This window comes from Christiangramia gaetbulicola (assembly GCF_003054225.1).
GTDB lineage: Bacteria > Bacteroidota > Bacteroidia > Flavobacteriales > Flavobacteriaceae > Christiangramia > Christiangramia gaetbulicola.
In genome coordinates, this window is sequence record NZ_QBKQ01000004.1 from 57672 (window position 1) to 168526 (window position 110855).

At 40.1% G+C, this 110855-nt stretch carries 88 protein-coding genes and 1 tRNA gene (1 of these 89 only partly in view); 52 read left to right on the top strand and 37 right to left on the bottom strand.

The window, feature by feature from the left end; translation table 11 throughout:
* The 4 genes from C8P64_RS15545 to C8P64_RS15560 form a co-directional block, all read right to left on the bottom strand.
* Positions 1-172, bottom strand: the 5' portion of a protein-coding gene (locus C8P64_RS15545; RefSeq protein ID WP_108173021.1) for an acetyl-CoA hydrolase/transferase family protein. 1106 nt of this gene lie to the left of the window's left edge; only the first 172 of its 1278 coding nucleotides appear in the window; the start codon lies at positions 170-172; its stop codon lies off the left edge, out of view.
* Between the two features lie 66 nt (positions 173-238).
* Positions 239-805 (bottom strand): YceI family protein, encoded by a 567-nt coding sequence (locus C8P64_RS15550; RefSeq protein ID WP_108173022.1) that lies wholly within the window; start codon positions 803-805, stop codon positions 239-241.
* A gap of 92 nt (positions 806-897) precedes the next feature.
* Positions 898-2181 carry a hypothetical protein gene (locus C8P64_RS15555; RefSeq protein ID WP_108173023.1) on the bottom strand — a complete coding sequence of 428 codons (1284 nt, stop codon included), beginning with the start codon at positions 2179-2181 and terminating at the stop codon, positions 898-900.
* Positions 2182-2204: 23 nt separating this feature from the next.
* Positions 2205-2783 carry a YceI family protein gene (locus C8P64_RS15560; protein ID WP_108173024.1) on the bottom strand — a complete coding sequence of 193 codons (579 nt, stop codon included), beginning with the start codon at positions 2781-2783 and terminating at the stop codon, positions 2205-2207.
* Positions 2784-2983: 200 nt separating this feature from the next.
* Here C8P64_RS15560 and C8P64_RS15565 point away from each other — a divergent pair, with 200 nt between their 5' ends.
* The 10 genes from C8P64_RS15565 (at position 2984) to C8P64_RS15605 (ending at position 16450) form a co-directional block, all read left to right on the top strand.
* Positions 2984-5389, top strand: coding sequence for a heavy metal translocating P-type ATPase (locus tag C8P64_RS15565; protein WP_108173025.1), 2406 nt, complete (start codon positions 2984-2986; stop codon positions 5387-5389).
* 77 nt (positions 5390-5466) lie between these two features.
* Positions 5467-5661: a cbb3-type cytochrome oxidase assembly protein CcoS gene (gene ccoS, locus C8P64_RS15570; protein ID WP_108173026.1), complete on the top strand. Its 195-nt coding sequence runs from the start codon at positions 5467-5469 to the stop codon at positions 5659-5661.
* Positions 5662-5663: 2 nt separating this feature from the next.
* A complete protein-coding gene (gene ccoN / locus C8P64_RS15575) occupies positions 5664-7859 on the top strand; it encodes a cytochrome-c oxidase, cbb3-type subunit I (protein WP_108173027.1) in 2196 nt (731 codons plus the stop codon).
* An 11-nt stretch (positions 7860-7870) separates the two neighbouring features.
* The gene (locus C8P64_RS15580; protein ID WP_108173028.1) at positions 7871-8074 is read left to right on the top strand and encodes a CcoQ/FixQ family Cbb3-type cytochrome c oxidase assembly chaperone; all 204 of its coding nucleotides are present in this window, start codon (positions 7871-7873) and stop codon (positions 8072-8074) included.
* A 92-nt stretch (positions 8075-8166) separates the two neighbouring features.
* Entirely contained in the window at positions 8167-9135 is a 969-nt protein-coding gene (locus C8P64_RS15585) for a cbb3-type cytochrome c oxidase N-terminal domain-containing protein (protein WP_108173029.1), read from the top strand.
* A gap of 84 nt (positions 9136-9219) precedes the next feature.
* On the top strand, positions 9220-10638 hold the full coding sequence (ccoG, locus tag C8P64_RS15590) for a cytochrome c oxidase accessory protein CcoG (RefSeq protein ID WP_108173030.1): 1419 nt from the start codon (positions 9220-9222) through the stop codon (positions 10636-10638).
* Positions 10639-10975: 337 nt separating this feature from the next.
* Positions 10976-11425: a FixH family protein gene (locus C8P64_RS15595; RefSeq protein WP_108173031.1), complete on the top strand. Its 450-nt coding sequence runs from the start codon at positions 10976-10978 to the stop codon at positions 11423-11425.
* Complete coding sequence (locus C8P64_RS15600; protein WP_108173032.1) at positions 11426-12148, top strand: sulfite exporter TauE/SafE family protein; 723 nt, start codon at positions 11426-11428, stop codon at positions 12146-12148. It abuts the gene before it with no gap.
* A 3-nt stretch (positions 12149-12151) separates the two neighbouring features.
* Entirely contained in the window at positions 12152-12289 is a 138-nt protein-coding gene (locus C8P64_RS16560) for a hypothetical protein (RefSeq protein WP_170106675.1), read from the top strand.
* Between the two features lie 303 nt (positions 12290-12592).
* Positions 12593-16450, top strand: coding sequence for a triple tyrosine motif-containing protein (locus C8P64_RS15605; protein WP_146167231.1), 3858 nt, complete (start codon positions 12593-12595; stop codon positions 16448-16450).
* 75 nt (positions 16451-16525) lie between these two features.
* Here the strand turns inward: C8P64_RS15605 and C8P64_RS15610 are convergent, their stop codons facing one another.
* From C8P64_RS15610 to C8P64_RS15625, 4 genes are all read right to left on the bottom strand, one after another.
* On the bottom strand, positions 16526-18925 hold the full coding sequence (locus C8P64_RS15610; protein ID WP_108173034.1) for a glycoside hydrolase family 31 protein: 2400 nt from the start codon (positions 18923-18925) through the stop codon (positions 16526-16528).
* A 64-nt stretch (positions 18926-18989) separates the two neighbouring features.
* On the bottom strand, positions 18990-20897 hold the full coding sequence (gene glgB, locus C8P64_RS15615; RefSeq protein ID WP_108173035.1) for a 1,4-alpha-glucan branching protein GlgB: 1908 nt from the start codon (positions 20895-20897) through the stop codon (positions 18990-18992).
* Positions 20898-20906: 9 nt separating this feature from the next.
* Positions 20907-22553 (bottom strand): trehalose synthase, encoded by a 1647-nt coding sequence (locus tag C8P64_RS15620; RefSeq protein ID WP_108173036.1) that lies wholly within the window; start codon positions 22551-22553, stop codon positions 20907-20909.
* Between the two features lie 3 nt (positions 22554-22556).
* Positions 22557-24500 (bottom strand): alpha-1,4-glucan--maltose-1-phosphate maltosyltransferase, encoded by a 1944-nt coding sequence (locus C8P64_RS15625; RefSeq protein WP_108173037.1) that lies wholly within the window; start codon positions 24498-24500, stop codon positions 22557-22559.
* Positions 24501-24727: 227 nt separating this feature from the next.
* Here C8P64_RS15625 and C8P64_RS15630 point away from each other — a divergent pair, with 227 nt between their 5' ends.
* Positions 24728-25711 (top strand): hypothetical protein, encoded by a 984-nt coding sequence (locus tag C8P64_RS15630; RefSeq protein WP_108173038.1) that lies wholly within the window; start codon positions 24728-24730, stop codon positions 25709-25711.
* A 32-nt stretch (positions 25712-25743) separates the two neighbouring features.
* Here C8P64_RS15630 and C8P64_RS15635 read toward each other — a convergent pair whose 3' ends face one another.
* Positions 25744-26373, bottom strand: a complete 630-nt coding sequence (locus tag C8P64_RS15635; RefSeq protein ID WP_108173039.1) for a c-type cytochrome — start codon at positions 26371-26373, stop codon at positions 25744-25746.
* 153 nt (positions 26374-26526) lie between these two features.
* On the opposite strand from C8P64_RS15635, the gene C8P64_RS15640 reads away from it, so the two are divergent.
* Positions 26527-26991 (top strand): RNA methyltransferase, encoded by a 465-nt coding sequence (locus C8P64_RS15640; RefSeq protein WP_108173040.1) that lies wholly within the window; start codon positions 26527-26529, stop codon positions 26989-26991.
* Positions 26992-26996: 5 nt separating this feature from the next.
* Here the strand turns inward: C8P64_RS15640 and C8P64_RS15645 are convergent, their stop codons facing one another.
* The gene (locus C8P64_RS15645; protein WP_108173041.1) at positions 26997-28442 is read right to left on the bottom strand and encodes a nicotinate-nucleotide adenylyltransferase; all 1446 of its coding nucleotides are present in this window, start codon (positions 28440-28442) and stop codon (positions 26997-26999) included.
* A 183-nt stretch (positions 28443-28625) separates the two neighbouring features.
* On the opposite strand from C8P64_RS15645, the gene C8P64_RS15650 reads away from it, so the two are divergent.
* Entirely contained in the window at positions 28626-30125 is a 1500-nt protein-coding gene (locus C8P64_RS15650; RefSeq protein ID WP_108173042.1) for a carboxypeptidase-like regulatory domain-containing protein, read from the top strand.
* 53 nt (positions 30126-30178) lie between these two features.
* Positions 30179-30628, top strand: a complete 450-nt coding sequence (locus C8P64_RS15655; protein ID WP_108173043.1) for a VOC family protein — start codon at positions 30179-30181, stop codon at positions 30626-30628.
* On the opposite strand, the gene C8P64_RS15660 is transcribed toward C8P64_RS15655, so the two are convergent.
* A complete protein-coding gene (locus C8P64_RS15660; protein WP_108173044.1) occupies positions 30625-32163 on the bottom strand; it encodes a SulP family inorganic anion transporter in 1539 nt (512 codons plus the stop codon). The two genes, C8P64_RS15655 and C8P64_RS15660, sit on opposite strands and share 4 nt — an antisense overlap.
* Before the next feature lie 247 nt (positions 32164-32410).
* Between C8P64_RS15660 and era the strand changes: the two genes are divergently transcribed.
* From era to C8P64_RS15675, 3 genes are all read left to right on the top strand, one after another.
* Entirely contained in the window at positions 32411-33298 is an 888-nt protein-coding gene (gene era / locus C8P64_RS15665) for a GTPase Era (RefSeq protein ID WP_108173045.1), read from the top strand.
* A 77-nt stretch (positions 33299-33375) separates the two neighbouring features.
* On the top strand, positions 33376-34680 hold the full coding sequence (gene der / locus C8P64_RS15670; RefSeq protein WP_108173046.1) for a ribosome biogenesis GTPase Der: 1305 nt from the start codon (positions 33376-33378) through the stop codon (positions 34678-34680).
* 101 nt (positions 34681-34781) lie between these two features.
* Complete coding sequence (locus C8P64_RS15675; RefSeq protein WP_108173047.1) at positions 34782-37550, top strand: outer membrane beta-barrel protein; 2769 nt, start codon at positions 34782-34784, stop codon at positions 37548-37550.
* Here C8P64_RS15675 and nhaA read toward each other — a convergent pair whose 3' ends face one another.
* Positions 37551-38873: a Na+/H+ antiporter NhaA gene (nhaA, locus tag C8P64_RS15680; RefSeq protein ID WP_108173048.1), complete on the bottom strand. Its 1323-nt coding sequence runs from the start codon at positions 38871-38873 to the stop codon at positions 37551-37553. It abuts the gene before it with no gap.
* 292 nt (positions 38874-39165) lie between these two features.
* Between nhaA and C8P64_RS16565 the strand changes: the two genes are divergently transcribed.
* Together C8P64_RS16565 and C8P64_RS15685 are read left to right on the top strand one after the other, a co-directional pair.
* Positions 39166-39315: a hypothetical protein gene (locus tag C8P64_RS16565; protein WP_170106676.1), complete on the top strand. Its 150-nt coding sequence runs from the start codon at positions 39166-39168 to the stop codon at positions 39313-39315.
* A 197-nt stretch (positions 39316-39512) separates the two neighbouring features.
* Positions 39513-40712, top strand: coding sequence for an NAD(P)/FAD-dependent oxidoreductase (locus tag C8P64_RS15685; protein WP_108173049.1), 1200 nt, complete (start codon positions 39513-39515; stop codon positions 40710-40712).
* A gap of 104 nt (positions 40713-40816) precedes the next feature.
* On the opposite strand, the gene C8P64_RS15690 is transcribed toward C8P64_RS15685, so the two are convergent.
* The 3 genes from C8P64_RS15690 to C8P64_RS15700 all read right to left on the bottom strand — a co-directional run bounded on the left by C8P64_RS15690 (position 40817) and on the right by C8P64_RS15700 (position 41593).
* Complete coding sequence (locus C8P64_RS15690; RefSeq protein WP_108173050.1) at positions 40817-41101, bottom strand: GIY-YIG nuclease family protein; 285 nt, start codon at positions 41099-41101, stop codon at positions 40817-40819.
* Between the two features lie 85 nt (positions 41102-41186).
* A complete protein-coding gene (locus tag C8P64_RS15695; RefSeq protein WP_108173051.1) occupies positions 41187-41471 on the bottom strand; it encodes a GIY-YIG nuclease family protein in 285 nt (94 codons plus the stop codon).
* A 49-nt stretch (positions 41472-41520) separates the two neighbouring features.
* Positions 41521-41593: transfer RNA gene (locus tag C8P64_RS15700), tRNA-Phe, on the bottom strand.
* Positions 41594-41697: 104 nt separating this feature from the next.
* On the opposite strand from C8P64_RS15700, the gene C8P64_RS15705 reads away from it, so the two are divergent.
* The 7 genes from C8P64_RS15705 to C8P64_RS15735 all read left to right on the top strand — a co-directional run bounded on the left by C8P64_RS15705 (position 41698) and on the right by C8P64_RS15735 (position 49326).
* Entirely contained in the window at positions 41698-42429 is a 732-nt protein-coding gene (locus C8P64_RS15705; RefSeq protein WP_108173052.1) for a type III pantothenate kinase, read from the top strand.
* Positions 42426-43670 carry a BamG family beta-barrel-assembly machinery protein gene (gene bamG, locus C8P64_RS15710; RefSeq protein ID WP_108173053.1) on the top strand — a complete coding sequence of 415 codons (1245 nt, stop codon included), beginning with the start codon at positions 42426-42428 and terminating at the stop codon, positions 43668-43670. Before C8P64_RS15705 ends, bamG begins: the two co-directional genes overlap by 4 nt.
* Before the next feature lie 20 nt (positions 43671-43690).
* Positions 43691-45064: a hypothetical protein gene (locus C8P64_RS15715; RefSeq protein ID WP_108173054.1), complete on the top strand. Its 1374-nt coding sequence runs from the start codon at positions 43691-43693 to the stop codon at positions 45062-45064.
* Position 45065: 1 nt separating this feature from the next.
* Positions 45066-45635, top strand: a complete 570-nt coding sequence (gene lptC / locus C8P64_RS15720; RefSeq protein WP_108173055.1) for an LPS export ABC transporter periplasmic protein LptC — start codon at positions 45066-45068, stop codon at positions 45633-45635.
* Positions 45628-45819, top strand: coding sequence for a hypothetical protein (locus C8P64_RS15725; RefSeq protein WP_108173056.1), 192 nt, complete (start codon positions 45628-45630; stop codon positions 45817-45819). The genes lptC and C8P64_RS15725 overlap by 8 nt, the downstream gene beginning before the upstream one ends.
* Before the next feature lie 5 nt (positions 45820-45824).
* On the top strand, positions 45825-47111 hold the full coding sequence (locus C8P64_RS15730) for a hemolysin family protein (protein WP_108173057.1): 1287 nt from the start codon (positions 45825-45827) through the stop codon (positions 47109-47111).
* 94 nt (positions 47112-47205) lie between these two features.
* Positions 47206-49326 (top strand): peptidylprolyl isomerase, encoded by a 2121-nt coding sequence (locus C8P64_RS15735; protein WP_108173058.1) that lies wholly within the window; start codon positions 47206-47208, stop codon positions 49324-49326.
* Positions 49327-49375: 49 nt separating this feature from the next.
* On the opposite strand, the gene C8P64_RS15740 is transcribed toward C8P64_RS15735, so the two are convergent.
* The gene (locus tag C8P64_RS15740) at positions 49376-50299 is read right to left on the bottom strand and encodes a GYDIA family GHMP kinase (protein ID WP_108173059.1); all 924 of its coding nucleotides are present in this window, start codon (positions 50297-50299) and stop codon (positions 49376-49378) included.
* Positions 50299-51615, bottom strand: coding sequence for a hydroxymethylglutaryl-CoA reductase, degradative (locus C8P64_RS15745; RefSeq protein ID WP_108173060.1), 1317 nt, complete (start codon positions 51613-51615; stop codon positions 50299-50301). Before C8P64_RS15745 ends, C8P64_RS15740 begins: the two co-directional genes overlap by 1 nt.
* A gap of 184 nt (positions 51616-51799) precedes the next feature.
* Between C8P64_RS15745 and C8P64_RS15750 the strand changes: the two genes are divergently transcribed.
* The 4 genes from C8P64_RS15750 (at position 51800) to C8P64_RS15765 (ending at position 58024) form a co-directional block, all read left to right on the top strand.
* The gene (locus C8P64_RS15750; RefSeq protein ID WP_108173061.1) at positions 51800-54016 is read left to right on the top strand and encodes a S9 family peptidase; all 2217 of its coding nucleotides are present in this window, start codon (positions 51800-51802) and stop codon (positions 54014-54016) included.
* 19 nt (positions 54017-54035) lie between these two features.
* Positions 54036-55601: a peptide MFS transporter gene (locus C8P64_RS15755; RefSeq protein ID WP_108173062.1), complete on the top strand. Its 1566-nt coding sequence runs from the start codon at positions 54036-54038 to the stop codon at positions 55599-55601.
* A gap of 10 nt (positions 55602-55611) precedes the next feature.
* Positions 55612-57399: a peptide MFS transporter gene (locus C8P64_RS15760; RefSeq protein ID WP_108173063.1), complete on the top strand. Its 1788-nt coding sequence runs from the start codon at positions 55612-55614 to the stop codon at positions 57397-57399.
* Between the two features lie 82 nt (positions 57400-57481).
* The gene (locus tag C8P64_RS15765; RefSeq protein ID WP_108173064.1) at positions 57482-58024 is read left to right on the top strand and encodes a thioredoxin family protein; all 543 of its coding nucleotides are present in this window, start codon (positions 57482-57484) and stop codon (positions 58022-58024) included.
* On the opposite strand, the gene C8P64_RS15770 is transcribed toward C8P64_RS15765, so the two are convergent.
* Genes C8P64_RS15770 through surE form a run of 5 tightly spaced genes read right to left on the bottom strand, consistent with a single transcriptional unit; the run spans position 58021 to position 62862 of the window.
* Positions 58021-60069: a ComEC/Rec2 family competence protein gene (locus C8P64_RS15770; RefSeq protein WP_146167232.1), complete on the bottom strand. Its 2049-nt coding sequence runs from the start codon at positions 60067-60069 to the stop codon at positions 58021-58023. The two genes, C8P64_RS15765 and C8P64_RS15770, sit on opposite strands and share 4 nt — an antisense overlap.
* A 34-nt stretch (positions 60070-60103) precedes the next feature.
* Positions 60104-60655, bottom strand: coding sequence for a C40 family peptidase (locus C8P64_RS15775; protein ID WP_108173066.1), 552 nt, complete (start codon positions 60653-60655; stop codon positions 60104-60106).
* Positions 60656-60685: 30 nt separating this feature from the next.
* Complete coding sequence (lpxB, locus tag C8P64_RS15780; RefSeq protein ID WP_108173067.1) at positions 60686-61804, bottom strand: lipid-A-disaccharide synthase; 1119 nt, start codon at positions 61802-61804, stop codon at positions 60686-60688.
* Position 61805: 1 nt separating this feature from the next.
* Positions 61806-62087: a hypothetical protein gene (locus tag C8P64_RS15785; RefSeq protein ID WP_108173068.1), complete on the bottom strand. Its 282-nt coding sequence runs from the start codon at positions 62085-62087 to the stop codon at positions 61806-61808.
* Complete coding sequence (gene surE / locus C8P64_RS15790) at positions 62080-62862, bottom strand: 5'/3'-nucleotidase SurE (RefSeq protein WP_108173069.1); 783 nt, start codon at positions 62860-62862, stop codon at positions 62080-62082. Before surE ends, C8P64_RS15785 begins: the two co-directional genes overlap by 8 nt.
* A 148-nt stretch (positions 62863-63010) precedes the next feature.
* On the opposite strand from surE, the gene C8P64_RS15795 reads away from it, so the two are divergent.
* A complete protein-coding gene (locus tag C8P64_RS15795; RefSeq protein WP_170106677.1) occupies positions 63011-65164 on the top strand; it encodes a carboxy terminal-processing peptidase in 2154 nt (717 codons plus the stop codon).
* A gap of 134 nt (positions 65165-65298) precedes the next feature.
* Here C8P64_RS15795 and rodA read toward each other — a convergent pair whose 3' ends face one another.
* The 6 genes from rodA to purH are packed head-to-tail and all read right to left on the bottom strand — an operon-like array spanning position 65299 to position 72350.
* Positions 65299-66546: a rod shape-determining protein RodA gene (gene rodA / locus C8P64_RS15800; protein WP_108173071.1), complete on the bottom strand. Its 1248-nt coding sequence runs from the start codon at positions 66544-66546 to the stop codon at positions 65299-65301.
* Entirely contained in the window at positions 66547-68415 is a 1869-nt protein-coding gene (mrdA, locus tag C8P64_RS15805) for a penicillin-binding protein 2 (RefSeq protein WP_108173072.1), read from the bottom strand. It lies immediately after the preceding gene.
* On the bottom strand, positions 68412-68918 hold the full coding sequence (locus tag C8P64_RS15810) for a rod shape-determining protein MreD (protein ID WP_108173073.1): 507 nt from the start codon (positions 68916-68918) through the stop codon (positions 68412-68414). The genes mrdA and C8P64_RS15810 overlap by 4 nt, the downstream gene beginning before the upstream one ends.
* Positions 68908-69732, bottom strand: coding sequence for a rod shape-determining protein MreC (mreC, locus tag C8P64_RS15815; protein ID WP_108173074.1), 825 nt, complete (start codon positions 69730-69732; stop codon positions 68908-68910). Before mreC ends, C8P64_RS15810 begins: the two co-directional genes overlap by 11 nt.
* Positions 69733-69746: 14 nt before the next feature.
* On the bottom strand, positions 69747-70775 hold the full coding sequence (locus C8P64_RS15820; protein ID WP_011710806.1) for a rod shape-determining protein: 1029 nt from the start codon (positions 70773-70775) through the stop codon (positions 69747-69749).
* Between the two features lie 42 nt (positions 70776-70817).
* Complete coding sequence (gene purH, locus C8P64_RS15825; protein ID WP_108173075.1) at positions 70818-72350, bottom strand: bifunctional phosphoribosylaminoimidazolecarboxamide formyltransferase/IMP cyclohydrolase; 1533 nt, start codon at positions 72348-72350, stop codon at positions 70818-70820.
* A gap of 146 nt (positions 72351-72496) precedes the next feature.
* Between purH and C8P64_RS15830 the strand changes: the two genes are divergently transcribed.
* A complete protein-coding gene (locus tag C8P64_RS15830) occupies positions 72497-73753 on the top strand; it encodes an ABC transporter permease (RefSeq protein ID WP_108173076.1) in 1257 nt (418 codons plus the stop codon).
* 319 nt (positions 73754-74072) lie between these two features.
* On the opposite strand, the gene C8P64_RS15835 is transcribed toward C8P64_RS15830, so the two are convergent.
* Entirely contained in the window at positions 74073-74528 is a 456-nt protein-coding gene (locus C8P64_RS15835; RefSeq protein ID WP_108173077.1) for a GAF domain-containing protein, read from the bottom strand.
* Positions 74529-74616: 88 nt separating this feature from the next.
* On the opposite strand from C8P64_RS15835, the gene xrtF reads away from it, so the two are divergent.
* Both xrtF and C8P64_RS15845 read left to right on the top strand, forming a co-directional pair.
* Positions 74617-75165 (top strand): exosortase family protein XrtF, encoded by a 549-nt coding sequence (gene xrtF / locus C8P64_RS15840; RefSeq protein ID WP_108173078.1) that lies wholly within the window; start codon positions 74617-74619, stop codon positions 75163-75165.
* A complete protein-coding gene (locus C8P64_RS15845; protein WP_108173079.1) occupies positions 75150-75608 on the top strand; it encodes an exosortase F system-associated membrane protein in 459 nt (152 codons plus the stop codon). The genes xrtF and C8P64_RS15845 overlap by 16 nt, the downstream gene beginning before the upstream one ends.
* On the opposite strand, the gene C8P64_RS15850 is transcribed toward C8P64_RS15845, so the two are convergent.
* Positions 75609-76556, bottom strand: coding sequence for an NmrA/HSCARG family protein (locus tag C8P64_RS15850; protein WP_108173080.1), 948 nt, complete (start codon positions 76554-76556; stop codon positions 75609-75611).
* 197 nt (positions 76557-76753) lie between these two features.
* On the opposite strand from C8P64_RS15850, the gene C8P64_RS15855 reads away from it, so the two are divergent.
* The 12 genes from C8P64_RS15855 to C8P64_RS15910 all read left to right on the top strand — a co-directional run bounded on the left by C8P64_RS15855 (position 76754) and on the right by C8P64_RS15910 (position 92587).
* Entirely contained in the window at positions 76754-77146 is a 393-nt protein-coding gene (locus C8P64_RS15855; RefSeq protein WP_108173081.1) for an HYC_CC_PP family protein, read from the top strand.
* Positions 77147-77247: 101 nt separating this feature from the next.
* On the top strand, positions 77248-81090 hold the full coding sequence (locus C8P64_RS15860) for an efflux RND transporter permease subunit (RefSeq protein ID WP_108173082.1): 3843 nt from the start codon (positions 77248-77250) through the stop codon (positions 81088-81090).
* Positions 81080-82324: a TolC family protein gene (locus C8P64_RS15865; RefSeq protein ID WP_170106678.1), complete on the top strand. Its 1245-nt coding sequence runs from the start codon at positions 81080-81082 to the stop codon at positions 82322-82324. Before C8P64_RS15860 ends, C8P64_RS15865 begins: the two co-directional genes overlap by 11 nt.
* Complete coding sequence (locus C8P64_RS15870; RefSeq protein ID WP_108173084.1) at positions 82311-84014, top strand: efflux RND transporter periplasmic adaptor subunit; 1704 nt, start codon at positions 82311-82313, stop codon at positions 84012-84014. Before C8P64_RS15865 ends, C8P64_RS15870 begins: the two co-directional genes overlap by 14 nt.
* A gap of 47 nt (positions 84015-84061) precedes the next feature.
* The gene (locus tag C8P64_RS15875; protein WP_108173085.1) at positions 84062-84553 is read left to right on the top strand and encodes a DUF305 domain-containing protein; all 492 of its coding nucleotides are present in this window, start codon (positions 84062-84064) and stop codon (positions 84551-84553) included.
* Entirely contained in the window at positions 84553-85302 is a 750-nt protein-coding gene (locus C8P64_RS15880) for a PepSY domain-containing protein (protein WP_108173086.1), read from the top strand. Before C8P64_RS15875 ends, C8P64_RS15880 begins: the two co-directional genes overlap by 1 nt.
* A gap of 34 nt (positions 85303-85336) precedes the next feature.
* Positions 85337-85906 (top strand): DUF3347 domain-containing protein, encoded by a 570-nt coding sequence (locus tag C8P64_RS15885; RefSeq protein ID WP_108173087.1) that lies wholly within the window; start codon positions 85337-85339, stop codon positions 85904-85906.
* 58 nt (positions 85907-85964) lie between these two features.
* The gene (locus tag C8P64_RS15890) at positions 85965-86531 is read left to right on the top strand and encodes a helix-turn-helix domain-containing protein (protein WP_245889719.1); all 567 of its coding nucleotides are present in this window, start codon (positions 85965-85967) and stop codon (positions 86529-86531) included.
* Positions 86532-86622: 91 nt separating this feature from the next.
* Entirely contained in the window at positions 86623-87624 is a 1002-nt protein-coding gene (locus tag C8P64_RS15895; protein ID WP_108173089.1) for a potassium channel family protein, read from the top strand.
* Positions 87625-87739: 115 nt separating this feature from the next.
* Positions 87740-88060, top strand: coding sequence for a four-helix bundle copper-binding protein (locus C8P64_RS15900; RefSeq protein ID WP_108173090.1), 321 nt, complete (start codon positions 87740-87742; stop codon positions 88058-88060).
* 162 nt (positions 88061-88222) lie between these two features.
* On the top strand, positions 88223-90961 hold the full coding sequence (locus tag C8P64_RS15905) for a heavy metal translocating P-type ATPase (protein WP_108173091.1): 2739 nt from the start codon (positions 88223-88225) through the stop codon (positions 90959-90961).
* Between the two features lie 405 nt (positions 90962-91366).
* On the top strand, positions 91367-92587 hold the full coding sequence (locus C8P64_RS15910; protein ID WP_108173092.1) for a permease: 1221 nt from the start codon (positions 91367-91369) through the stop codon (positions 92585-92587).
* Positions 92588-92629: 42 nt separating this feature from the next.
* Here C8P64_RS15910 and C8P64_RS15915 read toward each other — a convergent pair whose 3' ends face one another.
* The 4 genes from C8P64_RS15915 to lysS form a co-directional block, all read right to left on the bottom strand.
* The gene (locus C8P64_RS15915) at positions 92630-93025 is read right to left on the bottom strand and encodes a hypothetical protein (protein ID WP_146167233.1); all 396 of its coding nucleotides are present in this window, start codon (positions 93023-93025) and stop codon (positions 92630-92632) included.
* A 125-nt stretch (positions 93026-93150) separates the two neighbouring features.
* Positions 93151-95649, bottom strand: a complete 2499-nt coding sequence (locus C8P64_RS15920; RefSeq protein WP_108173107.1) for a zinc-dependent metalloprotease — start codon at positions 95647-95649, stop codon at positions 93151-93153.
* Positions 95650-95782: 133 nt separating this feature from the next.
* Entirely contained in the window at positions 95783-96331 is a 549-nt protein-coding gene (locus C8P64_RS15925; RefSeq protein WP_108173094.1) for a hypothetical protein, read from the bottom strand.
* A gap of 80 nt (positions 96332-96411) precedes the next feature.
* The gene (gene lysS, locus C8P64_RS15930; RefSeq protein ID WP_245889720.1) at positions 96412-98103 is read right to left on the bottom strand and encodes a lysine--tRNA ligase; all 1692 of its coding nucleotides are present in this window, start codon (positions 98101-98103) and stop codon (positions 96412-96414) included.
* A gap of 119 nt (positions 98104-98222) precedes the next feature.
* On the opposite strand from lysS, the gene C8P64_RS15935 reads away from it, so the two are divergent.
* The gene (locus C8P64_RS15935) at positions 98223-98381 is read left to right on the top strand and encodes a YqaE/Pmp3 family membrane protein (protein ID WP_108173096.1); all 159 of its coding nucleotides are present in this window, start codon (positions 98223-98225) and stop codon (positions 98379-98381) included.
* A gap of 3 nt (positions 98382-98384) precedes the next feature.
* Entirely contained in the window at positions 98385-99092 is a 708-nt protein-coding gene (lipB, locus tag C8P64_RS15940) for a lipoyl(octanoyl) transferase LipB (protein WP_108173097.1), read from the top strand.
* Between the two features lie 6 nt (positions 99093-99098).
* Here lipB and C8P64_RS15945 read toward each other — a convergent pair whose 3' ends face one another.
* From C8P64_RS15945 to C8P64_RS15955, 3 genes are all read right to left on the bottom strand, one after another.
* Positions 99099-99503: a hypothetical protein gene (locus tag C8P64_RS15945; RefSeq protein WP_108173098.1), complete on the bottom strand. Its 405-nt coding sequence runs from the start codon at positions 99501-99503 to the stop codon at positions 99099-99101.
* Positions 99504-99587: 84 nt separating this feature from the next.
* Positions 99588-102011, bottom strand: coding sequence for a hypothetical protein (locus C8P64_RS15950; protein ID WP_108173099.1), 2424 nt, complete (start codon positions 102009-102011; stop codon positions 99588-99590).
* 33 nt (positions 102012-102044) lie between these two features.
* Complete coding sequence (locus C8P64_RS15955) at positions 102045-102641, bottom strand: ribonuclease HII (RefSeq protein WP_108173100.1); 597 nt, start codon at positions 102639-102641, stop codon at positions 102045-102047.
* Between the two features lie 168 nt (positions 102642-102809).
* Here C8P64_RS15955 and C8P64_RS15960 point away from each other — a divergent pair, with 168 nt between their 5' ends.
* From C8P64_RS15960 to C8P64_RS15975, 4 genes are all read left to right on the top strand, one after another.
* Positions 102810-106040 (top strand): SusC/RagA family TonB-linked outer membrane protein, encoded by a 3231-nt coding sequence (locus C8P64_RS15960; protein ID WP_108173101.1) that lies wholly within the window; start codon positions 102810-102812, stop codon positions 106038-106040.
* A gap of 15 nt (positions 106041-106055) precedes the next feature.
* Positions 106056-107546 carry a RagB/SusD family nutrient uptake outer membrane protein gene (locus C8P64_RS15965; protein ID WP_211307622.1) on the top strand — a complete coding sequence of 497 codons (1491 nt, stop codon included), beginning with the start codon at positions 106056-106058 and terminating at the stop codon, positions 107544-107546.
* Positions 107547-107565: 19 nt separating this feature from the next.
* Complete coding sequence (locus C8P64_RS15970) at positions 107566-108318, top strand: hypothetical protein (protein ID WP_146167234.1); 753 nt, start codon at positions 107566-107568, stop codon at positions 108316-108318.
* Positions 108319-108429: 111 nt separating this feature from the next.
* Positions 108430-110379 carry a putative porin gene (locus C8P64_RS15975; protein ID WP_108173103.1) on the top strand — a complete coding sequence of 650 codons (1950 nt, stop codon included), beginning with the start codon at positions 108430-108432 and terminating at the stop codon, positions 110377-110379.
* The last annotated feature ends 476 nt before the right edge of the window (positions 110380-110855 follow it).

Consider the following 110855-nt stretch of genomic DNA (forward strand, 5'->3'; position numbering starts at 1 on the left):
TCCCTTCGGTGTGTATCTGTATAAGTTCAACTTTTTTTAATTCCTTATAGCGGTTACAAAGTGCATCTATAAGAACATTCGGGGTCATGGCGGCTCCTTGTAGAAAAACTCGCTGGTTAGATTTAACCTGGCTAACAGCTTCCTGTGGAGACACGATTTTTAAACTTTTCATAGAATTTTTTTTCTTGTTTGTCAATTTTTCAAAGCCATAGAATTTAATGAAATTCCGAGACTTTATCTAATTGGAGATCTTAAGATCGAATTGAACCTCTATCTCTTCATCGACTTCAATAAGTCCCAGGGCTTTCTTTGGAGGTTCCAGGCCAAAATCACGGATATTCATTTCGAACTTACCAATAAAGCGATCGTTAGCTGTTTGTACGGGTAGACTATAGGTCTTGGTTTTTCCCGCGAGATGAACCGTAATAAAGGCTTTTACAAATTCTGTAGATACGAACTCGATTTTATCCAGTTCTATGATTATCTCCGGGAACTTATCACACATTAGAAGGTCCTGGAAGTCTGCATTCATTCTTTTATGGCCGCAATCGAATCCTTTGGTAAGTAAATTAAGCTTCAGATTATTGAAATTGATAAAGCCTTCATCCTGTATATATCTAATATTTCTCTTTTGAGTGATGAGGTCGATATCGAACCGGCAATCAAATTTGTTAACATTGGTTTTTCCAGATATGATCAATTCGCTATCTGGCAATATCATAATATTCTCTTTTTCGAAATTCTTTTGAGCATTAAGGATTAAAGAGAAAAACAATAATCCCGATAAAATTAGAAGTCGTTTCATGATCTTGAAAATTGAGAAGATTAGAAATAATTCGGGCAGAGTTTCTTAAGTTTTTCAACTAGAGACTCCGCCCGAAGATCATTATTCAAACACTAGAAACTAATAGCCGCTTCCAGAGTGAATCCTTTGAAGTTACCTTCGTAGTGGATGTCACTTGATGGGTAGTCTTTATAGTCCTGGTTCACATATTCAGCTTTCATAAGGATGTTTTTGGTCATGAACCATCCCGCACCAAGCTGGAATCTGTTCACATTGATGTCCTCACCAGATTTTAGTTCACCGCTCACAGTGTTGTAACGGGTTCCTATGAAAAGGTCGTCGTTTCCTCCAAATCTGTAGATAAGCTCACCAGATAACTGAGTATAGTTTCTGTCATCAGATTCATTTCTGTCTCTACCGCTAGAGGTTTCAAAGATCCCGAAGAATTCAAGTCCGCCATACTTAAGGAAAGGGTTGAACATCAAAGAGGTCATTTCATTTCTGAAAGAAGTAGCAATACGACCTGCTCTAAAACCATCACCTACATCATCTCCGTCAAGGTTGGTTCCCTGCATAACGTTGTAGTAACGTGTACCTGCACGGTCTCCATTGTAAAGGTAGTTTCCTCTACCATAGTTGCTTGGGCTGTGGAATAAAGATCCGGTTAGTCTGAATCGCAGACCGTCTTCAGCCTGGTTATCATATCCAAATTTAGCAAGCCATGAAGGGCTGGTAGATCCATCACCGGCAGTAGACTGGTTCAGTTTACCATTTGTAAAGCCAACCATACCTAACCATGGGCCACTAAAGTAATACGCTTCAACACCAACCTCTGTTGTGAAACTGTCCATAAGGTAGTTTCCAACAAATGGATTATATACTGCCATGGCGTTGTCTGTTCTTCTAAAATGTGCATCACCGTAGTTGTTCTCCATGTGGCCAATTTTTATTCTCATGTGATCCATTAGACCTTCAGCGAAACCTTCGCTAACGAAATCGAGTTTATCGATCTGGATGTAACCACCTTTTACGTAAGCTTCAGTGTGGTGTTGAGAAGACAGGTAAGTTCTTAAGTGCATTCTCACCCCGTCATAAAGTGCTACGTCAAGGTCAAGGTTCGCTGTTGCCAGGTTAAAGTTACCTTCAAGATCCTGAAGCGTTATAGCGCTATTGGAATTTTCATGAGAAAGATCCTGGAACTGGATGGTTGAAGCACCACCGACTCTTACATGTAATCCGTCGAAAGTAGAGACGGTGTCTTTAGGAGCTTCGAATTGATTGATGCCTCTTTGGTCGCGATAACGGAAGTTATCCAGGTCTCTCTGAGTTTGTGCCATCGTTGGCAGCGCCATTAATAAAAAGAGGGCTAGACTGAGTATTTGCGTAATAGTTTTCATCGTTTTTAATTTTAAGGTTGAGGTTATTTTTTAAAGTGAGATTCAAATTTTACCACCACATCTTCACCGGTTTTAATGGTTCCGAACATTGCGGTTGGAGCTTCCACTCCGTAATTGGTCATGTTAATTTTGTGTTCACCGGTAAGAACCAGTTCATTATTACTGTTTTTAAGTTTGAAATTGAGATTGATATCTTTAGTAGTTCCAGCAATCATAAGACTTCCGGTAGTTTTTACTTCGAAGTTATCTCCAGAGATCTGATTGATCCCATTCACCTTTTTTAATTTATAGGTGATGTTCTTGTACTCATCTGTATTAAGGGCAGCGTAGGTGTTTTTATCCATTCCGCTTTTGCCACTCATAAGACTTTCAGCTTTAACAGTAAATTCCAGTTTCTCGATGTCAACAAGTTGACCATTATCAAATTCAGTGATAAGGATTCCTTCCTTGTTCTCTGCTTCGATGGTCCAGTCGTGAATATTAGAAGTACCATCTATAATTAGATTAGAAGCTTCATTATTCAGTTTGTAGGATTGAGCATTCATTCCAAAGCTTAGAAGAAGTGCTACTGTTAACATCCGTAAAATTCTGTAAGGTTTCATATCGGTTACATTTTTTAATCAGTACAAAGTTGCACTACGAATGCAAGGGAAATAATGATGAATATCAGGTTTTTTAAACTTTTGAAGTGGCCGAAACCCGCGATAACGTTTTAGTTTGGAAAAAAAGCATTCCCTAACCGTGGTCATATTTTCAAAAAATTGAAATGCTCAGTTTTGTGTCCTTATAGTTATTTATAGATATGGAACTATGTTTTCATTGCGGCGAAGAATGCCTGGACGAGACAATATTATATTCAGAAAAGACCTTTTGCTGCTCAGGCTGCAAGACTGTTTTTGAAATATTGAACAGTAATGACCTTACCTACTATTATGATCTTGAAAAAAACCCGGGGATATCCCCTAAGATCAGGGAAGGTAAATATGATTACCTGGAAAATTCAGAGATCATGGGAAAACTGCTCGAGTTTGACCATGGCACTACTCAGATAGTATCTTTTGATATACCTTCTATTCATTGCAGTTCCTGTATCTGGATCCTGGAGAACCTTCATAAATTGCATAAAGGAATAAAAAGTTCGCAGGTAGATTTTCCAAAAAAGAAGATCAGGTTGAGTTTTTCTTCGGAAGAGATCAGCCTCAAGAACCTGGTGCTTTTACTTTGCCGTATTGGCTACGAACCAAATATTTCCCTGGATAATTATGAAGAAAGGGAGTCTAATGTAGACCGAAGCCTGATCTATAAATTAGGTGTGGCCGGTTTTGCCTTTGGGAATATCATGTTCCTTTCCTTTCCTGAATATTTTGAAATAAATGAGTTCTGGCTGGACCAGTTCAAGCATTTGTTCCGCTGGCTGATGTTCAGCTTTTCACTGCCGGTGGTATTTTATTCGGGGAGAGACTATTTTACTTCGGCTTATAAAGGTTTAAGGTCTGGTATCCTTAATATAGATGTGCCTATAGCGCTGGGAATCCTGGTCCTTTTTTTAAGAAGTACTGCAGAAATTGTCCTGGATCTGGGCACCGGATTTTTTGACAGCCTTAGCGGACTCGTTTTCTTCCTTTTACTCGGAAAATTTTTTCAGCAGAAAACCTATTCCTTCCTGTCATTTGAGAGGGATTATAAATCCTATTTTCCTATTGCCGTGACCCGTGTATCTACTGAAGCCGGAAAAATTACGGAAGAACAAATACAGGTTTATAAGATCCAGAAAGGCGACCGGATCATTATAAGGAATGAAGAACTCATTCCCATGGACGCCATTTTAATAAAGGGAGATGCCAGTATAGATTACAGTTTTGTTACCGGTGAAGCAGAACCTGTTGCTAAAGTGAGTGGAGAGAAATTATTTGCGGGAGGCAGGCAGCAGGGTGGTATTATTGAGATTGAAGCATTAAAACCCGTGAAGCAAAGCTATCTTACCCAGTTATGGAGCGATGAGGTTTTTAGCAAGGATAAGAATTCTGCTTTTCAGAACCTTACTAATAAAATCAGTAAACGGTTTACTTATGCCGTATTAAGCATAGCGGTTCTTTCAGCCATCTTTTGGATGTTCTATGATGCTTCTAAAGCCTGGAATGTTTTCACGGCAGTACTCATTATTGCATGTCCCTGCGCTATTGCTCTGGCTGCGCCTTTTACTTTGGGGAACATGCTACGCATATTTGGTAAAAATCAACTTTATCTTAAGGATACGAATATTATAGAGCAGACCGCTAATATAGATACAGTGGTTTTCGATAAGACGGGAACCATTACCGCGAATGACAAAAGCAGGATCGAATATGAAGGCCTGGAATTGACCGAAGAAGAAAAAAGCCTTCTGGGAGGTAGTCTCCGTGCTTCTAATCATCCATTGAGTAGGTCACTTTACAATATTCTCGATAAGAACAATATTTCTACCCCTGAAGATTTTACCGAGCATACCGGCCTGGGATTGGAAACCAGTTACAGGGATCTTAATTTGAAGATAGGTTCTTCTACTTTTATGAATAGCTCTGAGATCCTGGTGCCGGAACGGCCTGCAGAGAAAAAGAACGAAAAAACTTCAGTGCATATAAGTTCCAATAATCAGTATAAAGGATGTTTCAGCTTTCATAATTCTTACAGGGAAGGGCTTTCTGAATTATTCAAAGAACTTTCAACAGACAGGCAGTTGATCATACTTTCCGGAGATAATGATGGGGAGCGAGAAAGATTAAGTCGCCTGGTGCCAGAAGGTACCAGGATGTATTTCGATCAAAAACCTGGAGATAAACTTCAGTTCATCAAAGAACTTCAAAAACAAGGGAATAAGGTAATGATGGTTGGTGATGGCCTTAACGATGCTGGGGCCCTGGCGCAAAGCGATGTGGGTATCGTTATTTCTGAAGACATCAATGTGTTTTCTCCTGCCTGTGATGGTATCCTGGATGCAAAACGATTCAGAGACCTGGGAAGCTTTTTCAAACTTTCAGAAAGATCTATCAAGGTGATAAAACTGAGCTTCTTGCTGTCTCTTTGTTATAATCTAATTGGTCTGACATTTGCCGTTTCGGGAAATCTAATGCCGGTAGTAGCGGCGATCCTTATGCCCTTAAGTTCCATTAGCATCGTGATATTCACCACCCTGGCCACACAATTTCTTTCAAAAAAGCTGAAAAATTAAAACAAGGTCCTAAATCTGACAATGGTCATTTTTTACATGCGACCCTCAAAATACTTTTACACCCATAATCGAGCAAAATGAATATTATTTACCTGTTACTGGCCATAAGTGTGATAGTCGCTATCATCTTCTTTATCGCCTTTATAGTTTCCGTGAAAAAGGGACAGTATGATGATGTTTATACGCCTTCGGTAAGGATGCTCTTCGATGATGAATTGGTGAAAACAGACCCAGAAAACAAACAACCTCTCAATAAAGTGAAATCTAACTAATTATGGAAGTACAGCAATTTTATTACGATAATAAGATCGTAAAGAAATTTATCATTGCCACTATGTTCTGGGGCATTATAGGTATGAGCGTGGGACTACTGCTCGCTTTTATGTTCATTTTCCCGGGGATTACCGAAGGTATCTCGTGGCTTAGCTTTGGTCGTCTTCGTCCTTTGCACACCAACGCCGTTATCTTCGCATTTGTAGGGAATGCTCTTTTTGCTGGTATCTATTATTCCACGCAGCGATTATTAAAGGCTCGTATGTGGAGCGATGCCCTGAGTAATATTAACTTCTGGGGCTGGCAGCTAATCATTGTAGGGGCTGCGATTACTTTACCGCTGGGCTTCACCTCTTCTAAAGAGTATGCAGAATTAGAATGGCCTTTCGATATTGCCATTGCTATCATCTGGGTAGCTTTTGGAGCTAACCTTATCGGGACGATGATCAAGAGAAGACAGCGGCATCTGTATGTGGCGATCTGGTTCTACCTGGCCACATTCGTAACTGTTGCCGTACTTCATATTGTAAATAACGTCGAAATTCCTGTATCTGCATTTAAGAGTTATTCATTTTACTCTGGAGTTCAGGATGCCCTGGTACAATGGTGGTATGGGCATAACGCGGTAGCATTCTTCTTAACCACACCATTCTTAGGGCTTATGTACTATTTTGTACCGAAAGCGGCTAACCGTCCTGTTTACTCATACAGGCTTTCTATTATACACTTCTGGTCGCTCATTTTTATCTATATCTGGGCAGGACCACACCACTTATTATATACTTCATTACCAGACTGGGCGCAGAACCTTGGAGTTGCCTTTTCTGTAATGCTACTATTCCCCTCATGGGGAGGAATGATCAACGGGCTGCTTACACTTCGTGGTGCCTGGGATAAAGTAAGGGTAGATCCTGTGCTTAAATTCATGGTGGTTGCTATTACCGGTTATGGAATGGCAACTTTTGAAGGACCTATGCTTTCGCTTAAAAATGTGAATGCCATTGCGCACTTTAGTGACTGGATCATTGCTCACGTACATGTGGGAGCTCTTGCCTGGAATGGTTTTATGACCTTTGGTATGGTCTACTGGCTGGTTCCAAGGCTGTTCAAAACTAAATTATGGTCTGTAAAATTGGCCAACACCCATTTCTGGATGGGAACCCTGGGGATCATCATCTATGCGTTGCCTATGTATGTCGCAGGATTCGTTCAGGCGTCTATGTGGAAACAATTTAATCCTGACGGAACTCTTACTTACGGAAACTTCCTGGAAACAGTATCAGAGATCATCCCAATGTACTGGATGCGTGCCATAGGTGGTAGCCTTTATATTCTTGGTGCATTTGTAATGCTTTATAACATTGTAAGAACCGCTCGCCAGGGTAGCAGCGTCGAAGACGAATTAGCTGAAGCTGCTGCCTTGCAACCGGTGACTAGAAAAAGAACAGTTGGTGAAGCATACCATAGCTGGTTAGAAAGAAGACCGGTGAAACTTACCATTTTCGCTACTATTGCCATTTTAATTGGAGGGATGGTACAGATCATTCCGTCTTTAATTGTAGATGAATATGTACCGGTTATTTCTAGTGTAAAACCATATACCCCGCTGGAACTGGAAGGTAGGGATATCTACATCAGGGAAGGTTGTGTTTCCTGTCACTCACAAATGGTAAGGCCTTTTAGAAGTGAGGTGGAACGCTATGGCGAATATTCCAAAGCCGGAGAATACAGGTATGATTTCCCATTTCTTTGGGGAAGTAAACGAACCGGTCCCGACTTACATCGCGTGGGCCAGAAATATTCAGACAACTGGCACTTGAACCATATGTATGATCCGCAGAGTACTTCCTCAGGTTCAATTATGCCTTCTTATCCCTGGATAGTTCAGGATGAATTAGATAAATCTGATATCGAAAATAAAATGAGGGTGATGCAAACCCTGGGTGTTCCTTATACCGATGAGGAAATAGAAAATGCCCAGGCGTTAATGACGCAGCAGGGAACTCAGATCGAGAAGAACCTTTATAACGATCCCGATTTTGTTTCGAGTTATGAGGCAGATAAAAAATATGCTGAAGAAAACGGACTCGAATTTACCGAAATGCGGGATCGTGAGATCGTAGCTCTTATCGCTTACCTGCAAAGACTGGGGACAGATATCAAGGCCGAAGATTTAAAACAAGTATCAACTAACTAAAACCTGAGACCATGCTGAAATTCGTAAAAGGTCCATTAGAAAGTATAGAAGGGGTAGAGATCTACCCCATTATCTCCCTGCTGATATTTTTCATCTTTTTCACTGTCCTGTTCTTCTGGGTGTTTACCGCTAAGAAGGACTATATCAAAAAGGTGAGTGATATCCCGTTGGAACTCGATAATGATATTGAATTGGATCATAATCTAAAAAACTAGAAGGTCGGGAATAAGCCATTATCACTTTCGAATTAATCGAAATCGACCAGGCAAATTACAACTGACCGAACACTAAAAATAAATATAAACAGATGAAAAGATTATTTTCAGCATTAAGAATCGCGGGTCTCCTTGCTCTGGCCATTATCCTCGCTAATGCCACCCTGGAAACTGGAGATCAGAATATATTCGAAGCCTATCCTATAATTTGGCTCATTCTGGGAGTTGTGCTCCTAATTGGGATCTCAATAGAAGTCTCTGTAGCTGCGCTGGACAGAACCTTATATATGTCACTTAAGCCAGAAGCCAGGGCAGAGTATGATAAAGAATTAGCTTTAAAAGAGCAGAATCGATTCGCCTGGTTTAAAAATACCTATGAAAAATTACTGGATAAAAAGCCTTTAGAGAAAGAGGAAGAGATCATCCTGGATCACAATTATGATGGGATCAAAGAGCTTGATAATAATCTCCCGCCGTGGTGGCTTTATGGGTTCTATGCAACTATCATTTTCGCCGGAATCTACCTGGCCAGATATCACATCTTTGATGGATCTACCCAGAAAGAAGAATATCTAATCGAGGTAGCTGAAGCCAAAGCGGCAGTAGAAGAATACAAAAAGAATGCGAAAGGCCTTATAGATGCCAATACCGTTGAATTACTTACCGGGGAAGCTGATATCAATTCTGGTAAAGCGATTTTCTCCGGAAACTGTGCGGCCTGCCATAAAATAGACGGTGGTGGAGGTATTGGGCCTAATCTAACCGATTCTTACTGGATCCTTGGTGGAGGAATTAAAAATGTTTTCAATACAATTTCTGAAGGTGGCCGAGCCGGCAAAGGGATGGTGGCCTGGAAAACAGATCTTAATCCTGAGGAGATCGCCCAGGTGGCCAGTTATGTGCTTAGCCTGCATGGAACCACTCCTGCTGATGCTAAGGAACCCCAGGGAGAACTTTGGGTAGATCCTGATGCCCGGGTAGATGAGGTGGAGGTAGAAATGACAGATACCAGCTCGGTAGAGATCGAAATGGATTATAAAGCAGAAAATATCCTGGAATAGTTGAGAATAATTGAAGATTTATTTCAGCACTGCAAATGTCGGTTGCAGAATAATCAATAGAGGTTAATACGAAAAGATTCGATTTTGGAAAAGCAGGAGAATGAAAGATTCAGGGATAGTATTGGGACGGTAACTTCTGAAGGTAAACGTTCCTGGGTGTACCCTAAAAAACCCGATGGGATATTATATAAATATCGCAAATGGATAAGTTATATCCTGCTGGCAATACTTTTTTCGGCTCCTTTCATTAAGATCAACGGGAACCAGTTCTTAATGTTCAATGTGCTGGAACGTAGGTTCCATATCTTCGGAAAGATCTTCTGGCCACAGGATTTCTACCTGTTCGTGTTAATGATGCTCATCGGTGTTGTATTTGTAGTTCTTTTTACCGTCGCTTTTGGAAGGATATTTTGTGGCTGGATATGTCCACAAACCATTTTTATGGAAATGGTCTTCCGCCGGATCGAATACTGGATAGAAGGTGACCGGGGGAAACAGATAAGGCTGGATAAACAGCCCTGGAATGCCGAAAAGATCAGGAAAAAGGGACTTAAATGGTTCGTATTCTTTGTGATTTCCTTTTTGATCGCCAACGTATTCCTGGCTTATCTAATAGGTAGCGACAGGTTGTTGCTATATATACAGGATGGTCCGCTAGCGCACTTTAGTACCCTTATTTCACTTTTGATCTTTACTGGTGTATTCTATTTTGTTTTTGCCTGGTTCAGGGAGCAGGTGTGTATTATCGCCTGTCCTTATGGTAGGTTACAGGGAGTTCTGCTGGATACAAAGTCTATAGTTGTAGCCTATGATCATAAACGGGGAGAGAAAGAAAAGGGTAGAGCAAAATTCAGAAAAAATGAGGATCGCGAGGCTACAGGCAAGGGAGATTGTATAGACTGTTTTCAGTGCGTACAGGTCTGTCCTACCGGTATAGACATTAGGAACGGGACCCAGCTGGAATGTGTGAATTGTACCGCCTGTATAGATGCCTGTAATAATATGATGGATGCGGTAGACCTTCCAAGAGGTCTAATAAGATATGCCAGTGAAGAAAATATTGAGAAGAAGACAAAATTCAGGTTCACGCCAAGGCTTAAAGGTTACGCCTCGGTACTTTTTATCCTGGTATCGGTGCTTACAGGAATGCTTTTTTTAAGAAGTGATATCGAAGCTAATATTTTGAGATTGCCCGGGCAGCTGTATGAACACAAGGATAATAACATGATCAGTAATGTTTATACCTATAAGCTCATTAATAAGACCTCTGTGGGGTACGAAGATGTTGAATTCAGGCTGATTTCTCATAATGGAACCATCAATACGGTAAAGGAACATATTAATGTGCCTCCAAACGGACTTGCTGAAGGAACCCTTTTTATAGAGATCAACAAGTCGGTTTTAAATGACGATAAGGATAAAGTGAAGATCGCGGTATATAGCGGTGACCGTTTAATTGAAACTACCGGAACTACTTTTTTAGGACCTAGAAGTTATAATTAGAGGTTAGTATTTAGTAGTTAGAATTGAGTATTGAGAAATTAAGGGTTTAAGTCTGCCTGAGCGCAGTCGAAGTCCAGTACTGAAGTTAGAAGCTGGAGGTTAGATTTTTTGAATATGAGAAATAAATGTTCAGTAAGAATTCTAAAACTAGTGTCTCAGCGAAGGAGTGTATAGACTTAAGCAATCTCATGATTTAAAACTCCATAAAAGAGATTGCTTCGCTGCATTACATTCCGCTCGCAAAGGCTTTGATAAAACGAATTGTTAGCCGGAGCGCAGTCGAAGGCTTTAATAAGCAAAATTGGAAATAGTTTAAAAAGAACTAAAAACAGAAATTATGAAGATCAATTGGGGAACAGGTTTGGTAATAGGGATGCTCGCTTTCATTTCTTTTATCATGTATTTCGTGGTAACCATGATGAGCAGCAAGGAATTTGATCATGACCTCGTAGTGGAGGATTATTATAAGGCAGAATTGCATTATCAGCAGGATATAGACGCAGAGCGCAATGCCCTGGGGATGGGTGAAAAGATCACTCTTGAAAATAACAAAACCGGGATCATTATTCATTTTCCTGAAGAATTGGACCTGGAAGTTTTGGATGGACAGGTGAATTTTTACAGGCCTTCCAACAAACTACTGGACTTTAGTATACCATTTTCAGAGATCGACTCTAAAACGTTTGCTGTTCCTTCAGAAAAACTGGTAGGAGGCAGATGGAACGTAAGTGTGAACTGGAAACAAGACGGAAAGGAATTCCTTTTCAAAAAAGAGATCAACCACTAGATGTTACTATCGGCGCTCATATTCGGACTTTTAGGAAGTTTCCATTGCATTGGGATGTGCGGGCCTATAGCTTTTTTATTACCGCTGGATAGGGAGCTTAAAAGTAAAAGACTCTTGCAGATCCTTTTGTATCACGCGGGAAGGATCTTTTCTTATGCCATAATTGGCCTGGCTTTCGGTTTGGTGGGAAAGGGGCTTTCCCTTTTCGGCTTGCAGCAGCAACTATCCATCATCACCGGAGTGATCATGCTTATTCTGGTCCTGATCCCAAACTCCAAGAATTCCCTGAATTTTTCCAGTTCAGGTTTTAGAATGATCGGCAAATTAAAGAACAGCCTGGGCCAGGAACTTAGAAAAAAACGTCCCGATACGTTCTTTACCGTGGGATTCTTAAACGGATTTCTGCCCTGTGGCCTGGTTTACATGGCGGTTTTTGGGGCAATGGCTGCAGGGAATGCTTTTGAAGGCAGTTTGTATATGATGCTTTTTGGCCTGGGAACCATTCCTTTAATGACCAGCGCCATCTGGATAGGAAATTTTATATCGGTAAATACCCGAAAATATATTCGCAAAGCGATCCCGGTTTTTGTAGGTGTAATTGCCATCATGTTCATATTAAGGGGGATGGGCCTCGGTATCCCATATCTGTCTCCAAAGCAACAAACCGAGAAGGTTTCTTCAGAATTCGAATGTCATAATCCAGTACTAATATCAAAATCCTAAAACATGCTTTCTCAACTCTTTATTCCTCTTGTAAACTGGACGCTAGGTACGATAATCATAATCGTATTCGGAGTGGTCTGCCTGGCTTTAATGCTTATTGTAAATAAAATGGTGAATAGTGACCGAAAAAAAGACAATTGAAATTTATGGGGGTTTTCCCGTATTTTTCGTCACGTTTTAAAAACGTATAGGATTTAAAAAAGAAGCTTCGTAAATTTATATGTTGTTATTCGGTAACACGATAACACGAAGGCTAACTTAGATATGCGTTGGTATATTTTGGTTAGCCTTTTTTAATATTCGGTCACGAATTCTGTCTGAAAATTCCTTCTTCATTTTGTTAATATCATTTTGATAAATCAGCTCTAAAATTCTATCAAACAGATCTTTGTGAAACTCTTATTTCCTAAATTATCAATGTTTTCATAGTTTAAAATTTGAGATTTGGGGTATTTTAAATTCAGGACTCTGCTTTCCTTTATGATCATTTTAGGGATTACCGGTAAGCTTATCGGGCAGAATGCAAATTCAGTACAAAGAGTAAAGGCGATAGAAGCATTTTCTAAAGCCGAAGAAGTGCAAATTCAACAGGACCTGGGGGATAATCTATGGATCACCACAACGGTGAAGGTCATAAAATACAACTCAGTCGAGGTTCAGGATTTTAATAAATTCCGCGGCGTGCCACGGGAGATCGGCAACGAATACATAGCTACCTATACCGATTCTGAGAATAAGACCTGGCTATCGGGAGCTAGTGGAATCGCCATTTTTCAACCTGAAAAAGATCAATTTGAATTCGTAAGTGACATCACCGGGCGGGTATATGCCATGAAAGAAGACCATGGAAAGCAATTATGGATCGCTGCAGAAAACGGAGTTTTTAAGCTGAACATCGATTCAGCTAAAAAAGATTTCGGACTTTCCAGGTTCCTGTCTGAAAATACCCTTGCTACAGATATAGCCTTATTTGATAATAAGATCATATTCGCAGGGCCTAATGGTCTCTTGACCATAGACCGCCGCTCTGGAAAATTCAACAAAATAGACATGGGATATCTTCGTGATCTTCAGATAAGCAGTTTACAGCCGCTGGATGATATCTTACTTATTGGGACCTTAAATAAAGGTCTTTACAAGATCGATGCCGGCCTAAAAAATATGCAGAAGGTATATACTTTGCCTTATGCTGTATCTCAAAAGGAGATATCAGATATTACAAGATTCGATGATGAGGTTATTATTTCAACCAAAGGCGCTGGCATAGTAAGGTTGGATAAAGATTTGAATCTGTTAGAAAATGAATCCATCTATCCCGAAAATATCTATCAGATCTTCCTGAACCAACAGAACCTGTTATGGATGGTGACTAAAGAAGGTTTGTTCCTGAGTAATTTTTCTGGTTCTGCTGTAGAAAAGCTCAAAAATGACCCGGCCAGATATTCGAGCCTGGCTAATGATTTTGTGACCGCGACAGAGAAAGATACGAACGGGAAAGTCTGGTTTGGAACTGCCAAGGGTTTAAGCATCTGGAATACAGAAACAGATCGCTGGCAACATATTCAGAATCTTAATTATAAAAAGCATTTAGAGGAACCCGATGAGATCACAGACCTGGCTGCGGTGGGAGAACATATGTGGGTTGCTACTGCCAGCGATGGCATTTACAAGATCAATATTCACACCTTACTACGTGCACATTACTCTGAGGAAGCGCTTTATAAGATCAAAGTGAACTCGGCCAGAGCCCTGTTCATAGATGCCGGTAAAAATATCTGGGTAGGAGGAGAGGATGGCTATGTTTCCAGGATCTCACCAAATAATCAGGTAAAGAATTACCCGGTAAATAATGTTCAGGCCATCGCAGAACTCGGGCCAAGAAAGATCATTCTGGCTACCGGTTCTGGTGTGCACTCTTTAGACCCAAATACAGGGAGATTAAAAGACCTCGAAAAACTTTCTGCCAGTGCTGGCATGATGTATTATGGTATTAATGATGTAAAGATCACTCGCGAAGGGCTGGGATTATTCGCTACTAATGGCGCTGGACTTTTATGTTATGATTTCGAAACTGAAGAGGTTAAAATTTTAAACGAGGAAAGTGGTCTGCCTTCAAATAACCTGAACGGAATAGAGATAGATTTAGATAGCGGTTACTGGCTATCTTCAGATAAGGGAATGGTTTATTATGAGCCAGAAGAAGATGCTATTAAGGTTTATTCTGAATTGAATGGCCTTTCAACTACAGAGCTTACTACTGGGTTTGCCAGACTTGAGGATGGTTCCTTAGTGTTGGGAAGCAGTAAGGGAGTGAACATTTTTAAGCCTAAGACCATGTTGGCTCAACAGGATCTTAAACCTCGTTTAGAGATCAACTCGCTTTTTCTTCCCAAGGAAAAAGATCAGGGGAAATCTAATATAGATCTTGCTGCAACCGAAAAGGTGGAACTGGATGAAAACACTGGTTTCAGGATCAGTTTTGCGGGATATTCGCACCTGGCTCCTGAGGCTATTCAATATTCGTGGAAACTGGAGGGGCTTGATAATGAATGGAGCAAACCATCGGCATTGACCTACGCCAATTATTCTAATCTTACCCCCGGTCTTTATACATTCAAGGTAAAAGCGAAAGTGGATGGTTCTGCATGGACTAAACCTGAAACCTTGAATATACAGGTGGCAGCTGTAGGAGGAACCGTGAGCAGCGTGTACCTGTTTATGGGCATTAGTGTGCTGGCTATGATTGGTATCTTCGTGGTGGTTTTCATTAAAAGATCTAAGAACGCAGAATTGGCTGCAAGAGCAGAATTACGTGATCAGCTTCAAAAGGAATTCAAAAGACCGATAGAAAGCGCTGTGAAATCATTAAGCAAGATCTCTGCTGAAGCCGAACAGGGTAATACTGAAGATCTTCAGAGATATGCTGCCAGGTTCGACGATCTTTTCAACCAGATACTTAATTTCAATTATCAGGGTTCGGTTTACGAGATCTCGAAGATCCATTTAAAAACTCATTTCCCTAAGTTGCTGAAGGATATAGAACCGGTCTATAATTTAAAGGATCTTGAGGTGATCGTCAACGATCAATGGGGTGAGGCAGATTTCTATTATAACATGGAAATGCTGGATAAGTTAATGCTTAGCCTTATCTCTGGTAGCGCTGGTTACTCTCTCAAGAATGGTAAGATAATTATCAATCTCATTGAGACCAGCATTGGGGATCTTAAGATGCAGATCACCGATAACGGAAGGGGAATCCCTGAAAGTGATATCAGAATCCTTGAAAAGAAAAAGACTGTTGGCTCTTCCCCGAGTTTCAGAGATAAAAGCGGACTTAGATATATTTTAAAAGCTAAAGATCTTATAGCGAAAGCAGGAGGGAGTTTTAGTTATGAGACTGAGAAGAACGAAGGCTCTACTTTTACGGTCGTGCTAAAGAACAGGAAGGAAGATTACCGCAAAGTTCCGGAAAGAGCAGCAGCTATCTTTAAGGCTGAAAAAGCAAAACCAAAAGAAAAGTTTGAGATTCCTACCGGGCTAACCCATCTTGGAGAAAGCAAGATACTTATTATAGAAAGCGAAATCCAAACCAGGAAATTCTTGGTAAAGGGGATAGGCGAATACTGCCAGATCTACCAGGCAACAAGTGCTGAAGAAGGATTGGAGAAAGCCTCTATGATCTTTCCAGATATTATTATATCTGCGACCATGCTGCCGGAAATGAATGCTTTTCAGCTTTCAAAAATGATTAAGAGGAATATTGGTCTTAATCATATCAATATCTTCCTGATTGCAGATGAAGACCAGCAGATAAACGATATGCAGTTAGACGAGATGACCGAAGTAATAAGGAAACCGGTAGATCTTAATACCTTACTGTCTAAGATCTCTCAGGTGCTTATCTGGCAAAGAGATCTACGAAATTCCTATGTGCAGTCCTATAAGGAGCATAAACAGCCAGAATTCAGGACAGAAAGTGATAAGAAATTTATTCAGAGTCTTAATGATGTAATTATTCAGAATATCAAGAATGAGAATTTCACGGTGCATGATCTAAGCGCAGCCCAAGGGATTACCAGCAATACTTTATTTATGAAGCTTAAAAGCCTCGTAGATCTTTCACCACAGGATTTTATGGAATTCACCAGGCTTAATTATGCCCGTGATTTGATGGAGCACACAGATATGAATGTGATGGAGATAGCCTATAAATCTGGATTCTCCAGTCCCAAGATCTTTGATAGCTCGTTTAAAAAATTCTACGGGATTGGCATTAGTGAAACTGTAGAAAAAAGAACTTAGTCAATTTTGCCCTGACAAAAATTAGCCTGTCTGGATAACTCCGGACAGGCTAATAATTTTTAAAAAGACTTCAGGTTATCCCACCAGGTGGAGTTCACTAAATTCTTTATCTATGATCATAGAGTTTTCTTCAGCATTAAAATGAATTTGATCTAGCGGCACTTCTTCGTTCTCATAGAACACTTTTTTGATCTCGAAAGGAACCCCGTGTAAATTCAATTTAAAGGAAGTATAAGGTGCCGAATATTTTCCGCTCTTATGTTGTTGTAAAATGATCTCATCTTCCTTACCGGTAAGTTTAAAGGTACGCAGGCTGTAAACATTCTGTCTGTACTCATAACCATCATGGGCATCTTCGTAAAACTCTGAATTCTCCTTACCAAGTTTATAATAAAGATCCAGCGTCATCTGTTCCATTTTGATCTGGTCTACATATTGCTGAACAGGATACTTCGGAATCACCGCACCTTCTTTAATGTAGATCGGGATAATATCTAGCGGAGCATCTACCCACATTTCTTTACCTCCAACTACAAGTTTATCTGTCCAGAAGTTATACCATTTTCCGCGTGGAATATACATTCTTCTTCCCTGTACATTTGGTTCCTGTACCGGGCAAACCAGGATCTGATTTCCGAAAATAAACTCATCAGACCTGTAATGTGTTTGAACATCTTCCTGATCAAAATAGACCAGTGGTTTTAATATTGGCATTCCTTCCTGTACATAATTATGGAAAGCGGTGTATAAATATGGTAAAAGCTGATATCTCAATTCAACGAATTTTCTTGAAATATCCAGTACTTCCTCACCAAAGAACCATGGCTCCTGTTCCCCGTGATCTCCTGAAGAGTGCACGCGGCAGAAGGGATGGAAGATCCCTAATTGCAACCACCTGGTGTAAAGTTCTCCCGAAGGCTGCTCTGCAAAACCTCCAATATCTGATCCTGAAAAACTCATGCCGCTCATACACAGTCTCTGGATCTGAACGTTGGCCAGCCAAAGGTGTTCCCAGGTAGCTACGTTATCACCGGTCCAGGTAGAAGTGTATCGCTGCCCTCCAGAATAATTTGCCCGTGTGATTATAAATGGTCTTTTCGGGAAATTGAATTTCTTAACTCCATCATAGGTAGCCCTGGCCATCTGCATTCCGTAGATATTATGAGCTTTACGGTGACTGCAACGATGCCCGTCGTAATCATGGCGTACATCTAAAGGAAAGGTTTTTCCCGGTACTTCCATTACTGCCGGCTCGTTCATGTCATTCCACACACCTTTTACGCCAATATCGCCTATTAATTCACGGTACAGTCCGCTCCACCATTCCCTAACTTCAGGATTTGTAAAGTCGGGGAAGTAACATTCTCCCGGCCATACCTTTCCGCGCATATATGGGCCGTCTGCTCTTCGGCAGAAATAATTTTTATCAAGAGCTTCCTTGAAAATATCGTAGCTAAGATCTATTTTGATTCCAGGATCTATAATGGCCACGGTCTTGAAACCATCTGCCTCCAATTCTGAAACCATTCTTTTAGGATCTGGAAAATACTCCTTGTTCCAGGTAAAACATCTGAAACCGTCCATATAATCTATATCCAGGTAAATTGCATCACATGGGAAGTTCAATTCCCGGAACTTTGAAGTGATCTCCTTTACCTTGCTTTCCGGATAATAACTCCATTTACACTGGTGAAAGCCCAGTGCCCACATAGGTGGTAATTCCGGTTTTCCAGTAAGATCTGTATAGGTTGTTAAGACGTCACTCATTTGGGGACCGTAAATGAAATAATAGTTCATTTCACCTCCGTCTGCCCAGAAACTAGTGACATTTCTTCTCTCACTGCAAAAGTCGAAATGGGTCTTAAACGTATTGTCGAAAAATATCCCGTAAGACATGTTGCCGTGTAAGCCCATATAAAAAGGCACCGCCTTGTAAAGCTCGGTTGTATCTTTTCCATAAGCATACTGGTCTGTATTCCAGAGGCTCAGTCTTTTTCCTTTAAGATTGAAATTGGTGGGCTTATCACCAAGGCCGAAGAAATTTTCCTGGTCTTTGGAAGATTTGCTCATTTTTACAAAATTGCCTCCAAATTCGAAGCTTTCTTCCCAGTGAAACCCAAGTTCATCTTCCAGGATAGGTTTGCCGCTATGATTGTACATTCCAACTCGAATGTCGTCCCTCGCAACTTTACAGATCACTTTCTCTGTTGTGATAACGATGTGCGTTTCGGTCTCTGTAATTTGTAGCTGGTTAAACCCATGTGGCTGACTTTCATCTACGGCATAAGAAAAATCATGTTCAAATATTCCAGTAGTGGAATACCTTAATCTAAGCATGTTGTCACGAAGCACCTGTATGTGTAAACGAACCCCGTTTTTAGTGATAAAACTAATGGTGTCCTGGTCGTGTTCGTATGTGATTAATGCGGTGGGATATAAATTCCCTTTATGTTCAAGTTCTGTATTGGTAATCATAGCATTGCAATCTTTGTTGATAGATACAAAAGAAACTTATTCTCCTGAATTTTTATTTAGTTGTTCATAAAATTTCAAAAACAACAGTACCTAATGGTGGAATGGAAATTTTTGCGGAATGATCTTTTCCATGGGCGGAAACTTCTTCGATCTTAAGTGGTTTGTTCTTTAAGCCCGAGCCCCAGTATTTCTTATCGTCTGAGTTGAAAACTTCTTTCAGTTTTCCTTTTGAAGGCAAGCCGATAGTATAGTCTTTCAAGACGGTAGGAGTGAAATTACAAACTACTATTAAAGCATCTTTAGGATCCTTACCTTTTCTCAAATAGCTCAAAACTGAATTTTGACTATCATCGTAGGCGATCCACTCGAATCCTTCGGCTGAAAATTGCTTTTCATGCAAGGCAGGCTTCGATCTATAAAGTTTATTAAGATCTGTAAGTAATTTTTTAATTCCCTGGTGAGGTTCATACTCCAGTAAATGCCAGTCCAGGCTAGTGTTGTAATTCCATTCTTCATATTGGCCAATTTCAGCGCCCATGAATAGTAATTTCGCTCCCGGGTGGGTGAACATATAAGAATACAACAACCTTAGATTGGCAAATCTCTGCCATTCATCGCCAGGCATTCTACCGAGCAAGGATTTTTTTCCGTAGACCACCTCATCGTGACTTAGAGGCAGGGTGAAATTCTCGGTAAAAGTATAGGTCATGCTGAAGCTGATATCATTATGATGATACTGCCTGTAAATAGGGTCTTTCTTGAAATATTCGAGAGTATCGTGCATCCAGCCCATCATCCACTTCATACCGAATCCTAGTCCGCCAAGACTTACTGGTCTTGAAACCATGGGGAAAGAAGTTGATTCTTCGGCAATGGTTTGCACCCCTTCAAAGCTTTTATAAACTTCGGTGTTTAGATCTCTCACAAAACTTATAGCATCCAGGTTTTCACGTCCTCCATGTTCATTTGGTTCCCATTCGCCATCTTCCCTGGAGTAATCCAGGTACAACATAGAAGCTACTGCATCTACTCTTAAGCCATCTACGTGGTACTTGTCCAGCCAGAAAACAGCATTGCTTATAAGGAAGGAGCGAACTTCATTTCTTCCGTAATTAAAGATGAGACTTTTCCAATCTGGGTGGTATCCCTTTCTTGGGTCTGGGTGTTCATACAAGTGGGAGCCGTCGAAAAATCCTAATCCGTGTTTATCTTCAGGGAAATGTGAAGGTACCCAATCCAGGATTACTCCAATTCCCGCCTTATGAAAAGCATCCATAAGCTCCATGAATTCCTGCGGAGTCCCGAACCTTGAAGTAGGAGCGAAATATCCGGTTAACTGGTATCCCCAGGAGGGATCGTAAGGATATTCCATGATAGGCATGAATTCAACGTGCGTGAACCCAAGCTCTTTTACGTAAGAAACCAGCTCGGTTGCCATCTCGGTATAGGTAAGCGATCGGTTTTCGTCCATGTTCTTTCTCCAGGAACCTAAATGCACCTCGTAGACAGAATATGGACTTTCCAGTGAATTTTTATCTTTTCTCGTGGAGAGATATTTCTTATCCTTCCATTTATAATCCAAGTCCCAGACTATAGAAGCGGTATTTGGCGGATGCTCGCATTTTAAAGCATATGGATCTGCCTTTTCCAGCTTCATGTCGTTATTATTCGAATGTATCTTGTATTTATATTTTGCGCCCTTTTCTACTCCGGGAATAAAACCTTCCCAAATGCCACTTTCGTCCCAGCGCACATTTAAAGGATGTTCCCCCTCGAGCCAGAAGTTGAAATCTCCAATTACCGAGACGGCTTTTGCTGTAGGAGCCCAGACGGCGAAATAAACGCCTTTCTCACCATTGACCTCCATAATGTGGGCGCCAAATTTTTCGTAAAGCCTGTAATGCTTCCCTGCTCTGAATAATGATATATCGAAATCTGAAAATAAAGAGTGTACCTGTACTTCTTTTTTCATAGTTGGTTTTTAGTTTTTCTTGTTCTTTAAAATGCTGGCAATTCCTCTTAAGGGAATTATTGTCCAGCGCGGTCTGGAATTCAATTCATACCCCAATTCATATACTGCCTTTTCCAGAAGACAATAATCCAGTAAAAATTCTATTTCCTGTTTATAACCAATGTTAAGATTTTCAGTTTGAACCTTATCTACATAGGTTTCCATGAAAACACCGATCATATATTTGTATAATACCTCACCCGCCTTGAACATTTCTTCCTGTGAAGTAGAAAAGCTACCGGCATTATTAAAAATAGTGGAGTAAATGGCGTAATGGAAAGATCTGAACATCCCGGCAACATCCTTTAACGGTGGTTGCTTCACTTTTCTATCCTGAATGGTGCTTTCCGGTTCACCTTCAAAATCGAGTAAATAAAAATCATCATGATCTACCAGTACCTGTCCCAGGTGATAATCTCCATGTATCCTGATGCGTTCACTCTTCATTTTGGTCCAGTCGAAATTCAAGAAATGCTCCCTGATCTCTTTTTTCTTATCCAGGAATTCATGTGCCAGTTTCAGGGCTTCGCCATCGAGCTTATGCATATTATTTTCAATGGTATTCAGCCTGTTCTGGAACATATAAATAAGCCTGTTCTTTAGCCAGACCGCATAATCTCCATTGTACTTGGTAGGAGTAAAGGCTGTATCCTGCATGTCGCTGCCCAGGGCTATGTGCATTTCTGCCGTTCTCAGGGCTAGCTTAGAAACTTTCAGGAAAATATTAAGACCCGCGAAATCGATAATTTCGGGTGGGATGGTATTTATAGGTTGTCTTTGATATAAGCGAATATCAGGGAGGCTAGCTACTTTTATTTTCTTCTTTTCAAGATTGGAAAAGACCGATTTTAATTCCTGTAGCATATACTTCCAGGCATCTCCCTCGTTTTCCAGAAGGTCCTGCATTAGCGAAAGGGTGATGGTGTCTCCATTGTCCAGGGCCAGGTTGATACTTCCCACGTAGGCCGGCGTATTCTTGAAATTGCTTTTTTCAGTAAGAAAACGGCTAATTTCATAATCCGGATTTTTACTGGTATAGATCCTTCTGAAAAATTTCATCACGAATTTTTCATTGTAGATGATCGAGGTGTTGCTCTGTTCCCCTCCCATGAATTGAGAGGATTTATATTTTACCGGTTTAACGGTTTCAGACCTGTGAAAGATGACCTTGTCGTCTTCCTGATCTGAGGTGTAGGCCATGATCTTATCGAATACCAGATGTCGAAAATCCTCTATATGCAGGGCATCTATCAAATATCCTTCTTCCCCTTGAAAAGTTACCGGGGCGATAATGGTATTGGTTTCCAGTTTTTCCTTGGAACCGGGAATAAAGCTTAACGGAATAAAATAATCCTGAAAAAAAGCTTCACTAAAGTTGATCTCTATCAAAACGCCATGAAAGGTATTTTTTTCAGAAATGAGCTTTCCATGATCTACGACATCAATATATTTTAGGGTGCTTGATTTCCCGGCATACCAGCGTTTTTTCAGAATATAATCCTCAAGAATTTCTGTGCTGAAAGTTTTGATGAATTCCTGGTCTTCAAACGCATCTTCCCAGGTGCATTTAAATTGAAAGTCTGAAGTATTGATCTCTGGTTTGGCCTTCTTGGTCATCTTTTAATTTTTGTGAATTCTGAATAGGTGAAATGGCATTCCCGGATGTAATTCCACATAGCACCATTCCTGGTCCCAGTTGTAAGAATTACCCGTTATAAGGTCTTCTAAGGTAATAGATTGTCCAAAATCAAGTCCCAGTTCATGTCTTGGTACTTTCACCGAAGCTTGCTTGGAGTTGTATGGATCCAGGCTTAGCACCATTAGAGTATGGTTTTCCCTGGCCTCGTCATATTTGTAATAGGCCATCATGCCGTCATCATGGATCTCGCAGAATTGTATATTATTGGTTTGCTGCAGGGAAGGATTGGTTTTCCTGGCCTGGTTGATCCTCGTGATCACCCGCATGAGTTTATTCTCAGCCTTCCAGTCCCAGTGTCTTACCTGGTATTTTTCTGAATCATAATACTCTTCCTTACCCGGAACCGCGTCTGAGATCATGAATTCGAAAACGGGACCATAGATCCCGGTATTGGAGCTTAAGGTCGCGGCAAGGAAATATCTGATCATATACATCGACTCATTTGCTCCCTGCAGATGAAATGGATTAATATCTGGAGTATTAGGCCAGAAGTTAGGCCTAAAATATTCTTTAAGGTCTGTTTTGGTTAGTTCATTTACATATTGGGTAAGTTCATGCTTAGAGTTCCTCCAGGTGAAATAGGTATAAGACTGGGTGAAGCCCTGTTTGGCCAGTTGTTCCATGATCTTTGGCTTGGTAAAGGCTTCCGAAAGGAACAGCGTATCTGGATGTTTCTTTTTTACTTCAGCAATTAACCAGCCCCAGAAATAAAAGGGTTTTGTATGCGGATTGTCTACCCTGAAGATATTGATCCCAACTTCTTCTATCCAGTAGAAAACGATATCCCGAAATTCATTCCACATCTTTTTCCATTCCTCAGATTCAAAATAAATGGGAAGTATATCCTGGTATTTCTTCGGCGGATTCTCGGCATACTGAATACTGCCATCGGGCCGCCATTTGAACCATTTAGGATGCTGCTTTACATAAGGATGATCTGGCGCCGCCTGTAGCGCGAAATCCATGGCTATCTCTATGTCCAGGTCTTTAGCCCTGTTCACCAGAGATTTGAAATCTTCTAAATTTCCCAGTTCCGGGTGCAGATCTTTATGTCCGCCTTTTTCTGAACCAATACCCCAGGGAGATCCTACATCTCCGGGTGCGGCATCTGTCGCGTTGTTCTTTCCTTTTCTATTCACTTCCCCAATAGGATGCACCGGCGGGAAGTAAAGAACATCGAATCCCATTTCAGCAATACGCGGAAGTATATTTTCGCAATCTTTAAAAGTACCATGTTTGTTCTCTTCAGGAGATGAAGAGCGTGGAAAGAACTCATACCAGGTGCTGAATCTTGCTTTTTCCCTGTCTACATATACCGGAAATTTTTGAGATTCATAAGGAACCGCCTTGTGAGGATATTTCAGAAAAATATCTTCCAGTTCTTTATTCACGCAGATAGATACGGCTTCTTCATATTTTTCACTGTCCTGAAAGGATGTGATAGCACGCTTTACCAGTTCGGCTTCAGTTTTCGAGCATTTTTTAAGGATAGGTTTCAGTAATTCTGCTCCTTCCAGTAATTCAGAATTTACATGTTGACCGTCTTCGATCTTTTTTATAATACCATGCCGCCAGTTCAACCCATGATCTTCCCAGCCTTGGATGTAATATTCGTAATCTCCCTGTTTCTCAACGCTAAAATGTCCGCTCCAGCTATCATTAACCGTAGGATGCATTCGTGATTCATTCCAGCTTTTTTGTTTGCTGTGTTTGTAAAAAACTGATGCCTGTATAATATCATGGCCATCGCCAAAAATATCGGCCTCTACATTTACGATCTCATTTACCACTCTTTTAATGGCATAATCGCCACAATTCACCACAGGTTTTATATTCTCAATAACGATTCTGCTCTTTTCCAGCATATATGTCTTGTTTTATGTAATTCTTGATTAACCAGAATCTTAAATTTAATAAACTGAAATCTAAATACGCCTGTATTTTGAAACTTGTTTAAATTTTTGACAATTAATTAAGTTTTAAGAGGTTATATCTTCAATGTTATATTTTAATTCTTGGTGTTCTCATTAAAAATTAAGAATTTAGAGTACTCCCTGCTAATTTTAGAACCTACCAATCAAATTTTATAGATATGAAAACCAAGAAATTTATTTCAACGTTTACCCGTCTGTTTTTTCTGTTACTTTTTAGCTCCATGATCCTTGCTTGCCAGGATAAGGAGAAAAAAGATGCAGAGGAGAAAGATGAGGTTTCAGAGAGCACTGAACAAACAAAGGAAAAAAGCTCAGATGTGATCACCATAGTGACTAATGCTATGGAGTTCAAGACCAAGGATGAATGGAAATCTGGATGGAAAACGGTGAAGTACCGTAACAATTCTAACGAGACCCACTTTATCCTTTTCGATAAATATCCTGAAGGCAAGGGACTTGAAGATGCCGAGAAGGAAGTTGGTCCTCCGTTTCAGGAAGGGATGGATATGATCAACGCGGGTGAATTTGAAAAAGCAAATGTCGCTTTTGGGAAATTACCAGAGTGGTTCCAGCAAGTTGAATTTACCGGCGGAGTAGGATTAATATCTCCAAAAAGTACGGCGCAGTCAACATTTTACCTTGAACCCGGAACCTATATCATCGAGTGCTATGTGAAAATGGCTAATGGCGTTTTTCACAACACCCAGGGAATGGCCAAGGAAATTAAGGTTACCCAGGCTGATAGCTCAGATGTTGGGATAACAGCAGATTATACCATCAATATCGCAGCGAACGAAGGTATCGCCTTCGATGAAAGAGTTACACCCGGAGAAAAGATCTTCAAGGTTAATTTTGGAGAGCAAAAAGTTCATGAGAATTTTGTGATGCATGATGTGCATTTGGTTTGGATAGATGAAGGAGCAGATATTTCAAAACTTAACAGCTGGATGAACTGGGCAGATCCTAAAGGATTGCAGACCCCGGCGCCAGAAGGTTTCAGATTCCTGGGAGGTATGCAGGAAATGGCTCAGGGAGGAACCGGTTATTTTACTGCAGAACTCAGACCAGGGAATTATGCACTTATTGCCGAAATTCCAGATCCACAGAATAAAGGCTTCCTCAAAACCTTTACAGTGAAATAAAAATAAATCCCGCTTTTGCGGGATTCGTTTTTTTAAGCAGTTTTTAAACTATCGAGTTTATTAGGTGGAATGGGTGCCGGCACCGCATTTTCTACCGGCGTGGTACTTTGCAGGTATTTGAACATAGCTTCCAGGTCCTCATCAGATAATTTTCTGAAATTCTGCCAGGGCATAGGTGGTAGCATCATTCGGCCTCCCTTTTCTCCTTTTAATTTGCCTTCTCTCATGGCAGTTTTAAAACGTTCTACACTCCAGTTCCCAATCCCTGTGTCGTCTGAAGTTATATTGGCTGCAAAGGAAACTCCCCAGGGACCTACCCCCGCAGTAAAATCGTCATTAAATAACATCCATCCAGATTTAAGTGCTTCTGAATTGATAGGAGGAAGACTATCACCGGCATGATAACCGCTCAAAGCGAGTTCCGGGATCTCTTCCGGACCTCTTTCACTGAAAGTTTTTGGAGAATGGCAGTCGCGACAACCTATAGTTTCTACCAGGTATTCACCTCTTTTGATACTGTCATTCAAGGTCATTTTCTTTTGTTCTGGCACTGCCTTGTAATCTTTATGATTACAGGCAACCAGGAAAACAAGGGATAAGGTCAGGCTTAATCTTAACACAGAACTATCCCATGCTGTAATTTTAAATTTAGCGTGTAACATGTGAAAAATGAATTGGTTGATTGAAAATAAACTTACTTTAAATATTTGAAATTCAGAAAAATAGCTATCGAATTTCTTCTCTGTAAATAATATTTGAAATACTTGTAAGCAGGTATTTTAGGGATGAATCTTTAAGAATATTATTTTTGCCACATGGAAACAGATAATCTGAAACAGGGATTTTTTGGCATAGGTATTCAGAATGGAAAAACGCCCGAGAACCTGGGAGTGCTATGGAGGTCGGCGCAGAATATGGGAGCCAGTTTTATATTCACCATTGGGAACCGGTATTCCAAACAGGCTTGCGATACTCATAAGGCTGTGGGAGCAATGCCTTATTTTCATTATAAGACCTTTGAAGATTTTTATGCACACCTGCCTAAAGGAGCCATGCTGGTTGGGGTAGAGTTAACAGATGATGCCCAGCCGCTTGAAGAATTTAAACATCCAAGACGTTGTGTGTATCTATTGGGTGCTGAAGATCATGGCTTGTCTAATGCCGCGATAGAAAAAGCTCATTACCTGGTGAAATTCAGATCTAAGTTAAGCCTGAATGTATCTGTTGCGGGAAGTATAGTGATGTATGATCGGGGAATGAAAACAGAGTTTTCTACCTGATATTATTAGCTGTGAGAAGCCTTCTCTTTTGAGAACATATTCTTCTCCTTGATCATTTTAGCGGTAAGACCCGGAACCATTTTCTCCCATTCATGATTACCCTCGAGGATCATTTCGTAGACCTGTCTTGGATGGATATCTAAAGATTTTTCGTCATAATCTTCAATGTCGATAACCTTTCCGTTGTCTACAAAGAACTTGTAAAGTTCCTTCACCCTTGGATGTACTTTTAAAGTTTTGCTGGTGATGATCTCACCGGTCTTTTCATCTTTTATCGGGTAGAGATAAACCTTCAGACTTTTAAAGAATAATTTACCAAAGGCTTCCAGAATCCCACCACTTAAATGGCGGTAATATCTTTCATTGAAGATGTCTATCAGGTTGTCTACCCCCATTACCAGACCCAGTTCTTTTTTGGTATGTTGAGCGAAGTATTCAACCACTTTGTAATATTCCTGGAAATTAGAGATCATTACCGTTTGCCCGGAAGCGCATAAAAGATCTGCCCTGTCCAGAAAGTCCTTTTCATTAATTTCATTATCTCCTTCAGACTTCAAGTTGTTTAAGGTCATTTCAAAGATGATGACGGTCTTGTCTGGATCTACATTTTCCTGGTTAAGGAAGAGATTTCGAGCACTCAGGAACATATTCAGGTTAAGATTGGTAACCGGTCTAAAGCTACCTCTTAAAGTAAGTATATGTTTTTTATAAAGAACGTTGGCTGGTAATATGTTGTTACCTTCAGGAGAAAACATTACTGCTTCGGTAATTCCATTTTTCACGAGCTCAAGACTCATTAAACGATTGTCAACGTTTTTAAATACCGGTCCCTTAAAATTGATAGAATCTATTTCGATCTTATCCTTGCTTAAATGATCGTATAATTTTTTGATTAGTTCCTTAGGATCGTCACTTTGGTAAAAAGCGGCATAGATCAAATTAACCCCCATGATTCCCAGGCTTATTTGTTGCTGGGAAGCGTTGTTTTCATGAAACTGTACATGCAGGATGATCTCGCTATATGCCTGTTTTGGTTCCCGCTGAAATTTAATTCCCAGCCAGCCGTGACCCTTGTATTTTTTAGCCCAATCTATGGTAGCAACGGTATTGGCGTAACTAAAGAATAATTTATCGGGATATTTTTTCCTGGAGAGTCGCTGCTCTATAAGTTCAGCCTCATAGTCTATCATTCTTTTCAAACGTTCCACGGTCACATACCTGTTCTGTGGATCCAGACCGTAGATGGCATCGCTAAAATCCTTGTCGTAAGCACTAAGTGTTTTTGCTATGGTACCCTTGGGATTGCCAGCCCTGAAGAAATGCCGCACCGTTTCCTGTCCCGCACCTATTTCTGCGAAGGTTCCGTAAATATTCTCATTCAGATTAAGTCTTGTACATTTATTCTGAATAGATAGAATATTTTCAAATTCATCTTCATTTAAGGCACTCATACTCGGGTGATTTTTTTGGTCATTGAAAGTTAGGAATATTAAATGTGCCTGCTATGCATTTTAAGTAATGTTTAAAACAATTTTTGAAGTTTTTCGGGTAATCCGGAAGATGAAAAATAGTCCTGGAAATCTCATTTTTGTAACAATTTGGCTGTTAGGTCGTTCTAATTTAAAACCATCGAAATGAAAAACGCATTCATATTTTGCTTCTTCTTTTTTCTAGTATCCACTTCAGGTTTTTCCCAGGAATTTTCAGGGAAAGTTATGGACGAACAAACGCGACAACCTATTCCTTTTGCTACGGTACAGTTTGCGAAAAACCGCGGTGTAATTACGAACGATGAAGGGTCATTTACGATAAACAGGCCGGTCTCTCAAATTGAGGAGTTGGAGATATCTTCTGTTGGCTATGAACTGAAAAAAGTAAAACCTTCAGAGGTCAGGGACAATGTGATTTATCTCAAAACACAAGTGATTCAGCTTGACGATGTTTTTTTGAGCGACAAAAAACTCACTGGAAGGGAGATCCTGGAGAAAGCTAAGGAGAGAGTGGCAGAGAATTATGATATTGGCACTATTCAGAAACGATTCTTTTTTAGAGAGTCTAATCTGAATAAGGTAAATAGGTTTGATCTAAAGGTCAAGGAAAGCAGTATTGAAGAGATAGATCAGGAGCTCATGGACAGCCTTTCTGCTAGTATCCCGAAAATCGTAAACTCATACAAGGAGTCGCTTGGGGACTTTTCAGGAAATTATTCTTCCCAGGAAATAGATCTGATAAAAGGAGCGAATCTTTATAATCCCCAAAGCACCGCTTCCCTGGATAAACTGCTGGAAAAACTGGACAATCTTTTTAAGGAGAACGTAAAACCCGATTCTTATTTCAAGATCAAATCTGGCCTGCTGGGGGTTAAAGTTGATGTTGATGAATTCGATATGGAAAATGATGACCCTAAAAAAGAACCTACCGCAAAGGAAATCGCTGAAACTGAAGCAAGGCAAAAAACCTCTGTGCTAGGAACAACAAATACTCATCTTAATTCTTTGCTGAATTACAGCTTCTGGAACGAGGATGGCAGCTTCGATCTTTTTGACAAACTAAGGAAATATGAATATTCCATAAAGGGATATACTTACCTGGATAATAACCTGGTGTATGTGATAAATTTTGAACCTAAAGGGAGCGCAGATTTTAAGGGACAGATCTATGTGGATACAGAAGATTACGGAATCCACCGGCTGGATTATGAAAATGTAAAACCGCTTAAAAAATTGCGATTATTTGGAATTAGCAGTATAGATGATGTCTACCAGGGGAAGATGATCTTTTCTAAAAATGCTTCAGGTAAATATATCCCCAAATACATGGAAAGGGAAGAAGGGGAAAGTATTGGGATCGACAGGCCATTAAAATTGATCGAAAAGAATAAAAATGTGGTTGGAAAGAGAAAACAGAATGAGCTGGACATGGATATTCTTATAAAAGTTAGTCAGCGGGATAAATATCAGCTTATCGTTTTTGAAGATTCCGAAGAAAGTTCAACTTCTGTTTCCGTTAAGAAATCTAAGGAGGATTTCGAATACCAGACCTTGAAAAAATACGACCCTGAATTCTGGGACGGTTATAATATCATGGAACCTAATTCGGCCATCAAGGAGTTTACCGCGATAAATGCAGAGTAATTGTCTGGACTTCAGAAAAAAGAGCTAATTTAAACGGGTATAATATACCTGTTATGAAACTACGTTATTTCGCTGTTTTTCTAATTTTCGGCTTTACTGCTGCTAAAGCACAAACCAATCCTTTCGAATTCAGGAAAGATCACGACGCTATCCTGGTAAAGGATATGGATGCTTCCGTAAAATTCTATAAGGAGGTATTAGGTCTTGAAGAGATCCCAATTAATGGCCTTCCCGATTATATCAGGTGGTTTCGCCTTGGTGATAAAGTTCAGATTCACTTAATAGAAAGCGAAGATATTCCTGAAACCATTAAAGGAGCTCATATGAGTTTAAGCACTGCGAAGCTCGGTGAACTCATGGCTTTCCTTGAAACTAACAGTATCCCCTTTGAGAACTGGCCGGGCGAGGCCAATACTACGAATACCCGCCCGGATGGTGTTAAACAAATCTACCTGCAGGACCCTGATGGATACTGGATAGAGATCAATAATAACAGTCTCTAGATCTTATCGGTCGCAACTTTATAGGTTGGATCTTCCAGGATATTCACCTCGATTAGGGCGTCTGCATTCTGTAGTAATCGTCTGCAGTCATTGCTTAAATGTCTTAAATGCACTTTTTTACCAACCTTGCTGTAACGTTGAGTTACATTATTAAGAGCTTCAATGGCAGACATATCGGCTACACGGCTATCCTTAAAATCGATGATGATCTCTTCAGGATCGTTTATTACATCAAATTTTTCCAGGAAGTTAGTGGTAGAGGCAAAGAATAGGGGGCCATATATTTCATAGTGCTTCACGCCATTCTCATCAATAGACTTTCGTGCTCTAATTCTCTTGGCGCTTTCCCAGGCAAAGAATAATGCCGAAAGGATCACTCCAACCAGAACTGCTAAGGCTAAATTATGCAGGATGACGGTTATTAACGCAACTATAATTACCAGGAAAATATCCTTCTTAGGAACTTTATTAAAGATCTTTAAGCTAGCCCACTCAAAAGTTCCAATTGCCACCATGATCATCACTCCTACAAGCGCAGCCATTGGTACCTGTTCTATGATTGGTGCACCAAAAAGTACGATTGCTAGAATGGTAAAAGCTGCAATTATTCCAGACAATCGGGCTCTGGAGCCAGCAGATAAGTTTACCAGGGTTTGAGCGATCATCGGGCAACCGCCCATTCCGAAGAAGAATCCGTTAAGTACATTCGCACCTCCCTGAGCAACGCATTCGCGGTTCCCATTGCCTTTGGTTTCGGTGATTTCATCTACCAGGTTTAAAGTAAGCAAGCCCTCGGTTAATCCAACAGCAGCCATGATCATTGAATATGGTGCAATGGTTTCTAAAGTTTCCCAGGTTAAAGGGATATTTGGAATATGAAAAGGTGGAAATCCTCCACTTACAGACGCGATGTCTTCTACTGTTTTAGTGTCTATTCCCAGGAAGTATACCAGTATAAATACTACGATAATTGCAACCAGAGAAGAAGGTACTGCTTTGGTTAGTTTAGGCAATAACACAACAATCGCTATAGTTAATGCGACCAGGCCTGCCATGATGTATAGTGAAGTTCCGGAAAGCCATACAATATCACCGTTTACCACAGTTTTAAACTGATCTAACTGCGACATAAAGATTATGATAGCCAACCCGTTCACGAACCCAAACATAACGGGATGAGGTACCAGCCGTATAAATTTTCCAAGCCTGAAGACGCCAATTACGATCTGAATTACACCGGCCAGGGCAACCGCGGCAAGTACATATTCTAAACCATTAGACTTCATCAAGGCAATTAATACAATTACGGTTGCCCCGGCACCACCGGAGATCATCCCAGGTCTTCCTCCGAAGATTGCCGTTATGAGACCCATGATAAACGAAGCATATAATCCCATTAGAGGAGGGAAGCCTGCTAAAATAGCGAACGATAGTGATTCAGGGATCATGGTCATCGCCACGGTTAACCCGGCAAGCACTTCCGTTTTGTAATTTACCTCTTGTTTAAAGTCGAATAAGTTCAAAACTTTTTTCATAATCAGTCTTTTTCAGCTTGATTTTAAGAAGCGGCAAAAATAGTTATTAAAAATAGAAGCGCAACCCGATTGGAATATAGATTGAAAAATTTATTAAATTATGATTTTCAGCTACTTATAATTTGTTATTTGGCAATAATGCCGATAAAAAGTTCAGTTTTGGAAGTGGCTGAGCCTCAATTGTTAGAAATTCAATAAAGATTAGGTAACAGAATCCAAATGAAATACCTTTGCAAAAATTATCATTATGGCGCATAAGGCCGGATTTGTAAATATTATTGGTAATCCCAACGTGGGAAAATCAACTTTGATGAACGCTTTTGTGGGTGAGAGACTTTCTATTATCACTTCAAAAGCACAAACTACCCGTCACCGTATCCTTGGGATCGTGAACGGGGAAGATTTCCAGGTGATCTTAAGTGATACCCCGGGAATCATCAAGCCTGCATATGAGTTACAGGCTTCTATGATGGATTTCGTGAAATCTGCTTTTGAAGACGCAGATGTTCTTATCTATATCGTGGAAATTGGAGAGCAGGGATTAAAAGATGAGGCATTTTTTAATAAGATCGCTCATTCTGAAGTGCCAGTTCTTTTATTACTGAACAAGATCGATAAATCTAACCAGGAGCAACTGGAAGAGCAGGTAAAATACTGGTCAGAAAAAGTTCCTACCGCAGAAATTCATCCAATATCGGCTTTAGAAGGCTTTAATGTTTCTGAAGTTTTCAACCGGATCATAGAATTGTTGCCAGAATCGCCGGCGTTCTATCCAAAAGATACGCTTACAGATAAACCGGAAAGATTCTTTGTAAATGAGATCATTCGGGAAAAGATCCTTATTCATTATAAAAAGGAGATCCCTTACAGTGTAGAGATCGAGACCAGTGAGTTTTTTGAAGAAGATGAGATCATCAGGATGCGAAGTGTGATCATGGTGGAACGTGAAACTCAGAAAGGTATCATAATTGGCCATAAAGGTTCAGCTCTAAAAAGAGTAGGAGTGGAAGCCAGAAAGGACCTGGAGAAATTCTTCGGAAAACAGGTTCATCTTGAATTGTACGTAAAAGTGAACAAAAACTGGCGTAGCGATTCAAAACAGCTCCGTAGATTCGGATACAACGATAAAAAATAAACTTTTCAGCATAATACAGGAGTAAAGCTAATTGGTTAAAAACCACTATTTTTGCTGCCTGAAATTAATATATAGTTATGGGCAATATTGTCGCCATTGTGGGTAGGCCTAACGTAGGTAAATCAACTTTTTTCAACCGACTTATACAGCGTCGTGAAGCCATTATTGATTCTGTGAGCGGGGTAACTCGTGACAGGCATTATGGGAAGTCTGACTGGAATGGAAAGAAATTTTCATTGATAGATACCGGTGGATATGTAAAGGGGAGTGATGATGTATTTGAAGCTGAAATCGACAAGCAAGTAGAACTTGCTATTGATGAAGCAGATGCCATCATTTTTATGGTAGATGTTGAAGACGGAGTAACTTCAATGGATGAAGAGGTTGCCAATTTGCTTAGAAAAGTGAATAAGCCTGTTTTGCTTGCAGTGAATAAGGTTGACAATAATAAACGCCTTGCTAATGCGGTAGAATTCTATGCCCTTGGTTTAGGTGAATATTTCCCAATCGCCAGTACCAATGGTAGTGGAACGGGAGATCTTCTGGATGCGCTTATTGAAGCCTTGCCAGAGATCGAAGAAGAGGAAGAATCTGAATTACCAAGATTTGCCGTGGTTGGGAGACCAAACGCCGGGAAATCTTCATTCATAAATGCCCTTATCGGGGAGGATAGATATATCGTAACCGATATCGCGGGAACAACCAGGGATTCTATAGATACCAGGTATAACCGTTTCGGTTTTGAATTTAACCTTGTAGATACTGCCGGGATTAGGAGAAAATCCAAGGTGAAGGAAAACCTTGAGTTCTATTCGGTGATGCGTTCTGTTAGGGCTATCGAGAACTGTGATGTTTGTTTGGTGGTTCTGGATGCAACCCGTGGATTTGATGGTCAGGTTCAGAATATTTTCTGGCTTGCCCAGAGAAACCATAAAGGGATCGTGATCCTGGTGAATAAATGGGACCTTGTAGATAAGGAGACCAATACCATGAAGGAATACGAGGCGATGATTCGTCGTGAGATCGAGCCTTTCACCGATGTGCCGATCGTATTTATTTCTGTATTAACCAAGCAAAGGGTTTTTAAGGCAATTGAGACGGCTGTTAAGGTCTTTGAGAATAGAAGCAAGAAGATCAAAACTCGTGAGTTTAATGATATCATGCTTCCTATTATCGAGAAAAATCCGCCGCCAGCTTATAAAGGGAAGTATGTGAAGATCAAATTCTGTATGCAGTTACCTACCCCGCATCCACAATTTGCTTTTTTCTGTAATCTTCCGCAATATGTGAGAGATCCTTATAAGAGATTCTTAGAGAACAAGTTGAGGCAGGAATTCGATTTTGAAGGAGTGCCAATTTCTATTTTCTTCAGAAAAAAATAAAGGAAGCTTAAACCTTTAACTAGATTTATAGTCATAAAGGCAGCCAATAATTTGCACGGTGAATTATTGGCTGCCTTTTTTTAATCTAACATGACTACTTAATGCGTTTTTACCTAAGCCTGCTGGGGATGCTTATCTCTGGTTTAACTTTCTCACAGGAATTTCAAATTACCGGGAAGGTTGTTGACGACTCTTCGAATCCCCTTGAATCTGCCACTATATATACCGAAAAGCCTACAGATAGTAGTTTGGTAAGCTATACCATTTCTGAAAAAGATGGCAGCTTCCTGCTGCAAGGAGTTACCAAATCACCGAAATTGAACCTTATTATTAGCTATAATGGTTATGCTCCGCATCAACAGGTTTTGACCGTTGAGAAAAACATGACTCTGGAGGATATCAGGTTAAAAATAGCAGATAATTCCCTGGATGAAATCACGCTAACGGCAACCCGGGCTCCTATTACCATCAAGAAAGATACACTGGAATTCAATGCTGGTTCCTTCAACACCAGGCAGGATGCAAACCTTGAGGACCTTATGAAAAAACTTCCAGGTGTTGAGGTAGACTCAGATGGTAATATCACCGTAAACGGAAAGCCAGTTTCAAGGATCCTGGTGAACGGAAAGGAGTTCTTTGGCGATGATCCAAAGATCGCTACTAAAAACCTTCCGAAGGAGATCATAGATAAGGTGCAGGTAACCGATACCAAAACCAAAAGCGAAGAATTTACCGGCAAAGCGGGAGATCCTGATAATAAGACCATCAATATTGAACTTAAGGAAGATAAGAATAAGGGATATTTCTCCAGGGTAACTGCCGGTGGAGGTACAGATGACCGTTATGAACTTAGTGGTATCGGGAATTATTTTAAAGATGATCTGCGGGTAAGCGTTTTGGCCAGTTCTAATAACATCAACAGCTCTGGGTTTAGTTTTGATGAGGTTTTTGATATGATGGGCGGGAATGCCCGTAGTGTAAGATTTAACAGCAATGGATCTTTCAGTATCAATGGGAATGGATTTGGGAGTAGCGGTGGCATCACCAAATCTGAAACCGCTGGGTTTAATTTCGTGAACGAATGGGATAACGATATGGAGTTGAGTGCCGATTATTTCTATGGAAAGAACGATACCGAAACCAGGACCAGGGTGGAACGGGAAAATATATTACCAGATTCACGTTATTTCGTGAATTCTGAAAGCTCCAGTAACCTGGTGAATGATAGTCACCGAGCAAACCTTCGTTACGAGGTAGAATTTGATACACTTACAAAGTTATCTGTGAGCCCAAGGATCAATGCCAATATTGGATTTTCGGTTCGTGACCGGGAAGAAGAGACCCTGGACGAGAATAAGGATCTTCGGAATGCTTCTTTTACTAACGAAATGGAAGATCTATCCAGTGCCGACTTTAGCAACAGAATAGATTTTATCAAGAGATTTGGAGCTGAAGGTTCCTATCTGCAAATTGATCTGGACCATTCCCATAGAAGGCAGGAGAATGATAATTTTTACTTTTCTGAAAGTATTTTCATCGCCGATGGAGGTGAGCAAAATGAGATCCAGGATCAATACATAGATCAGGACGAGAAGGAGAATTCTTTTGGAGTTGGATTTTCTAAGAGAAGTGTTCTCGCAGATAAATTATTCTTTGATCTCAATTATAGATTTTCTACTTCCAGTTCGAGGAATACCAGGAATGTTTTCGATGCGGTTGATGGCGAATATTCCAGTTTTAATGAATTGCTGAGCAACGATTTTAAGGTTAATAATTATAAACACACTCCAAATGCCGGTATAAATTATGAAGGAGAAAAATGGCGTGTAAATACTGAAATCGGGCTGTTAAGCACTACCCTTAAAACCGATAATTATATTGAAGCGATATCCTTTGATAATACCTTCAATAATATTTTTGTTGATGCTGATGTACGTTATTCTCTTGAAAGATCTAAAAGTGTGAGTGTGGGTTATAGCACCAGTGCAGATGTGCCATCGGTAAGGCAACTACAGCCGGTAATAGACCGAACCAATCCGCTAAATATCATCGTGGGAAATCCTTCCCTGGAGCCAACCTTTAACCAGAGACTGAGTCTTAATTTCAGGAATTTTGATTTCGCAACCCGAAGCGGATTCTTTACCTACCTGTATTTCAATTTTACCGATAACCAAATTGCCGCGACCAGCAGTGTTGATGATAATTTTGTAAGGCGAACCACGTATACCAATGTAGACGGGGTCATCAATGGAAACCTTGGTGGTTCTTATAGCAAAAGCTTTAAAAAGGATGAGCGCGAGCTTCGTATGAGGCTTAGAATGAATGCTGGTTATAATCACAATGTTGGTTTTATAAACGCTGTGGAGTATAATTCAGATCAATGGACCTTAAGTCCAGGTTTTCAACTAACCTACGCTATTGATGAATTGTTTGAGATCAATCCCGGATATGGCTTGACCTATAATGATATAAAATATGATATCAATAGTGGAAGAGATCAGAGTTATGTGAATCATAGTCTTTCCCTTGAAGCGACTACTTATTGGCCAAAAAATGTGGTTTTTGGAAATGATATCTCTTACAATGAATATGGTAATGTAGCTCCAGGTTTCGATAACACCTCCTTATTATGGAATATGAGCCTCGGTTACCAGTTTTTAAAAGAGAAGGCGACCTTGAAATTCAAGATTTATGATCTTTTAGACCAGAATGTTGATACCCGAAGATTAGTGGGTGATGATTATATTCAGGATGTGAATAATCTCATCTTGCGCCGTTATGGAATGTTAAGCTTCACCTATAAATTCAGCAGTTTTGGAGGTGCCGAATCCAAGGGTCGAAGAGGTGGCAACAGGATTATCAGGATGTAATTATTTAATTTGAATAATTCTCAAATAAAAATAACCTATGATTCCACCTAGCAAGGAAGCGAGGAAAACGCCTGCTTTAGCCTGGTTAAGATAGGTTTCTGAATCAAAGGCTAACTCTGTAATGAAGAGGGACATGGTAAAGCCTATAGACCCCAATATCCCGACTCCGTAAATATGTTTCCATGCTACCTCTCCGGGTAATTTTGAGACCTTAAAGAATACCATAAGCCTGGTGAAAAATACGATACCGATGAATTTTCCGAGGATCAATCCCAAAACGATCCCAAGGCTAATCGGTTTTAGGAAATAGGATAGGGAGTCTGAAGTAAAACTGACTCCCGCATTGGCAAATGCGAAGAGGGGCAGGACAACGAAGCTTACAAAAGGCTGCAGGTTGTGTTCGATCCTTTGAAGTGGCGGTGTAGCGTCCTGGGTAAGCAAGGTGTATTTTTCAATAATGTTGGAGACCTCCTCCTGGTTCTTTTCCGGAGACCGATCTGTTTTCCTGAACTGATTTTTGATCTGGTAAGACAACAATTTTGCCTTCCTCAAAAATAAAGGGGTGTTGATCTTCTTATTATTCGGGATGGCAAAAGCGGCCAGCACTGCGGCAATGGTAGCGTGAATTCCAGAAAGCATGGTAGCTAGCCAAAGTCCGCCAATACCCATTACCGCATAAAAAAGCATGTTCCTTATGTCTATGTAATTTGCCAGGATAAGAATCAGAAGAAAAAATAAACCTATTCCCAGGCTTTGCATGGATATCTGTTCCGTATAAAAGAATGCGATGACCAGTACGGCACCCATGTCATCTGCAATGGCAATTGCTGTAAGAAAAATTTTGAGCGAAACAGGTACTTTATCACCCAGGAGATAAAGGATGCCCAGGGCAAAAGCGATATCGGTGGCCATGGGAATACCCCAGCCTGAAATAGATTCTGTCCCAAAATTGAAAAATGTATAAATAAGCGCGGGAAAGAGCATTCCTCCTATAGCTGCAGCCACCGGTAAAATGGCTTCCCTGGGACTGGAAAGTTCGCCATACATGATCTCTTTTTTAAGTTCAAGACCAACCAGAAAGAAGAACATAGACATGAGTCCGTCATTTATCCAGTGTAACAGACTTTTGTTGATCACAAATTCATTTATACCAATATAGATTTGCTGCTCCCAGAATTCGTGATAATGATCTGCTAAAGGGGAATTTGCCATGCCTAATGCCAGCAAAGTGGAAATAATAAGGCTTATACCTACCGAGGTCTGCTTTTCTATGAAATTTTTGATGGGCAGGAGCAGGTAAACATCAATATTAGACTTTTTCATAACGCTGAATTATAGGTGGCCGAGATCGAAAAAATCTTAAGCGACCTTTAAAGTAGCTTATAAATTCTGTGTGTAATATGATAGAAATCATGATTATCTGTTAAGTCCTAATTGTCTGATATTTAATACCAAAGTGCGCTTTTTTCAGAATTTTTTATGAATTCTTTAGTGTTTAGGGGTTTATGCGATGTCCTACACCTATTATATCGTTAGTTCAACGAATTGTTTTTTAAAAACGCCTGTAACTCCTTATATTTAAGTGAATTGAGTATTAATATTAAAGCGGAAGATTATGGAAATTTTTACTGATTTTATTCACAATTACAATAACACCTTAAGAGGTCTTAGTATTTGGGGAAAGATCCTAGTTACTTTGGCTTTGGCGATGATTTTTGTTGCTATTATAGGAGCGATCGTAAATGTGATCTTGCTGAATGTCTAATATAACAATAGACTATTGAATACTTACCTTCATCCCCCGTTGACCATCTCGTTATATCTTCAATAGACGAGCAAATTTCTTTTTGGTCAATTTCAAATTAATAAATTTTTACATCTAAATTTTTATCCTGCTATGTAACCATGGTTACTGTGCAAATTCTCTTCGTGGCGTAAATTCATAGTATAAAATTCGAAGCCATGAAAACTGTAGTAATTGGAGGGAATTTCGCAGGTTTAACAGCCGCATTGGAATTAAAGAGAAAAGGAAAAAAAGAGCAGGAAGTTGTTGTAATAGACAAATCTACTGCCTTCCTTTTTATTCCGTCCCTGATATGGGTTCCATTTGGAAGAAGAGAGATCAAGGATATTTCGTTCCGCAAGGATGAACTTTTGAGAAAGAAAGGAGTCGAGTTCATAAATGCTGAAGCAATTAAGGTAGTCCCTGCAGAAAATCTCGTGGTTACCAGTAAAGGCGAAGTAAATTATGATCAACTGGTGATCGCTACCGGACCAAAGGTGAAATATGATGTTGCGCCTGGGATTAAGGAATATGCCCATTATATAGGTACTCCTAAAGGAGCCATGGAAACACGAAAAGCTCTGGAGAAATTCAAAAAAGATCCAGGTCCTGTAGTGATTGGGGCAACTCAGAATGCTGGTTGTATGGGTGCGGCCTATGAATTCTTGTTTAATGTTGAAAAATGGCTTCGTGAACAGAAGATCCGTGAAAAAGTGGATTTGTACTGGATCACTCCCGAAACCTTTTTAGGCCACTTTGGAATTGATGGAATAACAGGAGGGGAAACCATGTTGAAATCTTTTATGAAGATGTTCCATATTCATTACAGAACAGAAGTGGGAGTGAAGGAAGTATTTAAAGACAGGGTAGAACTGACTACCGGTGAAATTCTGCCTAGCAAGTTCACCATGCTGATGCCTCCATTTGTGGGAGTTGATTTTGTAACTAATTCTCCTGCTCTTCATGCTACCGAGGCAGGATACATTCCGGTAACTAATGGTTACAGGCACGTGGATCACCCCAACATCTGGGCGGCGGGAATCGCGGTAGATGTGAAATTGCCCTTCAAACCCGGTAAGATTCCGTTCTCTGGTCCTAAAACCGGTTATCCGTCAGATGAGACAGGAAAGATCGTGGCCGAGAATATTATCAGGTTGTCCAGAGGTAATACGAAACTAAAAGAAAAGGCGTGGGGTAAAATTCCCGGGATCTGCGTTATGGATGCGGGCAAAAAAGAAGTCATCATATTATCTGATACACTCTTTAAACCCAGAAAATTTGCGGTGATGATCCCAAACGTACTTTACGATTTTTCTAAAGTGCTCTTCGAAAAATACTTTATGTGGAAAACAAAACGAGGATTGTCTTATTTACCTTGATCATCGGTTAGATTTTTAAATCGAGGTATTAAAAAACCCCGAACTAAAAAAGTTCGGGGTTCTAAGGTGGTGCCTCCAGCCCCGAAGCATCGGGGGAACCAGGTTCAGGCTCTTTTTTCTAATATTTGATTTAAAATGGAGGGGTTGTTTATTACCTTTTCAATAAACGTCTTGCTTTTCATTCGTTTTATAAAACTCTCCAGATACAAAGCATTTTCCTTTGAATCTGTATTGAATGTCAATTTGATGGTCCAGTCATCAGCTGCATTCGTAAAGGCATTTTTAAAATGATGCTTATTATGGAGATCCAGACGAATATCGGCATCCGGTGTTTCTCCTGTATAATACTTATCTAGCCTTTCAGAATAGAGAATGTATAGGAAGTGCATAACTATAAAATTAAAAAACCCCGAACTAAAAAAGTTCGGGGTTCTAAGGTGGTGCCTCCAGCCCCGAAGCCTCGGGGGAACCAGTTCAGGCTCTTTTTTCTAATACTTGATTTAAAATTGAGGGATCGTTTATGACCTTTTCAATAAACTTTTTGCTTTTCATTCGTTTTATAAAAATTTCCAGAAAGACAGCATTTTCCTTTGAATCTGTTTGAAATTTCAATTTTATGCTCCAGTCGTCAGCTGCATTCGTAAAGGCATTTTTAAAATGATGCTTATTATGGAGGTTCAGCCGAATATCTGGATCAGGTGTTTCTCCTGTGTAATACCTATTTAATTTTTGGGAATAGAGAATGTAGAGGAAGTGCATTGCTATAAAATTAAAAAACCCCGAACTAAAAAAGTTCGGGGTTCTAAGGTGGTGCCTCCAGGAATCGAACCAGGGACACAAGGATTTTCAGTCCTTTGCTCTACCAACTGAGCTAAGGCACCAGTTGCTTTGTTAAGCGGTGGCAAATATAATTTCATTTTTAGGAACTCACAAAGGAAATTTTAAAAAAATGCTTTTGTATTTTAGCTTTTCTAAGAAAATCTGAATGAATTTAGTCATCGATGCCGGAAATACTTCAGTAAAGACTGCTGTTTTTCAAAACAATAGCTTGCTGGAAAAGCAGAATTTCCAGAAAGAAAATTTTTCAGAAGAATTTCAAAAGATTCTAAAAAAGTATCCTCAAATCAACAAATCCATCATTTCAAGTGTTACTTCCGGGGAAAATGAAATGATTTCTGAGGTCAAAAAAGCATTTCCTGTGCTGGAATTGAATAATTCTACCCCGGTCCCTTTTGAAAATCGATACGCTTCGCCTGAAACTTTAGGAAAAGACAGGATCGCTTTAGTCGCTGCGGCGGTAAATTCCTTTCCCGGTAAAAACGCTTTGATCATCGATGCCGGTACCTGTATAACTTACGACATTAAAACCGCAGAAGAAATTTACTTAGGTGGGGCGATTTCTCCTGGTTTGAACATGAGATTTAAAAGTCTGCACAAGTTTACAGCGAATTTGCCGTTAGTTATTCCGAAGCCGGAAGCCGAATTAATAGGTAATACTACTCAAACCAGCATCTTATCCGGAATTATTAATGGAATTAAAATGGAATTAAAAGGAACAGTAGAATCCTACAGCGCTCAATTTGAAGATTTAACAGTAATTTTTACAGGTGGGGATAGTCAAATTTTGTCTATACCATTAAAAAATAGCATATTTGCCAACTCAAATTTTTTGTTAGAAGGACTTAATTTCATTCTAGAATTTAACAATACTCAATGATAAAACGATTTATAGTAATCGTAGCTTTATTTTCAGGTTTTATAGCCGAAGCACAGGAAAACGTTTCTTCGCCTTATTCATATTACGGCATTGGTTTAACTAATTTTAAGGGTACCGTAGAGAATAGATCTATGGGAGGATTAAGTATCTTTGCAGATAGCATCCATATAAATATGCAGAATCCTGCTGCTTACGGAAGGTTAAAACTTACAAATTATGCGGTAGGAGCCAGTCATGATAGGATCAAATTGGAAACCGAAAGCGCCAGTGATAACGCTAAGATCACTTCGCTAGATTATCTTTCGTTAGCTTTTCCGGTTAGCGATAAGGTAGGAATAGGTTTGGGTGTTTTGCCTTATACCTCTGTAGGTTACCGCATCCTTGATATGGAAGAAGGTTCTGCTAGTTTACTAAATGGTAGAGGAGGTATGAACAGGGTTTTCCTTTCTGCCGGATGGGCTGTGACCAAGGATTTAAGTATTGGTGTGGATGCCGATTATAACTTCGGGAATTTTCAGAATTCTCAAAGTATAAATCGTGAAGACTTGCAATATGGGACTACAGATGTAAATAGGTCTGATATTAAAGGATTTACCTTTACCTTTGGAGCTAATTACCAGAAGGACCTTTCTGAGAAGTTGAGATTGCATGTTTCTTCTACATATGCGCCGGCAATGGACCTGGATTCTGAGAATTCCAGGGCTATTTCTACCGTTGATTTTTCTAATGGTGGCGGGCGTGTGATAGATTTTAGAGAACTGGATCTCAGCGATACCCAGTTTGAGTTTCCTTCAAAACTTAGCATAGGAGCAGGTCTTGGAGAGCTGAATAAGTGGTTTGTTGGGGCAGAATATGCCAGTGTAGGATCTTCTTCTTATGAAGATAGTTTTAGTTTTAGAGGGGATAATGGGGAATATGAAGATGCTTCACAATTATCTATTGGAGGATTTTATATTCCACAATATAATTCATTCTCAAGTTACTTTGAGAGAGTTGTTTACAGGGCTGGATTCAGATATGATCAGACCGGTCTAATAGTAAATGAAGAATCGATAAATGAGTTTGGCATGTCTTTTGGATTAGGTTTGCCAGTTGGATCGAACTTCTCTAACATTAACCTCGGAATCGAGCTTGGACAAAGAGGAACCAAGGATTCGGGATTAATTCAGGAGAACTTTTTAAGACTGTCAATAGGACTTTCTTTAAATGACAAATGGTTCACGAAAAGAAAATTTGATTAACCACTTCAATAAACAATAAAATGAAAAAAAGATTTATAGCACTACTTACAATTGCTTTGTCAGGTCTTGGATCAGTTAACGCTCAATCTGGAGATTGTGCAACAATGGCTGCCCTGGCCTATGATGATGCAAAAGCGAAAAATTACGAAGCGGCATATCCTGCTTTAACAAAAGTAAAGGAAGAGTGCCCTAAATATAGTCTTGCAACTTATCAATACCTGGAAAGAGCATTAGAATATAAGATTGAAAATGCTGAGCAGGGAGATAAAAAAGAATTAGTAGAGGAATTGATCGACGTTTGGGAAACCAGGCTGGAGCTTTACCCAACTAAAACTTCTAAAGGTAAGATCTATTCAGATATTGCTTTGTTGAAATTCGACAACAAGATCGGAGATAAGAATGAGCAGTATATGGCCTTTGATAAGGCTTATATTGAAGACAAGGATAACTTCAAGAGTCCAAAAGGTCTGTATGCTTATTTCGATCTAATGGCAGAAATGCAGGATGAAGGAGAGAAAACCCTTCAAGATGTTTTCGATAACTACGATAGAGTATTCGCTAAAATAGAGGAAGAAGAGAACGAAGCTGCTGAAAATCTTGCTCCGTTGTTGAAGAAGCAGGAAGATGGAGAAGCTCTTACTTCTAAAGAGGAAAAACAAATTAAGTATGCAGAGATCAACCTTGCTAACTATAGTAAAGTTAAAGAGGCGATCAACGCTAAGCTTGGTGCGAGAGCAGATTGTGAAAACCTAATTCCTTTATATAAAAAGGATTTTGAAGCAAAGAAATCTGATGTTGCTTGGTTGAAGAATGCGAATGCCAGACTATCTGCTAAAGATTGTACAGAAGATCCATTGTTCATCCAGGTATCTGAAGCTCTACACAAATTAGAGCCTTCTGCAAAGTCAGCATACTCTTTAGGTCAGTTAGCTGAATCTGAAGGTAACAGTTCTAAGGCGCTTCAATATTACAACCAGGCTGCTGAGCTTGAAACTAACACTTCTGATAAAGCGAAGATCTATTACAGAATTGCGAACAACTACAAGGATAAAGGTAGTTTTGGTCAGGCAAGAAACTTTTACAACAAAGCACTTCAGGCTAAGCCTTCTTTAGGTAGTGCATACCTTCAGATCGCCAGCATGTATGCTCAGAGTGCGAACAACTGTGGTGAAGATGCATTTAACAAAAGAGCGGTATACTGGTTAGCGGCAGATTATGCTTCTAAAGCTGCAAGAGTAGATCCATCTATCGCTAGTAATGCGAACCAGGCTGCTGCTGCTTACAAAGGTAGAGCTCCGCAGAAGTCAGATGTATTCCAGTCTAGTAAGAATGCTGGAGACCCGATCTCTATTGGATGCTGGATAGGTGAGACTGTTCGTATCCCGAACCTATAAGATGAAACTCACATATAGCAATATAATTTCAGGCATTGTCACGCTCATAGGCGTGACAATGCTTTTTTCATGCGAAGGTAATCTACAGGAAGTAAGAGCCTTCAGTTTAGAGGAAGATGCTCCTCAATCGATCGCCGAAGGCATCAATTTAAAATTCACAGATTCGGGAAGGCTGGTTGCTACTCTTAAGAGTCCGAAAATGCTGGATTATACCAATAAATCTTTTCCTTACCGGGAATTTCCAGATGGAGTAGAAGTTGAGTTCTTTGATGAAGAGAACAAAAAAAATACGGTAACTGCAGATTATGGGATTGTTTACGAAAAGACAAACCTCATAGATCTACAGGGAGATGTAGTGATCCTTACTGCAGATAGTACTAAATTAGAGGCCAGCCAGATCTTCTGGGATCAGGAAAGGAACTGGATCTTTACAGATAAACCCAATACCATAAGATTTCCAGACGGCTCTTATACAGATGATCTTGGTTTTGATTCTAATCAGGATTTCAGTAATTTTCGATCAAGAACCAATACTGGTATACAGATAATAGAAGAAGAAAAGGATGAATAAATTTTTTAGATATTTTGAATACGCCTACCTGTTCTTTGCAGCGTTCTTTCTGTTTGAAGCTATCAGGATATGGAATACCGAGAGAAACAGGTCTTATTTGTTCCTGTTTTTCGTCGCTATCGCCATCTTTATGTTCTTCTTTAAAAGACGTTTCAGGCGCAAATATGAAGATCGTAATAAATAGCCTAAATGGAGGTTGATATACTTGTTATAGTTTGTTCATTACTGCTTTCCGCTTTCTTCTCTGGAATGGAGATCGCTTATGTTTCTTCGAATAAGATCTTTATAGAGATTGAAAAAAGGCAAAATGATTTTCTTGCCAAAGTCCTGAAAAGACTTACCAAAAAACCTTCGAAATTTATCGCGACTATGCTCGTAGGGAATAATATTGCCCTCGTGGTCTATGGTTTCTTTATGGGTGATCTTTTAATGACCTGGTTAACTGGTATAGATTCTCAAAGCGGATTTGTAAATTATATCATTACAGACCTGAGTCTACTAACCCAAACGGTGATCTCAACCTTGATCATATTACTTACTGCTGAGTTCCTGCCGAAAGTGATTTTTCAGATCTATGCGAATACGATGCTGAAGTTCTTTGCGGTGCCGGCCTATATTTTCTATTTGCTTTTCAGTTTTGTGTCTTCCTTCGTTATCTGGATTTCAGATATTATTCTGAAGCGATTCTTTAAGACCGATGGAGATGAAGTTCAGCTTGCATTTAGTAAAGTTGAGCTGGGAAATTTCATTAGTGAGCAAATGGAAACCGTGGAGGAGCAGGATGATGTGGATAGTGAGATACAGATATTCCAGAATGCCCTGCAGTTTTCAGATATCAAAGCCAGGGAAGTGATGATCCCAAGAACAGAGATCATCGCCGTGGACCAGAACCAGGCGCCAAACGATCTTATCCAGACTTTTACCGAAACCGGGCTTTCTAAATTGCTGGTATATAATGACACTATAGACGATATTATTGGTTATGTGCATTCCTTTGAACTGTTCAAAAGACCAAAATCCATAAAATCTATCCTGTTGCCGGTCATTTTTGTACCCGAAACTATGTGGATCAAGGATGTGCTTAATATTCTTATTAAAAAGAGAAAGAGCATTGCGGTGGTTATAGATGAGTATGGAGGTACGAGTGGAATGATGACCGTGGAAGATATCGTCGAGGAATTGTTCGGTGAAATTGAAGATGAACATGACTCAGCGGTTCTTATCGAGGAAAAACTGGAGGATGGGTATTTCAGATTTTCTGCCAGGCTGGAGGTAGACTACCTGAACGAAAACTATAAAGTAGATATTCCCGTAGGCGAAAATTATGAAACCCTGAGTGGTTTTATTGTGAATCATACCGAAGAAATTCCGCAGCAGGGAGAGGTAATTCGCATTGAAGATTTCGAAATAAAAATCATTGAGACTTCCAATACCAAAATCGAATTGGTGGAGCTGAAAATCGATCCTGAAGATTAAAGCTTGAAAGTTAAGAATTTGCTAATTTTAAATTTTATTATTAGCCTAAAAACCTTATTTTCGCCCCCTATATTTTGACAAATTATACATTCAAATGGCAGTATTAAACAAAATCAGACAAAGGTCTGTTTTCTTGATTATCATCATTGCATTGGCCCTATTTTCTTTCGTATTGGCCGATGTGATTAGAAACGGAGGCTTAAGCTCTCAAAATTCTCAGAATGTTATCGCTACCGTAAATGGTGACGAAATAAGCAGGGAAGAGTTCGCTCGTGAAGTAGAAGCATTTGAAAGAAATATGGGTAGGAATTTCAGCACTACTCAGGCAGTAAACCGTATTTGGGATCAGAAGTTAAGAGAAGTGATCTTAAATGAGCAGGTTGAGGAACTGGGAATAAGAGCCGGTGAAGGGCAGATCACAAGTCTTGTGAAATCTCAAATGGCTGGAAATCCTAATTTCACCAACGAAGCTGGTATGTTCGATGAGAACAGACTAAGAGAATATGTGGCCAACTTAAAAGAGACTTCTCCACAAGCTTATCAGCAGTGGCAGCAGTTCACTTCAGACCTGGCTAAAACTGCCAAGTTGAATACTTACTATAATATGGTAAGTGCTGGAGTAGGAGCAACCTTACTGGAAGGTGAGCAGGCTTACAGACTTCAGAATGATAATATCAATATGAAGTTTGTTCAGATCCCTTACTCTTCAATTCCAGATAGCGAAGTTGAAGTGACTAAATCTGATATCAAATCTTACGTTGAAGATCATAAAACACGTTTTGAAACTGAAGCTTCAAGAAGCATACAGTACGTGATCTTTAATGAAAGCGCTTCCAGCCAGGATAAAACCGACGCTAAAGCAGCGATCAGTGATCTAAGAGGTGAGCGTGTAGAATACAACGCGGCTATTGGTGCAAATGATACTGTTGCCGGGTTTGACAATACAGATGATTATGCTGACTTTATCAGCAATAATTCAGATCTTCCTTACGAGAACAGGTTCAAATTCAGAAATGATTTTACCGGAGATAACGCAGAAGCTATCTTCAATCTTAATGAAGGTGAAACTTTTGGTCCTTACGAAGAGAATGGATACTGGAAATTAAGCAAGGTTGTAGAGACTAAGAATATTCCAGATTCTGTAAAAGCAAGTCATATTCTTATTGCATATGAAGGTACTCAGCTTGGGGCAGGTTCAGGAAGAAATAAAGAAGAAGCAAAGCAACTTGCCGATAGTATCGCAAGCGTTGCCAGAGCAGATAAAGAAAAATTCGCTGAATTGGCTTTAGAATATTCAGCTGATACTTCTAATAAAGAACAGGCTGGAGATTTGGGATATTTCGTTCCTGGAATGATGATCCCTGCTTTCGAAAACTATGTTTTTGAAAATTCAACAGGCGATATTGGGGTTGTGGAAACTCCAATAGGTTACCACGTGGTTTCTATAGAAGACCAGACAGATGCTGCCAGAGCAGTTAAAGTTGCAACTCTTGCCAGAGAGATCGAAGCATCAGAGAAAACAATGAACAACCTTTTCAACGAGGTTACTAAATTCGAGATCTCTGCTTCTGAAGGTGATTTTGCTGGTGTTGCAAAAGAAGGTAATTACGAGGTGCGAACTGTAAAGGATATCAAAGCTCTTGAAGAGAATATTCCTGGTGCTGGTGCACAGCGTAGAGTTGTACAGTGGGCTTTCGAAGATGAAGCTAAAGTTGGAGATGTTAGAAGATTCGATACCAACGATGGTTATATTGTAGCTCAGTTGACAGCTAAAAAAGATAAAGGATTAATGAGTGTGGAGGAAGCTGCGGCTACCGTTACACCAATTCTTAAGAAGCAGAAAAAAGCTGAGATCATCAAATCCAGAATTAAGGGGAGTAGCCTTAAAGAGATCTCAGATAACCAGGGCGTAAGCGTTCAAACTGCAGATGCGGTTAACCTGAGCAGTCCTACTTTAGCAGGTGCTGGCGAAGAGCCGGAAGTTGTTGGAGCTGTTTTCTCTCTTGAAGCAGGAGAACTTAGCGAGCCGATCGCTGGTGAAAAAGGTGTTTATGTAGCAGAGCTGGTAAGTAAGTTCGAAGCTCCGGCTATGGACTCTTATAAAGGTTATGCTCAGCAGGAAAGTGCTGCTCGTAGAGCGCAGGCTGGAATGAGAGTGTTTGAAGCTCTTAAGAAGAAAGCTGATATTGAAGATAACAGAGCTAGATTTTACTAGACCTCTGAAGCTATAAATAAAAAAGCCTCACCGATTGGTGAGGCTTTTTTTATTTAATGAGATCTTTATAACTGAAGATCGTATCGTAGCCTTTCTTTTTGAAGTATTCTTGTTCTTCTTCGCCACCGGTTGCAAGGATAAAATCGCCTCCCCAGCCACCCAGGCTTTTAATTAAGCCGGGATAATCAGGGAAAAGCTCTTCCTTTATCCTGGGCGTATTAATAGCCTTGGCTATAAGCATTTCATGTGCTTGCAGCAACATCCTGAATTCTAAGATATTTTCAGAGGTAATGATCTGTTCCGTGATTCCGGAGATCTTTTCAGTGAGGCCTTGTATGTCCTCTTTAGGGGTATTTCGATAATGTGCGATAGCTTCGCGGCTGTTCTGTTTTCTGTTCAGGTAAACAAAGAATAGCTGGTCTTTAAATGGAGGGTCGAAATCTGCCGTATAAGCTGCCGGACCATTCGCTGTAAGCTGGTAGGTAATGGGAAGATCACTTTTGGCTACGGCAATATCGTAACCGCTACCTCCAAAACTTTCCTCAAGTAATTTGTAAGCATCAACCTGAAGCCATTGCGCCAGGTTGTTTACAAGAGTAGAGGAGGTGCCCAGTCCCCATTTTCTATTGAAATCCAGTTTAGTGGTGATACTATAGCCTTTATCTGAAAAGGCCGCTGGATTCATTCTAAAGCAAGATCTTAATAGCTGCTGAAGCCTTTTTGCCGTTTCCTTATCTTCAGGTTTGTCTAAATTAAGCAATGGTTGAAAATCACCCTCATTGATCCTGAAATCAGATTCAAACCAAATATTGTCATTTTCATCGAGGCTCTTCCAGGAGATCAGGCCGGTTTCACCTTCTGAAACTTCCAGGCTCTGTCCTTTTGTAGTGGGTACAGCTAAAGATTTCGCCCCGTCCAGTACGGCATATTCTCCTGTTATTAATAGTTTTCCATTACTTCTGAATACCTGCATTAAGATCTTATTTTTTTCAGTTGCTCCATTACACTGCTGTGAGTGATGGTATGGTGAGTAAAGAACTCTACAAGTTCTTCTTTTTCTTTATCGGTCGCTTTGTTCTGATTGAGAATGTTCATCAGGTGCATTTTCATATGGCCCTGCTGTATCCCGGTAGTGGTTAAGGATCTTAAAGCGGCAAAGTTTTGAGCCAGGCCGGCTACCGCGGTGATCTCCATTAATTCACTGGCCGAAGGTCTTTGTAAAATATCTAATGCGAGTTTCACCAGGGGATGTAAACTGGTAAGTCCGCCCACGGTACCAAGGGCCAATGGGATTTCCATCCAGAACTTAAAGATCCCGTCTTCTATTTTTGCATGGGTTAAACTGGTATATTGTCCATTCCTGGAGGCATAGGCATGAACTCCTGCTTCCACGGCTCTAAAGTCGTTCCCTGTGGCCAGGACGACCGCGTCTATACCATTCATGACTCCCTTATTATGAGTAACGGCACGGTAAGGTTCGATCTCGGCAATTTTAACGGCCTGTATGAATTTTTCAGCAAATTCCTCTCCGCTCATGTTCTCGTCTTCAGAAAGCTGATCTACGGGGCAGGATACTTCTGCTCTAACCGTACATTCAGGTACATAATTAGAAAGTATGCTCATGATCACCTGAATGTTTTTCTCATCCTCGGTAAAATCAGGATTTTTCCTGGCTTCTTCCTGCAGAACTTCGGCAAATTTCTCGAGACAGGAGTTGATGAAGTTTGCTCCCATGGAGTCCCGCGTATCGAATTTCACGAACAACTGGTAGTAGTTTTCAAGCTTTTCGGTCTTATCGATCAGCTCGATATCCAGAATTCCACCACCTCTTTTTTCCATATTGCGGGTGATAGGTTTCACCGCCTCTCTAAGCTTCGGCTTAATATTTGTAACCAATTGGTCGAGCCTGGAGAAATCTCCGCGGAACAGGAAGTGTACCTGTCCGATCTTTTTTGTATCGATCACGGTGGCTTTAAAACCTCCTCTTTCGTTCCAGAACTTGGCGGCCTTACTGGCAGCAGCAACGACGGAGCTTTCCTCTATGGCCATTGGCAAAACATGATATTTGCCATTTATTAAAAAGTTTGGCGCGAGACCTAATGGTAAGTAGAAGTTTGAAACTGTATTTTCAATAAATTCATCATGAAGCTTCTGCAAATCATTATTGTCATTCCAATATTGCTTCAGGACTGAAACGGCGGTATCGTTGTTATTTAAATAATTTTCCGCCAGCCAATTTATTTTTTCGGTTTTGTTAAGTTTTGAAAATCCGTTTACGGGCTTTGTCATTTTTATGGTATTTCAGGAGGTCAAAGATACAAAGCATATTTTTTAAAGGCTTATAAATTAGTCGGGATGAAGCATCTAAAGCTGAACTTTTATTAGCAAATTGTTAGCATTTAACAAACCAGCATGGTCATTTTTTGGTTAAATTTTAGTAAACTTGGCCTGCATTAAATATTCTTAAAATTTTATGAAGTTCCCTACAATACTGGTTGCTTTTATTTTGGCAGCATCTTCTGTGCTAACGGCACAAAAAAAAGAAGTAAGTCTTGAAGAAATATGGAGTGGTACATTCCGCGAACAAAGACTACAATCCCTACAATCATTAAAGAACGGCGAAGAATATGTGATCCTTAACCGGGACCGCCAGACTGGTAATACCAGCATCGATGTCTACAGTTATAAGACCGGCAAGAAAACAAGAACTATTGTAAATAGCGCAGATCTTGCTGAGATCAAAGCATTTGATGATTTTAAATTCAGTGAAAAGGAAGATAAAATCCTTTTGTCTACTGAGGTTGAACCTATTTTCAGAAGGTCTTCAAAAGAGATCTTTTATGTTTATGACGTAAAAACCAAGAGCCTGAAGAAAGTTAGTGATCATAAGATCCAGGAGGCATCCTTTTCTCCAGACGCTACGAAGGTAGCTTACGTATTTGAAAATAACATTTACATTCTTGATCTTAAGAATGGGGAAAGAACCCAGGTGACCAAAGATGGCGAAATGAACAGGATCATAAATGGAGTTACTGATTGGGTTTACGAGGAGGAATTTTCTTTCGTGAAAGCTTTCGAATGGAATCCAACCGGAGAAAAATTGGCTTATATCAAATTTGATGAATCCAGAGTTCCGGAATTTTCTATGGACATGTTCGGCAAGGACCTTTATCCAAGTCAGCATGTTTTTAAATATCCAAAAGCAGGTGAGGCAAATTCTGAAGTGAGCCTGCATATGTATGATGTGAAATCTGAAGAATCCAGTGAGATCGATCTTGGCGATAAATATGATGTAGCTTCATCATCTTCAGAAATTGAAATTGGAGCAAAGAATGACATCTACATTCCAAGAATTAAATGGACGGCAGATCCAATGTTGTTAAGTGTACAGGTGCTAAATAGAGCTCAGAACGACCTTGACCTTATTTTTGTAGACGCTGAAGATAATGATACCGAAGTGGTTCTGAATGAAACAGATGATGCCTACGTAGATATTACCGATAATCTTACCTTCCTTAAGGATAATAGCTTTATCTGGACCAGTGAGAAGGATGGTTACAACCATATTTATCACTATGATGAAGACGGAGAGCTTTTGGACCAGGTAACCAGCGGAGATTGGGAAGTGACCAATTATTACGGTTATGATGCTAAAGAAGATAAGATCTACTATCAGAGTACAGAGAATGGAAGTGTGAATCGTGATGTTTACTCAATAAAGCCAAACGGAAAAAACAAAAAAAGACTTACCGATAAAACAGGTATGAATTCGGCTTCTTTTAGCGCTGACTATACTTACTTTATCAATTCTTTTACCAATGTAGCTACCCCGCATGTTTATACCCTGCATAGAGCTAAAGACGGTAAACTTGTTCGTGAAATACTTAATAACAGGGAGCTTTTAGATAAGGTTGCTAGTTATGAATTTTCTCCAAAGGAGCTTTCAACTATAGAGATCAACGGGAACGATCTTAATATGTGGATGATCAAACCATCAGATTTTGATGAGAACAAAAAGTATCCATTATTAATGTTCCAGTATTCCGGTCCAGGTTCTCAGTCTGTTTCGAATTCCTATTACAATACCAACGATTACTGGTATCAGCTACTAGCCGATAAAGGTTATATCGTGGTTTGTGTTGATGGTAGAGGAACAGGGTTTAAAGGAGCAGACTTCAAAAAAGTTACCTATAAGGAACTAGGAAAATACGAGGTAGAAGATCAGATTTCAGCTGCTCAGAAATTAGGTGAAAGAAATTATATAGATGCAGACAGAATCGGGATCTGGGGATGGAGCTACGGGGGATATATGTCTTCTAATGCGATCCTTAAAGGGAACGATACTTTCTCTATGGCCATTGCCGTGGCTCCGGTGACCAGCTGGAGATTTTACGATACTGTTTATACCGAAAGATACATGGGAACTCCACAGGAGAACCCTTCTGGATATGATGATAATTCTCCTTTGAGCCATGTAGAAAAGCTTAAGGGCGATTACCTGATCATTCACGGTGGTGGAGATGATAATGTACATGTTCAGAATACTATGAGAATGGTGGAAGAGCTAATACAAGCGAACAAGCAGTTCGATTGGGCGATCTATCCTGATAAAAATCATGGTATCTATGGAGGGAATACCAGATTGCACCTTTATAACCTGATGACAGATTTTATACTTGAAAAACTATAATTTAATTAACCTAGAATAAATGGCAACTAGAGACGTACGTGTAAAACAGAAAGAGCTTTTCGGGCATCCGGTAGGGCTTTATATTTTATTTTTTACTGAAATGTGGGAGCGCTTTTCCTATTACGGGATGCGTGCAATTTTGGTATTATATCTTGTAAGTGCAACAACTGAAGGGAATGCTGGTTTAGGCTGGACCCAGGCTGAAGCTCTTGCATTATATGGTTGGTATACAATGCTTGTTTATGTAGCTTCGATTCCCGGTGGAATTCTAGCAGATAAGGTCTTTGGGCAAAAACGTGCAGTCCTCATTGGGGGTATTGTTCTGGTAGCCGGTCACGGAATTCTAGCTGTTGAACAAATGTGGGCTTTCTATACAGGTTTGGGCTTGATTATTGCCGGTGTAGGTTTCCTTAAACCAAATATTTCCACGATGGTTGGTGGTCTCTATAAAGAAGGGGACATTAGACGTGATAAAGGATTTACAATTTTCTACATTGGGATTAACCTTGGAGCATTCCTTTCCAGTTTAATTGTTGGGTATGTTGGTGAAAATATTGGATGGCATTATGGTTTCGGTCTTGCCGGAATTGCAATGGCTTTAGGATTGATCGTATACCTTTTAGGGCAGAAGCATCTTACTAATGTTGGAAACCTTCTTTCTAAAGTAGAGAGAGATGAAGGAGCGTCTTTAGGAAATCTTTTCCAGGATCTTCTAAAATCACCTGTTCAGCTAGTTATTTCTCTAGTATTATTAGCTGCATCTCTGTATGGTTTTTACGCCATGGGAATTGCTTATGGTTTACTATTCATCTTTCTTACTATCGTGATTTCAATGATGATGATGGTTTACAAAGACCTTACCACCAAGGTGATGAAAGACAGATATGTGGTAATGTTATTATCATTTATTTTGGTGATCGTTTTCTGGGGTGCGTTCGAGCAGGCCGGGGGACTAATGAATATTTACGCATTAGATAATACAGATAGAACTTTACCTTTTTCATTACCATTAATTGGAAATGAAGTGCCAGCTTCATGGTTTCAGTCCTTAAATGCGATGTTTATTATCATATTTGGAATTATAGTCGCTAATTTCTGGGCTCGAAGAAAATTAAAGAGCAAGGAAGCTTCATCTATCTTCAAAATGGCAACAGGAGTGATCATTATGGGGCTTGGTTTTGTATTTATGGTTTTCGCGGCATTACAGTTTGAAGCTAATGGATCATCTGCTATGTACTGGTTGGTATTAGCTTACCTATTCCATACCATTGGAGAGCTTTGTTCGTCTCCAGTAGCTCTTTCTTTTATTACCAAGCTTGCTCCGGTAAGATATGCTTCCTTAATGATGGGGGTTTATTTTGCTGCGACAGGTTTAGGAAATAAAGTAGCCGGTATTGTTGGGGAATTTGCTTCAGAAGCTGGTGATATCGCCATTTTCTCTGGAATCACAATTTTCACAGTAGCTTTTGCTACAATTGTACTTATTATGCTGAAACCATTGAAGAGATTAACTCATGGGGTTGAGGATAATGAAAGACAGTTGGAAGAGCAGGAAGAGTATGAACTTGCTGATATTAAAGAATAATTTTTGAAACATGAGTGCGCTAAGCTCAACACCGGTTCAGGAAGATTTTTTCAAGAGTAAAGTACTTGGCCATCCGGCAGGCTTATTTGTTCTTTTCTTTACTGAAATGTGGGAAAGATTCTCATTCTACGGGATGAGGGTTCTTCTGGTTAATTTCCTTACGATGGCTATCGTGGGTGTAGATAATCCCGGTTGGGGCTGGTCTGCCGAAAATGCGGGAGCCTTGTTTGGTACTTATGCCGGTCTTTTATACCTAACTCCAATTCTTGGAGGTTTAATTGCAGATAAATTCACGGGTTACCGCTGGGCGGTGATCATAGGTGCGGCTATAATGACCCTGGGTCATGCCTCCATGGCTTTGGAAACAGAGTTATCTCTTTACTTCGGGCTTGGTCTACTTGTACTGGGTACAGGTTTCTTCAAGCCTAATATTACCTCTATCATTTCTGAAATGTATGAGGGTAAACCAGATAAGAAGGATGGTGCATATACCATTTTCTATATGGGAGTTAATGCCGGGGCGTTCTTTGGGATGATGTTATGCGGTTATCTGGCTGAAAAAATAGGCTGGAGCTGGGGCTTTGGTCTTGCAGGTATCTTTATGCTTTTGGGAACTTTACAGTTCTGGCTGGCTAAACCACTTTTCGGAAAAATAGGAGGGGTGCCAGATAAGGAACTTGAAGCAAAGCATCTGAAGGAAGAGGAAGAATCTGGAGTTTCTCATAAACCGAATCCTTTTACTCTTTTCGATAAGATCCTGGTAATAGCTTCTGCAGGTCTCGGTTTTACGTATCTCATCAATGATCCATTATCCAAGATCGCCAACATTAACCTGTTGCCAGTGGTCATGCCTTTCGATTTTGGGAATGAACCTCTTTCGGGTCCTATAGGTATGGCCATAGTAGGCTTAATTCTGTTTTTGATCCTTGTTATTTCAAGAATTTCCAGGTACACGAAAATTGTGCGTGACCGATTGATCGCGGTGATCATATTTGCTGTGTTTACAGTGTTCTTTTTTATGGCTTTTGAGCAGGGAGCTTCTTCACTGATCATATTTGCCCGTGACAATGTAGACAGGATATTAACTGGTAATTCGGCTAACATCTTCAATGTTGTAAACGCTCTTTTAACTGTAGTTCCACTTGCGATAATTACCTGGGTACTTTATTTATTATGGAAACAGACCTTCGCAAGAATACCAGGTTCTAATATTATCCTTGGTATTTGTTTCGCGGGTATTTGGGGTCTGGTTATCTGGATGCTGGTTCGTGAATTTTCAGCAGATACTACCGAGATCACGGTTTCCTGGTTTAGCATATTGAATTCCTTTTTCATTATCGTTTTCGCTTCCTTCTTTTCTAAATGGTGGGAAAGTAAATACAATCCATCTGCAGCTTTCAAATATTGCTTTGGGTTGATCCTATTAGGTCTTGGCTTTGGTTTACTTGCCTGGGGTTCCAGTGGAATCGTAGATGGCGCGAAAGTGAGCATGATATGGTTGATCCTGGCTTATCTTTTACATACCCTTGGAGAGCTTTGTTTGTCTCCTCTAGGACTTTCCTATGTAAGTAAGTTAGTACCTGCGAGAATGATCGCTTTCATGTTCGGAATGTGGTACCTGGCCATCGCCATTGGTAATAAACTGGCAGGTTCCCTGGGTGGAATGATCGAAGAGGTAACAAAGCAGTATGATCTATCGACTTTCTTCCTGATCTTTACCGTTGTACCGATAGCAGGAGGAATTCTGGTAGCTTTATTGAATCCTATCTTAAAGAGATTAATGCACGGAATTAAATAGCATTCACTTAAAAAAATATTACAGGCGTTCCTAAATTCTAGGAACGCTTTTTGTTTTAATTTGTATTGGTTAAATTTATGTCATGAAAAAAATACTGATTTTCATATTATTTGTTTTTTCTGTTTCAGCTATTCAGGCTCAGGAGATCAATTGGATGAGTATGAACGAGGCCTTGAAAGCTCAGAAGAAAAATCCTAAGAAAATATTTGTGGATGCCTATACCGATTGGTGTGGTCCCTGCAAAATGCTGGATAAAAATACCTTCTCGAATAAAGATGTAGCAGCCTATATCAATAAGCATTACTATGCGGTAAAGTTCAATGCAGAAGGGAACGAAGTAATAAATTTCAAGGATAAGGTTTTTAAAAATCCGGGTTACGATCCCGAGAAAAAGGGTAGGAATGCCATACACGAATTTACCCAGGCTATGGGCGTTTCTGCATATCCAACGATGGTTTTCTTCGATGAAAATGCAGGTTTTCTTACTCCGGTAAAAGGTTATTTAACACCTCAGAAACTTGAGATCTTCCTAAAGATCTTCGCTACAGACGATTATAAAAAAGTGAAAACAGACGAAGACTGGAAGAAATACCAGGAAGAATTTGAAAGTACCTTTTCAAGCTAATTCTGTTTATCCTGTTTTAAAACATAAGCTCCCTTTTCACCAGTATAGTGGAAAGGGATTTTTTTATTTTCAGCCGTTACTTTCCATCTACTAATAAAGCTGAAATAATTGCTGCCATCTGCGATGACCTCTTCTGGAGAGATATTATTCAGAAGTCGTTCCAGGTTTATTTTCGGAGAATTCCTGAGAATTAAAAGTTCCGGTTTTAATTGCTTCAAATTATAATTTCCAGCGGTATCAATTACCAAAATCAGTTTGTTTGAGAACTCCAAGATTTTAGGAATTTGAAAATTTTCCAGTCTCTCAATATTTCTTTCCCTTAGATAATCAATTAAAAAAGTGGAATCCACCTTGCCTTCGGAATAGACTTTAAGATCACTTGTCTCTTTTATTCCGAATATTGATGCTTTCGACCTATGAAAAACTATAGCTTCCCTGGCCGGAATGTTTGCTTTTGCATAGATGGTCACTACCTGAAATAGTAAGATCGAGATCAGGAAAAAGCTTAATCGTTCAAAATTGATCTTTCTAATCATTAACACCACAGCCAGGATGATCAGGTAAAGGACGATGGTTTGGAGAAGATCTAATTGGATATTGGATATTACAAATTGGTCCAGGTCTGCTACTTTTTCAATAAAGAGGTTCAGGCTATTTAAAAGTTTGCCAAATGATTCCTCTATAAAAACAGGAAGTATCTGGATAGCGGCCAGGATAATGACTAAAATTCCTAAAGCCAAGAGGATTCCCAAAAAGGGAAGCACTACCAGGTTTGTTAACAGGAACAGGCCGGGGAATTGATGGAAGTAATATATACTTAGGGGAATAACTCCTATTTGCGCAGCAAGGCTTACCGAGCTAAGCTTCCAAATGTAATCTATGACTTTATTATTCGGAGAGAAAACCTGGTAGATCATTGGTTGAAAAACTATGATGCTTAAAACAGCCAGGTAACTTAATTGAAATCCAACCTGGAAAATGTAGTAGGAATCCAGGATTAGTAAAAAGAATAAAGAAAGGAACAGGCTGTTGAGGCTGCTGGTCTTCCTTTTAAGCTGAAGCCCTACCGCTATGAAAGAGAACATAAATACTGCTCTTACGACCGACGCGCTTAGACCCGAGAGAATGGCGAAGCTCCAGAGTAAAATGATGACAATTACAGGCTTGATAAACCTACCATATTTTAAGTTTTCAATCGGTTTAAAAAGGAAATTCAGGAATAACAGGAGTATCCCGATGTGGAGACCAGATATAGCCAGAATATGAATTGCCCCGGCCGCAGCATAATCCCTATAAAGCTCGGTGCTAATGTCCCTGCGCTGACCTAAAATGAGTGCTTGGAAGACGGCAATCTCATCTTTCCCGAAATTATAATTCTTGAGGTTTTGGATTAAACGTTCTCTTAAGTTCCAGGCTTTGTCTCTAAAAGAGGGATCGTAACTGCTAATTGAAATTTTTGAAGGATCGAGATTAAGCTGTTGCTCTACCTTTAATTGTTTCATATAGCGACTGTAGCTGAATTGGAAAGGGTTTAAGGGTGCTTTGATTGCTTCAGGCTTCCATGGCACCATGATGCGCATTCCGGGTCTTAGAAAGTCCTTATTTGTGGAATCCCTAAAAACATTTACCAGTACCTTTCCATGAATAGACTTTTCAGAATCTCCTGAAATCAAACCTTCGGCTTCCATTATAAATCTTTCAGAAAATGCGGTTGGTTTTAATTCTTCAGAGATCTTCCCGGTAATAATCAGGCTATCGGTTAGCTCTATATTTTGCTTAATATAATGGTCAGGTTGATTTTCAGGAATATTAAAATAAGCGATGAAGAACCCGAGGTAAAAGATCAGTAAAAATGAAGCTATTCCGAAGAGATCATCGGGAAAGAGCAATTTCCCGCTACGGAAGAAAGAAAAGAGAAAGAAACAAAGTATAACCCCACCGGTAATCATTAAAACTTGCCGGCTGATCTCCATATAAAAAGCCAGCAGTATACCTGCAATGAGGTAAATGCATAAACGCAGGAAAATAAATCGAAAGTTTTTCACCAGAAGTGATTTGCTTTCTGAAGGTAAATAAAAATTAGATGACTCTGCGGGCCATCACGAAATTATTATACCAGTAAGATTCTGAAAGTGAGGATATAATAACGCCTTTTGAAGTTGAAGAATGAATAAAATAAATACCGTCCTCGTTTACCTCGACCACTAGGCCAACATGATTAATGACCTTTCGGTTCTTGTTTGTTTCAAAAAAGAGCAGGTCGCCCACGCTTACTTCTTTTAAGTATAATCGTTCTCCCTGCAGAGACATGTCTCTGGAAGTTCTGGGTAAGGAGATGCCCTCTTCAAGAAATGAAACATAGATAAGACCGGAGCAGTCCATGCCTTTTTTATCTGTGCCGCCATATTTATAGCGGGTACCTTCAAATTTTTTAGCCGTGCGAACTACTTTGAATGCCTTCTTGTCTTCCGGTTCGGCCTCAGGATCATGCTTGTATACTGGAGCGGCTTCCTCGGTTTTTTTATATTCTTCCTTGGTGGTAATAACCCTTTTCCTGGAAGAACCACAGGAAGTAAAAAAAGCTGCCGTAAGCAGAAGGATCAAAAGTTTTAAAAGATTCTGTTTCTTCATTACAATACTCTAACTCTCTAATTGGTTCTTCTATTGTTCAGATATCTTATGGTATATGAGTTCAGCTGTTTTCTTGCTGGCTCCTTTACCTCCAAGTTTTTGCTCCAGTTCAAAATAATCTCCGAAGATCTTTTTCCTGGTCTTTTCATCGAGGATCTTTTTCAGCTCGATCTTCAGGTTTTTCGAATTGAATTCATTCTGGATTAGCTCCTTGACCACTTCACGATTCATGATAAGATTCACTAAGGAAATATAATCCAGGTTGATTATGCGTTTGGCGATATGGTAGGAAATATAACTTCCCTTGTAGCATACAACCTCCGGTACCTTGAACAAAGCGGTCTCTAAAGTGGCAGTTCCCGAAGTTACCAGCGCAGCATGTGAAATACCAAGTACATCATAGGTCTTATTCATGATAAGTTTGATGTTGGATTTTTTCATGAAGGTCTGGTAGAATTCCTCATCCTGGCTGGGTGCACCGGCAATGACGAACTGGTAATCTTCATAATCTGAAGTTACACTTAGCATCACCTCCAGCATTTTTTCGATCTCCTGTTTCCGGCTTCCGGGAAGCAGGGCGATTACCGGTCTTGAATCCAGCCCGTTATTTCGTTTGAAAGATTCAATGTCAACCGGAGGCCTGTTATCTATAGCGTCCAGTAGAGGATGACCTACAAAATGGACCGGAAAATCATGCTTTTCGGTATAAAAATCTTTTTCAAATGGGAGGATGACATACATTTCGTCAACATCCCTTTTAATCTTTTTGATCCTGTTCTCCTTCCAGGCCCAGATCTGCGGGGAAATATAATAATGTGTCCTGAAACCTTCTTTTTTAGCCCATTCAGCAATACGCATATTGAATCCAGGATAATCGATAAAAATGATCACATCTGGGTTGAAACTGCTTATATCCTCCTTGCAGAACTTGATGTTCTTAAAAATCGTCCTGAGGTTCATGATCACTTCAGAAAAGCCCATAAAGGCAAGTTCCTTGTAGTGTTTCACTAAAGTGCCGCCTTGCTGCTGCATTAGATCACCACCCCAAAAGCGAAATTCAGCATTAGCGTCTACTTCTTTCAGTGCCTTCATTAGGTTAGAGGCATGCAGATCTCCCGAAGCTTCGCCAGCGATGATGTAATATTTCATGTTATATGAATTTATAGATTGCCACAGCTATGGCTACAAAAACTGTTGCTAATAGAACTCCCCTCGCATGATAATTTTGCTTCTTTTTCAGAAATACAAAAAAGGGAAGGAAGTTTAAAATAGCTCCCAGAGCTATGATCTTCCCCAGGTAATCATTGGCCACCGCATTTTGTAGAGTAGTGTCAATATCTGCTTCAGAAAGCAATGCGATATACAACATTACCCCGGCAATGTTTGCCGCAATTCCGGTTAAAAATCCAGTAAGTAAGTTCTGTTTAATCATTCAGAGACCAGCTGCTTAAATCCTTGATAAAATGATGAGCGGTAAGGTCGAATTGTACCGGTACTACCGAAACATATCCTTCTTCAAGCGCTTTTTCATCGGTATCATCTCCTTCGTCCTTATTCACGAAAGTTCCGGTTAACCAATAATATTCACGGCCCTGCGGATTCGTTCTTTTATCGAATTCTTCTTCCCAATGCGCATTTGCCTGTCGGCATACTTTTATGCCTTTAATGTCTTCAGCCTTTAATTTGGGGATGTTAACATTTAGCACCACTCCTTTTGGAAGTCCGTTTTTCAGCACATTTTTAGTGATGGTTTTGATGTATTTCCTGGTTGGTTCAAAATCGGCATTAAGCGAATAATCCAGCAACGAAAAACCTATGGCAGGAATACCTTCAATACCAGCCTCTACAGCTGCACTCATAGTTCCTGAATAAATGACATTAATGGAGGAGTTGGATCCATGATTTATTCCGCTTACACAAAGATCTGGTTTCCGGTGAAGTATCTCCTGGGTGGCGATTTTCACGCAATCTGCCGGAGTGCCAGAACAGCTATATTCCTTATGCTTGTAGGATTCTTTGATGGTTACCTGTTCGCAAAATAGAGTATCACTAATTGTGATCGCATGTCCCATCCCGCTTTGAGGGCTATCTGGTGCTACCACGATTACATCTCCAAGCTCTTTCATTACCTCTACCAGTGTCCTGATTCCCGGTGCGGTTATTCCGTCATCATTGGTAACCAGGATAAGGGGTTTTTTCTTATTCATGCATAATTATTTGGTTCTGCTAAAATAAGAATTTAAATAAGGAAAGCTTATATTAGTGGTATCACAAATTAGTGCAGGTTATTTAACTTATTGGCACAGTTTTTACTATAAATAAGGTAACCAAACGATGACGAAATTAAAACGAGTTATGAAAAGGAATATTAAGATCTTAGCAGTCGTTCTTCTAATGGCTGCTGCCTCATGTAGTTTTACTACCAAGAAATTCGAAGACCCCAACAAGGATAAACTTCTTATAGATCTCATTACGTATGTACTTAACCAGGGACATTACGATGCTAAGGATATAAATGACAGTTTTTCAGAGAATGTATATGTAGATTACCTTGAAGGACTCGATCCTTCCAAGCGTTTTTTCTATGCTAGTGATATAGAGGAATTTGATGCATATAAGGATAAGATAGATGACCAGATCAAGGGGAAGAATATAGAGTTCTTCAATCTTACCTATGGTCGTCTTGGCGAGCGTATGGAAGAAGCTAGATCCATGTATAAGGAAATTCTTTCTAAACCCTTCGATTTTACTGAAAACGAAAAGATAAACACAGACTATGATAGTCTGGAATATGTTTCCTCTAAGGAAGAAATGAGAAAAAGGTGGAAAGAACAACTGAAGTTCAATACACTTATTTCTTATTACGATCTAAAGCAGGATGAGAAAAAGAAAAAAGAGGATTCTACTTCTTACGAGATGAAGACCGATGCTGAATTGGAAAAAGAAGCCAGAGAGACCACTCTTTCTAACATCAACAGATACTACGAATTTACCGATGATCTTGAAAGAGAAGATTACTTTTCGGTTTATATCAATGCGATCGTAGAGGAGTTTGATCCGCATACTTTTTATTTTGCACCTCAGGATAAAGACAGGTTCGATATTGCCATGTCTGGTAAACTTGAAGGGATTGGAGCTAGATTGGTAAAGGATAGTGATAATATTACTATTACCGAAGTGATCTCGGGTGGTCCGGCCTGGAGAAGTGAAGAGATTGGTGAAGGAGACGTTATCCTGAAAGTTAGACAGGAAGATGAGAAAGAAGCCGTGAGTATCGTGGGGATGAGACTTGATGATGCGGTAGATCTTATCAAGGGCCCAAAAGACACTAAAGTAACTCTTACTGTTCGTAAGAAAGTAATGGGGAATATTGAAGAAGTAACTCTTACCCGCGATGTGATCGAGATTGAAGAGACCTATGCCAAAGCATCTATGGTTAAAAAAGATGGTAGAAAATATGGAGTTATCAATCTTCCAAAGTTCTATTTCGATATGACCGATTATAATGAACGTAACGCAGCTTCAGATATCAAAGAAGATATTATCAGGCTGAAACAGGAAGGCATGGAAGGTCTTGTACTTGACCTTAGAAACAACGGCGGAGGTTCTCTTAAAACCGTTGTGGATATCGCCGGAATGTTCATTGAAGAAGGGCCAATCGTACAGGTTAAATCCAATGGTCAGCGTAAAGAAGTATTAAAAGATGAAGATCCTCAGGTCCTTTGGGATGGTCCGTTAGTGATCCTGGTAAATGAGCTTTCAGCTTCGGCTTCAGAAATTCTAGCCGCTGCGATGCAGGATTATAAAAGAGCGATCATCATTGGTAGTAAGCAGACTTATGGTAAGGGCACAGTTCAGAATGTAATTGATCTTAACAGGTGGCTAAGAAATAACGATATGGGAGACATGGGAGCTCTAAAGATAACTACCCAGAAGTTCTACCGTGTGAATGGTGGTTCCACACAGCTTGAAGGGGTAAAGAGTGATGTAGTGGTTCCAGACAGGTATAGTTTTGTTGATATTGGTGAAAAAGACCAGGAGAACCCACTACCATGGGATAAAATTGATGCTGCAGATTATGATATCTGGAATGGTTACGTAGGTTTTGATGAAGCTATTGCGGCCAGTAAAGCCAGAATGGAAACCAATTCCCAGTTAAAGCTTATAGAGGACAATGCTAAATGGGTAAAAACTCAGAGTGAAGATAGTAGCTATCCATTAAGTTATGACGATTATGCAAGACAGGCTGAACAGGACCAGGAAATGGCCAAACAGTTTGATGCTATCAAGGACTACAAGACAGATCTAACTTATACTTCGCTTCCTTATGAAGAAGAACTTTTCGCTACAGATACTATACTGAAAGAGAAAAGACAGAGATGGCATGAAAGCCTGAGCAAGGATGTATATATTGAAGAAGCTATCAATGTGCTTTCAGATATTAAAATGAACAACATCACCAAGAACAAACTGGCAGATGTTGAGAGAAAGAATAAAGTGAAAAACTAAGAGTCTATATAAAAGTAAAAACCCGGAACTTTGTTTCCGGGTTTTTTTATGTTTGATATTATGAAAAGAAAATATATCTATCCGGTGCTTATTCTATTAGTTGCTGCTATTCTTCTAATGGTAGATAAATGCTCTTAATAAGAGAGTCGGTCTGAGTCCAGCTTTATAAAGATAAATAGCAATATGGTGAATCCCCATAATCCTGATCCTCCATAACTAAAGAAGGGTAGTGGGATCCCAACGGTTGGGAAGATACCTATAACCATTCCTATATTCACGAGGAAGTGGATAAACAATATTCCTATTACCGAATATCCATAAACTCTGTAAAACTGGTTTCTTTGCCTTTCAGCCAGCACAAGAAGCCTGATCAGTAAAAAGACAAAAAGAAGTACCACCATAGCGCTTCCCAGGAATCCCCATTCTTCACCAACGGTACTAAAAATATAATCTGTATGTTGTTCGGGTACGAAATGACCTTTGGTCTGGGTACCTTCAGTCCAGCCTTTTCCTAACCAGCCACCACTACCAATTGCGATCTCACTTTGATTGGTGTTATAACCAATTCCGCGTGAATCGACTTCCTTGCCAAGAACGATATTAAACCTGTCGCGGTGCCTTTGTTCGAAGACATTTTCAAAAATATAGTTCACAGAAAAGCTAAGCCCTATAGATACTATCGCAAATAAGGTAATTAATAGGCGTCCTGGTCGTTTTTTTCTTTTTCTGAAGAAGAGTATCAGTCCAATGGTCAGCGCAGCAACACTTACCCAAATTGGGCCTACAACAAGTGTTAGAACGAAAACGGCTACTGCGGTTAAACCGGTAACCAGATAAAAACCAGAAAGTCCCTCACGATAAAGAGGGAAGAAGAAAGCGGCATATACCAGGGCGCTTCCAGGATCGGGCTGAGGGACGATCAGTATCGCCGGAATGGCAATAATGATGAATGCCTTTACCTGATGGCTCAGCCTCTTTATATTGGTTTGTATGTCACTTAAATACTTGGCCAGGGCAAGCGCTGTAGCGAATTTTGCGAATTCTGAAGGTTGTACTCCAAAACTCCCAAAAGAATACCAGGATGTGGCCCCGGATATCGTTTTACCAAAGACAAATAATCCCGCGAGGGAGAGGAGTGAGATGATATAGATAACGCTCGAGAAACGTTGATAGAATTTAGCCTCGATAGAAAGGATGATCACGATGAGGAAAATACTCAGGGCGATAAAAAGCGCCTGTTTTCCGTAAGGTTGACTCATATCGAAATACGAGCCCGAACTTGATCCCAAGGAAGCTGAATAAATATTGGCCCAGCCAAAAAATATCAATGCTAAATAAATGAATATGCTTATCCAGTCAAATCCCGCGCTGCTTTTACTCATTTACTGATTAATTCTAAAAGGTTCTCCGCTTAATGGTTTTGCATATTCGTCTTCCAGGCTGTGGCTTAAGATCCAGCTTTCCATATCGGTTCTGGTGATGGTTCCCTTAAGATATTTTTCGATCATAAGACTCGCCATTCTTCCTGCGTACCTGCTTCCCCAGTACCCGTTTTCCACGAATACAGCGATCGCAATTTTAGGATTTTCCACAGGAGCGAAAGCTACAAATATAGAGTGGTCTGTTAACTGAACTCTCTTTCCGTTTACCTTGGCAAAATTTTCTGCAGTACCTGTTTTACCAGCGATTTCAACTCCTGGAATTCTTAAGGTAGATGCTGTTCCGCTTTTATAAACTTCGTGCATCCCTTCGATCACCGGTTCAAAATGCCTGGCTTCTATGGTCGTGTAGTTCTTTTTAGTGAATTTCTCCTCTTTAATAGGATCTCCTTCGATCTCTTTAAGGATATGAGGAGTATAATACCAGCCTTTATTACTTATGGTTGCAGCCATATTCGCAAGCTGAATAGGCGTCATTAGAACCTCTCCCTGGCCTATGGCATTAGAGATGGTTGCTGTAGAGTACCATTTATAAGTTGGGTAATCATAGATCTGGTTGTAGTAATCTGAATCCGGGATTTTTCCTGGCTGTCCTGTACTCAGGTCATTCCCCATATACTGTCCCAAACCAAAACTCTTTAAATGCGCGTTCCAGGCATCCATTCCCTGTTGCGGAGTAGGATACTTCTCGATGATCCTTCTGTATACGTTCGCGAAATAGGCGTTGCAGGATTGGGCAATTCCAGGAATCATCGATAACGGACTTTTATGAGCATGGCAACCAAGCTTTCGTCCTCTTCCGTAGGAATATCCGTGATTACAGGAAAAACCATCCTTGATGCCTACAACTCCTTCCTGAAGACCTATAAGTGCATTCAGCGTTTTGAATGGAGATCCCGGAGGATATTGCGCCAGAAGACCACGGTCATATAGCGGCCTGGCGATAGTGTCATAATATAATTCGGTAAAATTTGGAGAACGCTGGCGTCCTACCAGTTTTGCAGGATCATAAGTTGGAGCCGTGATAAGAGCCAGGATTTCTCCTGATTCCGGTTCCAGCGCTACAATACCACCTCTTTTACCCTGCATTAATTTGGTTCCGTAATCCTGAAGGGCAGCATCAATAGTAAGTGAGATATCCTTGCCTTTTTCCGGTAGGGTATCATAAATACCATCCTTATAAGGGCCTATATCACGATTAAAACGGTCTTTTTGGATATGTTTTACCCCTTTAACTCCTCGCAAAAGATTTTCATAGGTTTCCTCGACACCTGCACGACCAATAAGGTCACCAGAAATATAGTACGGATTCTTATTAATGATGCTCTGGTTTACCTCGGCGATGTATCCGAGTACATTGGCGCTGTGATCTACCTGGTAATCTCTTAATGATCTTTTCTGAATATAGAATCCTTCATATTTCCTCATTTTCTCCTGAAGAATAGCATATTCGCTCTTGGTAAGTTGAGGAATAACCACAGAAGGCAACATGGGAGAATAGATCCTGGCCTTATCCAGTTTCTTTTCCAGGTCTTCTCTTTCAAGATTTAAGATCTGGCAGAACTCTGTAGTATCGAATGGTTTTAGATTTCTCGGGATCACCATCACATCATAAGAAGGCTGGTTTGAAACCATCAGCTCTCCATTACGATCATAAATATATCCTCGTTGCGGATAATCATACACCACCTTGATCGCATTATCCTGGGATCTAATCGCTAGCGAAGTGTCAACGATCTGCAGGTAAAACAATCTACCAATGAATATAAGACCAGTGGTTAAAATGGTTATGTATAGTAAAATCTTTCTCATCGATATTTTTTACTAAATAAAGTAAGGCTTAGAAGTGTTAGGATCACTGTGAATATACTGGAAAATAATGTTTTTTTCAGTATTAGAAGTATATGATTTAAGCTGAACATTTCCAAGGAAAACAATACAAAATGATGTACGATCACCATAAGGAAAACATAACTCAATTTCGAGCCGAAAGGTGTCGCTGCAAGGCGAATGTTCTGGTGGTCATAGCTGATCCCAAAAGAGAATCTCAATAAGTTAGGTCGTATAAAAGCTGCGACCAGGCAGGCTGCTGCATTTATCCCGCCGCTATCTTCAAAAATATCCACGCTCAATCCTAATAGGAAAGAGAGGAAAAGGAAAAGGCTTTGATTGCCCGCGAATGGATAGAGCAATATGAACAGCACATATAAATGCGGATTTATATATCCTGCAAAATTAATATTGTTCAGAATGAGGACTTGCAAGAATACAAGAATGATGAACCTGGCGATATTTGAAAAAAGCTTACTGTTCATTCGTATCCTGAAGTTTCTTGATTTCTTCCTTGTTCACGTTCTCTATAACATAGACATAACCAATATTGGTCATATCATTAAAAAGTTTGATGTTGATGGTATAATAACTCTGCGTCTGGTCCAGTTTGAAATCCTGGATGCTACCAATAGGAAGTCCTTTAGGATAGATCAATGAACGACCACCAGTTATTATCGTATCTCCTTTTTGCAATGGCGCCTGACGGGGAACATCTATAAGCTGAACGATATTAGGATCCTTGCCATCCCACACCAGACTACCAAAATGGTTGGTGTTATTTAGCTGTGCATTTATTCTGGACCTGCTGTTTAGGATTGAAATTACGCGGGAATAATTCTCGTTCACCCTATCCACTATTCCCACGATTCCCTGGCTGGTGATAACCCCGAATTCCTGTTCGATGCCAGCTTGTTTTCCACGGTTTAGCGTAAGATAATTATCAACCTTAGAGAAATTATTATTGATCACCCTTGCCGTCCTGAATAAATAATCTCCTTCAAAAGAAGTACTGTCCAGTTGTTTTTCTACCGAAATGCTATCGTGAATATTGGAGATAATGTTGCGAAGTTTGTTATTCTCTTCAAGCAATCTCTCATTATATTCATCGAGATGAAGATAAGTGTTGATGTTATTGGACCATGAATAGACTCCACCGGTCACAAAATTGGCAGAGCTTATAAAGCGACTCTTATGAAATGCGTGATTTTGAATTGTAAGAAATACAGATACAACGAACAGGATTAAGAATAAAATCGAATTCTTATTCCGAATAAGAAAGTTGAAAATCTGCTGCATAAATTAATCTTCTCCTACTTGATCAAAATCCCTTTGTATCGATTCAATGTCTTTAAACAGATACCTGTACCACGAACTACGGCTCTTAATGGATCTTCGGCGATATAAACCGGAAGATCTGTTTTCTGAGATAAACGTTTGTCCAGGCCTCTTAACATTGAACCACCACCTGCAAGGTAGATACCGGTATTGTAAATATCGGCAGCAAGTTCTGGCGGAGTCTGAGAAAGGGTTTCCATAACCGCATCTTCGATCCTCAAAATAGATTTATCTAAAGCCTTGGCAATTTCACGGTAAGAGATATTTACCTGCTTCGGTTTCCCGGTAAGAAGGTCTCTACCCTGAACGCTCATTTCGTCTGGCGGCACCTCAAGATCTTCAGTAGCCGCACCAATCTGTATCTTTATTTTTTCCGCAGTACGCTCACCAACATAAAGGTTATGCTGGGTTCTCATGTAATAAACGATATCATTGGTGAAAACATCACCGGCGATCTTCACCGATTTGTCACAAACGATACCTCCAAGAGCGATTACCGCAATTTCTGTAGTACCACCCCCTATATCCACGATCATATTTCCTTTAGGCTGCATGATGTCAACACCAATACCAATGGCAGCGGCCATAGGTTCGTGGATAAGGTAAACCTCTTTACCATTAACTCTTTCTGCACTTTCCTTAACGGCACGCATCTCCACTTCAGTAATTCCTGAAGGGATACAGATCACCATTCTTAAGGCAGGTGTGAAAAGTTTTTTCTTAAGCGCCGGGATTTCCTTGATGAACATGGTAAGCATCTTCTCACTGGCATCAAAATCGGCAATAACCCCATCCTTTAAGGGACGTATGGTTTTGATATTCTCATGAGTTTTTCCCTGCATCATAGCCGCTTCCTTACCTACGGCAGTTATCTTGCCGGAAGTCCTGTCGCGCGCTACTATTGAGGGGCTGTCTACAACAACTTTATCATTATGTATTATAAGGGTGTTGGCTGTACCTAAGTCGATTGCAATTTCTTCAATGAGAAAGTCGAAAAATCCCATAGTGTTTTTATAAGTATTGAGGTTCGGGTAAATGTACTAAAATTAATGTTTAAAATGGCGTGTTCCTGTCATCACCATTGCGATATTATTTTCATTGCAATAATCGATGCTCAGTTGATCTTTAATAGATCCTCCAGGCTGAATTACGGCAGTTATTCCGGCATTTCCGGCAATCTCCACACAATCAGGGAACGGGAAAAAGGCGTCACTCGCCATTACAGCACCATTCAGGTCAAATTCAAATGACCTAGCTTTTTCAATGCTCTGGGTTAGGGCGTCTACTCTTGATGTTTGACCCGTACCACTGGCACAAAGTTGTTTGTTTTTGGCTAAAACAATGGTATTCGATTTAGTGTGTTTGCATATTTTAGATGCAAATATCATGTCAGATAACTCGTCATCTGAAGGTTTATTGTTTGTTGCCTGCTGCAGATCTTCCAGTTTATCTGTCTTAAGATCTTTATCCTGCACTAAAACTCCATTCAAACAGGTTCTTACCTGGTCTTTTGGAAGTTCAACATCTTTAAGAACTAAAAGAATTCTGTTCTTTTTCCCTTTTAATATTTCTAAAGCTTCTGTAGAAAAAGATGGGGCGATCACCACTTCACAGAAAAGTTTGTGGATTTCTTCAGCAGTTTTGGCGTCGATTTCAACATTACTAATCAATATTCCACCGAAAGCAGAAACTGGATCTCCAGCCAATGCATCTACATAAGCCTGGTGGACGGTATCGCGCTGAGCAAGACCACAAGCGTTGTTATGTTTTAAAATCGCGAATGTTGGAGCTTCTCCCTTGAATTCGTTCATAAGGTTTGCCGCGGCATCAACATCCAGCAGGTTGTTATAAGAAAGTTCCTTACCGTGAAGCTTATCAAAGATGGCATCAAAGTCACCGAAAAATGTTCCCTTCTGGTGAGGATTTTCTCCATATCTCAATTCCTTACCTTTTAATTCACTTTGTTTAAAGGAATTCACTTCAGCATCCTGGTTAAAATAGTTGAAGATTGCAGAATCATAGTGAGAAGAAATATTGAAAGCCTTTGTAGCGAATCGTTTTCTATCGGCCATGCTGGTTTCTCCATTCTTTTCATTCAGCAGATCAAGGAATTCTTGGTAATCGTCTACAGATGAAACACAGGTAACATCCTTGAAGTTTTTGGCAGCAGCTCTAATAAGAGAAATCCCGCCAATATCTATTTTTTCGATGATGTCCTGTTCAGAAGCGCCAGAAGCTACTGTTTTTTCGAAAGGATAAAGGTCCACAATCACAATGTCTATCTGCGGAATTTCATATTGTTCCAGTTCCTTTACATCTCCTTCATGATCCTGACGGTTCAAAATTCCACCAAAAACCTTCGGGTGAAGAGTCTTTACTCTTCCGCCTAAAATTGAAGGATATGAGGTTACATCTTCCACCGGGATCACATCGATCCCAAGATCTTTGATGAATTTCTCGGTTCCTCCGGTAGAGTAAATGGTGATTCCCAGATCATTAAGTTTTTTAACGATAGGTTCTAATCCGTCTTTACTGAAAACTGAAATTAAAGCAGATTTTGCTTGTTTTAATTCGCTCATTGTGTTGTGTTTGTTAAAGGGGCAAAAGTAACCAATTAAGCTAAAAATCTGAAGGAGGAAACCTTGAATTCTAAATAAATTTTGTAACGAATTTTTAGAACGAACGTCCTATCTTTAAATCGACCTAAAACAGCTGATTTTATACCATGCTAATTTATTTACGTGTACTCAAGGAGAGCTTTAATTTCGCGATAAGCGCTCTTAAAAATAATCGTCTTCGTACTTTCCTCTCACTGCTGGGCGTTACCATTGGTATATTTTCTATTATCGCTGTACTTGCCGCGGTAGATTCACTTAAAAAAGATATTACGGGAAGTTTAAGTGCTCTGGACAATAGTACAGTGATCGTGATGAGGTTCAAATTTGGCCCATCAGAGATCCCTCGCTGGAAAAGAGAACAGTTTCCCGATGTCACCTACGAGGAATATCAAAATTTAAAGAAAAGCCTTCCAGATCTGGAAGCTATCAGTTTTGCTTTAGGGGTTCCCGGCGGAACGGCTATCAAATATCAGGATGCCACCAGCGCAGGAGTGGATATTGGCGCGGTAACTCATGAATATTATGATATTGAAGCCTTTGAACTGGAAGAAGGGAGGTTCTTTAATGAGCCTGAAGCCGTAAGCGGCTCGGGTGTAATAGTGCTGGGGCATGAGATCGCGAATACGCTTTTTGGTGAATCCAGTGGTATTGGAAAGGAAGTAAGGATCTTTGGAAGAAGAGCAACCGTAATAGGAATTCTTAAAAAACAGGGGCAATCACTTTTCACAGGTTCCCGCGACGGGCAGGCATTTGTACCGGCGAATTTTGCCAGGAGGGTATATGGTACCACCAAGGGAACTGTTTTTCCACAGATTGTATTGAAACCGGAAGACGGCGTAGATAATGACGAATTTATAGCGATGCTGGAACAGCAGCTTAGAAATATGCGAGGCCTTAAACCTGGTGAGATCAATAATTTCTTCGTGAACCAGCTTCAGGGATTTGCAGATTTTATAGATAATATTACCGGACAGTTGAATGTGATTGGGCTGGTGATCAGCGGATTCTCTTTGCTGGTTGGAGGCTTTGGAATCGCGAATATCATGTTCGTGAGTGTAAAAGAGCGTACCAATCTAATTGGGATTCAAAAATCTCTTGGAGCCAAAAACAGGTTCATTCTTTCACAATTTTTATTTGAAGCGATCATACTTTCAGTAATAGGAGGGATGGTTGGATTATTTATAGTCTGGCTCGTTTCAATCGTAGCCTCACAGTTCACTGGTGATTTCGAATTTGTGCTTTCTCCACTGAATATTTTAATAGGAACCGCCGTATCTGCAGTGATAGGATTAATATCAGGGATTATTCCCGCGATCTCAGCTTCTAAGCTTGATCCTGTAGAGGCGATAAGGACGGGAATGTAAAGGTCTCGTTAAAAACCGCCTCATTTTACTTCAATTTTAGCTTAAATTATTCTAAAAAGGATTAAAGTTAGTTAAAGGTCTGTATGTCAAGGGAAAGCTTGTGTAAGTTTGGATCAAAAGCTATGAAAATGGGAAATGAGATCGAAAAAAAGTATTTGAATTCTATTTTACAATTAATAGGATTTTTTATCCTATTATTTTTTACGATAGCATTTCAGATATAAGTTGAAAAAGGAATATCACTAAAAACTAACTACACCAAAAAAATAAAACCCTTAGGAAATCCTAAGGGTTTTGTTTTATACGAAAATGAGATCTTTTATAAGATCTCTGAGACTTTTTCATTCACCCACTGAAGAAAAATTTCATCTTCATGAGAGAAAGGATCTTCGGTATGACTGTCTATATCGATCTGGCCAATGTTTTCTCCATCTTTAAAAAGAGGAATAACGATCTCTGCCTTTACATGAATACTGCAGGCGATATAGTTATTTTGAGCCTTTACATCTGGCACCACGAAATTTTTATTCGAAACCGCGACCTGTCCGCAAATTCCTTTTCCAAAAGGGATGATCTCATGATCTGTAGGTTCCCCGGCGAAAGATCTTAATTTAAGTTCTTCTTTATCTCCATTTTTAAAGTAGAAACCTACCCAGTCATAATATGGTATAGTGGATTCAAGAAGTTCACAAACTTCGGTAAGCCTCTTGTCCACACTTAGATCCTCATTCTTAAGTATCTCTTCAACTCTTGGTTTTAATTTCTGAAATGGCATATTAACAATATTTAGTGCAAAAGTATTCAATTTCTCATGTAAAGCGAGCCTTTGATTTCTATAAATTTGTTAAAAACCCCTCTGAAGCTTGCTCAGTCTAATTAAGAAATATCGTCTTGTTCTTAGATTCATCTTTATATTTCTGGGTAGCTATTTTCTTTTCTCCAGCCTGTACAATGGGTTCCTGATTCTTTATGATACAGAGAATCCTGTACCCGATCCTTTAACCCAGCTAGTGGCGCGTCAAAGCGGAACTGTGATGCAGGGTCTTGGCTATGAAAATGTAGAAGTGGTCATGCACTATACGGGCTTATCCATGAAATTGATGGTGAACGATTATTTTTTAGCCGGAATCGTTGAAGGCTGTAACTCGGCAAGTATCATCATTCTTTTTACTTCTTTTATCCTCGCATTTTTTGGAAGAACCGTTTCAACCTTATTATATATCCTGGCCGGCTCAGTCATCATTTACGTGATCAATATCATAAGAATAGTCATCCTTGCGGTAAGCATTTATGAGTATCCGCAATATTCAAATATCATGCATTCCATATTTTTTCCATTGGCGATCTATGGAACGGTACTTATTCTCTGGTTGATCTGGGTTAGAATTTATTCACAATGGAAAAGACAGTAAAAAGACGTTACCGGATAGTAGAAATAGGACTTTTGGTCCTGATGCTTGCGGCTATAAGGTTTTTTGAACAGGAACTGTTCTATGATCCATTGATTCAATTCTTTAAATCTGATTATTTACTGGGCATCATTCCGCCAATGAATATGGCTAAACTCATGATCAACCTGAGTCTTAGGTTCTGGCTGAACACAGCTATCTCCCTTGCCATAATTTATATAAGCTTCAGAGACCTTAATATCCTGAAGTTTTCTGCCGTGCTTTATGCCGTTCTTTATGTGCTGGCAACCCTGGTATTCATCTTCCTTGTTCTTAATATTGAAAGAGAACATTACCTGGCTCTTTTTTATGTTAGACGCTTTTTAATTCATCCATTATTCCTGCTGATCTTACTACCGGCATTTTATTATTACAGGCTGCGGGAGTTCAGAAACAAAAACGACTAACTAAACTTCGATCTTAGATTTATTCTGCTCCAGCCATTGCCTGAAGTTGAGTAGCTCTGGGTTCAGTTTTTTTGTAGCATCGATATTCCTGATGGTACAGAAATACTCTTCAAATTCCGCTTTGAACTGGAACATGTTACCCAGGTCATCTGCTCCCGGAAAATCAAAATTCCTGTAAACCTCGGGCTCTACCGCATTGTACTTAACTTTCTTGCCATAGACCTCAGAGAAAATATCGGCCATTTCTTTACCGGTAAGATGTTCACCCGCTATAGCCACAATTTTATTCTTGTAGGTGTCACCAGCCTTAAATATTCCATAGGCACATTTTCCTATGTCTTCCGCGGCAATTCCTGGAAGTTCTTTTTTATCCATCGGGAAGGTGATCGCCAGTTCGCCATCTTCACCTTTTTGTGGGCCCATCCCGAAATTGATGAAATTATCCCAGTAGAAGGAAGTAAAGAGAAGGGTGTAGGGCACTTTACTGGCTGTGAAATATTCATCTGCTTCTCCCTTGGCATCAAAATGCGGGACTTTGTATTTTTCCATTAGAGTGGGCATACGGTCATCGTCTAAGGGAATCCATTTTCTGGTGTCTTCTAAAGTAGACCAGATCACGTGTTTTAAACCTGCTTCTTTGCCGGCTTCGGCCATATTTTTTGCTTGTTCCAGTTCTTTTTCGGGAGAGAAATGTTCCCAGAAGTTGGTCATACAAAATGCACCATAAGCTCCTTTGAAGGCCCTGACCACACTATCTTTATTATCGATGTCTGCTTCAACTACCTCGGCGCCTAGTTTTTTTAATTCTTTGGCTTTATCAGAAGAAGGGTTCCGGGTGAGTGCTCTTACTTTAAAACCGCCTTCAGGATCATTTAAAATAGCGCGAACCAGTCCACCTCCCTGCAATCCGGTCGCGCCTACTACGGCAATAATCTTACTATTTTCCATTTTTCTATTATTGTTTAAGTTGTTGATTCACATAAATTTACGGATAATATGATTAATTTTTAAAATTGAATTTTTGAAAGATTATTCCTGAAAATCGAAACTTAGATCCCTATGACTTCTTTAATTTTACCATCAGGTTTTAGGGTAGTTTTAGACCTGAAACTCTGATATTTAAAAAATATGTATTTTTGTAAGCAGTGAAAAAAGCTTTTCAACATATACTTTCTTTAACCATGGCCTTTTTGGTGATGCTGTCTACCATGTCTTTTACGGTAGATAAACATTTCTGCGGAAGCCACCTGGTAGATAAAGCGGTATTCTCAAAAGCGAAGACCTGCGGTATGCAAATGAACGCTGCTGCAGAGTCACATTGCTGTACCAATGAAAAGGTTTCTGTGGAAGGTCAGGACGAACTGAAGATCTCTTTTGATTCTTTCGATTTTCATCAGCAACTATTCATTACAACTTTCACCTATACTTATTTTGAACTCTTTGAAAGCCTGCCCAAACAGGTCATTCCTTTTAAAGATTATTCCCCACCCTTACTGGTCACAGATATACAGCTGGAAGACCAGGTATTCCTTATTTGATAGATTTGATTAAGGTGCTGTTCGGCTATTGCCATCGGTACCATTCTGCTATGCGTTTAGGCGAGGCCTAGGCTATTCTGAATTTTCAAATCATCAAGTATATGTTCAATAGAATCATTAAATATTTTCTTTATAACCGGCTGGTTACGGTTTTGCTGGTGCTTTTCCTTGTAGGCTGGGGATTGGTTACTGCTCCGTTTAACTGGGACACCGGTTTTCTTCCTAATGATCCGATGCCGGTGGATGCCATTCCCGATATTGGTGAAAACCAGCAGATCGTGTTTACCGAATGGCCTGGTCGTTCTCCGCAAGATGTCGAAGACCAGATCACTTACCCGCTTACCAGTTCGCTGCTGGGAATCCCGGGGGTAAAATCCATCAGGAGTTCTTCCATGTTCGGTTTTTCCAGTATCTATATCATTTTCGAAGAAGATGTAGAGTTCTATTGGTCTCGTTCCCGAGTTCTTGAAAAACTAAACTCGCTTCCTGCTAATCTTCTACCTTCTGAAGTTCAGCCTTCTTTGGGGCCAGATGCCACTGCTTTAGGTCAGGTGTACTGGTATACCCTCGAAGGTCGGGACTCTGCAGGTAATGTGACCGGGGGCTGGGATCTACACGAACTTAGGAAGGTCCAGGATTACTATGTGAAGCCCGGACTCAGCGGGACACAGGGGGTTTCTGAAGTTGCTTCGGTAGGTGGTTATGTGCAGGAATACCAAATAGATGTGAATCCTGATGCTTTAAAGGCCTTTGATATTGGTATCGATCAGGTGATGATGGCAGTTAAGAATTCCAATCGTGACGCCGGGGCCAAAACCCTTGAGGTAAATAAAGTGGAATACCTGGTTCGCGGACTGGGATATATCGAATCTATCGAGGATATAGAAAATACAGTAGTAGTAGCCAGGGACAATAAACCGATCCTGATTAGGGATATCGCCCGGGTGCATTTAGGACCTTCGGAAAGAAGAGGCATCCTGGATAAAGGTGGTGCCGATGTTGCCGGTGGGGTTGTGGTGGCCAGATATGGTTCCAATCCATTACAGGTAATTCAAAATGTCAAGGATAAGATCAACGAGATCTCGGCGGGATTACCTTCGAAGACTCTTGAAGATGGAACAGTTTCGAAACTTACTATTGTTCCTTTTTATGACAGGACGCAGCTTATCAATGAAACCATAGGTACGCTCGAAAGTGCACTATCACATGAAATTCTGATCAGTATCATTGTGATCATCGTACTGGTCTTGAACCTGAGAGCTTCGGTATTGATCTCAAGCTTACTACCCATTGCAGTTCTAATGACCTTCATCGCAATGCGCTATTTTGGGGTAGACGCGAATGTCGTGGCTCTTTCGGGTATTGCGATCGCCATTGGGGTAATGGTAGACGTGGGGATCGTCTTTGTTGAAAATACGATTCGCTGGCTGGAAATGCCGGAAAACAAAAATGCCAGGGGTAAAAGATTACTTGAAATCATTTATAAAGCTACGGTAGAAGTGGCCCCAGCAGTAACCACTGCCTTGCTTACCACCATCGTTAGTTTTCTACCGGTCTTTTTCATGGAAAATGCCGAAGGAAAATTATTCAGGCCTTTAGCTTTTACCAAGACCTTTGCCATAGGAGCAGCTTTTATAATTGGGGTACTGGTGCTACCTATGCTCTCTTATTTCTTTTTCAACGTAAGGGTAGATAAAAAGAAAACTAAACTGGCCTGGAACCTCAGTCTGGTTATTGGAGGGATCGTGCTGGCTTTGATGTTCAGTTTCTGGTTACCGCTGGCATTAACGCTAATTGGCTTACTGAAACTTTTTGAAAATAGGAGCCCTGAGCTGCTTGGAAAATATTCTTCACAGATCATTATTGGAATTACCTTATTAGTGACCATCCTCTTCCTGGCTGAAGAGTGGATGCCTCTTGGCTTTGAAAAGAGCCTTTTTTCCAATTATATTTTCGTGATCATCTTAATTGGTCTTACATTGGTGCTATTACTGGCCGTGGTGAGATATTATGAACCTATTCTTAACTGGTGTCTAACCCACAAAGCACAGTTCTTTGCGTTGCCATTAATAACCATATTACTAGGGGCGATGATCTGGTTCGGGTTTCCAAAGCTATTTGGATTTGTTGACGACGCGCTGGAGGAAGTAGGTGTGGATATTAATCAAACCAAGGTCTGGTCCGGTCTTACTCACACATTTCCCGGGGTTGGCAAGGAATTCATGCCTTCTCTTAATGAAGGTAGCTTTTTGCTGATGCCTACGACCATGCCGCACGCGGGAATAGAATATACCAAGGAGACCGTTCAAAAGCTGGATATGGCGGTGACCAATATTCCGGAAGTGGAAATTTCTGTGGGAAAACTGGGTCGTATTGAAAGTGCACTGGATCCTGCTCCTGTCTCCATGTTCGAAAATATTATCAACTATAAACCGGAATATGCGCTTAACGAGGACGGTAAACCCATGCGTTTTAAAGTTGACGATGACGATCGATTCATCCTTAGAACCGGAGATAGCCTGTCCAATACAGATGCTATTGCAAAAAATATAAAGAGAGAAGAGTTAATTCCCGCTGAAGACGGGAAGTACTTCAGGAACTGGAGAGATCATATCCAGAGCCCTGATGATATCTGGGATGAGATCGTAAAGAGGACCAAACTGCCCGGGGTGACTTCTGCACCAAAATTACAGCCTATAGAAACCAGGCTGGTCATGTTGCAAACGGGAATGCGGGCTCCTATGGGTATTAAGGTATATGGCCCAGATCTAAAAACAATTCAGGATTTTGGCATCCAGCTGGAAAACCTTTTGAAACAGGTGCCATCCGTAAAATCTGAAGCCGTATTTGCAGATAGGGTGGTTGGAAAACCTTACCTGGAGATCGATATAGACCGTAATGCTATTGCCAGGTATGGACTGAGCATCGAAGATGTGCAGCAAACCATCGAAACCGCTATTGGCGGGATGGAGATCACTTCTACGGTAGAGGGTAGGGAAAGATTCCCGGTTAGAGTCCGTTATCCGCGGGAGCTAAGGGATAATCCGGAAGCTATAAAGCGAATCCTGGTGCCAACTTCCACAGGGGCACAGGTGCCATTGGGTGAGCTGGCCGATCTGGAATATGTCCGTGGACCGCAAATGATCAAAAGTGAAGAGACCTTCCTGGTGGGATATGTATTATTCGATAAACGTGACGGCTATGCTGAAGTGAACGTGGTAAACGATGCTCAGAACTTTATTCAGGAAAAGGTAGATAATGGAGAATTGGTGGTGCCTGAAGGGGTCAATTTTAAATTTTCCGGAAATTATGAAAACCAGGTAAGGGCTGTAAAAAGACTGTCAATTTTGATTCCGCTGTGTTTGATCATCATCTTCCTGTTACTGTATTTTCAGTTTAAGACGGTTATAGCGTCTACCATTCATTTTTCAGGAGTCTTCGTGGCATTTGCAGGTGGATTCATCATGATCTGGCTATACGGCCAGGGATGGTTCATGGATTTCGATGTATTCGGCACTAATATGCGAGACTTGTTCCAGATACGTGAAGTGAATTTGAGTGTGGCTGTGTGGGTCGGATTTATCGCTTTGTTCGGAATTGCTACAGATGACGGGGTGTTAATGGGTACGTACATTCACCAGGTCTTCGAACGCAGGCAGCCGAAAACAGTGCCTGAAGTCCGCGATGCCGTACTCGAAGCCGGCAAGAAGCGGGTGCGTCCTGCTATGATGACCACAGCAGTTACCATCATTGCGCTATTCCCGGTACTTACCTCTACCGGTAAAGGATCTGATATCATGGTGCCTATGGCTATTCCGATCGTGGGAGGAATGATCATCCAGATCATGACCATATTCGTGGTGCCGGTCTTACAGGCTTTCTGGCGTGAAAGCGTGGTAAAAAGAAATTTAGAAACTAATAATGAGCCAACGAATGAAAACTAATCAATTTATACTCGTATTGTTTTGTTTGATGCTCTCCCTGTTTCAGGGTCAGGCTCAGCAAGTAGAAGAATATTTGCAGGTGGCTTCAGAAAATAATCCTGAAGTGAAGGCAGCATATACCAGGTTCGAGGCGGCACTACAAAAAGCTCCTCAGGTTTCTTCGCTTCCTGATCCTACATTGACCATGAGCGCATTCGGAAGGATGATAGAAACCAGGTTGGGAGCACAGGAAGCAAGATTTTCTTTAATGCAGATGTTTCCCTGGTTTGGAACCAATAAACTGAAGAAAACTTCCGCAGAGCTGATGGCCGAAGCGAAATTCCAGGATTTCCTGCAGGTTCGGGAAAATCTTTTCGTCAAAGTAAAAGCGGAATATGCCGAGATCTTCCGGATCGAAAATACTCTGAAGGTGATGCAAGAAGATCTGGAGATCCTCAATTCTTACAGGAAGCTTGCGCTGAATCGTTTTGAGGCGGGGAGTGCCCCGATGGTGAACGTGGTTAAGGTGGACATCAAAAAGGAAGAACTGCTCACGCAGATTGAATTGATGAAGGAAGAGCTGGAAACCAAAAAAAGGCAGTTCAATATTCTGCTTAACAGGTCGCAAACAGCCATGGTTGAGGTGGGAGATAAACTGGAATATGATGCAGTAATTGGCAATATTTCCAATTTTGAAGCACATCCAAGTATCTCGGCTCTGGAATTCGAAAAGGAAGCCTTTGAGAACGAGATCGAACTTTCAAAAAAGGATGGCCTGCCTATGCTGGGGCTTGGAGTGGATTATGCGATCATTTCAAAAAGAACAGATGCCAACCCGATGGATAATGGCCAGGATGCGATCATGCCCATGTTCTCGGTGAGCCTGCCTATTTTCAGGAAAAAATATAAGGCCGCGAGACAGGAGGCCGAATTGATGGCCCAGGCTACTGAACAGGAAAAACAGGCAAAGGTCAATGAACTAAGCAGTGAGGCAGAAATGCTGAGCTATGAACTTCGAAAGGCAGAACGTTTGATCGATCTTTATGACAGGCAGATCACTTCTTCAAACCAGGCCAATAAATTACTGATCTCGGGATTCAGCAATGCCAATTCAGATTTCGAGGAGGTACTGCAAATGAACCAGGACCTTTTGATGCTGAAGATCCAGAAGATCGAGGCGCAGGTGAACGGCTATAAAGTAGCCGCCAGATTAGACTACCTATCATTTAAAAATACTACAGATGAAAACGAATAGAAAAAACATATTTCTGGCCATAGGCGTCCTGGTTTTAGGGATCTTCCTTGGCTGGTTGTTCTTCGGAGGAAATGAAACCGCCGGGGATGAGCACGATCATTCGGCAGTTTCAGAAGCCGAAATCTGGACCTGCTCTATGCATCCACAAATAAGACAGCCGGAGCCGGGACAATGTCCCATTTGCGGAATGGACCTTATCCCCCTTTCAGAAGATGAAGGAGGGCTGGATGCAGACATGTTCAGGATGAGCGAGGATGCGATGAAACTGGCGAACATCAGTACCATGACCGTTGGAGGCGGGCAGATTGGCAAAGAATTGCGGCTGAACGGAAAAGTTGTGGTAGATGAGCGTAACGACTACACCCAAACCGTGCATATTCCAGGGCGTATCGAGAAACTGATGGTGAACTTCACCGGGGAAAAGGTAAATCGAGGTCAGGGTCTGGCTACGATCTATTCCCCTCAACTGGTAACTGCCCAGGCCGAGTTATTACAGGCGCAGGAGATCAAGGAATCCCAACCGGAACTGTTTGCTGCGGCAAAGCAAAAACTAAGGAACTGGAAAATAAGTGATGCGCAGATCGACAGGATGTTGGCCGAAGGAGAGCCGATCCAGAGGTTTTCCATCCGCGCCGATGTTAGTGGCGTGGTGACAGAACTTATGGCGGAGCCCGGAGACCATCTTGAACAGGGAATGCCTATCTACCAGATCGCGAACCTGGATCAGCTTTGGATACAGTTCGACCTATATGAAAGTGACCTGAACTGGGTTGAAGAAGGCAGCACGGTTGAATATACCGTGAAATCCATTCCGGGGAAAACCTTCGAAGGAAAGATAAGTTTTGTAGATCCATTATTGAACGATAATACAAGGGTAGCCACCGCAAGGATAGAAGTGAGCAATAAGGATGGAAAATTAAAGCCGGGAATGTTCGTGAGCGGCGTAGTGGAAAATCAGCTGGGATCTACGGGCGAAGACCGTATTGTGATCCCTGAATCTGCTGTTCTATGGACCGGGGAACGTTCGGTGGTATATGTGAAAACTGAAATGGACAAAGGAGCCGGATTTGAAATGCGAGAAGTGAATCTTGGGCCCGCCCTTGCCGATTCCTATATCATAGAAAGCGGACTGAAACCGGGAGAAGAGATCGTGGTGAATGGTACTTTTACCGTGGATGCGGCCGTTCAGTTGGCGGGAAAACCAAGCATGATGAACCCGAATATCGGGAATGAAGGTTTAGAGGTTTCAGAAGAAGAGAAATCGGTTTTACAACTGCTCTTCAGCAATTACCTGGAATTGAAGGACGCCCTGGTAAATGATGATTTTCAGAAGGCAAAAAGCGAAGGCAAAGAATTACAACAGGCAATAGACCAGGTACAGGTGGCGGCTTTAAGTGATGAGGTGAAGGCTGTGCTTAAGATCAATATTCCAAAACTTCAATCGGTTACAGATAGGCTTGTGAATGCGGCTTCCATCGATGCGGCCAGGAAAGAATTTATTAGCCTTTCCAATACCATGATTGATCTTGCCCGATCCACCAAACCTATCGACGGGATGTATATTCAGCATTGCCCCATGGCCAATAATAATCGTGGAGCAGACTGGCTTAGTTTGAGTTCAGAAGTGCGAAATCCTTATTACGGGGAGTCTATGCTCACCTGTGGGGAGGTCACGGCAGAGATCAGGTAATATCAGTATTGTTTAAAAAAATTATAACCAACCAAAAACCAGAAATTATGGAAACCAAACACCAAAACAAGGAGCAGAAGAGCGGTAGTAATTATACCAGGTTCTTTTTAATGCTGGGTTTATCTTTTGTAGCCATGTACATCACCATGTACCTGAATACCTATGAAATCGACCATGTCTATTTCAGCCTGACGAGATTTTATATGACCTGTCTTGGTATAGCTGCAATGGCCGTGATTATGCTTTCGCTTATGCTTAAAATGTATAAAAACAGGAAAAAGAACATTGCTATATATGTAGGCAGTCTATTACTTTTTGTGGCCGCATTAGGACTGGTGAGAGCTCAGCGCCCTATAATTGGGGATGTTTTGTATATGAAGGCGATGATCCCGCATCACTCTATCGCTATCTTAACGAGTAAGAGAGCCGATATACAAGACCCGGAAGTTAGAGAACTGGCAGATGGGATCATCAAGGCACAGGTAAAGGAAATCGCGGAAATGAAGAAACTTATCGAAAAACTAGAGAAGGGTAAATAATGGTTAAAAGGAAAACCGCTATAAATATTAGAAAGGCCCACAGATACCTGGGAATCTTTATTGGGATACAATTTATTATGTGGACGGTAAGTGGTCTCTATTTTAGCTGGACAGATCTGGATGAGATCCACGGCGACCATTTCAAAAAAGAAGCGCCTGTACATTCATCTTTTTCAGATCTTAAAAGTCCGACAGAACTCCATCCTGAGATGGAGGTAGCTTCAGTAAAACTGCAGGAGATCTCCGGTAAGCCATTTTATTATGTTAATGATAAGGTACTAATGGATGCCCGCAATGGAGAAATTATCGAGGAGATCAGCAGCCAGCAGGCACTGGATATAGCTTCCAGATATATGAAAGAAGATCTAAAAGTTTCTGGAATCGAAAGGATCACAGAAACCGGGAGGCATCATGAATATAGAGAACGTTTACTTCCTGCCTGGGTTATTTCTTACGATACCGATGAAAACCTTAAGGCTTATGTAGGTGCGCTTACCGGTAATTTCAATACGGTTAGACACCGCGACTGGCGTTGGTTTGATTTCCTCTGGATGACCCATACCATGGATTATGAGGGAAGGGACGATTTCAATAATTTATTGCTAAGATCATTTTCGTTGCTGGGTTTGATCACCGTACTGAGCGGATTCCTGCTCTGGTATGTTTCTTCCCCCACAGTCAGGAAGATTCTTAAGCCAGTTAAAAAGGTGAAAAAGAAGAAGAAAAATCCTGTTATCAGGAACAATTAAATACGTCAAAAATCAATAATTAATAATTCGAAAAATGAAAAGAAGAGTTAGAAGTTTAATCAGCATGAGTTTAGTTGCAGGGAGTTTAATGATGTACTCTTGCGGAGATTCAAAGAAGGAAAAAGACGATGCAGTTTCTCACGAAGATCACGAAATGCATGAAAATTCTGATCATACACATTCTGAAAAAACCATGGCTGCAGCGACTGCCGAATTTGAAAATGAAGTAGTAAAGAAGGCCTTTAACCAGTATCTTGAGGTAAAAGATGCTTTGGTGCAGACAGATGCCGAAGCTGCTGCCGAAGCTGCCAAAGAACTTCAGGCAAGCCTTGAAGAAAATAATCCTGAGATCGCAGTTATCGCTGGAAATATTGCGGCCGAGAAAGATGTGAATAAGCAGAGGGAGATATTTTCTGAATTAACCGCGGCTATGGACCCAGTGTTAAAGCAAGAAATTTCTTCAGGAAAGATCTACAAGCAGTTTTGCCCTATGGCGTTTGAAGGAAAAGGAGATTACTGGTACTCGACTTCAGAAGAGATAAGAAATCCGTATTTTGGAGATAAAATGCTGAAGTGTGGAAGAGTAGATGAAACTATAGAATAAAAATACCGGATATCCAGGCCGGTTTATTCGGTCTGGATATTCTTTTAAAATTAATTTCTTGGAAGAAAAGACGATCAATATTCGTAACGTGGTATGCCAGCGATGCATTATGACCGTAGAGGATATTCTCAACAGGATGAATATACCCTTTAAAGAGGTCAGTTTGGGGCAGGCCATATTAAATCGTGATCTGGAACCCAGGGAAAGGATCGCTCTAGAGAAGGAATTTGAAAAGGTTGGTTTTGAGATCATCCAGGATCGCAATGAGAAACTCATTAATAACATTAAATCCCTGATCATTGAAAAGGTGTATTCTGAAGATACTTCCGTAGAAAAACTTTCTGGCTTGTTAACTTCAGAACTTAATTACGATTACAGTCATATCACCCATGTCTTTACGGAAAATGAAGGCCAGAGCATACAGAAATTCTATAACGCGGTACGTATTGAAAGGGTAAAGGAATTACTTAACTATGATGACTGGAGCATCGCGATGATCGCCGATAATTTAGGGTATTCCACCCCGGCCTATCTCTCTACTTCTTTTAAAAATGCTACTGGTCTTACGCCTTCAGAATATAAAAAGAAGCATGCCAGCGACCGCAAGACTCTCGATTCCATCTAACAAGGCCCGCTTTCCAAGGTTTTAGCATTTCTATATAATAAAGTTGTTGAGTGATTTCTTAATTTCCCGGAAATCCGACCAATAACTAATTATGAGCTTATTTTTGATCGCAGGGATCATCCTGTATTTTGCTATTGTCATCGATATTCTTCAAACCACGCTTTCTATGCAGGGAGGGGGATGGCTCACCAGCCGGTTCGCCCATTTTTTCTGGAAGCTTTTTCTTAAGATCTCAGGAAACAATGGTAGATCAAAGATATTATCCAGAACGGGGTATATCCTGCTCATTTCTATAGTTTTAATTTGGGTTTTCTTTTTATGGATGAGCCTCGTCCTTATTTTTTCGGGCTATCCCGGAGCGATCATAGATAGCACTACAAAAATTCCTGCTAATTTCTGGCAAATAGTCTATTATAGCGGTTATAGTCTTTCTACCCTGGGAATGGGGGATTATGTGGCTTCAGCCGATATTTGGAGGATAGTAACAAGTATTTATTCCTTTACCGGCTTAATTCTACTCACTATGTCTGTCACCTATTTTATTCCTGTACTTTCTGCGGTGATAGATCAGCGAAAGCTTGGAATTACCTTGAGCACTTTGGGTAGTACCCCCGAAGAAATAATCATAAGCTGTTGGAATGGAGAAAATTTTGATCCGCTTTTAAAGAAAGTTGATAAAATTTCAGATTCGATCATAAAATATAGTCAGCAGCATCGAGCCTATCCGGTAATTCATTATTTCCATAATAACAAAGAGAAAAATGCGGTCATTCTTCAACTGGCCAGGTTATACGAGGCGTTATTGATCATTTCATTTGAAGTGAAAGTAGAATATAGACCCGGATATGAAAATCTCAAGCCGCTTTTTGTAGCCTATGATAATTATTTTGAAGTCATCGCTGAGGTTACACATATCGATCCGGTAAATTCAGAACCATCCTTTTCAGGGACCAATAAACTGTCAGAAAGGAAAATGCTGACTCAGGATTCAAATGACTATTCAGAAGAAATTAGCAGAAACCGTAAACTTTTCAAGACCCTAATAGAGCAAGATGGATGGAAATGGGAACTTATAGATGCAAAAAAAACCTAATAATTCTGTATTTGAGTTAAAAACTTTTAAAACTGAAAGATGTTAGCATTTTTTTAAAAGTGTCTCTTCCCGGTCATTTCTACATTTGAGTTATAACCAATAAATTCAACAAGTTATGAGAAATGAGAAATTGATAAGTGCATTGGGAAACTGTATTAACCATTGTAATTATTGTGCAGATGCCTGTCTGGAAGAAGACAATGTAAAAATGATGAAAGACTGCATTCGCTTAGATAGAGTTTGTGCAGAAGTATGTTCTACCTTGAACCAGGTCCTGGCCACAGATTATAAGGATGTAAAAGGCCTGGTGGAATATTGTAAAAAAGTATGCCAGGCATGTGTCGATGAGTGTGGGAAACATGATACACAGCACTGCAAGGATTGCGCTAAAGCCTGTAAAGAATGTGTAACTGCATGCGAAAGTTTTTTAGCGTAACATAGAATCAATTGCCAGAGGGGAAGAAATTCCCCTCTGGCATTTCTATACTTTTCGAAAGACTTTTCCATAATTTTAAATTCCTCTCTTTTTTTTGCTGCTTACCTTAGCTAAAATTAAATCTCCGTAACTTTCTAAATAAGGAGGCAATTCTTCAAAAAAATGAAACATAAATATAAGATAACGGGAATGAGCTGCAATGGTTGTAGAAACCAGGTAGAAGAGACTCTTTCTAATGTTGAAGGGGTCTCCGGTGTTAGCGTAGATCTTGAAAAAGCTGAAGCGGTAGTAGAGATGAAAAAGCATGTTCCGCTACATAAGCTTGAGAATGCCCTGGCCAGTGAAGGAGGAAATTATCATATTATGTTACCTGAAGATGCTGAACAGCATTCGGGAAAACCTATGACCCATACTTATAAAATAACTGGGATGACCTGTAATGGTTGTAGGAGTCATGTTGAAAAAACTCTTAATGAGGTTGAAGGCGTTATCGAAGCTAAGGTGGATCTCGAAAAAGCCGAAGCCGAGATCAGCATGCAAGAGCATATCAAAATTGAAAAATTTGAGGAGGCTCTGCAAAAAGATGGCGGGAATTATCACATTATGATGCCGGGAGAACAGGCTCCACCAAATCCTGAAGCAAAAAAGAAAAGCAAAAGTGATGGAAAGGGAACTGGTACCTGGTATTGCCCCATGCATTGTGAAGGCGATAAGACCTATGACAAGCCAGGCGACTGTCCTGTGTGTGGCATGGACCTCGTTGAAGAGGTGAGCGCTGCTACCAAAGTTCAGTTTACCTGTCCCATGCATCCGGAGGTTGTCAAAGACGAACCCGGAGATTGCCCTATTTGCGGGATGGAATTAGTGCCGATGCAACCTGAAGTTTCCGCGGAGGAAAAGGGATATAAAAAACTATTAAGGAAATTCTGGATCTCGGTAGCTTTCACCTTGCCGATCTTTTTGATTGCGATGTCTGAAATGATCCCGGACAATCCACTATATGACCTGGCAGGTATGCAAACCTGGAACTGGGTACAATTTGCACTTTCCCTACCTGTGGTATTCTATGCCACCTGGATGTTCTTCGAGAGAGCCTGGCGATCTATAAAGACATGGAACCTCAATATGTTTACCCTTATAGGGATTGGAGCAGGGGTGGCCTGGGTTTTTAGTGTTTTTGGACTGATATTTCCGGATTTTTTCCCGGCCCAGTTCAAGACCGAAATGGGGACCGTGCATGTTTATTTTGAAGCAGCCACGGTTATTTTAACCCTCGTGTTGATGGGTCAGGTATTGGAAGCCCGTGCACACAGCAGGACAAATTCAGCAATTAAAGAATTATTAAAACTTGCCCCGAATACAGCCGTAAGGGTGGCAGATGGTAAAGAGGAAACTATTTCGGTAGATAAGATTCAGAAAGGAGATGTTTTAAGAGTAAAACCTGGCGATAAGGTCCCGGTGGATGGAACTATTAAAAAGGGGAAATCCAACATTGACGAATCTATGATCACGGGAGAGCCCATACCGGTAGATAAAAAAGAAGGTGATAAGGTTAGCTCGGGAACCATTAACGGAAACCAGAGTTTTACCATGACCGCCGAGAAAGTTGGAGATGAGACCTTGCTTGCCCAGATCATCAAAATGGTGAATGAAGCAAGTCGCTCCCAGGCTCCTATTCAAAAGTTAGCCGATAGAATTTCGGCCTATTTTGTCCCTATAGTAGTGCTTATTTCTGTTCTTACCTTTATTGCCTGGGCGATCTGGGGTCCAGAACCTGCTTACGTTTACGCTCTCGTGAATGCTATAGCCGTTTTGATCATTGCCTGTCCCTGCGCTTTAGGATTGGCCACGCCAATGTCGGTTATGGTAGGAGTGGGGAAAGGAGCTAAAAACGGGGTGCTGATCAAGAATGCCCGCGCGCTGGAAGAAATGAATGAGATCGATACGCTTATCATCGATAAGACGGGAACCATCACCGAAGGAAAGCCCTCTGTGGAAAAGGTGGTTTCAGTATCTCCAGATTTTACTGAAAAAGAGATCATACGTCTTATTGCTTCGGTAAATGCTCAAAGTGAACATCCATTGGCAACGTCGACCGTGAATTATGCGAAAGCGGAAAATATTGAATATGGAGAAGCTGCAGATTTCAATTCGGTGACCGGGAAAGGAGTGGAAGCGAAATTTGAAGGAAAAGCACTGGCGCTTGGAAATGATAAACTAATGCAGGTTGAAAATGCTGAAATCTCAAAAGAAGTTCTGGCAAAGGTTTCTGCAGAACAGGAAAAAGGGAAAACCGTTTCTTACCTGTCGGTAGATTCTAAAGTGGTTGGCTTTGTAACCATTTCAGACAAGATCAAGAAGACAAGTCGGGAAGCTCTGGATGAACTTCAAAAAGAAGGAATTAAAGTGGTGATGCTAACCGGAGATAATGAGAAAACCGCTTCTGCGGTAGCTAAAGAATTAAACCTTGCCGACTTCAAAGCGGGAATGATCCCGCAGAATAAAATGGATGAGGTAAAAAGACTCCAGGCCGAAGGTAGAAAAGTGGCCATGGCCGGAGATGGTATCAATGATGCCCCGGCTCTCGCGCAATCTGATATTGGGATCGCTATGGGGACAGGTACCGATGTGGCTATAGAAAGCGCTGAGGTCACCCTGGTAAAGGGAGATCTAAAAGGTGTTTTGAAGGCAATAAGGCTTAGTGAAAAGGTGATGAAGAATATCAAGCAGAACCTGTTCTTCGCGCTCATTTATAATACGTTGGGAGTGCCAATTGCGGCAGGAGTGTTATATCCGTTTTTTGGATTATTGCTTTCGCCAATGATCGCCGCGCTGGCTATGAGTTTTAGTTCGGTTTCGGTGATCGCGAACGCGCTGAGGTTGAGGAATGCGAAATTGTAAAGAATATATGTCATCCCGAACGAAGTGAGGAATATTATTTGAGCTCCAGATTCTTTACTCCGCTATCGCTGCGTTCTGAATGACAATGCCTGTCATTCCGACGAAGGAGGAATCTCAAGAGTACGAGATTCTTCACTCCGCTATCGCTACGTTCTGAATGACAATGCCTGTCATTCCGACGGAGGAGGAATCTCTTTCAAGTGGAAAAGATTTTTCGCTTCATTGCATTTCGCTCTGAATGAAATTTGAATTAATAACGTCACCCTGAATTTATTTCAGGGTCTAAAAAAAAAATTAAACTGGAAGTCATCCGGAACTTGTTTCAGGATCTGATAGAAAAGCTGAATCTCCCAAAGCATCGGAGCAGCTTGACGTAAAAACAATAGGAATTAGAGAATTTTATTTATGCAGGATTTTTTAAGCAAATGGGGAGAAGCCGCGTACACCACCAGCGGATTTTTTTGGATGGCCTTATGGGCTTTCGCACTGGGTTACGTGATTAGTAGTTGTATACAGGTTTTTGTGACCGAAAAGAAGATGCAGGAAACCATGGGGCAAGGAGAGAGGAAGGGAGTTCTGCTCGGTACATTTTTCGGTTTTATTAGCAGTTCCTGTAGTTTCGCAGCCCTGGCTTCTACCAAAAGTTTGTTTAAAAAAGGAGCGAGTTTCGTTTCGTCAATAGCTTTCTTGCTGGCTTCGACCAACCTGGTTATCGAACTTGGTATTATCATATCCATTTTTCTGGGTTGGCAATTCGTGGTTGGAGAATATGTGGGCGGACTCATTCTAATCCTTATCAGCTGGCTGCTGGTTCGAATTATCAATCCAAAGAAGCTTATTAAAAAGGCCAGAGAAAGACTGGATAGCGAGGATGACGAAGATGATAGTTCGAAGTCCTGGAAAAAGAAAATAAAGTCTGAGACTGGTTGGGCTAAGGTAGCGCAACAATACGGGATGGAGTGGAAGATGGTCTGGAAAGATGTGAGTGTGGGCTTTACCGTAGCCGGTATCGTTGCTGCTTTCGTTCCCGATTCATTCTTTGAAACCCTGTTCATCAACAGCGGACAGGGAAATACCGATTTCGGATTTTTCACCATTCTCGAACATGTCGTAGTAGGCCCGGTAGCGGCATTCCTGACCTTTATTGGTTCCATGGGAAATATACCGCTGGCGGCCTTGCTATTTAGTAAAGGAGTAAGTTTTGCCGGGGTGATGGCCTTTATTTTTAGCGATCTTGTAGTGTTCCCAATCCTTCGGATAAATGCAAAATATTATGGATGGAAAATGAGCTTTTTTATCCTTTTCCTTTTATTCACTTCTTTGATAGGAGCCTCCCTGGCCCTGCATTACGGATTCAATCTGTTTGATATGTTACCTGATCCATCTTCAGTAAAAATACAGGATAGTGAATACTTCAAAATAGATTATACATTCTGGCTTAATATGGCTTTCCTCGCCATTTCTGGTTTCCTGGTTTACCTGGGATTCTTTAAAAGGGATGATGTGATGTTCATGAAAGAAATGGCGCCCAAGAGTAAGGCCCTGGAGAAAACCCTCAAATACCTGGCTTTTGCCTGCTATTTATGGCTGGCAGGAGGACTTATCGTAAAGTTCTTTGTGAATTAAACTTACGGGTTAATTAAGGTACTTTCCGTTTAAGAGAATAAATCAGTAATGCATTTTCTTCTCTCTTTCGTGCATAGTGAGCCATTTCTGATATTGTGCAGGAGTTAGAATATTCTTCATGTCAGCCATGAACTCATCTTCATAGGCGTGCATTTTTTTCTTCTTCATCTCTCCCATTTCGCCAGTATCATGCATCATTTCTGCCATCATTTCCTTTTCATGTTGCAGTCTTTTCATTTGAGCTTCCTGGATCTTTTCTTTTTGTTCCAGGCTTAGGTTCAATCTTGTGGTGACTTTGTCTGCATACATCATGGCATGTGCCTCGGTATCGATATTCTCTTTAATATTGTGAGATTCATGATGCTTTTCTTTAACCTGTGCGATAGCTCCCATAGAAATGAAAGCAAATAGCATTGCTAATATTGTGATCCGTTTCATGATGATTAAATTATTGGTTTACAGTTACTTAAAGTTAAAATAAATACTTCTGAATCGAATGGTGTTTAACAAAAAAAGCTACCGCTTTTAGGCGGTAGCTTCTATATAAACTGTATATTTTGAACCTAGTTGATAGGATTCAGAATAAGGTCTATTCTCTTCAATATATCCTGTAAATGGTAACGGGTTAGAGTATCTCCCGAACGATATACAGAACTTTTGATCTGTCTTTCCAAAGCATTAAGTTCACCACGTACAACCGGTCTAATATCACTCTGTGATACATTGATCTCGCTTCTGGTTACCCATCTTCTCCATCTTGCCGGTACCTCGTCCTGTTCTTCATTCATCAAATGCTCCATTCTTTCAATATAAGCACGTTGAAGATTTCTTCTGTATCGATCTATTCTTTTACCTGAATAAACTTCACTCCAGATCCCTTCTCTTAATTCGGTCATCATATCCAGTAGAGTATAGGCATCCTTCCCATTGATCTCCTCATTCTCCATCAACCTGGCCATTCTTCCAAAATCAAGGATATTATTCAGTGTTCTCTGTTGCATATTTCGAATACGTTCAAGATTTCCGTCAAATTCGATCTTATTGAAGATCTCCTGATTGATTAGCCATTCTGGTGTTTCGAATAATTGTTCCTGAAGAAAGTCCATCGCTCTTCGTTGTTTTTCCTCGGTTACGTGGAAATATACTGCGCCTTCCTGATCATAGGTCTTGTAGTATTCATAAACACCACCAATATTGGCAGCAACGTGCCCCATATATCGGTTATACTGTGAAAGTACCTGCCCATAAAGATCATCAAGATCGTCATAATCCTTACCGTCCTCAGCTGTCCACTCGATTAGATTAGGTACAATTCGTTTAAGGTTTTTAATACCATATTCACTGGCAAGCATGGCGTCATCTCCAAGATCTTCAGTTTGAGAACTTGGGTCTATCACGCCACCGCTTTGCTGGCTACCAAATCTATACATTGGGTCTCCTGCATGTTCGAGGATCCATTCATCAAGAATTGATTTTTCTTCCTTTCCTTCTTTCTCCGGAATTGGACGGTAACCCCATTCAATGGCATATTTGTCATATGGACCAATGTTCGGCATTAAAGCAACATCACCATCTTCTGGCTGGGCTACATAATTGAAACGTGCGTAATCCATGATCGAAGGAGCAGTACCAAATTCTTGAGTAAATTCAGCATCTCTTAATTTCTCTACGGGATATGCAACGCTACTTCCCATGTTGTGTGGTAAACCTAAAGTGTGACCAACTTCGTGAGAGGAAACAAATCTTATCAATCTTCCCATTACTTCATCCTTGAAAGCGACATCCTGTGCTTCAGGATTTATAGCTGCGGTCTGTACGAAGAACCAGTTTCGAAGTAGGGTCATTACATTGTGATACCAGTTGATATCAGATTCCAGTATCTCTCCCGAACGCGGATCACTAACATGCGGTCCGTTAGCATTTGGAATAGGGGAGGCAAGGTACCTTACTACAGAATATCTTACATCTTCTGGGCTCCAGTCTGGATCTTCTTCTACGGTAGGAGCGTCCTTGGCAATAATCGCGTTTTTGAAACCTGCTGCTTCAAAAGCTACCTGCCAGTCTTCGATCCCCTGTTTGATAAAAGGAACCCACTTTTCAGGAGTTGCACGGTCTATATAATATACGATAGGTTCTTTTGGTTCTACTAATTCACCGTTTTTGAACTTCTCCATATCTTCTTCCCTAACTTCAAGTCTCCATCTGTCAAGGTATTCTACGGTTTCACTTTTTTGAGCATCCAGGCCGTAGTCTGTTTGCTCTGTAGTGAACCATCCTACTCTTTCATCAAAATATCTTCTTTCCATTGGGACTTCAGGAAGAAGGATCATAGAATTACTGAACTCAAGGGAAATGGATCCTGTACTGGAATTGGAAGGAGGATCCCCTGCGTTATAAGTTTTTACGTGTCTTATTTCGATATTTTCAGGATAACTTCTAATAGTATCTATGTAAGACCTGCTTTCGTCAAGTCTTGATACCTTGAACCTTTTTCTGGTTCCGTCAGGTAAACCAAGAGCCTGGACATCTTTGGTGTAAAGATCTGTAACATCGATAACAGTAGATTTTGAAATGGAATCTTTTCCAACTGTCTTAACATCGAAACTTTGAATGATAGGTTCAAAATTCGAATTTCTTACCGCCTCGTGTACAGGTAAGGAATCAGCAGCATAAACTTCATAAGATACTACACGAAGTAAAACCTTATCACCTTTTTTCTGCCAGCGATGAACCTGTGTATTTTGTTTTCCGCCGCCAAAACCAATACCATTGGCTGTTTTGGCGATACGGGTTACCGTAAGCATTTCACGGTTAAAGAGACTGTCTGGGATCTCGTAAAAATTTTTGTCTTCTACCTCGTGTACAGTAAAAAGACCCTTGTCGCTTTTCGCGTCTTTGGTAATAACTTTATCATAGGGCTTGAGTCCGTTCTTATCTTTTTTGGAGTTTTCTGCGGAAGCAGTTTTGGATTCCGACTTTTTCTCAGGCTGAAAAACAGCACAACCGGAAACCGATAGGGAAAGGGCTAAAACCAGAAGCCGTAGGCTCTGTTTCTTAATCATAGATTTTAGTTTTTTAATTAATAAGATCTTTTTTAAGGCAGTAATTTTCACCTGAAAATGAAAAAAGACTGCCATTCGGCAGTTATAAGACTTTTAAAAATCAAAATGGTTTAAAGAATACCCCTATAAATTCTCAGTTTACAGGGATTTGCATTTTGGAGATGCTTCTAAAATCAAATTTTGGAGGGTAATATTTTTCCAGGAATGTACGGGACCAGAAGGAATTTTTGAAAAGAAAGAACGGGTCCTGCACAAAAAAATCAGGTAACAAGTGATATTCTTTTATTCCCAGTTTTTTATAAAGTCTGCGAACATCATTCCCAAATCCTAGTTCTTCGGCAGCAACGATAGCCGCGTTTCGTTGGCATTTTGATCCTCTGTAATTCACGGCAATTCTAACCTTGAAACCATGCTGGTAGAAGAGATCCTTTATTTTTTTATAATTCTGAAATCTGGACCAGCCATCCATAAGTACCAGGAAAATATGCACAAAGGAAAAAAGAAAGCAAATAAGCCAGAATGCCTGCATTAATTCCTGCTCCTGGAACCTGCTACTTTTAAATAACCTCCAGAAGAAATAAGATTCCGCAGCAAACAGCCCAAGCGAAATATATAGAAGTTTACCTACCCTTAAATAGGAGATAAACACAGGTGGTTGTTTTGGGAGAATTGGGCTATCCATAAACCAATTTAATAAAAAAAGCTCTGCAATTACTACAGAGCTTTTAATTTAAAATGGATATAAGCTTATTAAACCTATAATTATATAGCCTTGATGTTCAGGTTTTCACCGTCTTTAAAAACATCTATCATCTTATGTTTTCTCAGTCCTTTTACGGCTTTATCCCATTTCTTGTTACTAAGACCTGAATCTTCTTTTACGGTATCAAGTTCATGAACATTATTATCTTTCAATAGTTTGAAAACCGCTTTTTCTTCCTCGGTCAATTCCACCTGTTTCTTCTCAGGCTTCATTTGCGGGAAGAATAATACTTCCTGTATAGACTGCTTATTGGTCAAGAACATGATTAGTCTGTCCATTCCAATTCCAAGTCCAGAAGTAGGAGGCATACCATATTCTAAAGCTCTTAAAAAGTCATTGTCTATGAACATTGCTTCGTCATCACCTTTTTCTGAAAGTTTCAATTGCTCTTCAAAACGTTCTCTCTGGTCCAAAGGATCGTTCAGCTCAGAATACGCATTCGCGATCTCTTTACCGCAAACCATTAATTCAAAACGTTCAGTAAGTTCAGGGTTATCACGGTGCTCCTTACAAAGCGGACTCATTTCTTTAGGATAATCTGTAATAAAAGTTGGCTGGATAAAGTTACCTTCACATTTTTCGCCGAAGATCTCGTCGATCAGTTTACCTTTACCCATGGTATCATCAACCTCGATACCCATTCCTTTAGCAGCTTCATAAAGTTCTTTCTCAGACTTCCCGGTAATATCAAAACCGGTAAATTCCTTGATAGCATCGGTCATGCTCAGACGCTTATATGGCGCTTTAAAGTCAATCTTATGCTCGCCAAAAGTAGCTTCGGTAGTTCCGTTTACGGCAATGGCGCAATGCTCCAGTAATTTCTCGGTGAAGTCCATCATCCAGTTGTAGTCCTTGTAGGCTACATAGATCTCCATCGCAGTAAATTCCGGATTATGAGTCCTGTCCATTCCTTCATTTCTGAAGTTTTTCGAGAATTCATAAACCCCATCAAAACCACCTACGATCAATCTCTTAAGGTAAAGCTCATTGGCAATTCTCAGGTATAATGGAATATCCAGCGCATTGTGGTGTGTAACGAAAGGTCTTGCGGCTGCCCCACCCGGGATAGACTGAAGGATTGGAGTTTCTACCTCGAAATATTCTCTTTCATTAAAGAAATTTCGCATCGCATTGAACAGTTTGGTTCGCTTTACAAAAACTTCTTTCACTTTTGGATTCACCGCAAGATCAGCATAACGCTGGCGGTATCTTTGTTCAGGATCATTAAATCCGTCGTGGGTATTTCCTTCTTTATCAGTTTTAGGAAGCGGAAGAGGGCGAATAGACTTACTCAATAGGTGGAAGTCCTTAACCATCACGGTCATTTCCCCAACCTGGGTTTTAAATAACTCACCTTCGATCCCAATAAAATCACCTATATCAAGCAATTTTTTATAGACATCATTATATTTTGCCTTGTCCTCGCCAGGGCAGATCTCATCACGGTTAAAGTATACCTGGATCCTGCCTTTAGAATCTTGTAGTTCAGCAAAAGATGCCTTTCCCTGAATCCTTCTGGACATTAATCTACCCGCGATCACTACTTTCTTTCCTTCTTCAAAATTCTGCTTGATCTCTGAAGTTAAATGATCTACTGGGTAAAGATCTGCTGGATATGGATTGATGCCGGCTTTTCTTATGGCCGTTAATTTTTCTCTTCTAATCTGTTCCTGTTCTGATAACTGCTGCATATAATTTTTTTTATGCATTCAACAAAAATGCGGATGCAAATATAGTGACTATCAGCCTGCCACACAATGCAATTAAAAGCCGAAATAATAATTCTATCTTTGCGTGAAAATTTGCTTAAATGAGTATCTGGCGAGTCATCCTTTCAGTCTTATTTCCCCCGCTGGCAGTTTACGATAAAGGCTGCGGATCTATATTAATAGTCCTCATTCTTACCTTGCTGGGCTGGGTGCCAGGAGTGATCGCCGCTCTCATAATTTTGAATAATCCGAAGTCTTAAAGCATGAATAAGAAAGTTGAAGTACAGAATTTAGGAGTTAAAGATTATAAGGATACCTGGGATTATCAGGAGGAGCTTTTTAAGAATACGCTGGATCTAAAGATCAGGAATCGCCGTGAAGAGCTCGATCTTCCTACGAAGAACTATCTTCTTTTTGTAGAGCATCCACATGTGTATACTTTGGGAAAAAGCGGGGATATTGAAAACCTGCTGATCTCTGAAGCCGAACTGGAAGCTAAAAATGCTACTTATTATAAGATAAACCGGGGAGGGGATATTACCTATCACGGCCCGGGGCAGATCGTGGGCTATCCTATCCTTGATCTTGATAATTTCTTTACAGATATCCATAAATATTTACGCCTGCTAGAGGAGATGGTGATCCTAACTTTGGCGGAATATGGACTTAAGGCTGAAAGAAGCCCGGGAGAGACTGGTGTGTGGCTGGATGTGGGAACTCCGTTTGCTCGTAAGATTTGTGCGATGGGAGTAAGGGCGAGCCGTTGGGTGACCATGCATGGTTTTGCTTTAAATGTAAATGCCGACTTGGGTTATTTCGATAATATTATTCCCTGCGGAATTAAAGGAAAGGCCGTAACTTCTCTGAATGTTGAGTTAGGAAAACAGGAAGTCGCTATGGAAGAAGTTCAGCAGAAACTAATGCGACATTTCGCAGACCTATTTGAAGCAGAATTACTTTCTTCTGAATAGAACTATCTAATTTTTCCTTCTCGTTGTATGAGCCAGAAGTAGATCTTCGCTGGTATCCCGGCAATAATAAACCGCTCTTTTGGCTCTTTCCAGATGAATGGTAGCTTTAGCCCTGGTAAAGAATTTTTCTTTTTTAAGAATTTCTTTCGCCGCATGGGCATCCTTGATGATCTTATCTGATTCTTTTAATATGTATTCCACCTGGGACATATCCTCTGCACCAAGGATCTCTCCCTCGTTTATGCGCAGGTGATAGTCAAAAAGCTGCTCATAAATATTGAAGGATCTTTCTACTACCGAATCAACAATTTTGATCCCGACCGCATCTGTCGGTCTTTTCAATTTAATCTGGGAAATTAACTCGGCCGAAAGGCTAAGCGTAAATAATAGGAGTAGAAATTTTAAACTCATGCATTACGGGCTAAAGATTATAACCTGTAAAATTATTCCGTTCCTAAGTAATTTCCGATAAGGGAGACCCTGTAAAACTGAATTTTAGAATTCGTACATGAGAATTTCATTCTCCTCTCCTCTAACAATAAGTTCCAGTTTAGAATCCAGGTCTGCATTCGCGATATCTACCTGGGAAGTACCATAAACTGGGAAGCCTTCGAGTAATTCGGCCTTGTCATTAAAAACATAAACCTTTTGCGTTTGAGTGTCTGTGATGGCAATAAGGCTTCGGTTCCTGAAAGTAAAAAGTTGAGGATCTGTATAAAGACCAAAATCGAGATTCACGATCTTGGAATTAATTGAAAGTTCATTTTCGTTCAGGTAGACCAGGTCATTTTTATATGCGACAATTCTATTGTTTTCTGCCAGTCCCAGATCGTTGGTAGAAACATTTCCATTCTGGGAGATCTTAATTAGATCTTTTTGTGGGTTGGTAGACACAAAACTATTCTGGTATCCGTACCACTCGTTTTCAGAAAATTCAATCTTGTCTTTCACCGGAACTCTTATTTTTCCCTGCCTGCTAAGAATATTCAGTTTTCCTGATTCTTCTGCGATGAGAATATAATCTTTATTTCCAAGTCTTATATGTTTCGGAGCTTTTATTACATCGCTGCCGGCTTGCTCGAAATCAAAGCCTTTAATAGCTTTTCCTTTTGGACCAACCATATAGACTTTTTTGTTTTGCGTCAATACAAACCGGTAATTCCGGTTATTGTCATAATCAAAAACCGCCAGCGGCTGGGTAAGCGGTTGATTAAACCTGATTGGATAGCCTTCAACTTTGTTTCCATTTCTATCTAATACCTCCATGTTATAACCGGTAGAAAAAGCGAGTTGTAAATTCCCGTTCTTAAAAAGATCTACCTGGCAAATTGGGCTGGTGATCGGGCTGTCCATATTCTTCTTCCAGAAGATATTTCCCTTATTGGAAATGAGGTACAGATCATTGTTTTGATCCTGAACGGCAATATCCAGTTGGTCCGTTCTGTGATTTCTGAAAAAATATGGGTTTGAAGAAACAGGAGCCTCAATCTTAAAGGATGAAATTTGCTCGGCGCCATTGCTGGCTGCTGCTTTTTCTGAATTAGAAATGATCCCGTGTAGATGTGCAAAATTATCCTCGTTGATCACCTGAAAGGCGGCCAGGCTATTTTTATTGAATTTCAGATCTTCTGAATTTTCATTCTTCGCTCTGGAAAATTCTTTGGAATTAATAACAAACAACATTGAAGATTCAGAGGAAAGAGAAGACATGAGATCTGTAAAATATTGCTTATTAGCCAACGTATCTGAATTCTGAAAAGAAGTGACGAATTTTTTAAGGATCTCTACAGAGGAGGAAAAGATCACAAAATTATCTTGAATAGTATAGAATTGCGCATTCTCTATCTCCATGACATTTTTAAAAATGTTTGAAAATTCGATTTCTTCGTTCACTTCGATAATAGATGAACCTCTGAAAGATTCAATTTCTTCACCTAAACCTGCAAGGGCTTCTTTAGCAGCCTCAATTTCATGAACATTGATCACCACAGCGCTACCGTCCTTAAGATTTACCGAGGCAATTTCAATCGCATGATTCAGTACTGCCGGGTAATCGGTATTTAAACTGTCTTTTGCTTTGATATTCGCATACAGCTTTTCAAAAGAGGAAAACCCAAGCGAGTAGTAGCTTATAAAATCATCTGGGCATACCTTTCCCACTTCAGACTGCCTCGGGTCGCTATTTGAAAATATACCCAGAAAATTTTCACCAGTATTTCCAAGACTGATACCATTGATTTTGATGTTTGATTTTTCCAGGTCAAGGTCAAAAGAGCTCCAATTCGCCAGTTTTTGAAATCCTGGGAATTTCAGATCCTTAAAGAAAGAAGAAAGATCATCAGGGATTTTTGAATGTTGCAGAAAAACCGAAGTTTTATTCCTGTCTGCAGCTTCAAACGCTTTTTTAAAGTCCGGGGATTTTAATAGTTTTTCTTCAGCATCATAGTCCAGTATTCTTTGTTTGGAATTCGTAATGAATACTGAATTTCCTTTCTCGTAAAGGAAGAATTTGGAATTTTCGATGTTAACAGATTTGAACTCAACATCTCCTTCCTTAATTGTTTCTACAGACTTGTTCTTTATGGAATCAAAGGGGATAAGGCTTGAATCCCGTTGGGTTATAAGAGTATAATTTACATCTTGAGACCAAAGATTGGAAAAGGCCAGGCCAGTTTGGTTTTTAAAATTCAAAAGCCTGAGAAAATCGAGTTCTTTGGTAAGCCTGGTTTTAAGCGGGAATTTGCTTTTGCTCAAAAGATCATTCGAGCTAAGATTATCAATGAAAGCCTGCAGATCTGGGGTGATAACGATCAATTCAGAATTTTCAGGAATAAGGTCCTGTAGAATGAAATCTTCTTTCCTGTCTTTGGTGCAGGAGATCAAAGAAATTATTAGAAAAACTAATATGTATCTTTTCATTGGGTTAGGTTGGATTTGGGCAAAAATAGAAACTTAGAAATCAATCTTCAATTGATCTGGAAGTAGTTTAAAGCTTTTACGGTGATATTCTGTGATTCCATGCTTTTCAATTGCCGCTCGATGCTCTTTTGTGGGGTATCCTTTATTCTTTTTCCAGTTGTAGACAGGGTATTCCTCGTGGATCTTTTCCATAAATTCATCTCTGGAGGTTTTTGCCAGGATGGAAGCTGCGGCAATGCTCATGAATTTTCCATCTCCTTTTACTATACATTCATAAGGGATATTATTGAATGGTTTAAAGCGGTTTCCATCCACGATTATGTGATCAAATTCAAATTTTAACGATTGTAGAGCCTTGTGCATAGCGAGAATAGAGGCATTCAGGATGTTAATTTCATCTATTTTTTCCATGAAAATATGCTCTACAGCATAGGCAATTGCATTAGCTTCAATTTGAGATTTTAATAATCTTCTATTTTTTAAACTTAATGTTTTTGAGTCATTTAAGACTTCATTTTTGAAGTCTTTAGGCAGGATGACCGCAGCAGCAGTAACCGGTCCGGCCAAACAACCCCTTCCGGCCTCATCTGTACCTGCGACCGTTATTTCAATATTGTAAAAATTAAGCATTCGTAATTTTGTTGTTGATTTTTTAAGGAATAATTAAAAGGTCTATCTGCTAACGCCTGAAAGGTACACTGAAGTGTTAAAGTATTGATAAGTTAAAATGGTAAAAATTTTGGTTTATTAGGAAATTATTATGATTTTTGGCGCTGGCTAATTCAAATTTAACAAATAATGAAAAAAAGATTACAAGGATTGCTAACACTTTTACTGGTGTTAGTAGTGCAAATTTCATTTGCACAGGAAAAAACCGTTACAGGTACGGTTATCGATGAGGATGGTTTGCCTCTACCAGGGGTAAACGTCATTGAAAAAGGTACTAGTAATGGTGTCCAAACCGATTTTGATGGTAACTATAGCATAACAGTAGGTCAAGGTGATGTGCTTGTTTTTAGTTATCTAGGTTTTGCAACTCAGGAGTCAACTGTAGGCTCTTCAGATGTTATGGACATTACAATGTCAGTCGATGCGGCTGCACTAGATGAGGTTGTGGTTGTTGGTTATGGTACTGCAACAAAACAATCTTTTGCCGGTACGGCAACAACTGTTTCAGCTGAGAACCTTGAGGTTAAGGCATTTTCTAACATTTCACAGGCATTAGCCGGTGAGGTTGCTGGGGTAAATGTTATTAATACTTCAGGACAGCCTGGTACGGCTTCTACTATTAGGATACGTGGATTTGGTTCTGTAAATGGTAACCGTGATCCTCTTTATGTAGTGGATGGTGTTCCATTTTCTGGAAGTATCAACTCGATAAACCCTTCTGATATTAAGTCAACTACTATTTTGAAGGATGCAACTGCAACAGCTATTTATGGTGCCAGAGGTGCAAACGGTGTTGTTTTAATTACTACAAAGTCAGGTGGGGCAGCTGGAGATGATTATATTGAAGTAGATGTTAGAACTGGGGTAAACGACCAACTTATTCCTAGATATAATGTTGTAAGATCTCCTGAAGAGTATATCGCTTATGTTTGGGAAGGTATCTACAACAGAGCTGATATCGAAGGATCTGCTAACCCAACTCAGGTTGCTAATCAAAATTTATTTACAGATAACTACGTTCCTGCTGGATATAACATGTGGAATGTAGCAGATGGTGGTGAGCTTATCAATCCTGAGACCAGAATGGTTAGAGATGGGGTTACAAGAAGATACACTCCAGAAAGCTTTATAGATGAAGCTTTTGATTCTGCTATTAGAACTGAAGCAAACGTTCGTTTTGGAGGCGGTAATGAGAAAACCACTTATTTTGCCTCTGCTGGATATCTTAATGATGATGGTTATTCTGTAAACACAGGATATGACAGGTATACTACACGTTTAAATGTAAAGTCAGACGTGAAGGAGTGGTTAGAAGTAGGTGCTAATATTGGATATACATATTCAGAGAGCCTTAACAACGGTCAAACAGTAGGTTCTGAGAACGTATTTGAATTCGCTGATAAAACTGCGCCAATTTTTCCTGTTTTCTTGAGAGATAATAATTATGAAAGAATTCCTGATCCTGTATATGGTGGTTTCCTTTATGATTATGGTAGTTCTTCTAATTTCAGAACAAGACCACAGTCTGATAACCTGAACCCTATTGGTTCTGCATTGTACGATTTTAATGGTACAGATAGACATGAGATCAACGGTAACTTCTCTTTAAATATTGACATTACTGAAAATTTAGTTTTTGAAACTAGATTTGGTGCTCAGTACTATATGGATAGGTTTACAAGTGCTTCTAACCCATTCTATGGTACTTCTGTAGGTGAAGGTGGAAGTCTTTTTAAAAGAGATAGAGAAGTTTTAACTACTAACTTCCTGCAATTGTTAAGATATACAGATCAATTTGGGGATCATTCTATCGAGGCTCTTGCCGCTCATGAAACAAACGATTACGATTTCACAGAGAATAATGCTTTTAAAACTAAGGTAGTTTTACCTGGACTTTATGAGCTAAATAACTACGTGGTAAACCCGGCTCAACCAGAAGGATTTAACGAGGGTAGATCTATTGAATCATTCTTTGGTCAGGTTAACTATGACTATGATGATAGATATTACTTAACTGGTTCTGTTCGTCGTGATGGATCTTCAAGATTCGTTAATGAGAAGTGGGGTACTTTTGGATCTGTAGGTGCTGCTTGGGTACTTACTAACGAAGATTTCCTATATAACAATAGCTTCCTTACTTTCTTGAAATTGAAAGGTTCTTACGGTGTAACTGGAGATCAGGCAGGTGTTGGGTTCTATTCAGGATTCAATACATTCGATCTTGGTAACCTAAACGGTAATATTGCTGTTTCTGTATTGGGTAACGGTAACCCAGATTTAACCTGGGAAACTTCATATATGACTCAGGCTGGTGTTGAATTCAGTCTAGGTAGATGGTTAGACGGTTCTGTAGATTACTATATTAAAAATACTCAAGATCAGATCTTCTCTAGAAGAGTAGGTCCTTCTCAAGGTATTGCGATCATTACTGTAAATGATGGTGATTTAAGAAACACAGGTCTTGAATTTAACCTTACAGGTCACTTGGTTAAAACAAGAGATTTCTCTCTGGATTTAAATATTAACGGGGAGATCTTAAGCAACGAGATCACTAAGATGCCATTAGAGCCTTCTACAGGTGAGCCAAGAATTTTAGATACTTCTAACGCTCCTTTCGCTTATTCTGAAGGAAGATCTATCTACGATATCTTTACTCGTGAATGGGCTGGAGTAGATCCTGCAAATGGTGCGCCATTATGGTACCAGTATTTTGATGATGTAGATGGTAACGGTACTTTCGGAGGTGACGATGTTGGAATTCAGAATATGGTTACGTATCTTGCTGCTAATCCGGATGCTACAGTGGAAAAGACTATTACAGATACATACGTTGATGCTACCGAAAAATATATTGGGAAATCAGGTATCCCTGATGTACGTGGTGGAGCAAGATTAAGTGCAAGCTGGAAGAATTTCAATTTCTCAACTCAGTTGCTTTATAGCTTCGGTGGGTATGCGATCGATTTCCAGTATGCAGAACTTATGAGTGATAGATTTGGTGCTGTTGGTAATAACTACCATACAGATATCGCTAACAGATGGCAACGTCCTGGTGATATCACTGATGTTCCACGTTTAGCTGATGCTTATGATCCAAGAGCTACTTCAACTTCAACAAGATTTGTTACTAGTACAGATTATATCACTATTAACAACGCTTTGATAGGTTATACCCTTGATGGAGATTCTTTTGCAGATCTAGGAATTGATAATATGAATATATTTGTGTCTGGAGATAATTTATTTGCTGAAACTGCTCGTGAAGGATTTTTACCTTTCACAAGAGAAGATGGAAACTCTGGTCGTAGACTATATGCTCCACTTACCACTTTTACAATGGGAGTTAGAGTAAAATTTTAAAAAGAAAAAAATTGAATGATGAAAAATATAATTAAAATTACAGGAATCGCTGCAATCCTACTTTCAGGAGTAGGTTGTAGTGAGGAGTTTTTGGACAAGCAGCCATCTGAGTTCCTAACTCAGGATCAGGTTGCGGAAGCTGCATCGAATAACCCAGAAGTTATTGCCGGGTCTGTTGCAGGTATTTATACGCTGATGTTTGAAGATGGTAGTGGTGGTACCACAGGCCATGATGACTTTGGTCACAAGGCTTATGACATCTATGGAGACATGCTTTCTGGTGATGTAGCCCTATCTGTTAGTAGTTTTGGATGGTATAGATCTAACATTACTGAATTTCAGGCAACTCAGGATTTCACGAACCTGGATAACTATCAGATTTGGAGATATTACTACAGGATCATTAGATCTGCTAACCTTGTAATCGATGCCTTAGGTGGTAACGATGCGGTGCCAGAACTAGATGCTAATAAGTATTTAATGGGGCAGGCTAAGGCGATGAGAGCACACTCTTATTTTTACCTGACTCAATACTATACGAAGTCTTATAATCCTAGTGCTGAAATACTTCCTATTTATGTTAATTCAGACGACCAAAATGGTCCTAAAGTAGCTGCTTCAGAAATCTTCAACTTAATCGAAAGCGATCTTAACGATGCTATTACTTTACTTGATGGTTTTAACCGTTCAGCTAAGACCGAAGTAAATAAGTCTGTTGCACAAGGTATTCTTGCTTATGTGTACGCTTTTAAAGGTGACAACTGGCAAGCAGTTAAAGATCTAACTGGCGAAGTTATCGATCAGGGTGGATTCAGAATAATGAGTCGTGATGAAGTTGTTGGCGGTTTCAACGATGTTAATACTCCAGGATGGATGTGGGGTACAGATCTAACTACAGATAGTAACGTAGGTTTATTGTCATGGTGGGGTCAAATGGACTATTTCTCTTACAGCTACGCCGGTTATGGTGACTATAAGGCAATAGATTCAGATCTTTACGCTCAAATTTCTGATGATGATGTAAGAAAAACTCAGTTTTATGATGACGAGAGTTCTTCAAATTACCTTCAGCCTTGGTTCAAGTTTTATGAGGAGGCAAGAGTACCTAGAGGAAGTGGTACTACAATCCTTTCAGATCTTTTATACATGAGAGTTGCTGAAATGTATCTTCTGCATGCAGAAGCTGCTGCAAACCTAGGTATGGATGGTGAAGCGATCGCGGCATTGCAAACTCTATTAAATGAAAGAGTGGATGATTCTTCATATTTAACTTCTCTTAGTGGATCTAGTCTTAAAGACGAGATCTACCTGCAAACGAGAATTGAGCTTTGGGGAGAAGGAAAAAGCTATCTTGCTTTAAAGAGAAATAAGGAGACTGTAGTGAGAGGTGATAACCACTTATCATTCGTTGGTGTTCCAATTTCTTATGATGACGAAAGACTAACTTTCGAAATTCCAGAAGCAGAGATACTTTACAATCCTGCAGTTTCAACTCAAAATGACTAATCGTCCAAAAAGAATTAATATGAATAAATTTATATATACTATGATAGCGGCAGTAGGCCTGTCGCTATTCACTTCTTGTGATTTTGAAGAAGATTTAGACCAGCCAAATTATGCTACGTTTGAAGCCACTACCATGGATTTCTCTGTGGTGCAAAATGATCAGGCGTCTTATGATGTAACTGTGTATACTGCAGATTTAACTGGAAATGATAGAAGCATTGCTATCAACGTTGAAAGCTCTTCTACTTTAAATGCAGAATCTTATACAGTGCCAGCCAGTGTTAATATTCCTGCTAATACTAATGAAGGTACTTTTACTGTTAATCTAGTAGATGATAATCTTAGTAATACTGGTGGAAAGCTAGTTTTAAAATTAGGAACTTCTGAGCAGACTGAATTTGTAGGTGATGCGCTTACAATCAACGTTTCTAAATTATGTCCATTCGAAGTTGCTGGAACATATACTGATGCTTCTGAATTTTTTGAGGCTGAATTTGATGTGGAAATCGAAGCTGGAGCTAGCGCTAATCAGTACGTTGTAAAGAACCTATTTGCAGATGGGACAGATATTACCTTTACGGTAAATGCCGATAATTCTATAACGGTTCCTACTCAAAACGCTTGGGTTTCTGGGCAGTATGGGCAGGCTCAGGTTACTGGTTCTGCAGGTTCTAAATTGGAGCCTTGTACCGGTAAAATCACTTTAGCACTTAATCATACGGTTAGTGCAGGTTCTTTCGGAGTTATTACTGAAGTATTTACAAAGAACTAATAGCTTTTTTTAGCTTGATAGTAAAGCCACCCAATTGGGTGGCTTTACTTTTTTAAAACTGTTTATGGCATTAGCTTAAATATTCTATTTTTGTGAAGAATTAAATTCTTTATGAAAAAATTACTTTTAGTATTTATCCTGCTTAGCTCCATCCATTGTTTCAGTCAGGAACCTAGGAAACTTTCGGGAAGACCGCCGGTTGAGGATGATGCTCAAAGAAACAGGCAAAACGATACTAATAGTTTTAAAAAGGGTGAAAAAGACAGTCTTCCCTCCATAGACCTTTATAAGATCATTTCTATAGAAAGGGATACCACCCACCTCGATACCAGTCTTACCATAATGGATGATTATAAGTTCAATTATCTCAGAAAAGACAACTTCGAATTACTTCCATTTTCAAATACCGGTCAAACCTATAATAGTTTGAGCCTGAGAAAAGATTACACAAATGCATTTCCAGAATTAGGTGCACGAGCCAGGCATTTTAATTTCTTCGAGGTTGAGGATATAGATTACTACTATGTGCCTACGCCCTGGACCGAGTTATATTTTAAAACCGTTCCTGAACAGGGGCAGCAGCTGGATGCGTTTTTTACCATAAATACTTCTAAGAATTTCAATATGTTCGTTGCCTATAAGGGGGTAAGGGCATTAGGTAAATATCAGCATATACTTACAAGTTCCGGGAATCTGCGCATGGGATTTAGTTATGATTCTAATAATGAAAGATATCATGCCAAGGCTCACTTCGTATCCCAGGATCTTTTGAACCAGGAAAATGGTGGCTTAACAGATCAGGCTATGGAACAATATATAGCTAAGGAACCAGAATTTGATGACAGGTCTGTGCTTCAGGTAAATTTTGAAGATGCCGAAAGTATTCTTTTCGGAAAAAGATTTTTTCTGGATCATCAATATGAATTGACAAATCCGGCTGATTCAATAAATAGTTTGAGTGTAGCTCATACTTTTGATTATAGCTATAAGAAATTTCAATTTGACCAGGAGACTGCTGAAAATGATATTTTCGGAGAATCCTTCGAAGCTGCTAATCTTAGAGATGAAACCAGGTTGGAGGTCCTTTTTAATGAGGCTTCCGTAAATTACAGTAATCGTCTATTAGGAGAACTTTCCTTTAAGGCGGGTCATACTAATTATGATTATGGTTATAATTCTGTATATATACGTCCTGGCGATACCATCGGGAATAGGTTAAGCGGAAATCTGCTGCATGTTGGCGCGTATTATAAAAAACAATATGGAGGATTTGAGGTAGAAGCTGAAGGAAGATTGAATCTCGCTGATGAATTTTCCGGGAACTTTTTAAAAGCAACTGCTTCCTACGAATTCGATAAAGAGAATAGTATTCTGTTTGGGATCAATCAGAATAGTTCTGCGCCTAATTTCAATTTCCTGCTTCATCAAAGTAATTATGTGAACTATAACTGGCAGAATAATTTTGATAACGAAATATCTCAGCGACTTTTTGCCGATTTCTCTTCTAAAAAGCTTCTGGATTTATATGCAAGTCTGTCTCAAATAGAAAATTATTCCTATTTCGGGTTGAATGAAGAAGGTTTTGTGAAACCGATGCAGGCTGGGGAGCAGGTAAGGTATTTAAAGTTGAGAGCAGAAAAGGAGTTCGACCTTGGGTTGTTCGGATCTTATAATACTATAATGTATCAGAATGTGCTGGAGGGGACAGGGGTTTTGAATCTTCCTGAATTTACCACCCGTAATTCTATATACTATAAGGACTATTGGTTTGATCAGGCTCTTTATTTGCAAACCGGTTTCACTTTCAAATATTTCACCAAATATAAAATGGATGGTTATGATCCTATTTTGGCTGAATTCTATACTCAGAATTCCCAAGAACTTGGTGAATTTCCGGTGGTAGACTTCTTTTTTAATGCTAAAGTTGATAAGGCGAGGATCTTTTTAACGCTTCAGCATGTGAACGATCTTATAGACGGGAACAATAATTTTTCTGCTCCGGGCTATCCATACACCGATTTTTTGGTCCGTTTTGGGCTGGTTTGGGATCTTTTTCTGTAAATATCTTAGATTCTCATTGCTGAATTCTTTCCATAATAGGATTTTTACTGGTGTTTTCCGAATGCTTCTTCTGGCATCCTTGCTGAATTAGCTGTTTTTTCACTGAAACTATCCATTTAAAATAAAAGTAACTAAAGTTTAAGAAAGCTATTGTGTAATTAAAATTCAGCTGTATATTTGCAGCCGCTTTGAGAGCAAGGCGTACGTTCACTGAAAGTACTGATGATGGGGGATAGCGAGGAGATCGGCCTTCAAAAATTAAATAAAAAAAGATTGTTTTTTATTTGGTTGGAGAAGAAAAGTCGTTCTATATTTGCAGCCGCTTTAAAAACGAAGCGATCGTTCATTAGGAGTACGTGTTATAAGGGATAGGCAGAAGATGCTCCTTTAAAAACCGGATAAAAAAAAGTTCATTTTTATTTGGTTGGAGAAGAAAAGTCGTTTTATATTTGCACCCGCTTTGAGAGTAAGCGATG

Coding starts and splice junctions, on each gene's coding strand:
- C8P64_RS15550 (WP_108173022.1), bottom strand. CDS start 805: ATGAAACGACTTCTAATTTTATCGGGATTATTGTTTTTCTCTTTAATC.
- C8P64_RS15555 (WP_108173023.1), bottom strand. CDS start 2,181: ATGAAAACTATTACGCAAATACTCAGTCTAGCCCTCTTTTTATTAATG.
- C8P64_RS15560 (WP_108173024.1), bottom strand. CDS start 2,783: ATGAAACCTTACAGAATTTTACGGATGTTAACAGTAGCACTTCTTCTA.
- C8P64_RS15565 (WP_108173025.1), top strand. CDS start 2,984: ATGGAACTATGTTTTCATTGCGGCGAAGAATGCCTGGACGAGACAATA.
- ccoS (WP_108173026.1), top strand. CDS start 5,467: ATGAATATTATTTACCTGTTACTGGCCATAAGTGTGATAGTCGCTATC.
- ccoN (WP_108173027.1), top strand. CDS start 5,664: ATGGAAGTACAGCAATTTTATTACGATAATAAGATCGTAAAGAAATTT.
- C8P64_RS15580 (WP_108173028.1), top strand. CDS start 7,871: ATGCTGAAATTCGTAAAAGGTCCATTAGAAAGTATAGAAGGGGTAGAG.
- C8P64_RS15585 (WP_108173029.1), top strand. CDS start 8,167: ATGAAAAGATTATTTTCAGCATTAAGAATCGCGGGTCTCCTTGCTCTG.
- C8P64_RS15595 (WP_108173031.1), top strand. CDS start 10,976: ATGAAGATCAATTGGGGAACAGGTTTGGTAATAGGGATGCTCGCTTTC.
- C8P64_RS15600 (WP_108173032.1), top strand. CDS start 11,426: ATGTTACTATCGGCGCTCATATTCGGACTTTTAGGAAGTTTCCATTGC.
- C8P64_RS16560 (WP_170106675.1), top strand. CDS start 12,152: ATGCTTTCTCAACTCTTTATTCCTCTTGTAAACTGGACGCTAGGTACG.
- C8P64_RS15610 (WP_108173034.1), bottom strand. CDS start 18,925: ATGATTACCAATACAGAACTTGAACATAAAGGGAATTTATATCCCACC.
- glgB (WP_108173035.1), bottom strand. CDS start 20,897: ATGAAAAAAGAAGTACAGGTACACTCTTTATTTTCAGATTTCGATATA.
- C8P64_RS15620 (WP_108173036.1), bottom strand. CDS start 22,553: ATGACCAAGAAGGCCAAACCAGAGATCAATACTTCAGACTTTCAATTT.
- C8P64_RS15625 (WP_108173037.1), bottom strand. CDS start 24,500: ATGCTGGAAAAGAGCAGAATCGTTATTGAGAATATAAAACCTGTGGTG.
- C8P64_RS15630 (WP_108173038.1), top strand. CDS start 24,728: ATGAAAACCAAGAAATTTATTTCAACGTTTACCCGTCTGTTTTTTCTG.
- C8P64_RS15635 (WP_108173039.1), bottom strand. CDS start 26,373: ATGTTACACGCTAAATTTAAAATTACAGCATGGGATAGTTCTGTGTTA.
- C8P64_RS15640 (WP_108173040.1), top strand. CDS start 26,527: ATGGAAACAGATAATCTGAAACAGGGATTTTTTGGCATAGGTATTCAG.
- C8P64_RS15645 (WP_108173041.1), bottom strand. CDS start 28,442: ATGAGTGCCTTAAATGAAGATGAATTTGAAAATATTCTATCTATTCAG.
- C8P64_RS15650 (WP_108173042.1), top strand. CDS start 28,626: ATGAAAAACGCATTCATATTTTGCTTCTTCTTTTTTCTAGTATCCACT.
- C8P64_RS15655 (WP_108173043.1), top strand. CDS start 30,179: ATGAAACTACGTTATTTCGCTGTTTTTCTAATTTTCGGCTTTACTGCT.
- C8P64_RS15660 (WP_108173044.1), bottom strand. CDS start 32,163: ATGAAAAAAGTTTTGAACTTATTCGACTTTAAACAAGAGGTAAATTAC.
- era (WP_108173045.1), top strand. CDS start 32,411: ATGGCGCATAAGGCCGGATTTGTAAATATTATTGGTAATCCCAACGTG.
- der (WP_108173046.1), top strand. CDS start 33,376: ATGGGCAATATTGTCGCCATTGTGGGTAGGCCTAACGTAGGTAAATCA.
- C8P64_RS15675 (WP_108173047.1), top strand. CDS start 34,782: ATGCGTTTTTACCTAAGCCTGCTGGGGATGCTTATCTCTGGTTTAACT.
- nhaA (WP_108173048.1), bottom strand. CDS start 38,873: ATGAAAAAGTCTAATATTGATGTTTACCTGCTCCTGCCCATCAAAAAT.
- C8P64_RS16565 (WP_170106676.1), top strand. CDS start 39,166: ATGGAAATTTTTACTGATTTTATTCACAATTACAATAACACCTTAAGA.
- C8P64_RS15685 (WP_108173049.1), top strand. CDS start 39,513: ATGAAAACTGTAGTAATTGGAGGGAATTTCGCAGGTTTAACAGCCGCA.
- C8P64_RS15690 (WP_108173050.1), bottom strand. CDS start 41,101: ATGCACTTCCTATACATTCTCTATTCTGAAAGGCTAGATAAGTATTAT.
- C8P64_RS15695 (WP_108173051.1), bottom strand. CDS start 41,471: ATGCACTTCCTCTACATTCTCTATTCCCAAAAATTAAATAGGTATTAC.
- C8P64_RS15705 (WP_108173052.1), top strand. CDS start 41,698: ATGAATTTAGTCATCGATGCCGGAAATACTTCAGTAAAGACTGCTGTT.
- bamG (WP_108173053.1), top strand. CDS start 42,426: ATGATAAAACGATTTATAGTAATCGTAGCTTTATTTTCAGGTTTTATA.
- C8P64_RS15715 (WP_108173054.1), top strand. CDS start 43,691: ATGAAAAAAAGATTTATAGCACTACTTACAATTGCTTTGTCAGGTCTT.
- lptC (WP_108173055.1), top strand. CDS start 45,066: ATGAAACTCACATATAGCAATATAATTTCAGGCATTGTCACGCTCATA.
- C8P64_RS15725 (WP_108173056.1), top strand. CDS start 45,628: ATGAATAAATTTTTTAGATATTTTGAATACGCCTACCTGTTCTTTGCA.
- C8P64_RS15730 (WP_108173057.1), top strand. CDS start 45,825: ATGGAGGTTGATATACTTGTTATAGTTTGTTCATTACTGCTTTCCGCT.
- C8P64_RS15735 (WP_108173058.1), top strand. CDS start 47,206: ATGGCAGTATTAAACAAAATCAGACAAAGGTCTGTTTTCTTGATTATC.
- C8P64_RS15740 (WP_108173059.1), bottom strand. CDS start 50,299: ATGCAGGTATTCAGAAGTAATGGAAAACTATTAATAACAGGAGAATAT.
- C8P64_RS15745 (WP_108173060.1), bottom strand. CDS start 51,615: ATGACAAAGCCCGTAAACGGATTTTCAAAACTTAACAAAACCGAAAAA.
- C8P64_RS15750 (WP_108173061.1), top strand. CDS start 51,800: ATGAAGTTCCCTACAATACTGGTTGCTTTTATTTTGGCAGCATCTTCT.
- C8P64_RS15755 (WP_108173062.1), top strand. CDS start 54,036: ATGGCAACTAGAGACGTACGTGTAAAACAGAAAGAGCTTTTCGGGCAT.
- C8P64_RS15760 (WP_108173063.1), top strand. CDS start 55,612: ATGAGTGCGCTAAGCTCAACACCGGTTCAGGAAGATTTTTTCAAGAGT.
- C8P64_RS15765 (WP_108173064.1), top strand. CDS start 57,482: ATGAAAAAAATACTGATTTTCATATTATTTGTTTTTTCTGTTTCAGCT.
- C8P64_RS15775 (WP_108173066.1), bottom strand. CDS start 60,655: ATGAAGAAACAGAATCTTTTAAAACTTTTGATCCTTCTGCTTACGGCA.
- lpxB (WP_108173067.1), bottom strand. CDS start 61,804: ATGAAATATTACATCATCGCTGGCGAAGCTTCGGGAGATCTGCATGCC.
- C8P64_RS15785 (WP_108173068.1), bottom strand. CDS start 62,087: ATGATTAAACAGAACTTACTTACTGGATTTTTAACCGGAATTGCGGCA.
- surE (WP_108173069.1), bottom strand. CDS start 62,862: ATGAATAAGAAAAAACCCCTTATCCTGGTTACCAATGATGACGGAATA.
- C8P64_RS15795 (WP_170106677.1), top strand. CDS start 63,011: ATGAAAAGGAATATTAAGATCTTAGCAGTCGTTCTTCTAATGGCTGCT.
- rodA (WP_108173071.1), bottom strand. CDS start 66,546: ATGAGTAAAAGCAGCGCGGGATTTGACTGGATAAGCATATTCATTTAT.
- mrdA (WP_108173072.1), bottom strand. CDS start 68,415: ATGAGAAAGATTTTACTATACATAACCATTTTAACCACTGGTCTTATA.
- C8P64_RS15810 (WP_108173073.1), bottom strand. CDS start 68,918: ATGAACAGTAAGCTTTTTTCAAATATCGCCAGGTTCATCATTCTTGTA.
- mreC (WP_108173074.1), bottom strand. CDS start 69,732: ATGCAGCAGATTTTCAACTTTCTTATTCGGAATAAGAATTCGATTTTA.
- C8P64_RS15820 (WP_011710806.1), bottom strand. CDS start 70,775: ATGGGATTTTTCGACTTTCTCATTGAAGAAATTGCAATCGACTTAGGT.
- purH (WP_108173075.1), bottom strand. CDS start 72,350: ATGAGCGAATTAAAACAAGCAAAATCTGCTTTAATTTCAGTTTTCAGT.
- C8P64_RS15830 (WP_108173076.1), top strand. CDS start 72,497: ATGCTAATTTATTTACGTGTACTCAAGGAGAGCTTTAATTTCGCGATA.
- C8P64_RS15835 (WP_108173077.1), bottom strand. CDS start 74,528: ATGCCATTTCAGAAATTAAAACCAAGAGTTGAAGAGATACTTAAGAAT.
- C8P64_RS15845 (WP_108173079.1), top strand. CDS start 75,150: ATGGAAAAGACAGTAAAAAGACGTTACCGGATAGTAGAAATAGGACTT.
- C8P64_RS15850 (WP_108173080.1), bottom strand. CDS start 76,556: ATGGAAAATAGTAAGATTATTGCCGTAGTAGGCGCGACCGGATTGCAG.
- C8P64_RS15860 (WP_108173082.1), top strand. CDS start 77,248: ATGTTCAATAGAATCATTAAATATTTTCTTTATAACCGGCTGGTTACG.
- C8P64_RS15865 (WP_170106678.1), top strand. CDS start 81,080: ATGAAAACTAATCAATTTATACTCGTATTGTTTTGTTTGATGCTCTCC.
- C8P64_RS15870 (WP_108173084.1), top strand. CDS start 82,311: ATGAAAACGAATAGAAAAAACATATTTCTGGCCATAGGCGTCCTGGTT.
- C8P64_RS15875 (WP_108173085.1), top strand. CDS start 84,062: ATGGAAACCAAACACCAAAACAAGGAGCAGAAGAGCGGTAGTAATTAT.
- C8P64_RS15880 (WP_108173086.1), top strand. CDS start 84,553: ATGGTTAAAAGGAAAACCGCTATAAATATTAGAAAGGCCCACAGATAC.
- C8P64_RS15885 (WP_108173087.1), top strand. CDS start 85,337: ATGAAAAGAAGAGTTAGAAGTTTAATCAGCATGAGTTTAGTTGCAGGG.
- C8P64_RS15895 (WP_108173089.1), top strand. CDS start 86,623: ATGAGCTTATTTTTGATCGCAGGGATCATCCTGTATTTTGCTATTGTC.
- C8P64_RS15900 (WP_108173090.1), top strand. CDS start 87,740: ATGAGAAATGAGAAATTGATAAGTGCATTGGGAAACTGTATTAACCAT.
- C8P64_RS15905 (WP_108173091.1), top strand. CDS start 88,223: ATGAAACATAAATATAAGATAACGGGAATGAGCTGCAATGGTTGTAGA.
- C8P64_RS15910 (WP_108173092.1), top strand. CDS start 91,367: ATGCAGGATTTTTTAAGCAAATGGGGAGAAGCCGCGTACACCACCAGC.
- C8P64_RS15915 (WP_146167233.1), bottom strand. CDS start 93,025: ATGAAACGGATCACAATATTAGCAATGCTATTTGCTTTCATTTCTATG.
- C8P64_RS15920 (WP_108173107.1), bottom strand. CDS start 95,649: ATGATTAAGAAACAGAGCCTACGGCTTCTGGTTTTAGCCCTTTCCCTA.
- C8P64_RS15925 (WP_108173094.1), bottom strand. CDS start 96,331: ATGGATAGCCCAATTCTCCCAAAACAACCACCTGTGTTTATCTCCTAT.
- lysS (WP_245889720.1), bottom strand. CDS start 98,103: ATGCAGCAGTTATCAGAACAGGAACAGATTAGAAGAGAAAAATTAACG.
- C8P64_RS15935 (WP_108173096.1), top strand. CDS start 98,223: ATGAGTATCTGGCGAGTCATCCTTTCAGTCTTATTTCCCCCGCTGGCA.
- lipB (WP_108173097.1), top strand. CDS start 98,385: ATGAATAAGAAAGTTGAAGTACAGAATTTAGGAGTTAAAGATTATAAG.
- C8P64_RS15945 (WP_108173098.1), bottom strand. CDS start 99,503: ATGAGTTTAAAATTTCTACTCCTATTATTTACGCTTAGCCTTTCGGCC.
- C8P64_RS15950 (WP_108173099.1), bottom strand. CDS start 102,011: ATGAAAAGATACATATTAGTTTTTCTAATAATTTCTTTGATCTCCTGC.
- C8P64_RS15955 (WP_108173100.1), bottom strand. CDS start 102,641: ATGCTTAATTTTTACAATATTGAAATAACGGTCGCAGGTACAGATGAG.
- C8P64_RS15960 (WP_108173101.1), top strand. CDS start 102,810: ATGAAAAAAAGATTACAAGGATTGCTAACACTTTTACTGGTGTTAGTA.
- C8P64_RS15965 (WP_211307622.1), top strand. CDS start 106,056: ATGATGAAAAATATAATTAAAATTACAGGAATCGCTGCAATCCTACTT.
- C8P64_RS15970 (WP_146167234.1), top strand. CDS start 107,566: ATGAATAAATTTATATATACTATGATAGCGGCAGTAGGCCTGTCGCTA.
- C8P64_RS15975 (WP_108173103.1), top strand. CDS start 108,430: ATGAAAAAATTACTTTTAGTATTTATCCTGCTTAGCTCCATCCATTGT.